Origin of the sequence: Arthrobacter sp. ov118 (genome assembly GCF_900116495.1) — a bacterium.
Lineage (GTDB): Bacteria > Actinomycetota > Actinomycetes > Actinomycetales > Micrococcaceae > Arthrobacter.
This window is the reverse complement of sequence record NZ_FPAY01000003.1, coordinates 113835-228068: the sequence shown is the minus strand read 5'-3', so window position 1 is coordinate 228068 and position 114234 is coordinate 113835. Positions and strand designations below refer to the sequence as shown.

Genomic DNA, 114234 nt, shown 5'->3' with positions numbered 1-114234 from the left:
CATGCAGCGGACCACGAGTGGACATGCTCCCCGCCCCGAGGCACATGCTCATTCTTGGCGGGCCAGGAGGGGCATGTCTTCCCGGTCCAGAGGACATGCTCATTCTTCGCGCCTAGGGGTGGGCAGAAGGGCATTATGTCCATTCCCGGGCCTGGGTGCGGGACATGTCCAGTGGTCCGAAGGCACGGCGGGGCGGTCGCCGGACATGTCCAGTGGTCCGAAAGGCGCGGGGGCGCGGTCCCGGGACATGTCCGGTGGTCCTAAGGCAGGGGAGCGGGCGCGGGACATGTCCAGTGTTCGGGAGATGGCCCCGGGAGAGCGGCCGGGCGGCGGCCCCGCAAGCGAGGGGGCCGCGTCACCGACCAACCGGCGCAGTGCAGCTAGTGCGTCCTCCGGCCTGTACTGGCAGGCGGGCGCGGGCTCGGGCTCCGGTCGACGCGGTCCAGCCGGTAGCGCCAAGATGGCAGTTGCTTGCCCGCGGTGTCCTCGGCCACGGGGAAGAAACGGTCCTTCCCGAAGCCCAGGGCCTCGAGCAGACGGCGCGACGGGAGATTGGGCTCGTACACGCCCGCGAAAATGGTCTCGCACCCGCGGACGCTAAACAGCCACTCGATCAGGGCGCCGACAGCCTCCCGGCCAAGGCCCAGCCCATGATGGTCCGGGTGCAGGACGTAGCCTAGGCTCGCGCACCCGGCGGGAATCCGTCCCGGCGCCGGGGGCTCCTCAGTGTTCCAGGTCCGGCCGTCGCCGACGATTTCACCGGTGGCCTGCAGCTCGATGGCCCAGCCGAAATGGAACCACTCGGCGGTGGAGGACTCCGCGGCGAACAGCGCCTGTTGAAGCCGGGCGCTGTTCTGCTCCGGGGTGAGCGGGCCGTGGGACAGATAACGCGTGGCGGAGGGGTGGGCGCGGAATCGAAGCAGCGCGCCGGCGTCGTCGTTCCTCAACGGACGCAACAGCAGGCGTTCGGTGAGGAAAGGGGCGGGGGTGACGCCCGCGGCAGCTGTCACGAGGCCGTCAGCTCAGCGCGTTGCGGCGGCCCTCGAAGGCCCTGCCGAGGGTGACTTCGTCGGCGTATTCCAGGTCCCCGCCCACGGGCAGGCCCGAGGCGAGCCGGGTGACCGCGATGCCGATCGACTTGAGCATCCGGGCCAGATACGTCGCCGTGGCCTCGCCCTCGAGGTTGGGGTCGGTCGCGATGATGATTTCCTGGATGGCGCCGTCGTTGAGCCGGGTCAGCAGCTCACGGATCCGCAGTTGTTCCGGACCGATGCCGGCGATCGGGTTGATTGCCCCGCCCAGCACGTGGTACCTGCCGCGGAACGACCGTGTCCGCTCCACCGCCAGGACATCTTTGGATTCTTCGACGACGCAGATCACCGCGGGGTCCCGGCGCGGGTCACGGCAGATGTTGCACAGTTCCTGCTCCGTCACGTTTCCGCAGACCGTGCAGAACTTGACGCGTTCCTTCACGGTGGTGATGGCGTCGACGAGCCGCTTCATGTCCTGCGGATCGGCCTCGAGGATGTGGAACGCCAGCCGCTGGGCAGACTTGGGCCCGACTCCGGGAAGGCGTCCGAGCTCGTCGATCAGCTCTTGAACTGCACCCTCGTACACAATGTCCTCGTTCGTTTGGAATGGGGCCGGGACCAGCCGGCAGGGGGTCTGCTAGAAGCGCGGCGGCAGCGGGCTTCCATCCAGGGAGCGTTCCTCCACGAGTTTGCCGCCCAGGATGCGCTCGACGGCGGCCCGGCCGAAGACACCCGATTCCTCGATCGTTTCGTCGTCGGCGCTCGGAATGTCCTGGACGTAGACCGTGGCTGCGGCGGCCGCCCGGGCCGGGGCCTTCGCCCGCCCGGCCTCGGCCTCGGGACTGTTCGACAGCCGCTGATAAAGGCTTTGCCGGCCCGCCGCTGAGGCAGGCTCGGGAACGGTGGCCACTGGAGCCGCAACGGCAGCCACGGCCGCCAGGGCCGCGAACTGGGCTGCGGTCTGCGGCGCGGCCGGTGCCGGGGCCCCTTCAGCCTGGGCGGAGCGTTCCGCGGTCAGTCCGGACGGTGCGGACACGACGCCGGCGTATTCCGGGATCTGTGCCGCCGCCGGCTCGTACTGCGCGGGCTCCGGTTCGGGTGCGGGGGGCTCCGTGTCTGGCGTCGCGTATTGGCCGACGTTGGATTCCGTGCCGACCGCCCAGACGCCTGGTGACTGCTCGACGGCGCGCGCCCAGGGATCGGCCAGTGTATCGGGGCCCGCCTGCGACGTTCCGGTCGAGGAACCGGCGGCACCGGACGGTGCCTGGGCCGCCGGCGTCCGGGTCGGCGCTGCGGACGCGGCGCGGCTGGACGGGGTGGCCGGCGCAGGATCCCAATCCATGGGCGGTTCTTCGTCCAGCGGCGGGGCGTCCTCATCCCGCGGCGGTCCCCAGTCGTCATCAGGGTCGGCATAGGACCCGGAAGCCTCCGGGGGTGCCGCCGGCACCGCGGCCGCCCTGGGTTCGGAAATCTGGGCCTGGACTGCGGGAACAGTCGCGGGGGATTGCGCGTCCGGCGCCGAGTCGTCGGGAGACACCGCCGACGAGGCGGTCGGTGCGGGTTCCGAAGATTCCGCCGCGGCCGCTCCGGCGGAGGCCGGATTGGGCTGCGTTCCGGGCACGGGGGCAGCGGAACCGTTTGCCGTGGCAGATCCCTTCCCCGTGACGGCTTCCGCGGTGGTGTCCGCCGTTGGCTGGGGAGCAGGACTGAGACCCCAGGCGACGTCGGCCGACGTCGCCGGGGTTTCCCGGTTATCGGGCGCTTTTGGGTTTGGCGCAGAGCTCGCCGGGCTGTTGCCGCCGCCGGCCACGGCTCGGATCTGGCAGTCGATGCCGATCGTCTTGTGGATAGCCTGCCGGAGGTTGTCGGCGTGGTCGGCCCGGCCGAAGGCGCCCGCCAGCCCCGGGGTAGTGAACGCGAGCGTCAGGACGTGGTCTTCGAAATGGCCGACCTGGGCATTGGGCTCCACCAGCGCCCAGGTGCTTCGTTTGATTTTCGTCAGGGACTGCAGGATCTCGGGCCACGCGCGGCGCAAAACCTCGACGTCGGCGCCCGGGCCGGACACGGCAGCGGGCACTGCCGCAGGTGCTGGGGCGGCCGCGGTCGGTTCGGGCCGTGCCGGGGCGGACTGTGCAGGGGACTGTGCCGGAGGGGACTGTGCCGGAGCGGACTGGGCAGGAGCGGACGGGGCAGGAGCGGACGGTGCAGCCCCGGCGGCAGTTGCCGGAGCGGGCCCGGCTGGCGGGGCGCCGGGCGGCGGTGCCGCCGCACGTGACGGGACCGTTGCTTGTGGAGACGCGGACCCGCGACTGCCGGCAGCCGCGGGTTCGTCCACGGGCCAGTCGCTGGTGCTGACGCGGGGCGCCGTCAGCGGCTCCCGGGCAGGCTCCTCCGCGCGGACAGTCGTGGCCGGCACAGGAACAGCGACCGGCGGCTGTGCGACCTGTGGCCGTTCGGCTTGTACCTGTTCGGCCGGCCGCTCGGCGGGTGCGGCGGGCACTGCTGCTGCAACCGGCGCCGCCGGACGAGCCGCCGGTGCGCCCGCAAGGGGAGACCCGACGTCGTTCCCGGCGTAGTTCAAGCGCCGCTCGACGCGGTCGATGCGGGCGGCGATGCCGCGTTCCGTCTGTTCCGAGCTGGGCAGCAGGATGCGGGCGCACAGCAGTTCCAGATGCAGGCGCGGGGACGTGGCCCCGGTCATTTCGGTGAGCGCGGTGTTGGTAACGTCGGCCGCGCGGGAAAGTTCGGCAGCACCGAGATTGTGCGCCTGGTTCTGCATGCGGGCGATCTGGTCCGCCGGCATGCCGCGGAGGATGGACTGGGCGCTCTCGGGCATCGCCTGGACGATGATGAGGTCGCGGAAGCGTTCCAGCAGGTCTTCGACGAAGCGACGCGGATCGTGGCCGGTCTGGATGACCCGGTCCACCGCCCGGAAGACCGTGGCCGAGTCCGACGCGGCGACGGCTTCGACGACGTCGTCCAGCAGGGAAGCGTGGGTGTAGCCCAGGAGGGCGACCGCAAGTTCGTAGTCCAGACCGTTGGGTCCGGCGCCGGCCATGAGCTGGTCCAGGACGGAGAGGGAGTCGCGCACGGAACCGCCGCCAGCGCGGATGACGAGCGAGAGCACACCCGGGGCCACGGCGACGTTTTCCTGGGAGCAGAGCAGCTCCAGGTAGGCCATGAGCGGCTCCGGCGGTACGAGCCGGAAGGGGTAGTGGTGCGTGCGGGACCGGATGGTGCCGATCACCTTGTCCGGCTCCGTGGTGGCGAAGATGAACTTGATATGCTCCGGCGGCTCTTCGACGATCTTGAGCAGGGCGTTGAAGCCGGCGGACGTGACCATGTGGGCTTCGTCGATGATGAAGATTTTGTAGCGGTCCCGGACCGGAGCGTAGGTGGCCCGTTCACGGAGGTCGCGGGCGTCGTCCACGCCGCCGTGGCTGGCGGCGTCGATCTCGATGACATCCAGCGAGCCCGAACCGCCGCGCGCCAGTTCAACACAGCTGGGGCACTTGCCGCAGGGGGTGTCCGTCGGTCCTTCGGCGCAGTTCAGGCAGCGGGCCAGGATCCGGGCCGAAGTTGTTTTGCCGCAGCCGCGAGGGCCCGAAAAGAGATAGGCGTGGTTGACCCGGTTCTTGCGCAAGGCCGTCATGAGGGGCTCAGTGACGTGCTCCTGCCCGATGACGTCCGCGAACGAATCGGGGCGGTATCGACGGTAGAGGGCGGTAGTAACAGTCACAGATAAACCCTACCAATCGGCACTGACATAAAAGACCCCTCATGCACCCGCCAGAGCCCGCTTACCCTTGCTACCTTCCGGTCCTGGGGGAGTTCAACAGGATGACGCCACATGAGGGGCCGTCAGCAAGTTTACCTGACGATTCAGCGTTGCCCGAATTGGCCCGGTTTCGACGTGTCTTCGCGGTGGGACATGTCCGCTTTTCGCGGGCAGGAGTGGGCTCTGCGGGACTATGGCCACCCTTGGGCGCATGTCCGGAGCATGTCCAGTGCTGGGGCGACCGGCGTGGAACATGTCCAGTGCTCGGGAGGCCAGCGAGGGGGCATGTCCATTTTTCGCGGGCAGGACTGGGCTCTGCGGGATCATGTCCACCCTTGGGCGCGTGTGCGGAGCATGTCCAGTGGTGGGGCGGCCAGCTAGGGAGCATGTCCATTTCTGGCGGCCTTTTCGCGACCGAGATTGCCCGGGTTCGGGATATGTCCAGCGCCCGGCGCGAGAAGGGGGCATGTCCCGCGAAGTGGCCTCGGGCTGGGGCGGGGAGGGTCCAATTGGGCGAAGCTGGAAAGTTCAGGTAGTCTAGTATCTGCTTTTGATTCAGAAGCAACTGGAGAATTCGCCTAGCGGCCTATGGCGCACGCCTGGAACGCGTGTTGGGTTAACGCCCTCGGGGGTTCAAATCCCCCATTCTCCGCGGCTGGCCCCGGCCCCTTTGGACCGGGGCCTTTTTGCGTCCAAGGGCCTTCGGGCGGCCGTCCCCCCACTTAGGCGCCGTAACCCAGCCGGCGCAGACGGGTTCTCGCGGCCTGCTCGCTCGGTCCCACCCGGCCCAGGGCAACATGAACAACCCCGAGCGTGACGCGCGTTGCCGCGGTAACGGGCAACGGGATGGGCCCCAGCCTCGCGGTCCGGAGACCGAGCAGCTCGCGGTATTTGGGTTCGAGGCTGGACACGGCGGCCGCGAACAGCACCCGGTAGCCCGGTTTGAGCGCAGGGTGGAGGGGCGGATCCCGGATGAAGGCCACCGTTTCGGCCACCCGCTCGTCACAGCGGAGCTCGCCGTCGTCGTACCAGCGGTCCAGTTGCTGCCGCATCTCCGCCTCACTCAGCGGCGGGGATTCCACGCCCATGAGCCGGCCGGCCTGCGCCCACTCGCGGACATAGGCATCAGGTCCACCCGGAATCGGCCGTCCCCACAGCTTGTGGGCGGAGAGGAAGGCGTCCGTGAAGGCGATGTGCACCCAGCGGAGCAGCTCGGGGTCGTTGGCCGCGTAACTGCGTTCGACGCCGTGCCCGTCCACGAAGTCTCCCCGGACCTTCCGGTGGAGCCGGAGAACCCAGTCCGAGGCGGCACGGGCGGCGTCGGTGGAACCGTAGGAAACGGTGAAAATCCAGCGGATCGTGCCCGCCAGGCGGCCCAGGGGGTCTTCGCGGAAACGGGAGTGATCGTGCACGCCGGCCAGTGCCCCGGGATGGAGCGCCTGCATCAGCAGGGCCCGAATGCCCGCCACGATGGTTGGCATGCCCCCGTGCACGGCCCAGACTGCGGAGCCCGGCAAGTGGTACCCGGCGTCCTCCCCCTCGGCAAGGAGGGGCACCCACTCGGGCACGGCGTCCCGCGTCCCGGTGAACGTTTGTTTCAGTTCTGCCTGCCATTCCCTGAGGACATTGCGCATCCTCCATTTTTACCCGGCCTCCGGGTGTCCGGCACCTGCGAGTCCGCGAAGGACTACTTGGCCGCCGCCGGCTCGCTACTGGGGCCGCCTCCCGATCTCCGCGCGGGACCGCAAAAGGGGTCCGCAGGCGGTTCACAGAGCCGGTGGTCTGTGGTCCCATAGGGGATAAGTCCGCGAAGTCTGGGGTCGCCGGGCACCCAATTGCAGGAGTCACACGTGGGAAAACACTGGGGAAACTCATCGAGTGAGCCGTCAAGCAGGGCGCGGACGGTTGCCGTGCGTTGTGCATCGGGAGGCTTGTGCCTCTCACTCGCCGTTCTGGCATTCGGCGGCTTTCAGGGATTGAGCGCTATCGCGCCCTACAGCGCGCCGGCCGTCGTGCCGGCCGCCGGCTCGGTGGGGCCTCAAACGCTGGACCCGTCTGCCGGCTCCGACGGGGCTCCCGCCGCAACATCCGCAGGCACCTCAGGGGCGGTCACCGCAGACGCACAGGCCCTCGTGGCCTTCAGCCGGAGCACCGTGGAAACGCTGACCCGGGAAGGTGTAGGCGGCGAACTCAATGTTGCCTCGGCGAGCCTGAAACGGCCCCTGCTCGGCTTCCTCATGGCCCCGCTGGAATCGCTGGTGCCCTCCTCGCCGTTCGGGCTGCGCACCAGCCCCCTGACAGGCGTGGCGGGAGAATTCCACTGGGGTCAGGACTTCGCCGCACCCTGCGGCACCCGTGTCTACTCCGCCGACGCCGGTGTGGTTCGGGCGGTCGGGTGGCACCCGTGGGGCGGCGGGAACCGGGTGGAAATCGACCATGGCAACGGTCTGATCACCACCTACAACCACCTGGAGGCGATTGCCGTTAAGAAGGGCGACTCCGTGCGCGTGGGGGAGGTCATCGCCCGGGTAGGCACCACGGGATCCTCGACTGGCTGCCACCTGCATTTCGAAACCATCCTCAACGGCTCGCACACGGATCCGCGGGACTGGACGCTGATTCCCGTCAAGCAGATAGACCAACTAGGTCCCATCGAAATGACCAGCTACGCGCCCGACTCCGGCAAACCGTCCAATACAGGTATCGGCTGGGCCATTCCCGTCCGTGAAGACCTGACCCACGTGGTGGCCGGGGGCGTGCAGGAACAGCCTGCCGCCGTGGCGGCCAAACCACCGGCCAGCGTCTCGGCCGCAGCCACCGAAGCCGCCTCCGGTACAGCGACGCCCACAACGCCAGCCACGCCGACGCCGACGCCGACGCACACCGGAACCAGCACCCCGACGCCGACGCCGACCGGCACAACCGCCGCGCCTAAGCCGACGCCGTCGCCGACCGGTACAACCGCCTCGCCTAAGCCGTCGGTGACACCGACACCGACGCCGACCCGAACCACCACGGAGGCGCCGACGCCGACGTCTACCGGAACGACCGCGACGCCAACCGGAACCAGCACGGCGACGTCGACGCCGACAGCCACCGTGCCGGCCTCGCCTTCCGTAACGCCCCCGTCCTCCTCGGCACGCGCTTCGGCCTCTGCAACCGCAACAGAGGCCACCGACGCGACCCCGCCCGCCACCACCACTGCCGCACCAACACCCACGGCAACGTCAACCGCAACGCCCAGCCGCTAACCGCCGCGCGGGTCACCAGCCGCTGGGGGGGCCTGCCGCCGGCGTCGCGCCTGGTTCCCTGTCCGCGATGCGAACCCATACCCTTAAGGGCCGGCGCCGAATCAACGGTGTGACCAGCAACGGAGCACGGCAACGGAGCACTGACATCGCGAGGACCTACCCATGACTGCTCTGCACTCCATACCCTTGACTCTGATCGACGGCACCGAGACCAGCTTTGGCCGATTCGCCGGGGAAGTGGTCCTGGTGGTGAACGTGGCGTCCCAATGCGGTTTCACGCCCCAGTACGCGGGGCTCGAGGCATTGCACAACAAGTTCCGCGACCAGGGCTTCCAGGTTCTCGGCGTCCCCTGTAACCAATTCGCCGGGCAGGAGCCCGGTGCCGACGCCGAAATCGCCGAATTCTGCCAACGGAATTTCGGGGTTACCTTCCCGCTGTCGGCCAAGGCCAACGTGCGCGGCAGGAATCAGCACCCGCTCTATGCGGAGCTCACCAAGTTCAAGACCGGCATGCTGCCAGGCTTGGTGAAGTGGAACTTCGAGAAGTTCCTCGTGAACCGCGACGGCGACATCATCGCCCGCTTTGCGCCCACCGTGGAGCCGGACGCGCCGGAGATCCTCGAAGCCGTCCGGGCAGCCGTGGACGCACGCGAACCGGGGTCATGACGTCCTCTGCCGAGGCCGCCGGTCCGTTGGCGCGGGCGCGGCAAACGTCCCGGCGGAAGCAAAATAAATCGGGGCCAGCGAAGGGCAAAACGGCACTAGCCCTGACCATCACCAACCCCTAGACTGGCCGCACCCTCCAATATCCCGGGCCTTCACGCGCCGCCCGCACCCTGCGTTCTGACATCAGGCGGCGTTCCGGTGGGCGCTCCGGGGAGGGCGCGTCAGAGAGCTTCGTGAATCACAATTCGATGGCCCCAGAGGGGTCCGTGAAACAAGGAGGAACGAGATGACAGGGAACAAAGCCGTTGCCTACAAGGGACCGGGCAAAGTTGAAGTGATTGACATCGACTACCCCGAGTTCGAGCTAAAGGACGGCCCGGGGGTCAACCCCGCCAACGTGGGCCGGTCGGTGCGCCATGGCGCAATCCTCAAGACCGTTGCCACGAATATTTGCGGCTCCGACCAGCACATGGTGCGGGGACGCACCACGGCCCCCGCTGATCTGGTGCTTGGCCACGAGATCACCGGTGAGGTGGTGGAAGTTGGTCCGGACGTTGAATTCATCAAAGTGGGAGACATCTGCTCTGTCCCGTTTAACATCGCCTGCGGGCGCTGCCGGAACTGCAAGGAACGCAAGACGGGCATCTGCATGAACGTCAATCCCGACCGCCCGGGCAGTGCCTATGGCTATGTGGACATGGGCGGCTGGGTGGGTGGCCAGGCCAACTTCGTCCTGGTTCCATACGCCGACTGGAATTTGTTGAAGTTCCCGGACAAGGACCAGGCCCTCGAAAAGATAATGGACCTGGCCATGCTCTCGGACATCTTCCCGACCGGATTCCATGGCGCCGTCAGTGCGGGCGTCGGCGTCGGCAACACCGTCTACATCGCCGGCGCAGGACCCGTCGGTCTGGCTGCGGCAACCAGCGCCCAGCTTTTGGGTGCCGCAGTGGTGATCGTCGGAGATATGAATGAGGAGCGTCTGGCCCAGGCGCGCAGCTTCGGCTGCGAGACGGTCGACCTGTCGAAGGGCGGCCCAGCCGAGCAAATCGAGCAGCTCCTCAGCGTTCCCGAAGTCGACTGCGCGGTTGACGCGGTCGGATTCGAAGCGAAGGGCCATGGGGCGGGGGCCAAGGAAGCGCCTGCTACGGTGTTGAACTCCCTGATGGAGATCACTGCCGCCGGCGGGGCCCTCGGCATCCCCGGACTCTACGTCACCGGTGATCCGGGCGGCATAGACGAGGCTGCGAAGAAGGGCTCGCTCTCGCTCAGCCTCGGAACCGGCTGGGCCAAATCGCTCAGCTTCACCACGGGACAGTGTCCGGTCATGAAATACAACCGGCAGCTGATGTCGGCCATCCTGCATGACAAGGTTAATATCGCCAAGAACGTCAACGCCAAGGCCATTCCCTTGGAGGACGCTCCAAAGGGTTACGCGGAATTCGACGCCGGTGCGGCGACGAAGTATGTGCTCAACCCGAACGGCTACCTGAGCTAGCTGGCCTGCACCCCGGCGGCACCGCTCGTTCCCCTGTTCACTTGGGGCCCGCGTGCCGCCGGGGCGGCCGCTACCCATATGCCGGCGGCGGCATATGAGGGTCCGCCCCTTGTTAAGGGCCGATTTCCTCACATGCCGGCCGCAGTTGTTACATTGTTTTCCTAATGTCTGGTTGGATAGTCCTTACTGAGAGGGACACTGGAGGCACCGCTTCCACCCAACCAAGAAGGCAGCAATGGAGCGCATCGAGGCCCAGCACCCTAGGCCACGTCATGTCCTACTTCACATGAGTGATCCCCATTTGCTGGGGGGAACGCAATCCCTGCACGGCGTCGTTGACAGCGAGGCCCTGCTCAGGCAGCTCTTCGACGAGGTTCTCGCCTCGGGTGCACGGCCCGAAGCCGTGATCTTCACAGGAGACCTGGCCGACCACGGCGAACCGGAGGCCTACGTAAAGCTTCGTGCGATTGTGGAACCGGCGTGCAAAGCCATGGGCGCCAAGGTCATCTGGGCCATGGGCAATCACGATGACCGGGCCAATTTCCGGACCGGGCTGCTGGACCAGGTGGGCGATGATTCGTCGGTGGATCACAGTTACTTCGTCAATGGCCTGCGCATCATCACGCTGGACACGTCCGTGCCCGGCTTCCACCATGGCGAACTGAGCGAGGACCAGTTGGACTGGCTCGCGGCCGAACTCGCCACCCCGGCGCCGGACGGGACCATCCTCGCGCTCCACCACCCGCCGGTACCATCGGTGCTTGACCTGGCCGTGCTCGTGGAACTCCGCGGCCAGTCGGCGCTCGCCGGGGTCCTGCGCAACTCCGATGTCCGAGCCATCCTGGGCGGCCACCTGCACTACTCGACCACAGCAACGTTTGCCGGCATCCCCGTTTCCGTGGCGTCGGCCACCTGCTACACCCAGGACTTGAACGTTGCCGTGGGAGGCACCCGCGGCCGCGACGGCGGGCAGGCATTCAACCTGGTGCACGTTTATGAACATACGGTGGTGCACTCCGTGGTGCTGCTCGGCGACACCCCGGCGGTCGGTGAGTTCGTTCCGGCGGAGGAAGTCCAGCGCCGGCTCTCGGCCGCCGGGATCTTTTTTCCGGAGCAGGCTCAGCTGGAGGCGCCCTCCCGCCGCAGGTTCACTACACTCAACTGAGCGCCCGACGGCGGGCGCCGGCGCGGGGGGCCCATGGCGCCGGCGCCCGATGCCCGCGCCCAGGCCGGCGCCCCGGGGCCAGGGCACTGCCCGTTTACTTCTCCCAGGGCGCCTTGATGGGGTAGTACTTCTCCAGGAAGTCCGTGACCAGTTCGGCGCGCTCTTCGGCGTCGACCTCGGGAAAACTCCCGTCGTTGAGGCAGAAGAAGTCCATATTCCGCTTGGCCAGGAGTTTGGGCAGGTAGTTCAGACCCGCCCGTGCTGTCGTATCCACGTAGCGCACCTTGGCGGCCGTCTGCGTCACGGCCCGGCCGGTGAGCAGCGCGTAGTAGTGGTAGAACGAGTTGGTCACGGAGATGTTGTCCGCCGCGCGGAAGGTGCTCGCGGCCGTCTTGGCGAACTCGGCTGGGAACTCCTGTTCCATCTGCTCGACGACGCTGCGCCGCAGCGGGGCCGCAGTGTGCTCCAAGTGCCGGGTGGTGATGCGGCCGAAGCGGTTCCAGAGCAGCTTCCGGTTGACCCGGGCGGCGTTCTCAAAGCCGCTGCGTTCGGCGTCGTTGTCGCCCAGCCCGATGCGCGTCTCGGCCTCGATGAACTTTGTAATGCCGCCGGGTGTGAAGAACATGTCCGGTCCCACGGCCCGGCCGAAGAACATGTCGTCGTTCGAATACAGGAAATGCTCGGAGAGTCCGTCAATGCGGTGCAGCTGGCACTCCACCGCCTGCGAATTGTGCGTGGGCAGGACGGAGGGATCGGCGAAGAACTCCTCGCTGCGCACAATCGTCACGCCAGGGTGGTCGGCCAGCCAGGACGGCGCGGGGGAGTCGGTGGCTATGAAGATCCGGCGGATCCACGGCGCGAACATGTACACCGAGCGCAGGGCGTACTTGAGCTCGTTGATTTGGCGGAAACGGGCCTCATGGTCATCGCCTTCCCCTACCACCACACCGGCCATTCGCGCCCGGCGGGCTGCGATGTACTCCGGCGAGCTGCCGTCCACCCAGGAAAACACCAGATCGATGTCGAAGCTGATGTCGCTGGCGTGGTCCGCAAACATGTTCTCGATGGTGGGCCAGGTGTGACCGTAGCGCTCCACAGTGCCGCGGACCGCGTCCTGGGCCAGCAGGGTCCGGCGCGTCAGGGAGTTTTCGATCGGCAGGATCAGCTGGTCGCCCTCGAAGCTCCAGAGCTCGAGCTGGACGCCGGCGGAGGCGCCGAACTCAAAGCCTCCCTCCGGCTCAACCCGGGGCCTGTACAGGCGGAAGATCCGGGACTGCCGGTTGGGGGAGAGCTCACCGTCGGCCACCAGCACCGCGGTCTTCTTCTTCGCGTCGACACTCATCGAATAGAAGGGTTCGTCGCGGCACGCCTCCACGAGTGCGCGCCGGAGTTCTTTCCGGTGCTTCCAGTCCACGGCAATGACCGGCCGGTCATTGTTGCCCCGGACCAGCAGGTAGCCCAGGCCCGCGCCGGCCAGGACGGACCGCAGGAACATTAGGTCTTCGACCATCGCCTGGTACGGTGTCCGGTTCTCATTGACCAGCGCATAGCGGCCGCTCCGACGGACGACATCGGAGCGGGTCCTGAATCTGGCGACGGCCGCCGCTGACGTGATCTCGGCGTGGGCGTCCTCGGACGCCTGGCTGCCATAATAAATCTCGTCTTGGATCACTGCTTCGGTGATGTCAATTCTCCGGCTTCTCTTCGGTGTGTTGCATTTACTTGCATGATAACGCGGAGCTCAAAATGCCGCGGACTGTCAGGGCGGAACCGTCCGCATGTGACGCCGGAATGCAGGAACCGAAGCGGACCTCAGCCGCTGACGACGGCCAGCCAGTGATGCAGGAAGGCGGCACCGGCGTCGTCGTGGATCACGTCCGCGCCGAGCCCAAGGTCGGCGGCGGTGAGAACCTCGTATGGCTTCACCGGGATGCCGTCGGCGGGCCGGACGTCCACGTGCTTGACGGCATGGTCGTTGTGGTGCAGCCAGTCCGCCATGGCGTAGTCCGTGCGGGAGTCGCCCACCGTCCGCCAGGCCTGGGGCGTGATGCCCTGAGCGGCCAGGAACTCCACCGCCCGGCTCGCGCCCAAATCCTTGCCCAGCCGCACGGATTCAATGTCAGTGGAGATGATGGTCGGATCGACACGGAAGTCGATCTGGTCATCCGAGTTCGGGGCGTGGTGGTCCAGCCGCACCACACCGAGCCCATGGCGCGCCATGAGGTCCATGGCGTCGGCGTCGAAAAGTTCCTGCTCGGCCAGATAGTCGGCACTTGCAACGGCAACGTGCTGCTCCACCGACACCATGGCCCGCTTCGTTTCGTCGAAGAACATGTGCGCCGAGTAGTCCTCGGCAACGAGACGGCGGACGTCGTCGCCGAAGGCGCGGGGCATGGCGAGTTCGCGGTCGACGTGCACAGGCCCGGGACCTTCCGCGGTATAGCTGAACCAGACCGCCCCCTTCTCGCAAATGGCGTGGATGACGGCGTCCGCGGGCATGCCGGCGGCGATCATGGGCTCCATGACCTGTTCGCGGATGAACGTGTCCGACCGCCCGGTGTTAAAGATGACCGGGACGCCGGCGGCGGCCAGACCCAGCAGGTCCGCGATGATTCCGGGCTGCACGTCGCGCGTGACCGGGCTTGCGACCGGACCGTCGACGTCGAGCAGCAGCGCCAGCACGGGAGCCGACGGCGACGGAACAGGGGAAGTCTCGGGTGAAGTCATGGGGCTATTCTGTCAGCCGTCCCGGACCTTGCGTGAAGTGTGCAGAACATCGACGGCCGGTCTCCGGATGTGACAGGGGCGGCTGGAGCGTCACAAATGGTTACCGTTTGGCCACAACCTCACACCGGTCGGGAACTTCGATTCCTTTGAGCCTGCAAGTTTCATAGGCTGACATGGTGATATTCAAAGCTGTGGGCGAGGGACGCCCGTACCCCGACCATGGTTACAACACGCCCAAGGACTGGGCGGCCCTGCCGCCGCGCCCCGTCCGGCTCGATGAGCTGGTGACCACGAAGCGCACGCTGGACCTCGAAGCCCTGCTGGCCGAGGACTCCACTTTCTTCGGTGACCTCTTTCCGCACGTCGTGGAATACCGCGGCGTCCTCTACCTTGAAGACGGCCTGCACCGGGCAGTCCGCACCGCGCTGCACCAGCGCACCGCGATCCACGCCCGGGTCCTCGTGATAAATGGCTAGGAAGAAGGTCGACTCCAGGATCCTGCACGGGCACCGCGTCATCAGTGGCTCCGAGCTGCGTGACGCGATCGCGGAGCCGGACCATTCCACCCGGTTGCGCCGCAGGATCTTGCACAGTGTGGTCCTGGTGCTGCTCGTCGGCATGATTGTGGCGGCGATCGTGGTGGCCGTGGCCATCATGAACGGCCAGATCAAGGTTCCCGAGTCGGAGCGGAGCCGGGCAGCCGTGTCGCTGTGCCCGGCCGCGACGTTCGACTACATGCCGCCGGCGAAGATCCACCTCAATGTCTACAACTCCACGAGCCGCGCTGGCCTGGCGCGGAGCGTTGCCAACCAGTTCGCCGCCCGGAAGTTCCTGGTGGGGAATGTGGCGAATACGACGTCGAGCTACCGCGGGGTCGCGCTGATAGTCTCCGGCGCCGCCGGGCAGGCGGCAGCCTTCAGCGTCCAGCGCAACCTGCCCGGCTCGGACTACGTCCAGGACGGACGGGCTGACCCGAGCGTGGACGTCATCCTGACAGGGGACTTCAAGCAACTGGCGAAACCGGAGCTCGTGGACCAGACGCCGGGCAAACTCAGTTGCCCCCGGGAAGACCGGCGCCTTGTGGACGAGTCCTCTTACCCCGTCGCGCCCACGGAAACGCCGACTCCTGTGCCGACCCCCGCGAAGTAGCGGGACGCCCGTGCACGCTGGCTAGCGCGTCAGCCGCGGCGCAGGCTCAGCTGCTGACGGGAACCGGCCGGCCGGCGTCGTCGAACCTGGCTCCGGCCCCCAGCTGGATGAACCGCACCGTCCGGGCGAGCCGCGCCTCGGCCTCGGCGTCCCGGCCGGCCCCGTCGCCGCGGGCCGCGCTCGAGGAGAGCGTGCCGTGGATGAGCTGGGCGAGCTGCCCGATGTCCGACTCGGGCAGGTAGCCCTGGGCCACGCCGTCGCGCAGGATTCCCTGCAGGAGCACGCTGAGCTCGCCCACGTGGTCCGCGAGTTTGGCGAACGACGACGGCGAGAGCACCGCCGCCATGGCCGGCCCAGGCGGCAGGTGGCGCCGGCTTAGGTCCTCCACCTGGGCCCGGACGTAGACGGCCAGCCGCTCCACCGGGTTCTCCAGCGCATCGAGCGATTCGCGCAGATCGATCAGGAACCGCTCGGTCTCGTCCAACGCGTAGGCGATGAGGAGCTCTTCGATGTCCGCGTAGTAGTTGTAGACGGCGGTCCGCCCGATCCGGGCGTGGCGCGCGACGTCGGTCATGGTCAGGCCGGGCAGTCCGTGGGTGAACAGGAGCTCCCCGAATGCGGTCAGGATGCGGCGCTGGGTCTCGGCACGTTGGGCGGCGTTGCTCGCGGCCGAAATCCTAGGCATACGGACACTTTAGCGCGATCTGTCACTAAATCCGCCGGGTGGAAGGACTGCGACACGGAAGCCGCGGCTGGTGGTCGATACGGCAGCCGTGGGCTCTTGGCCAACGCCTTGAGCTCACCCCAACCGGGGAGGAGTTCAGCGGCCGCCTTGTCGCGTGTATTCGGCGGGGTCGTAGTGGATCCGAAGTGCCGAGATCTTGCCGTCGTCGAGGCGGAAGAACTCGGCGAGCCGGACAACTCCGCCCGGCATATGGGCGTCGTAGAGCATCGCGGACCCGTCTGCTCCGTGAACCTCCTGGATGACGTCGATGGTCAACACAGTGGCGATGAAGCCCTTTACGCCCTGGCAGAATCCGGCTGCCCCTATGCGCTTCCCTGAGATCGGACCTTCGAACTCGAGGTCGTCGGCGAGCAAAGTGTGAAGTTCGCCGTCGGGGTCGTACACATCTATGCCAGCGGCCAGGATCCGGTAATAGCGCTGGAGTACTTGTGGCGCAGCCTCGCTCAGGGTAATCATCGGCAGCTCCTCCCTAAGATTGAAATCCTCAATCAGGGGACATCAGAGTGTCAACAGTCCGGCTCGGTCCATCAGCTGCTCTCACCCCGGGCTAGCTGAATGTTTCCATTCACTCGTAGACAGTCGGGATTGCCGGTTCGCCGGGCTGCAGCCGGTCCACCACCCGGGGCAGCTCCGCCATGGAGGCCATGTGGCGCTCCCGCGCCCGCGCCACCGCCTCCGGACCGGTCCATCCGGGCAGGAGTTCGCCGTCCCTCATGAACTGCTGCAGGAGGGGACGGCCGTTCCGGCCGGCGGTAGGCGGATGGCCGACCCCGAGGACCTCATGGGTGGCAGTGCCGTGGTCGTCCAGGCGCCGGACTGCATATTTGCGGCCGCCGACGTTGATCTTGTCCGCGGACGTCTTGGCCACATCAACGAGCTCGCCGAAGTCTCCGGCCCGGCTCACGAGTTTGTAGACCATGCCGGCCGTGGGGGCCCCGGAACCGGTCACCAGAGCCGTCCCGATCCCGTAGGAATCGGCCGGAGCGGACCGGAGCGCGGCGACGGAGAATTCATCCAGGTCCGAGGTAACGACGATCCTGGTTTCCGCATTGCCTAGGCTGTCCAGCAGTTCGCGCACCCACCGTGCCTGGGCCACGAGGTCCCCGGAGTCCAGCCGGATGGCTCCAAGCCGGTCTCCGGCAAGGTCGACGGCGGTGCGGACGGCCGCTTCGACGTCGTACGTGTCCACGAGCAGCGTGGTGCCTGGCCCCAGCGATGCCAGCTGGGCGGCGAAGGCGTCGCGCTCCGAGTCGTGGAGCAGGGTGAAGGCGTGGGCCGCCGTGCCGACCGTGCGCAGGCCGTAACGCCGTCCCGCCGCAAGGTTGGACGTGCCGGCAAAACCCGCAATGACGGCCGCCCGGGCCGCCGCTGCCGCCGCCTCCTCGTGCGTGCGGCGCGAACCCATCTCAAGGCACGGCCGGCCGCCGGCGGCGCGGGTCATACGGGACGCGGCCGAGGCAATCGCGCTGTCATGGTTCAGCACCGACAGGACGTAGGTCTCCAGCACGCAGGCCTCGGCGAACGTCGACTCGACCATTAGGACGGGGGAGTGCGGGAAGTAGGCCTCGCCTTCCGGATAGCCCCAGATGTTGCCGGAGAACCGGAAGTCGGCCAGCTGGTCCAGGGTGTCCGCACCGACCACGCCGGCTCCGGCCAGGTATTCGATGTCGTCCTGCTCGAACCGGAAGTCCGCGATGCCCTCAAGGAGCCGGCCGGTGCCCGCCACGATCCCGTACCGGCGCCCTGCCGGCAGCCCTCGGGCAAAGGCCTGGAAGACCGAGCGGCGGTGCGCGGCCCCGGAGTGCAGAGCCGCCTGGAACATCGTCAGCTCATAGTGGTCGGTAAACAGGGAGGTCCGGTGCCCGTCCGGTCCGGCCGAAGTGTCCATGGTTCACTCTAGGCCGGGGGCGCCCCGCCGCGAGGGTCGCAGGTTCGCCGGAACCCCTTCGGCGGCGGGGCCATCGGGTCGCGGGTTCGCCGGAACCCTGCGGGGTCGCCGGAAACTTCCGGCGAATTCGACGACGGCGAGGCCCAGACGACGGCGAGGCCCAGACGACGGCGGTGCCCAGTCCGGCGGTCTCAGGCGGCGGGGCTCAGACCGTGCAGCCCTCGGGGCCGCAGGCGCCGGATGCCGTGCCGGCGTCGTCCGCCGTGGCTTCCGCGCCGGCGTTCACCATGACCAGGGGGTGGCTGTCCTGCCACGCCTGCTCGAGGGCGGCGCTGAACGTTTCGGCGGGCTGGGCGCCGGAGAGCCCGAACTTCCGGTCGATCACGAAGAACGGGACGCCGCTGATGCCCAGCGCCCGGGCCTCCGCGATGTCGTGCCGGACGTCGTCGGCGTAGGCTTCCGTGCTGAACAGTTCGGCCAGTTCAACGGCGTCGAGTCCGAGATCCAAGCCCAGGGCGGTCAGGTACTCCTGGCTGCCGACGTCCTTGCCGTGTTCGAAGTGGTCGCTGAGCAGGCGTTCCTTCGCTGCGTCCTGCTTGCCGTGGGCGGCGGCGAGGTGGATCAGCCGGTGGGCCGTGAAGCTGTTGGCCACCACGACGGCGTCGAACCGGTAGTTCAGCCCCTCACCCTTGGCCTGGGCGGCCACGTGTTCGAACATCTGCGTTACCTGCGCCGGTGCCAGGCCCTTGCGCGTGCTCAGGTAGTCCAGTTCGGTGCCGTCGTAGTGCTCCGGAAGTGCGGGGTCCAGCTGGTAGCTGCGCCACTGCACCTGAACGGAGTCGCGGTGCGGGAAGGCCGCGAGGGCGGTTTCGAAGCGGCGCTTGCCGATGTAGCACCAGGGGCAGGCGACGTCGGACCAGATTTCAATCTTCATGTCGGCATCAACCGGGACGGCAAGGGGTCCATTCCCCGCCGGCCTGTCGGCTTCCTCACAGGCTGCGCAGGAAAGCCAGGCCGCTTTCAGCCAACTGGTCCTGGCTCGGAGCCAGTGGTCGCCAGATCGATGCCGCGACGGCAATGGCGGCGTTGTCGGCCGTGAAGCTTTCGATGTTGAGGGGCCCCGTGTAGCCCACTTCATTCAGGACCTGCAGGAAGCCCTGCCAATCCGTCTGGTCCCCGCCGGGGGCGCCGCGGTCGTTGCCGCAGACCTGCACGTGCACCAGATGTTCTCCGGCGGCCCGGACTGCCGCGGTCACCGAGCGCTCCTCGATGTGCAGGTGGTAGCTGTCCAGCGCAAGTCCGACGCCGTTGCCGAGCAGCGGCCCAAGCGCCTCGAGCGCCTGGTCCACCGTGTTGATCAGTGATGTTTCGTACCTGTTCAGGGGTTCGATGCCCAGCAATACGCCCGCTTCCTGGGCCCGGGCCGCGACCGGCTGGAGGTTTCGGCGCAGCTCTGCGTAGGCGTCCTCTCGCTGCTTGCGGGACATCCGCCAGACCCGGCCGGTTTGGGCGTAGAAGGGTCCGCAGACAGTGGGCGAGCCGATGCTGCTGGCCAGGGTGATGCAGGCTGCTAAGTAGGCCTGTGTCCTTTCCACGGAAGCCGGATCCGCTGCCACGAGGTCCCGGCCCGGTGCCATGGCCCCCACCACAAAGGGTTTCAGCCCGTTTTCCGCGAGGGATTCCAGCACCGTTCCGGACGTGAAGTCGCCGTCGTTTTCGAGCGGGAGTTCGACGGCGTCAAACCCCATGGCGGCGATTTTCGCCAGCAACCCGGGAAGGTTCGAGTCGGTCAGGGGCGATTCCCAGACCCAGGTGCTGATTCCGGCCATAAACGTCAAGCTGCCACCTTCCATCGGTTTGTCCTACCGCCAGTTCCGGGCGGCGGTCCAGCGGTCCAGGGCCGGCGGTCCAGCGGTCCCACAGCCGGCGGTCCCGCAAGGCCGGCGGTCCCGCAAGGAAACCCTGCGGGCCGCCGCGCCGCGTCAGGGCATCTGCCGTTGTTGCCAGACCTGCGGGTAGCCCGGCAGGTCCTCGCCGCCGAACTTGGCGTAGTGCCCGCTCGGCATGCCCTGGTTTCGCTGCAGCCAGCTGTCCAGTTCGTCTGCCAGGATGGGCTTCTGCGGCAGCACCCATTCGGTCGGGATCTGCTCGCCCTTGAAGATTTTTTCCAAGGCCAGCAGCGGCGTCCGCCATTGGAAGTTGGAATAGACCGGGGCCATGGCAGTAATTCCGGTTTGCTTCCACTTGGTCAGGAAGCTCATCTCATCCTCGCCGGTCATCACCGGCAGCGGCTTGCCGGCATCCTCGAAGGCTTCGAGGGCAGCCACCGCGCCGTCGCCGGCGTCCATCCAGACGCCCTTGACGTCACCGGCGGCCAGTTCGTCGGAGATGATCTTCTTGATCTCGGCAGGATCGGCGCCCGTGAAGTAGTCCTTGGCCTGGATTCCCTTTTCCGCGAAGATCTTCTTGGCCGCCGCCCAGCGGTGCTCCAACACATCCACTCCCGGAAGGATGCGAAGGGCCACCACCTTGTCCCCGGACTGAAGCTTGTCACTGAGGAATGTGGCGGTGTCGATGCCCCAGGCAAATCCGCCGATCGGGTGGATGAACGTGGTGGCGCACTTAGTGTCCACGCCTCGGTCAAACACCACCACGGGCTTGCCCGTCTGGCAGGCCCGTTCGACAGCCTGGGTCAGGGCCGCAGTGGAATTGGGCGAAATGACGAACGCATCGCATTTTCCCTCAGCGATGAAATAATCGATGTCCGCAATTTGAGTGTTGTCGTTGTCCTTGGCATCCCGGGTTTCCATTCCGGAAATGACCCCGGAGCTCTGGAGCGCCTTGAGCTGCTGGTTCATGGTGATCCAGCCGGTCTGCCGCCACGGGTTGGAGATGGAGGCGTTCGCGAAGCAGACCTTTTTCGGTCCCTTGGCGGCGTATTTGGACGTGTCCGTCATCGGGCCTGCAATGTACTGCAGGTACGGCTGCTCCGGGTTCCCTTCAAAAGTTGCCGAGCGCTGCTTGAACTGCGTGTCGTAGAGTGCCTGGTCAAACCAGTCTTTGCTTGCCGGGCTGCTTGCCGCGCCGTTTGTCCCCGGGGAGCCGGTGCCGGCCCCCGTCGTTTGGGTGACGGACGGCTCCGTGGTGCATGCGGTCAGGGCCACCAGCGGCAATGCTGCGGCGAGGGCGATCGCGCGGACAGAGTTATTGCGCATCAGACTCTTTCTCCTCCTTGTTCGGATTGTTCGGCGCCCTCGGCGGGCGTGGGTGTTGCGGCCAACTGGTGCTGTTCGTCATGGGCAGAAGCAGTGGCTCCCTTGCGCTTGCGCTGCCATGACCGGGACGCTGCCGCCACAGCGACGATGATGATGGCTCCCTGGACCGTGTCCCGCCAGGTCGCCTGGACTCCCATGAAGTTCAGGAGGGTGAACAGCGACTCGAGGGCGAACGCCCCGGCCGCGGCGGACAGGACCCACCCCCGCCCGCCTCCCAGGGCGACGCCCCCGAGGACGACGGCGGTGATTGCCGTGAACTCGTAACCGCGGCCCACCGACGGGTGCACGCCCGCGTATCCCACGAGCAGAATGCCGGCCAGGGTGGCCGACAGCGACGACATTATGAAGGCCCGCGTCCGTACCCACCAGACTCGCGAGCCGGCCAATGCGGCCGCCGCAGGATTGTCCCCGACCGCGATAAGCATGCGGCCGAAGGGCCGGCGCATCAGGACGAACGCCGTGATCGCCACGGCGGTCAGGATAAGGACCGGGTAGGGAATGATGTCCAGGACCGGGACGTTTTGGATGCCGCCGCGACCGATCTGACGGAAGCTGTCTGCAGGGTTTCCCTGGGCCGCACCGCCGGTCCAGTACAGCACCAGCCCGAGCAGGGCCAGCATCATGCCAAGCGTGACAATGAAACTCGGGACCTGCAGCAGGGTGGTGATCAGCCCGTTCACCAGTCCGATGGCGGCGCCCAGCACCAGCATCAGGACCAGCACGGGGATCACCTTGGCATCGTCCTGCCTGATCAGGTTGCCGGCGATGATGACCTGCATCGTCACGACCGATCCCATCGACAGGTCGAATTCCCCGCCGACAATCACGAAGTATTGGCCGATGGCGGCGATGGCAATCGGAGCAGTCCTGCCGATGAACCGGATGAAGGAACCCGGCTCCCCGAAGGAAGGGTTCAACGCGATGATGGCCGCCAACAGGACGATCAGCAGGATGAAGATGGCACCGCCGGGGGTGCGCAGGGCGCGCAGGAGCCGCTCGGATCGGCTGGCACGGTTCTGCTTGAGGATTGCGCTGTGCCCGGAGTTTAGTGCCGTACTCATGACCCCTCCGCGGGCACAGGTTGTGCCGCCGGCGTTTCAGCCGAACCCTTTGTGCCGAACCGTTCCGGCCTGCTGACGATCCGGCGCCGGGCATAGACGGCGACGGCGACGACGATGACTACACCCCTGACCACGTCCTTCAGGAACGGGTTGACCTGCATGACGGACATGATGTTGTCCAGCATGGCGAAAATCAGAACGCCACCGAGGGTGCCGGTGATGGTCCCCTTGCCACCGGACAGCAGCGTGCCGCCGAGCACGACTGCGGCGATGGAAAGCAGATCGTAGCCGCCCTGGGAACCGACAGTAGGACTGCCCACGCCTAGCCTGCTGGCAAGGAGCAGCCCTGCCATCCCTGCCAGCACTGAGCAGATGACGTGGGCCGTAATGACCGGCACGTCAACGCGGATTCCGGACGTGCGGGCAACGGCAATGTCACCGCCGACGGCGTACAGATGGTGCCCCACGCGGGTGCGGTGCAGGAGCAGCATGGCCAGGCCGGCACAGGCCAGCATGATGATCGTGGAGATCGGAACCGGGCCGAGCCCGGTCGCTCCGATGAGGCGGAACGCAAGCGGGGTCTCGCCGAAGCTGCCCTTGAAATTGGTGGCGAGGTAGCCGCTGATGATTAGACCCACGCCAAGCGTGGCGATGAATCCGTGCACGTTCAAGCGGGCAACGATGAGCCCGATGACGAGCCCGATGACTGCTGCCGTCCCCAAGGTCAGCAGGACCGCGGACAAGACGTTGTCGGGGTTGTTGGCCATCACGCCGGCCGCGATGAGGCTGGCCAAACTGGTGACGTAGGGAACTGAGAGATCCAGGCTGCCTGCCAGGATGACCAGCGTCTGGCCGATCGCGATGAAGCCCAGAACGCTGGTTCCGGTCAGGATGCTTGAGATGTTTCCCGGGCTGAAGAAACTTCGTCCGATGGAGTTCACCAGCAGCACACCCAGGATGAGGGTGGCGAGCGCCACGAGGTAGACGATCTGGGTGGAGGACAGTCTCTGGAAGAAACCTGCTCGGCGTTTCATGCCTCTCCTTCAGGTGCCGTTCTGGCGCCGGTTCCCAGTTGGAGGATGGCTTCTTCCGACGTTCCGGCAGGCAGTTCACCGACGAGCCGTCCATCGCGCATCACAAGGATCCGGTCCGACATGCCGATAACTTCCGGGAGCTCACTGGACACCATCAAGATGGCCTTGCCCTCCGCCGCGAGTTGGCGCATCAGCCGGTAGACCGCCACCTTGGCGCCCACATCGATGCCGCGGGTGGGTTCATCCAGCAGGACCAGCCGGGGCCGGATAGCCAGCCACTTGGCCAGGACCACTTTTTGCTGGTTGCCGCCCGACAGGTATTGCACCTCCTGGTCCAGGTCGCGGGCGATGACCTCGAGGGAGGAGAAGACGCCCGGGATTTCCGTCCTGACAGCTCCTGTGCGGCGCGGGAAAACCGACCGGATCACACTGAGTGCGTTATCCAGAATGGATTGGTTCAGGGTCAGGCCCTCGGCCTTGCGGTCCTCTGTAATCAGGGCCATCCGTGCCCGCACGCCTTGGCGCGGGGACTTGGGCCGCAGCTCGGCGCCGGCCATCTTCATCGTCCCGCGGGTGAAGGGCGCGGCGCCGAAGATGCCATGCAGCATTTCCGTGCGGCCGGACCCTTGAAGCCCTGCCAGGCCCACAATCTCACCGGGCCGAATGCTGAGGCTTATCCCGTCCAGTTGGCCGTTTCCGGCGCCCTGCAGCTCAAGGAGGGGCGTCTCCCCAACGTCGTCAATGTCCCCGTCCTCCCGGGGGAGCTTGTCCGGGAAGAACGCGGAGATGGGCCGGCCCACCATCAGCCGGACGAGCTGGGCGTCGTCGAGTTCGGACGTGGGCAGCGTGCTGACCACCCTGCCGTCCTTCAGGACAGTGATGACGTCACAGAGATCGAACACTTCGCGCAGGCGGTGGGAGACATAGAGGATGGCCGTTCCCCGTTCACGCAGACGTGCCACGATCTGGTAGAGAAGATCAACTTCCGCGCCGGCCAGGGCCGCAGTGGGCTCGTCCATGGAGATGATCCGAGCGTCGTAGCTGACGGCCTTCGCGATTTCGACGACCTGCTGCTCGGCCACCGACAGGCTTCGCACCTGCATGGTGGGCCGGATGGCAGTGATCCCCAGGGAATCGAGCAGCTCCGCCGTTTGGGAATTCATCAGGGCCTTGTTCACCAGCAGCCCGCGGCGCGGCTCCCGGCCCAGGTAGATGTTCTCCGCCACCGTCCGGTCCGGCAGGAGGTTGAACTCCTGGAATACGGACGACAACCCGGCTTCGTGGGCCTTGGTGGGGTGGCTGAAGCTAACCTCCCGGCCCTCCAGGAGCACGGTTCCGGCGTCGGGCTGGTACACCCCGGCCAGCACCTTCATTAGGGTGGACTTTCCGGCGCCGTTTTCCCCCACGAGCCCGTGCACTTGGCCCCGGTGAAGGCTTAGATGGGCATCCTCCAGTACGGGTATGCCAAAAAAACTCTTGGTAAGTCCGCGGACCTCCAGGATGGGAGGTGGTGCGGGGGAACCGGATTGGAGCGCCTCGGAAGCAGACACGGCATCAGCTTCGTCGTGGTTCTCCATCGATGCGTCCACGAGCTAACTGTTACAGCGCCGTTCTTATCCGTCAAGGAATAAGCAAGGGCCCACTATCGCGGCCTTTCGACCGGGTACGCGGCGCCCATGGGGACTGCGGAAAGAACCGGTGCGGGCGCTTTCCGCTACGGAACCGGGCCGCGGCGCCGGAAACGGGCCGGCGCAGTGGAGATCCGCGGTGCGCCGGCCCGAATTCGTCGCAGGCGTCCGGACACGGGGCGGATTCGGCCGGTGCGCGGCATCCCTACTGCTTGAACGCGGCGTCGAAGGAGGTGTTCGAGACCGGGAAGTCGTACTTTTTGAGGTTGGCGAGGGCTTCGGGGGCGCCGTGGAGCCGGTCCATGCCGGCGTCTTCCCACTCCACCGAGATGGGGCCGTCGTAGCCGATGGCTGCCAGTGCCCGGAACGAGGATTCCCAGGGCACGTCGCCGCGGCCGGCGGAAACGAAGTCCCATCCCCGGCGCGGGTCGCCCCAGGCCAGGTGGGAGCCCAGGACGGTGTTCCGGCCGGTGGGGCGCAGCTTGGTGTCCTTGCAGTCCACGTGGTAGATCCGGTCCTTGAAGTCCCAGATGAAGGAGACCGGGTCGATGCCCTGCCACATGAAGTGGGACGGGTCCCAGTTCAGCCCGAACGCCGGCCGGTGCCCGATCGCCTCAAGGGTGCGGACGGTGGTCCAGTAGTCGTAGGCGATCTCGGAGGGGTGGACCTCGTGGGCGAAGCGGGCCCCGCAGTCGTCGAAGACGTCCAGGATGGGGTTCCAGCGGTCGGCGAAGTCCTGGTAGCCGGCCTCGATCACCTGTGCCGGGACGGGCGGGAACATCGCGACGTACTGCCAGATCGAGGAGCCGGTGAACCCGACGACGGTTTTAACGCCGAGGGCTTTGGCGAGCCGGGCGGTGTGCTTCATTTCCTCGGCGGCGCGGGTGCGGACGCCTTCGGGGTCGCCGTCGCCCCACACCTTGGGTCCGACGATCCCCTCGTGGCGGAAGTCGATCGGGTCATCGCAGACGGCCTGGCCCTTGAGGTGGTTGGAGATCGCCCAGACCTTCAGGTTGTACTTCTGAAGCACGGCGAGCTTGGAGTCGACGTAGCCGGGTTCGTCCCAGCGCCAGGCGTCCAGATGGTCACCGGACACGGCGATCTCCAGGCCGTCGTAGCCCCAGCCGGAGGCGAGCTTGGCGACTTCCTCGAAGGGCAGGTCGGCCCACTGGCCGGTGAACAGGGTGTACGCGCGGGACATGTCAGGCTCCTTCGGTGGGGGTGGAGGGGGAGAGCTGGACGATCGAGGACTTGGCGTTGGCGGATTCTTCCACGGCGGCGAGGATCCGCTGGACGTTCAGGCCGTCCTCGAACGACGGCGAGGGCGCCTCACGGGTGCTGATGGCGGTCAGGAAGTCGCGGATCTGGTGGGTGAAGGTGTGCTCCCAGCCGATGATGTGCCCCTGCGGCCACCAGGCTTCCAGGTACGGGTGCTCGGGTTCGTTGACCAGGATCCGGCGGAAGCCCTGCTCCCGCACCGGGACGGTGGCGTCCAGGAAGCCGAGCTCGTTGAGGTTCTCCAGGTCAAAGAGCAGGGATCCCTTGTCCCCGTAGATCTCCAGCTTGAGCGAGTTCTTCTGGCCGGTGGCCACCCGGGAGACCTCCACGGAGGCGATGGCCCCGGAGGCGAGGGCCAGCGTGGCCCAGGCGGCGTCGTCGACCGTCACCTCTTCCAGGCCGTGGCGGCCGGGGCGCTGCGCTGTGAAGGTGTGCAGCCGGCCGGAGACCTCGGTGACCGGGTCGCCGAGGAGGAACAGGACCTGGTCAATGGCGTGCGAGGCGATGTCGCCCAAAGCGCCGGACCCGGCGGCCTCCTTGTTCAGCCGCCACGTCATGGGGGCCTGGGCATCGGAGAGCCAGTCCTGCAGATATGCGGCGCGGACGTGACGGACGGTGCCGAGCCGGCCTTCGCCGATCAGCTCCCGGGCGAGGGCCAGGGCCGGCACACGCCGGTAGGTGAACCCGACCATGGACTGGACCCCCCGGTCCCGGGCAGACCGCGCCGCGTCGGTCATGGCCTCCGCCTCGGCCAGGGAGTTGGCCAGGGGCTTCTCGACCAGGACGTGCTTGCCTGCCCCGAGGGCCGCGATGGCGATCTCGGCGTGCATCCAGCCCGGGGCGCAGATATCCACGATATGGATGTCGTCCCGCTCCAGGACGGAACGCCAGTCGGTGGCGGACTCGGCCCAGCCGTATTTGGCCGCGGCCTCGGCGACCTGGCCGGCGTCCCGGCCCACGAGCACCTTCTGCTCGAAGGCCGGGACGTCGAAGAAGGAACCGACGTTCCGCCAGGCGTTGGAGTGGGCCTTGCCCATGAACGCATAGCCGATCATCGCCACGCCCAGGGCCGTGTTGTCCGGGGTGCTGTCCTTGCTTTCGGTGGAGTTCATTGGCTGATTCCTAGAGTGTGGAAGCGGTGGGGTCCCAGTCCTCGGGGAGGGCGGGGGAGGCGGGGGCGGAGCTTTCGACATTGACGAAGGCGCCTGATTCCACGGATTCGGAAACCGAGACCATGGTGTCCAGCACGTGGTAGGCGAGGTTGCCGGTGGCGCGGTGCGGGACACCGGCCCGGATGGAGCGCGCCATATCCAGCACGCCCATGCCGCGGCCCTGGCTGGGGCCGGTGGCCGGAACGTTGGTCCAGTCCTCGTCGCCCGCGCGCCACAGCTTGACGTCGCCGGTGAAATAGTTTGGATCCGGCAGCGAAATGGTGGCTTCCGTGCCGGTGATCTCCACAAAGCCCATCCGCTGCCGCGGCGACTCAAACGAGAAGACGCTGTGCGAGGACGCGCCGCCCTCAAACTGGGCCATCGCGGACACATGGGTGGGGACGTCCACGGTGAACTCCTCGCCCAGCTTGGGGCCGGAGCCGATCACCCGGACTTCCTTGGCTTTGGAGCCGATGGCCGCGACCCGGCGCACGGACCCGAACGTCTGGACCAGCGCGGTGATGTAGTACGGGCCCATGTCGAACAGGGGCCCGGCGCCGTACTGGAAGAGGAAGGCGGGGTTGGGGTGCCAGGACTCCGGCCCGGGGGTCTGGAACGTGGTCATGGCCGTGAGCGGCGTGCCGATGTCGCCGCGCTCGATGATTCGCCGGGCGGTCTGCAGCCCGGCGCCGAGGAAGGTGTCCGGGGCGCAGCCGAGCCGGAGCCCGGCGGCGTCGGCGGTTTTCAGCAGCCCGAGCCCGGAGTCGCGGTCCAGCGAGAACGGCTTTTCGGTCCAGACGTGCTTGCCGGCATTGACGGCGGCCGTGGCCACTTCCACGTGGGCTGCCGGGATGGTCAGGTTGACGACGATCTCGACGTCGGGGTGGCTCAGCGCGGCATCCACGCCGCCCCATTCGGGGACCCCGTATTCCTTGGCGCGCGCCTCGGCGGCATCTTCGAAAAGGTCCGCGATGACGTGAACCTTGAGGTCCGGGAAGACCGTCAGGTTGTCCAGATACTGCTTGCTGATGACGCCGGCGCCGATGACGGCGACGCCCACCGGACCGCGCCTGGTTGCGGCGCTCATGCGTTCACGCCCTGCTCGTTGCCGGAACCGCCCTGCAGGTAGCCAAGGCTCTGGGCGATGCCGTCGAAGATGTCACCGGAGTAATCGTCAAATTCCACGACGCCGACCTCGAGGGACTGCGCCGCGGCAATGACGTCCCACACCGGGATCTTGCCTTGGCCGGCCGGCAGTTGGGCCTTGGTGTCGGTGCTGACGGGGCCGTCCTTGATATGGATGAACTTGACCCGGTCGCCGAGGCGCTGCAGCAGCTGCACCGGGTCCTGGCCACCGACGGCGGCCCAGTAGGTGTCCACTTCCAGGACGAGTTCCGGGTCCAGCAGGCCGGCGAAGTATTCCAGCGCGGTTTGGCCTTCGATGCTGGACTCCAGCTCCCAGGCATGGTTGTGGTAGCCGACGCGGATGCCGTATTCGGCGCCCTTTTTCGCGGCCGCGTTGAGCTTGGCCGCGGTGGCCTGGATGTCCTCCGCGGACTGCCAGTGCTCGGCCGGGAGGTAGGGATCGATCACGGTGGTAATGCCCAGTTCCTTGGCCGCGGCGAAAATCTCGTCCTGGTCCTGGCGCAGCAGCGGGGCGTGGCCGGACGGGGCGGTCAGCCCGTTTTCCTTCAGGGCCGCACCCAGCGCGGCGGCCGTCGCCACGAAGTTGTAGGGCTCCACCTGGGGGAAGCCGAGCTCGGCAACCTTCTTGATGGTGCCGGGCAGGTCTTCCTGGAGGGCATTGCGGAGGGTGTACAGCTGGATTGAATAAGACACGGGATTCCTTTGCGCGAGGTCGGACTCGAAGGGGTGGAACAGCCCTGGCGGCCGGAAACGGCCTCCATTCGTTTTGATTCTGCGGGAAGAAGGACTGCACGGCCATGGGCAGCGAGATGATTTCTGTGGAGCGGAGGAACACGATGGCTCTAAAGCTAGAGATACTTTTGCCGAACGTCAAGCAAAAGATGAATAGAAAGTGACGACCTTTCTTCAGCGTGACATGCAGAAGAGCTTCGTGTTATCACTGACTCATGACTCCGCCCACCGGTCCCGAGCCCGCCGCCCCAGAGGCCGGCGGCAGCCTGTCCCGCGCCGGCGACCTCTTCCAGCTCCTACGCGACGGAAAGGCCCGGACCCGCGCGGAACTGGCAATGACCACCGGGCTGGCCCGCTCCACGGTCGCCTCGCGCATCGATGCACTGATGGGCTCCGGGCTCGTCGGGCCCGCCGGGGAGGCGAGCTCCAGCGGCGGCCGTCCGCCGTCGCGCTTCGCCTTCAACCCGGCCGCCCGCGTCGTCCTGGCGGTCGACGTCGGGGCCACGCACGTGATTATTGCCGTCACGGACCTCAACGGGACGGTGCTCGCGGAGCGCCGGCTGGCGCAGGATGTCGCCGCCGGTCCGGTGGTGGTCCTGGACCGCGTCCTCAAGGAAGGGCTGCGCCTGCTGGGCCAGGCCGGCCGCGGCACGGCCGACGTGGCGGGGGTCGGGATCGGGCTCCCGGGACCGGTGGAACACGCCACCGGCATGCCGGTGAAGCCGCCCATCATGCCCGGCTGGGACGGGTTCGACGTCGTCCGCCACGTCCAGCGGTCCCTTCCGGTTCCGGTCCTGGTGGACAACGACGTGAACATCATGGCGCTGGGCGAACGCACTGCGCACTGGCCCGAGGACGAAAACTTCCTTTTCATCAAGGTGGCCACCGGCATCGGCGCGGGCATCATCAGCAGCGGCCAGCTCCAGCGCGGCGCCAACGGAACCGCCGGGGACCTGGGGCACGTGCGGGTCCCGCGCGGCGATGACGTCCTGTGCCGTTGCGGCAATTACGGCTGCCTCGAAGCCCTGGCGTCCGGGCCCGCCGTCGCCAAGACGCTGACCCAGCAGGGACTGCCGGCGCACGACGGCGCGGACGTGCTGCGCCTGGTCGCCGAGGGGAACGTGCAGGCCATCCAGGCGCTTCGGCAGGCCGGCCGGGACCTCGGTGACGTCCTCTCCACGGTGGTCAACCTGCTGAACCCCTCGGTGATTGTGATCGGCGGCAGCCTCGGCCAGGCCGGGGAACACCTCATGGCGGGTGTCCGCGAGGTGGTTTACCGGCGCTCGCCGCCCCTGGCCACGACGCACCTGCGGATCGGCGTGTCCGGGGCCGGGGACCGTGCGGCCATCCTGGGTGCCAGCCAGATGGTGACCCAGCACGTGCTCTCGCCCGCCGTCATCGAGGCGACCCTGCAGGTCACAGGCTAGGCACACTAGACCGCAGCCCGGGGGTCAGGGTCCCGGGGTGCCGGAGGCGGTTTTACTACGGCCGGCGGCGCCGGAATTGAAGGTGCGGCAGTGGCCCGTGATAGCAATGGGACTGATGAAACCATACTTCTGCACGCCCTGTGGGCTGCAACGGCCCGCCCCATGAGCAGGCTCACCCGGGAGCCGCGCGCCTGGCTCCTCATGCTCTCAATCGGGCTCATCGCGCTGAACATGCGCGGTCCCTTGGTGGCTGTGGCCCCGGTGGTCGCGCAGATGCGGGACGATCTCGGGTTCACCCCGGTGGAACTGGGATTCCTGACCGGGATCCCGGTCCTGTGCTTTGCCCTGGCCGCGCCCTTGGCCTCGCTGGCCGGACGCAGGCTGGGTCCGGAGTTCGCCATCACGCTGACCTTGCTGGGTGTGCTCCTGGGCGTCGTGGTCCGCTCCGCGGGCGGCGGCGCGCTGGTCATGCTGGGCACCGTGATCCTTGGCGTCGCCATCACGATCGGCAACATCGTGGTGCCGTTGATCATCCGGCGGGACTTCACCCCGGCCCGGCAGGGGGCGGCGATGGGAACCTACACGGCGGCGCTCAATATCGGTTCGTTCCTCACGTCCATGGTGTCCGCACCGCTGGCCGAACTGCTGGGGTGGCGGCCCGCGATTGCCGCCAGTGGGCTCTTCGCGCTGGCGGCGCTCGCCGTCTGGGCGATCGCCGTCGGCCGGCGGGCCTTCACCTCTGAAGCCGTTCCCGCGGCCGAGCCGGGGCGGCCGGGGCGCAAGCTCGCATCGCGGTGGATCACGGCAGCGCTGACGTTCGCGTTCGCGGGCCAGGCGTTCTCCTACTACGGGGTGACGGCCTGGCTGCCCAGCCTTCTCATGGACGAACTCGGCATGGCCCCCGCGGCCGCCGGGGCGGGGTCCTCGCTTTTCCAGATCCTCGCCATTGTGGGCGGACTGGGCGTCCCGCTGGCGGCCCGCTTCGCCAGCACGACGGCGGTGGGCCTCACCCTGGGCCTGTTGTGGCTCACGGTACCGGTCGGCCTGCTGCTCGCCCCGGAGCTGTGGTGGCTGTGGTGTTCCCTGGGCGGCGTGGCCCAGGGCGGCGGCATCACGCTGATCTTCCTCGCCATCATCAGGCTCGCCCAGGACCAGGCCTCCGCGGCCCGGATGTCCGCCGTCGTCCAGGGAACGGGGTACTCCTTCGGGGCGGTGGCGCCGACCCTCCTGGGCTACGTCCACGGCGTCTCCGGCGCCTGGACCGGACCCCTCCTGATGATCCTCTGCTCCGTGACCGCGTTCATCCTGGGTACTGCGGTGTCCCTGCGCCGCGTGCCAAAGCCGCGCTAGACAGACAGCTAAGGCCCATGTTCATCGAGAACATGGGCCTTGACCGTCAACTCGACGCCGTTGTCGACCTGAGGGGGTTCCGTTGCTGGGCTGCCACCCGGATTTCGGGCTGCCTGTTGCGAAGGGCGGGCAGCCCAGCTGACGGAATTTTCTTCGGTTAGGCCGGGACGAGGGCCGGGTTCTCGCTGGGGGCGTCAACGCCGGCCCGGGCCTCGTGCAGGAATCGGTCGTAGGCCGGGAGCGTCAGGAAGGCCGGGAATTCGTTGCTGAGCGTGACCTCCTCGAAGATGTCCCGCGCGTCGGCGAAACGGTCCCCTTCGAAGCGTTCCAGCCTGGCGAATTCCTCGTCCAGCATGTCCTCCACCCATTCGCGCGTCACCACATCGCCGTCGTCCGTGATGGCCCGGGAGAAGATCCACTGCCACAGCTGTGAGCGGGAGATCTCCGCGGTGGCGGCGTCCTCCATCAGGTTGTGGATGGCCACCGCTCCGTTGCCGCGCAGCCAGGACTCGATGTAGCGGATCCCCACTTCGATGTTGTTCCTGATGCCCTGTTCGGTGATGGTCCCGGTGGTGGAGGAGATGTCGATCAGCGCGCGGTCGTCCGCGGTGACGTCTTCGCGGAGGCGCTCCAACTGGTTCGGCCGGTCACCGAGGACGCCGTCGAACACCTCGCCGCAAACCGGCACCAGGTCCGGATGCGCCACCCACGAGCCGTCGAAACCGTCGTCGGCTTCACGGGTCTTGTCCGCGCGGACCTTCTCGAAGGCGATCGCGTTGGCTGCGGCGTCCTTGCGGTTGGGGACGGCGGCGGCCATGCCGCCGATCGCCATGGCGCCGCGCTTGTGGCAGGCCCGGACGAGCTGTTCGGTGTACGCCCGCATGAAGGGCTGGGTCATGGTGACCTGACCGCGGTCCGGCAGCACGAACCGGGGTCCGCGGGTGCGGAAGTTCTTGATCAGCGAGAAGATGTAGTCCCACCGGCCGGCGTTCAGGCCCGCGGCGTGGTCCCGGAGTTCGTAGAGGATCTCCTCCATCTCGAACGCCGCGGTGATGGTCTCGATCAGCACCGTGGCGCGGATGGTCCCCTGCGGGATGCCGAGCAGGTCCTGGGCCAGGATGAAGATGTCGTTCCACAGCCGGGCCTCAAGTCGGTTCTCGATCTTGGGCAGGTAAAAGTACGGTCCCTTGCCCTGGGCGATCAGGCGGCGGGCGTTGTGGAAGAAGTACAGCCCGAAGTCCACGATCCCGCCGGCGATCGGGGTGCCGTCAATGAGCATGTGCTTTTCCGGCAGGTGCCAGCCGCGGGGACGGACCACAATCGTGGGCAGCTCCCCGGCGGCGCGGAGCTTGTACTCCTTGCCCTCGGGAGAGATGAAGTCGATCCGGCGCTCCAGGGCGTCGGTGAGGTTGAGCTGGCCCTGGATCACGTTCCGCCACGACGGGGTGGAGGAGTCCTCCATGTCCGCGAGCCACACCTTGGCGCCCGAGTTCAGCGCGTTGATGGTCATCTTCTTGTCAACCGGCCCGGTGATTTCCACCCGGCGGTCCTCCAGGCCCGGAGCCGGGGGAGCCACCCGCCAGTTCGGGTCGTTCCGCACCGATTCGGTCTCGCGCAGGAACCGCGGGTCCTGGCCCTTGATGATCTGCTGGCGGCGCTCCCGCCGTGCCTGCAGCAGCTCCTGCCGCCGCCCGGCCGTGGCCCGGTGCAGCTTGGCCACAAAGGCCAAGGCGTCCGGAGTAAGGACCTCGCCCTGCCGGCAAATCGGCTGCGCGGTCAGCGTGATCCCGTTGATGGTGAAGTTGTCGGTGAAGCTGTTCATGGGAGGTGCTCCTTGAAAGTCCGCCGATGCCCTATCACTTTTGGTGCCTAAAAGCGGGCGATGAGGACCAAAAGTGATAGGGCAACTGGCAGGGAAGTGCTGGGGATTAGTGGAACTGGCCTTCTTCGGTGGATCCCACCAGGGCCAGGGTGGATGCGTTCGGGTTGAGCGCAGTAGCGATGTCGTCGAAGTAGCCGGTGCCGACTTCGCGCTGGTGCTTGGTTGCGGTGTAGCCGCGGGACTCGGAGGCGAATTCCTTCTCCTGCAGCTCGACGTAGGCGCTCATGCCTTCCCGGGCGTAGCCGTGGGCGAGATCGAACATCGAGTAGTTCAGGGCGTGGAAACCGGCCAGGGTGATGAACTGGAAGGTGAAGCCCATGGCGCCGAGTTCGCGTTGGAACTTCGCGATCGTGGCGTCGTCGAGGTGCTTGCGCCAGTTGAACGACGGCGAGCAGTTGTAGGAGAGCATCTGGTCCGGGAACTCGGCCTTGACGGATTCGGCGAACTTGCGGGCGAGGTCCAGGTCCGGCGTGCCCGTTTCCATCCAGATGAGGTCGGAGTACGGGGCGTAGGCCTTGGCGCGGGCGATGCAGGGTTCGATCCCGTTGCGGACCTTGTAAAAGCCTTCCGGGGTGCGGACCGGCTGTCCGCCTTCGCGGAGGATGAATTCCTGGTCCCGCTCGTCGACGTCGGAGGTGATCAGGGTGGCCGCCTCCGCGTCGGTGCGGGCGATGATGACCGACGGCGTGCCGGCGACGTCGGCGGCGAGGCGGGCCGCGTTCAGCGTCCGGACGTGCTGCTGGGTGGGGATCAGGACCTTGCCGCCGAGGTGGCCGCACTTCTTTTCCGAGGCGAGCTGGTCTTCCCAGTGCACGCCGGCGGCGCCGGCCTGGATCATGGACTTCATGAGTTCGTAGGCGTTCAGCGGGCCGCCGAAGCCGGCCTCGGCGTCGGCCACGATCGGGACCATCCAGTCCTGAACGGTCTGGATGCCCTCGGAGAACTCGATCTGGTCCGCGCGGAGCAGCGCGTTGTTGATGCGCCGAACCACTGTCGGGACCGAGTTGGCGGGGTAGAGCGACTGGTCCGGGTAGGTGTGGCCGGAGTTGTTGGCGTCCGCGGCGACCTGCCAGCCGGAGAGGTAGATGGCGCGCAGCCCGGCTTTGACCTGCTGCACGGCCTGGTTGCCGGTCAGGGCGCCGAGGGCGTTGGTGTACTTGCCGGCGGCGTGCTCCTCGGTGAGCTGCTTCCACAGTTTCTCGGAGCCGCGGCGGGCCAGCGTGTGCTCTTCGGAGACGCGGCCCCGGAGGCGGACGACGTCGGAGGCTGCGTAGTCCCGAGTGACACCTTCCCAGCGCGGGTTGGCGGCCCACTCGAGCTCCAGGGCAGCGGCCTGCTGTTCGGGCGTCTGCTGGGTGGGCTCAAATGCTGCGGTCATCTTTGTCTCCTTGATGGGTTCCGGGCCGGCGGGCCTGCGTCTCTGTAGGTCCCGGTCGGCTGTTCCGAAAGCGGCTGGGCTTCGTGAGAACTACTTTTCTTCACTTTCCAAGGGCTTTCTAGATGAAAACCATGGAAAGAAATGCACTTCTTCGCATATCCTCAAGAAATGCACGCTGCCAGCTGGAATCGCCAAGCCTCGTCCCTGCCCTCGCCTGCCGCGCCGGAGCTGGACGTCATCAGCATGGGCCGCCGGGTCCGTCATCTGCGCAAGGCGGCCGGCCTCACGCTCGATGACTTGAGCGCCGCCGTCGGGACCGCCCCGAGCCAGCTGAGCCTGATCGAAAACGGCAAGCGCGAGCCCAAGCTCGGCCTGCTCCAGCAGCTCGCCGCGGCGCTGGGCGTCAGCATCGACGAGCTGCTCGGGGCAGAGCCGCCCAACCGCCGCGCGGCGCTGGAAATCGAGCTGGAACGCTACCAGCGCAGCCCGCTCTATGAATCCCTGAACCTGCCGAAAATCCGCATCAGTTCCCGGCTTCCCATGGATGTGCTGGAGTCCATGGTGGGGCTCCAGCACGAGCTGGAGCGCCGGCTGAACGAGCAGGTGGCCACGCCGGAGGAGGCCCGCCGCGCCAACGCTGAGCTGCGCGCGATGATGCGGGAGCGGAACAACTACTTCCCTGAGTACGAGGCGGAGGCGCAGAAGGTCCTGGCCTCGGTGGGGCACACGAGCGGTCCGCTGTCCCAGCATGTCATTGCGGACATCGCCGGGCATCTCGGATTCAGCCTCCACCATGTGGGGGACCTGCCGCATTCCACCCGCTCGGTGACGGATCTTAAGAACCGCAGAATTTACCTCACGCAGAACGTCCGCACCGATCATGACCCGCGCTCCGTGCTGCTGCAGGCCCTGGGCCACTACGTCCTGGGCCACCAGACGCCGTCGAACTACGGGGATTTCCTGATGCAGCGCGTGGCCACAAACTACTTCGCCGCCGCGCTCCTGCTGCCCGAGCAGGCGACGGTGGAGTTCCTGCAGCGGGCCAAACAGGCCAAGGAAATCGCCGTCGAGGACATCCGGGACGCCTTTGCGGTGTCCTACGAGACGGCCGCGCACCGGTTCACCAACCTCGCCACCGAGCACCTGGACATTCGCACGCACTTCCAGAAAACGCACAAGAGCGGCATTATCTACAAGGCCTATGAGAACGACGGCGTGACGTTCCCGCAGGACCACACCGGCGCCATCGAGGGCCAGCCCTCCTGCAAGAACTGGACGTCCCGGGTGGTGTTCGATGTCCCGGACAAGTTCAGTGCCTACAACCAGTACACCGACACCCCGGCCGGGACCTACTGGTGCACGGCCCGGACGGAGCGCTCCGCCAACGGGGAGTTCTCGCTGTCCGTTGGTGTCCCGTATGCGCACGTGAAATGGTTCCGGGGCCGCGACACCACGGAGCGGTCCAAATCCACCTGCCCGGACGAAAGCTGCTGCCGCCGGCCGCCGGCGTCGCTGACCGCCGAATGGGCCGGGAACGCCTGGCCCTCGGCCCGGGCGCACTCGCACCTTTTGGCCGCCATGCCGCCGGGCGCCTTCCCCGGCGTGGACGAGACCGAGGTCTACTCGTTCCTGCAGGCGCACTCCGGCAGCTGACGCGTTCAGGTTCCGTGATGGCGGGCGGACTATATTGGCCTGTGTCAGCTCATCGACCGACTTCCCGGGAGCGTGCACCCATGGCCAAGGAACTTGCCACCCAGCTCATCGAACAACTCCAGGCTGCCGGCGTGCAGCGGATCTACGGGATCGTGGGCGACAGCCTCAACCCGATCGTCGACGCCGTCCGCCAGACCGGCGGCTCAGAGAAGGGCGGGATTGACTGGATCCATGTCCGGCATGAGGAGGCGGCAGCCTTCGCCGCGGCGGCGGAAGCCCAGCTGACCGGCCGGCTCGCCGTGTGCGCCGGCTCCTGCGGGCCCGGCAACCTGCACCTGATCAACGGGCTCTACGACGCCAACCGCTCCGAAGCGCCGGTGCTGGCCATCGCCTCGCACATCCCGAGCAAGCAGATCGGCAGCAGCTTCTTCCAGGAAACCCACCCGGACCGGCTCTTCAACGAATGCTCCGTCTACTCCGAGCTCATCAGCACCGCGGAGCAGGCGCCCCGGGTCATGCACAGCGCCATCCAGCACGCCGTCGGGCTCCGGGGCGTCGCCGTCGTGACCCTTCCCGGTGACATCGCCGGCCTGGAGGCGACGGCGGAAACCCCGGTTCCCGCGTCCTTCCGGCCGGCGACGCTGGTGCCGGACCCCGCCAGCGTGCAGGAGCTGGCTGACGCCATCAACGCCGCCGGCAAGGTGGCCATCTTTGCCGGCGCCGGCGTCGAGGGTGCGCACGACGAGGTGGTGGCGCTCGCCGGACTGATCGCGGCGCCCATCGGCCATTCGCTGCGCGGCAAGGACTTCATGCAGTACAGCAACCCGTACGACATCGGGATGACCGGGCTGCTGGGCTACGGTGCTGCGGCCGAGGGCATCGAGGATGCGGATCTGCTGCTCCTGCTGGGCACCGACTTCCCGTACGACCAGTTCCTTCCGGCAACCCGCACGGCGCAGGTGGACCGGGCCGCCCACAAGCTGGGGCGGCGGACCGACGTCGACATCGCCGTGCATGGCGACGTCCTCCCGACCCTCGCTGCCCTCACACCGCTGCTGTCGGCCAAGAAGAGCCGCCGGTTCCTCGACGCGATGCTCAAGAAGCACGACAAGCTCATGAACAAGGCCGTGGGGGCGTACACCCGGAACGTGGGGACGAGGCAGCCGATCCACCCGGAGTACGCGGCCTCGCTGCTGGACCAGGTGGCGGCGGAGGACGCGATCTTCACGGCGGATACGGGCATGTGCAACGTCTGGACCGCGCGCTACATCAACCCGCTGGGCACCCGACGGCTGATCGGCTCGTACCTGCACGGCTCGATGGCCAACGCGCTGCCGCACGCGATCGGCGCCCAGCTGGCCTACCCGGGGCGGCAGGTGGTCTCCGTCTCCGGCGACGGCGGCCTGTCCATGCTGCTGGGCGAGCTCATCACGGTCGCGGCGCAGCAGCTTCCGGTCAACGTGGTGGTCTTCAACAACTCCACCCTGGGCATGGTGAAACTCGAAATGCTGGTGGACGGGCTCCCTGATTTCGGCGTCGATGTCCCGGATGCCAACTACGCAGCCGTTGCCCGCGCCCTGGGGTTCCACGCCGTGCGCGTCACGGACCCGACCCGCATCGAGGCCGCGTACCGGGAGGCCTTCGCCCACCCCGGGCCGTCCCTGGTGGAGCTCATCACGGATCCCCAGGCGCTGTCCCTCCCGCCGAAGATCAAGGGCGCGCAGGTCCTGGGCTTTGCCACGGCGATGTCCAAAGTGGTCCTCAACCGCGGTGCCGGCGAGGCCGTCAGCATGGCCCGGAGCAACCTGCGCAACATCCCGCGGCGCTGAAACCGGCGCTGCGGACCTCCCCCGCCGGCCTCCGTTTTCGACGGTTCGGTGCGGGTTCGACGGCGGAATGCGTCGAGCGGGCAAGGAACCGTCGAAACGGCCGGGGAGAGCGTGGTCAAATTGTGACCCGGCCGTGGTCGCGCTTTGCCGGGCCCGCTGGTTGACTGGCCGTAGGCGGATCCCCGCCCTTCTACTGTCGCTGTGCGGGCCTTGGGGGCGCGATGAAACGGAAGACTTCGGCAAGGATTATCGCAACCGCGGCGGCCGTGACGCTGGTCTTGTCGGCCTGTTCGGCCTCGCCGCCGGCGCTGTTGAAGGCCGACGGCGTCGAACGCGTTTCGGTGGACCGCTCCGCCTACCAGGCCGAGCTGGCCCAGCTCCGGACGTCGGCACGGAAGCTGGGCGCCGCGCTCCTGGCGGACGGCGGCGACGCCGGAAACGGAAACGTGGTCTCCTCCCCGGGCAGCCTGCTGATTACCCTTGCCATGCTGCGGGCCGGTGCGTCAGGCGCAACGGCTGCCGAGATGGACCGTGCCTTGGGACTGCCCGCGGGGCACCGCGACGAAGCCGGGAACGCGCTGCTCGCCTCCCTGGAGGCCTTCGACGGCGACCCCGGCTCCGTGGACGAGAAGAACCCGCCGCGCCGTCCTGTCCTGCACACCGCAAACGGCCTGTTCGTGGACAAGAGCGTGCCCACCGGGGAGGGCTATCTGCGTTCCCTGGCCACGTATTACGGGACCGGCACGTACCCGGTGGATTTCCAGGATGAGGCCGTCACCAAGCCGGCGATCGACGCCTGGGTGAATAAGAACACCGGCGGCCGGATCAAGAAAGCGCCCGCGGGATACCGCCGGGTGAATACCCTTAGCGTGCTCAACGCGGTGTACTTCGCGGCCGCCTGGAAGGTCCCCTTCGACCCGGCCGACACGACCGATAGGCCGTTCACCACGGCGGACGGCAGGCAGGTCGCCGTCGCCACCATGTCCGGAGTCCGGGACATCGCGACCGCGCAGGGCCCGGGCTGGGAGGCAGCGGACCTGCCGTACGCCGAAGGTTTTGTGATGCGGCTCGTGCTGCCGGGGGCCGGGGCTGCCGGTGACGTCGGGGCTGCCGCGCAGAACCTTGCCGACGCTGCCCGGGCCCTTGAAGCGGCCGCCCCCACGCCGACGCAGCTCTACCTGCCGCGGTGGGACCAGAAGAGCAACTTCGAGTTGCGCAAGGTCTTCGCCGGCCTGGGCCTGCAGGGCATGCTCAACACTGTTACCGGCTTCGACCCCATCCAGCGCGGCCTCAAAATCCAGCAGGCCGGCCAGTCTGCCAACATCACGGTGGCGGAGAAGGGCACCGTTGCCGCCGCCGTGACGCAGATCAACGCGCGGGCGGTGAGCGGCACAGCCCCCATGAAGGCCATCAGCTTCGACCGGCCGTTCTACTACGAAATCGTCCACGTCGAAACCGGGCTGCCCCTGTTCATGGGCAAGGTCTCCGACCCCCGCTGAGCCGGACGCTGAGCCGGCGGACGGAGCGCACACCTCCGTTTCGACGGTTCCGTGCGGGTTCGACGGCGGGATGCGTCGAGTGGACAGGGACCCGTCGAATCGGCGGCCTAGCGCGGGCCGCCCTGCCAGAGCGCATCGAACGGGGCGCCTGAAGCCACCCGGTTCCGGATTCCCGCGGTCACAAACGCCTTGGCCGTCCGGGCCGCCTCGAGCGGAGTCGCGCCCTTGGCGAGCTCAGCTGTCACGGCGGCGGCCAGCGAGCACCCGGCGCCGGATACTGCCACTTCGCCCACCTTCGGGGCGGACAGGACTTCCAGCGTTTCGCCGTCGTAGTAGACGTCGACGGCGTCAGGTCCGGCCAGCCGCACGCCGCCCTTGGCCAGTACAGCGGCGCCGCTGAGCTCATGGATGCGGACGGCAGCGGCCTTGAGGGATTCGACGTTGGTGATTTCCAGCCCGGAGAGCGACTCCGCTTCGAAGTGGTTGGGCGTTACGAAGGTGGCCAGCGGCAGGATCTGGGCCTTAAGCGCCTGGTCGGTGTCCAAGGCGTGCCCTGGCTCCTGGCCCTTGCAGATCAGCACCGGATCCAGCACCACGTTGGCGAACTGCCCGTCAGCCAGGGCCTCGGCTACGGTGGAGATCGTCGCCGGACTGCCCAGCATGCCGATCTTCACGGTGTCCAGCACCGGCGCGCCGGACGCGGCACCGTAGGCCGCCGTCGTCGCTTCCAGCTGGTCGGCGATGACCTGCTGGTCCACCGGGACGAAGCGGTGGTTCCAGTTGTCCTTGGGATCGAAGGACACGATGCAGGTCAGGTTCGCGATCCCGAAGACACCGAGTTCCTGGAAGGTCTTCAGGTCAGCCTGCGCGCCGGCGCCGCCGGTCGCTTCGGAGCCCGCGATGGTCAGCGCGACAGCGGGGGAGGAAACGGCGTCGGAGGCGGTATCGGAGACGGCCAGGGCAGCGGAGTCGAACGCGGTAGAAGTCATGGTCCTATCCTGCCAGTTCGCCGGAACCGCCCGCATTGTGCTTCTGAACAGGCATTTGATGAATCGGATCACGCGGACTAGGGTGGCGGACGGCGTTGCCCGCAGGCGGCGCCGGATCCAGGAAGGTTCATTGATGAGCACCCAACTGTCCGAAGCGGCCCAGACCCGAAAGGCCGTCGGCAACATCCTCAAAGGCTCGGCCGGCAACCTCGTCGAGTGGTACGACCTCTACGTCTACACGGTCTTCGCCGCCTACTTCCAGGCGCACTTCTTCAACTCCAAGGACGAGCTCCAGGCCGGCCTTGAGGCGATGGCCGTGTTCTCGACGTCCTTCCTGATGCGCCCGATCGGCGCCTGGTTCTTCGGCCGCTACGCCGACCGCAGGGGCCGCAAGGCCGCGCTGACGCTGAGCGTGACCATGATGTCCGCCGGCTCCTTCGCCATCGCCGTGCTGCCCACCCAGGACGTGATCGGCCTGTGGGCAATGATCCTGCTGGTCCTCATCCGCGTAATCCAGGGTTTCTCCGTAGGCGGCGAGTACGGCACCAGCGCCACGTACATGTCCGAGGCCGCCACCTCCGGACGCCGGGGCTTCTTCTCCAGCTTCCAGTACGTCACGCTGGTCGGTGGCCAGATGCTGGCCCTGCTGGTCCTCGTGGTCCTGCAGAACACCCTGCCCAAGGCCGATCTCGGCGAGTGGGGCTGGCGCATCCCGTTCGCGGTGGGCGGCGTTGCTGCGCTGGTGGTCCTGTGGCTGCGGCGGTCCATGGAGGAAACCGTTTCGGCTGAACAGATCGAGGCCGCAAAGGCTCCCGCCGCGGCAGGCGAGGCGCAGCCGGGGACCATGAAGCTGCTGTTCACGAGCTATTGGAAACCGCTGCTGATCTGCATCGGGATCACCCTTGGCGGCACGGTGGCGTTCTACACGTACACCAACTTCATCCTGAAGTTCATGAACGATACCTCCGGCATCGCCAAGACCGACACCTCGGTGATCAACTTCTGGGCACTGTTCATCTTCATGCTGCTGCAGCCGGTCTACGGAATCATCTCGGACAAGGTGGGCCGCAAGCCGCTGCTGCTCTGGTTCGGCATCACCGGCGTCCTGTTCACCTGGCCGCTCCTGTCCGCCCTCGCCGGCACCAAAGATCCCTTCACCGCGTTCCTGCTCATGATGGGCGGGCTGCTGATCGTCGGCGGCTACACCTCCATCAACGCCCTGGTGAAGGCCGAGCTGTTCCCGGCGTCGATCCGCGCCCTCGGCGTCGGACTCGGCTACGCGATCGCCAACTCGCTCTTCGGCGGCACCGTCCCGCTGATCGGCGCGGCGCTGCAGAAGGCAGGCCAGGAGGAGCTGTTCTTCACCTACGTCACGGTGGCCATCGGCATCTCCCTGCTGGTCTACATCTTCTGCCTGCGGAACAAGAAGTCCACGCACCTGGACCACGAGCAGGGTCACGCCTGGGAGCCGGCGGCCAGTTCTGCGGTTGCTGGCCACACGGACGATGACGGCAAGGACCTCGTCGACGCCTCGCGCCGCTGACGCCACCTGGCAGCGGTCGTCGGCCTCCGAGTTCGCCGTAAGCGCTCCGGATCGCCGTATCTTTACGGCGACCCCGCGTGCTTCCGGCGAGTTCGCCGCCGCCGGCCTGGACAGCGCGGCCTCAATTCCATGCGGGCAGCATCGGGTGAACAGTCGGGTGAGAGAATGGAGGGCGGTTCGGGTGGGTTTTCTGCCGGGGCCCTCCAGTGCTAATACAGCCGGCCGCCCCGGAGGGATACACGGGTCCGGGCGCCGAGCGAACCACTACGAACGGAACAGCCATGTCCACCGCCAAGACGCTCCCGGCCGCCTCGCCTGCAAAGTTCGCCTCGATCGGCTCACCGTATTTCGGCATCATGCTGGCCGTCATGGCCGTGGTCCTGATCCTGTCCAACATCGGGGCCTCCAAAGGCGTGGCGATCGGCCCCATTATCACGGACGGCGGCTTCTTCCTCTTCCCGCTGGCCTACATCCTGGGTGACGTCATCAGCGAGGTCTACGGATTCAAGGTGGCGCGCAAGGCCATCGTCACCAGCTTCGCACTGTCCGTATTCGCGTCCATCTGCTACTGGGTCATCATCGCCCTGCCGGGGTTCGGCGACGAGTACGGCGCCTCCAAGCAGGCCGCACTGGAAGGCGCACTGGGTCCGGTGCCGCAGATCGTGCTGGCCTCACTTCTGGCCTTTTTCGCCGGCCAGACCATCAACTCCTGGATCCTGGTGAAGATGAAGGCGCGGACCGGGGAAAGGACCCTGTGGGCGCGCATCATGGGGTCCTCCGTCGCCGGCGAGTTCGTAGACACCCTGATCTTCTGCAGCATCGCCGCCTCGGTGATCGGCATTACCGACGTCGCGATGTTCGTGAACTACGTCCTCGTCGGCTTCCTCTACAAGACCCTGGTGGAGTTCGCCTTCGTGCCGCTGACCTCGCTCGTGATCGGCTGGGTCAAGAAGCGCGAACCCAGCTACGGCGCGTAGGCGGACTCTTAATGCCACGGCCCGCCCCGACCCCATGTCTCCGCCTGGCCGAAGCCCCAGCTCCGGAAGCGCCCGAGCCAACCCCTGCGCGCCCGAGCCAGCCCCTGCGCCGAAATCACCGGAAACACTTGAGGTCGCCGTAAACTTCCGGCGATTTCGAGCCGTTTCGGCGAACTGGCGGCTGAGGGTGGCGGCTAAGGGCGGGGGCCGCCAGCAAGGGCACGGAGGAGGCGTTCCTTGAATTCCTGCTCACGGAAGAGGTCCTTCCACTCGATCCGGACGAACCGCCATCCTGCTTCGGCCAGGGCCTTCTCCCGCCGCCGTTCTTCGAAGAGCACCTCGGCTGTGGGTTTGTAGTCGAAGTACTTGGTCTTGCCGTCGAACTCCAGGGCGACCCGTTCCTCCTTCCATGCGAAGTCGAGCCGGTGCCGTCCAGCACGTGTAACAACTTCCACCTGCGGCTCAGGGACTTTAATCTTCAGGCGCATGATCAGCTCTCTGGCCAAGGTTTCCCCGGGGGATTCCGAGCGGAGATCGGCAGTTGCGAGCGCCCGGCGATACGTTCGGACCCCGCGGCGCCCGTCGAGCGAATCCGCCATGGCTTGCAAAATTTGGCGATTCGCGCCAAGACGGAGTGCGTGGTCCATGACGATCAGCGACTGCCTGTAACCCAGCAACATGGCGCAGTCGGCCGTCGTCCGTTCCAGGGAAGTCGTCCGGAGGCCGTTCACCACGGCAACGTCGTGTTCGGCGAAGGGGCGTGTGTGGCACCGGACGCCCCTGCCGTGCCGCTTGTTCGAGGGGTTGACTTTCTGGAGGACGTGGATGGCGTCATCCACGTCCCAAAGATAGAGGCGATGCAGGCGCGCGGAGGACGTGTGGCTGTAGAGGAAGCTGCCAGTCGACGTCGTGAGTGTTCCGTGGGCGTGAGCGAAGATGAGTTGCCGGCTCCGGACATCCGGGGACTGGGGATTCCAGAGGCTGGCGCGGATGTAGCAACCGTGCCGGAGCCGGACGAGATCACCCGAATCCAGGAGCGAGCGGATGGCGCGCGAGCCGTAGCCGAGGTCCAGGAGTTGTTCAGTGCGCCAGAGGTTACCCGTCAGCGGCAACTCCAGTAGGTGGTTCTGCGTCATGCCACCAGCTTGGGCTGCTGTGGAAGCGGGTGGCAGGCCCGGCCGTGGCTATGTGGAAAACGTGAGGGCGCCGCGTCCAGGCTTGTCGGGACGGCTTTGTTGGACAGCACAACCATTTCGCCGGATCGCGGCCGAGTCGCCGGAAACTTACGGCGAGTTGGGGCGTCTCCCGCGAATTCGGCGGTGCAACGGCGGGCTCAGCCGGGAACGCGGGCTGTGGTGCCGCGGACGACGAGGTCCGGCTCGATCAGCTTGCGCTCCGGTTCGAGCGAGAGGTCCTGGATCCGTGCCAACAGGGCGCTTGCGACGTCGAACCCGACAACGTCGCTGCGGTTGTCCACCGAGGTCAAGTCCAGGTACCGCGACTTGGCCAGCTGAGAGTTGTCGTAGCCGATCAGAGACAGGTCGGCCGGGACGGACAGGCCCCGCGCCCTGGCCGCGGCCAGGGCACCCAGGGCCATGGTGTCGTTGGCGGCGAACAAGGCCGTCGTGTCCGGGTGGTGGTCGAGCAGCCAGCAGGCGGCCGCGTAGCCGTCCTCCTCGGAGGTCCCCTGGGATTCGCCGGCGATCCGGAGTTCGACGCCGGCCTCCACGATGCCGCTGCGGAAGCCGTCCCGTCGGTGGGCTGCGGCGCCGCCGGAACCCGAGAGGTGTCCGATCCGCGTGTGGCCGAGCCCCAGCAGATGCTCGGCCGCCATGCGGCCCCCGCCGTCGTCGTCATTTGTGATGAGGCCGGCGCCGGCAGGGACGCCGTTTCGCCAGCCGGCGACGATGGCCGGAACCCAGGTCCCGGCCATCATGGACTCGCTCGGTTCGGCAGCAATGACAAGGCCCTCCACATGCATCGACAGCAGGCCGTCCGCGGCTTCCGTGATGCGGTTCTCGCCCGGGCGGGAATCCGCGAGGGTGACCTGGTAGCCGTGGGGTGAGAGAGCGGATTCCATGCCGCGCAACAGGTCCACAAACCAGAGGTTCCGGAAGTCGTCAATGACGAGGCCGATGCTTTTCGTCTGGCTGCTGGCGAGCGTGGTCGCCGCCCGGCTGGGGCGGTACCCTAGCTCTGACATTGCTGCCCTGACAGCTTCGCGACGCTTCTCGCTGACCTTGGACGGGTTTTGCAAGACGAGTGACACCAGCGACGGCGAGACCCCGGCGGTTTTGGCAACGTCGTAGATCGTCGGGCGCCGTGTTCGAGGAGTGTTTAGCGTCATCTGCGGAGGCCTTTCATGTCTCATCCGAGGATAACTGCTCATCGATTGACAGGACATATGCACATAGGTACGCTTCTTATCACCGCCGTTTTTGTAGCGCTCTAATTTTCGAGAGGCCCGGCCGCTCGCCTGGCCAATTTCAAGGGAGAAATTGATGGCTGACAGTTTAGGAGTGGCCGTAATCGGCGCAGGAATGGCAGGGAAGGCTCACGCGGCCGCCTACCGGACGGCCTCTGCGCTGTACAGCCCGGTTCTGCCTCCGATCCGGCTGGTCTCCATCGGCGACGTGAACGCCGGGTTCGGTTCCCTGGCCGCGAAGCGTTTTGGCTACGAACGCAATGACACCTCATGGCAGGCGATCGCCGAGGCCGACGACATCGACGTCGTCAGCGTCGTGATCGCGAACTCCCTCCACCGCGAGGTCGTGGAAGGCCTGCTGGCCGCCGGCAAGCACGTGCTCTGCGAGAAGCCGCTGAGCGACTCGATCGAGGATGCCCGCGCCATGGCCGAGGCGGCCCGCAACGCTAGCTCGATCGCACGGATCGGGTTCACTTTCCGCCGCACGCCGGGCATCGCCTACATCCGCGACCTCATCCGCACCGGCGTCCTGGGTAACGTCCTGCACTTCAGCGGCCGCTACTGGACCGACTACGGCTTCAGCCCGTCGGCGCCCATGAGCTGGCGCTATAAGGGCGGCCCGGGTTCCGGTGCGTTGGCCGACGTCGGCAGTCACCTGACGTACGTCGCCGAGTTCCTTTGCGGCGACATCAAGTCCATCAGCGGCGGGCGCCTCAGCACCGTGATCGACAAGCGCCCGCTGCCGCTCGGCGCGGTCATGGGCCACGACCACGCCGCGGTCAGCGACACGTTCGAACCGGTCGAAAACGGCGACTACGCGGTGTTCTCCGCCGAATTCGAGAACGGCGCCGGCGGCTTCGAGGTCTCCCGGGTCGCCGCCGGGCACGCCAACAGCCTCATCTTCGAGGTCTTCTGCGAGAACGGCGCCGCCCGGTTCGACCAGCGGCGCCCCGCGGAGATCGAACTGTTCCTCAATGACGGTCCGGCCAACGAAAACGGCTACCGCCAGGTCATCCTCGGCCCTGGACACCCCTACATCGCCGGCGGCCTGGCCATGGACGCGCCCAGCGTCGGATTCGGCCAGAATGACGCGTTCGCCTACCAGTCCCGCGCCTTCCTCGAGGAAGTCGCCGGCCTCAGCGAGGCGGACTCGCTGCCCCGCTGCGCCACGTTCGACGAGGGCGTGCGCAACATGGAACTGCTTGGCGCGGTCACCGAATCCGCCCTCAACAACGGAAGGAAAATCGCGCTATGAAACTCGGCGTCTACAACGCAATCTTGCACGACCGGCCCCTTCCCGAGGCGCTCAAGGTCATCGCCGACCTGGGACTGACCGGCATCGAAATCAACACCGGCGGATTCCTTCCGGCCGTCCACGTCCCCACCATGGACCAGATCCTGGAAAGCGACGCGGCCCGGGATGACTACCTCGCGATTTTCGAGGGGACTGGCGTCGCGATCGCCGGCCTGAACTGCAACGGCAACCCGCTGCACCCCAAGCGTGAGATCGGCGAGAAGCATGCCGAGGACGTCCGCCGCTCCATCCGGCTGGCACAGCGGCTGGGACAGGACCGGGTAGTGACCATGTCCGGCCTGCCCGGCGGCGAGCCCGGGGCCACCACGGTCAACTGGGTGGTCAACGCCTGGAACTCCGCGGCCCTGGACGTGCTCGACTACCAGTGGGGCATCGCGGCCAAGTTCTGGAAAGAAACGGACCGCCTCGCCGCCGACCATGGCGTGAAGGTGGCTCTGGAGCTGCACCCGCAGAACATCGTGTTCAACACCGCCGATGTCCGCAGACTCATTGAGCTCACCGGCGCGACCCACGTCGGCGTCGAACTGGACGCCTCGCACCTGTTCTGGCAGCAGATGGATCCGGTCGCGGTGGTCCGGGAGCTCGGTCCGCTGGTGTTCCAGGCAGCAGCCAAGGATGTACGGGTCAATGCGGAAAACGCCGCCCTCTACGGTGTCCTCGACAACAGCTTCCGCCGGCTGGGCCCGGAGGAAAGCCGCACCAATCTCGGCGGCGACGAGTGGGCCAACGAGTGGCCCAAGGACTCCGCCTGGGACTTTGTGGCACTCGGGCGCGGGCACGACACAGCCTACTGGACCGAGTTCCTGCGCGCGCTGTACGAGGTGGACCCGGAGATGCTCGTCAACATCGAGCACGAGGACGTCTCCTTGGGCCGGATTGAGGGCCTGCAGGTGGCCGCCAAGGTGCTGCGGGACGCGGATTCCGCGCTCCGGGCGTCGCTGCATCTGACGGCCTGAGGGCCTGGCGAACAACTTCTACGCCGGGTCGCCGGAACGTTGCCAGCTCGCCAGAAACTTCCAGCGATCTGGCGCGGTTCCGGCGACTTCGACGGCAGGGCCAGAACAGCCCAAACACCCCGAACAGAACGGACGACGGCGCATGCGCATAGGACTTGTCGGCTACGGAGCCGGCGGCAGGTACTTCCACGCCCCCTTCATCGAGGCGGCCGACGGCGTCGAACTCGCCGGAGTGGTGGCGCGCTCGCCGGAAAAACGCGCGGAAGTCGCCGCGGATTTCCCGGGACTGGTCGTCTATGGAAGCCTGGCGGAGATGCTCGACGCGGGGGTGGACGCCGTGACCATCACGACGCCGCCGCACACCCGCCGCGAACTGGTGCTGGAGGCCATCGCGGCCGGCGTCCACGTCGTGGCGGACAAGCCGTTCGCCCCCGACGCGGCCGCAGCACGGGAGCTAGCCGCGGCGGCCGAACGGGCCGGCGTGCTGCTGAACGTGTATCACAACCGCCGGCGCGACGCGGATATCCTCACGCTGGCCGGTGTCATTGCCTCGGGAAAACTCGGGGAGGTATGGCGGGTCCACTCGATCATGGACCAGGACGGTGCCGCCACCCTCGAGACCGGAGCCACGGGCGGGCTCCTGCGCGACCTGGGCAGCCATCTGGTGGACCAGGTGCTCTGGCTGTTGGGCCCGGCAACCCACGTCTACGGTGCCCTCGACTGGACGGACCGCTTCGGCGAGGCCACCGACTGCGGCTTCTTCGTGACCCTGACGCACGCGTCCGGGGCGGTGTCGACCGTCGCGGCCAGCAAGCTCAACCACTCCACCACGCGTGAGCTCCGCGCTTATGGCAGCGAGGGCAGCTACATTGCCTCGGGGGCCGATGTTCAGGCCGAGGCCCTTTTCGCGGGGCGCCGCCCGGCCCGGGAGCCTGCCACGTGGGGGATAGATGTTCCGGAAAACTGGGGGACACTCGCGGTAACCGCCGGCCGCGCCCGGATCGCCTCGGAGCAGGGCAACTATGCCGGGTTCTACACCGAGTTCGCGCGCGCCATCCGGGACGGAGGACCCGGACCGGTGCCGGCCGCCGAGGGAGTGCGGACCCTGGAGGTCCTCGACGCCGCCCGGCGCAGCGCCCTGGAGAACAGGGTTGTGGAGCTGGGCGGACAGGCGCCGGAGTAGCGGGCCGCCGTCGTCGTTCTGCGGTCCGTGAGGTCGCCACCCTTCCCGAGGTCGCCGGAAAGCTGCCGAGGCGCCGGAACCCTCCGGCGACTCGGCACGCTTCCGGCGAGTCCGACGGCGGCGCGCGCCAGAGTTCGACGGCGGACGCGCCTAGGAGTAGTACTGGCCCAGGGTCTCGGCCTTGAAGTCGAAGAAGTTGCCGGCTTCAATGGCCAGCCGGGCGTCGTCGACCATCTTGACCACGAAGCGCTCGTTGTGGATCGAGATCAGCGTGGCCGAGACCATCTCCTTGGCCTTGAACAGGTGGTGGATGTAGGCCCGGGAGTAGTTCGTGCACGCGTAGCAGTCGCAGCCTTCCTGGAGCGGGCCGAAATCGCGTTTGTACTTGGCTCCGGAGAGGTTGTACCGGCCGGTGGGGTGGTAGAACGCCGAATTGCGGGCCACCCGGGTGGGGGAGACGCAGTCGAAGGTGTCCGCCCCGTTCTCGATCGCCGTGAAGATGTCATCCGGTTCGGAGATGCCCAGCAAGTGCCGCGGCTTGTTCTCCGGCAGCTCCTCGTTGCACCAGCGCACAATCGTGCCGAGGTTCTCTTTCTCCAGCGCCCCGCCGATGCCGAAACCGTCGAAGTTCATGGCGCCGAGATCGCGGCAGGCCTTGCGCCGCAGGTCCTCGTACTGGGCGCCCTGGATCACGCCGAACAGGGCCTGGTAGGGCTTGCCGGCGCGCTCGTTCGTGAGCCGGAAGTGCTCGGTGATGCACCGTTCGGCCCAGCGCCGGGTCCGTTCCAGGGACTCCTCCTGGTAGCCGCGGGAGTTCTGCAGCGTGGTGAGCTCGTCGAACGCGAACATGATGTCCGCGCCGATCTGGTGCTGGACGTTCATGGAAATCTCGGGGCTGAAGCGGTGCCGGTCGCCGTTGAGGTGGCTCTTGAACCACACGCCGTCCTCGTCCACGTGCGCCAGGCGTTCCTTGCCGGGGGCGACGGCGTCGTCGGGTCCGGCGGTGTCCACCGACTTCATGTCGATGACCTTTTTGAACCCAGAGCCCAGGCTCATCACCTGGAAGCCGCCGGAATCGGTGAACGTGGGCCCGCGCCAGTTCATGAAGGCGCCCAGCCCGCCGGCTTCATCCAGGACGTCGGCGCCCGGCTGCAGGTACAGGTGGTAGGCGTTGGCGAGCACGGCCTGCGCCCCGAGTTCGGCAATGGATTCCGGCAACACCGATTTGACGGTGGCCTTGGTGCCGACGGCGATGAACGCCGGCGTCTGGATCTCGCCATGTGGGGTGGCGATGGTGCCCGTCCGCCCCAGGAACTCCCCGCCGTTCGCGGCAACCTGATCGGCCGACGGCGGGCATGCCTCGCTCAGGCGCTTGCCCACGCGGAAGGAGAACTCGGACTGCCGGGCAGGCGCGGAAAGGGAATCGGAGACAGGATGGGAAACGGGCTCGGAGACAGGATTGGCTGGCACGGTTCAAGTGTGCCAGCTAACGCTGCCCAGGCCTTAGTGGACGGGATCCGATGTGGGGTAGTTCTCAGCCCGCCACTTGTCCCAATAGTTGCGGATCACCTCCAGCTGATGCGCCCCGAGGTCGTAAGTGGAGACGATCGCCAGGGATCCGCCGTCGGGCCGGAGGTCGGCGATAGCGGGCTGGTCCGCGACGATCAGCAGGCCGTCCCCGTGCGCCGCGTAGTGCTGGACCGTCAGGCCGACCTGGTGGTTGCTGCGGAACCACACCTTGCCGGAGATCTCCTCGCCGGTGGGCAGGGTGAGCGAATAGACCTCTCCCCGGGCGGGAACATCGCCGAGCCCGAGCTTCTCGATCGCTGATCCCTCGGAACCGGGGACGGCGAAGAAGAAGGTCCGCCGCTTGCCATGCGGGTGGCGTTCCAAGGCGAAACGCAACTGGTGGAGGAAGGTCAGCCAGCCCTGGGTGATGTCCTCGTCCCAGGCGGCCCACTCGGAATTGTGGTCCACCGCGGCCCGGGTGACGCTGACTTCCGTGCCGTTGGGGACAGGTTTAAGGGTGAAGACGTCTCCGCCGTCGACCACCAGGGAAGTATGGTCCGCACCCTCGACCACATTCGGGCCGAAGTAGATTTCGTTGATTTCGGCCGCCTGGTCATCGGCCTCCCACCCGTGCCATTGGGCGATCCTGGCGGGTTCGCGCAGCATGGTCCAAACTTGCTGCGCGTCAGAATTGATCACAACGCTCAGATTGTTCGTCATGGGGTGAATCTACAACGCCCGGCCCGGCACGGGTAGGGCCGGAGGGATAGGCGGAACGGATCCGTCCCGACGGGTGGGACCCGCGGTGGAACCCGCACAGGTCAGGCGCGGACCGATTCCAGCTCGTTGCCGATCCGGCGCTCCAGCTCGGCTGCGCCGATGGTCTCAGAGCCGCCGTGGGCGCGCAGGAACAGGAGCGCCTCGAGCCGCAGCAGCCGCCATTCGCGTTCGGCATCCGGGTTTGCGCTGTCGATCGAGCGGAAGATTTCCTTGTCGTACAGGTTTGGCTCGTTCAGCGAGCGCTGCCGCACCTTGGCGTTCATCCGGGCCTTGAACGGGTCCGTCTCCATGGCCTCGGGCGCGCGGAGGAACTTTTCGTAGACGGCGGCGCGCTCGTCCTGCCCCAGCTGGCGGCAAATGTAGCTGGAGAGCGCCAGCGAGGCCTCCACTGAGGCCCAGCGGCCGGGGTTGCCGTCAAACGGCAGGACGTTGAGCAGATCCGCGACCGCCAGGGCGTGTTCCGCGTCCTTGAGGATGACGAAGAGTTCATGGGCGAGGTCGCTGAGATCCTTAAGGCAGCTTCCGGACTTGGTATTGATGCCCTTGGCGAGCCGTTCGCTCAGCAGGAGCACGCCGACGGCACCGGGATGCGCTGTGGCGACCGCCTCCACCACGGATTCCGGCGTGCCGTCCGGCGTCGGGATGAGCGCCAGGTCCGCTTCGCTGGGTCCGCTCACCGCGGGCGGCGCAGCAGGCTGCGGTGGAACGACGACGCCGTGCGCCGCCGGGGCGCCAGGCTCCCCGGCCTGGGCGGAGAACCCTCCGGACGCCGGCGCGGAGGGATCGGCGTCCGAAGCGGCGTCGGCGGAGGTAACGCCGTCGGAAGCAGGGGTGGCGGAAGTGGCGCCGTCGGAAGCGGCAGGCATGCCGTGCTGCGGGGCGGCGTCGGCGGTGCCCGACTCCGCGGGTTCTGGCACGTCCGTACCGGTCGCGTCCGAGGTGGGCGTGCCGTCGCCGGGTGCGTCGGTCCTGGGCGCGTCGGTGCCAAGTGCGTCCGTGCCAGGTATGACCGACCCGGAGTCGTCGTCTTCGGCGAGCCGGACCGCTGATCCCGCCGCGATCCTGAGCACGCCGCCGCCGCTGAGGGTCGCCAGGACAATAGCGGGCGTACCGAAATCGTCGGTTTCGACGTCCACCCGATGGACTTCGGCGGAGCGGTTTCCGTCGGGCAGGATCAGGTGGTCACCGGCTCGCAGAGATCCGGCCTGCTGTTCACTGTAGTTCCGGGAGGCGGGCGGGTGGGTCATCGGGAGTCCTTAGAGTTCTCTTGCGGTCCGCCCACCAGTCTACAAAATCGGGTCCGTGAAGTCGGGGACGCCGGTGTTCCCCCGAGCGCCCCGGGAGGCGCCGGTCCCTGATGAGACGTCTAGTTGCCGACCCCCGCGAAAGCGAGCGCCTGCCGGATGAGGGCGCCGCGGCCGCCGCTGAATTCAAGCTGAACGTCCGAGCTCATGACCTCCTGGGGGGTCATCCAGGTCAGCTCCAGGGCGTCCTGCCGCGGGGAACATTCGCCCGTGACTGGAATGACATAGGCGAGCGCAACGGCGTGCTGGCGGTCGTCGGTGAAGCCGGTATGGGACGGGGACGGGAAGTACTCCGCCACGGTGAACGGCACCGGGCTGACAGGCAACTGCGGGAACGCGAGCGGACCCAGATCCTTCTCCATATGGCGGAGCAGCGCGGCGCGGACGGTCTCGCGGTACAGGACCCGGCCCGAGACCAGGGAACGGACCATGGTGCCGTCCTCATCGGCCTGCAGGAGGGTGCCGACCTCATTGACGAATCCGAGCGGGTCCAGCCGGACCGGAACGGCCTCGACGTAAACCATCGGCAGCCTGCCGCGCGCTTCAAACAGGTCGTCGTCGGAGAGCCAGCCGGGATTCGGATCAGGGGTGCGCACATTCATGCTTAAGTTCTACCCCATCCCCGCCCCGAACCCGGCGCCTGGCCTTAATGCTCGCAGGACATGTCCACTACCAACAGCGCAGGCCAGCACCGCACCGGCGGACATGTCCGCGGTTCCTCCGCGGCCGCCCCTCCGTCGAGGTCCTGGTGACCTTCGGTCAGGAGCCCGCTGGTTTCGCCGAAATCCACAGCATCGCGCCGTTGGGGTTGTCCGGCAGGTCCGCCGCGTCCGGGTTGGCCACGTGAAGGCTCCGTCCGAAGGCCTCTTCCGTCATGCTGACCTGGTGGCCCGCGGCCGCCAGGCGGTCCCGCAGGGCGGAGAGATCGCCGGTGTATTCAAAGCCCAGGCCGGACCGGGCGCTGCCGCTGGCGGGCCGCACCATCAGCACGCCGCCGTTTTTCGCCGTGAAATCCGCGGTTTCGTCGTCGTCCGGGGACGGGCGCAGCCGGGCGCCAATGTTCCGCAATGTTTGAGCGGCGGCGGCCGCATCCGGGGTGAACCAGACCTCGACGACGGCCAGGGCAGGATCGGCGTCCGCGCCCTGCGCGCCGTGGGCTGCCTTGTCCGCGAAGAAGCCGAACCCGTCCTCGCCCGTGATCCGGCAGCTCTCGCCGTGCCGGGCCTGGACCAGCTCCGCCGGGGCGTTTCCGTCCTCAGCGCTGGCCGCGTTGGTGCGGCGCGCGAACTCGGCGAGGTCTCCGACCTCGACGCCGAAGTCCGTCCTCCCGTCCGGCACGTCCCCGCCGGCACCCACGGAGCCGGCGCTGCCCGCACTGCCGCCGGCAGCCACGCGGTGCAAGGCGAGGCGGCCCGAGCCGGCGTCGAACTCCTGCCAGTCGCCGTTGTCGACCGTCCGCACCATGCCGAGGGCGGACAGCAGCCGCTCCCACTGATCCATGCGGGAGGTGTAGTGGATCGGGCGGACGCGCAGCATGGGATCTCCTCGGCAGGGACGGGTTTGGCTCCACAACACATGGTGCCACCAAAGCACTCATCCGGTCAGCCCCGCGGGGCACAATGGGGCCATGGCTGTTGAACTTGAGGAACTGCTGGTGAAGGATGCTGCCGAGTGGCGCGCCTGGCTGGAGCGACACCACGCGGACAGTCCCGGTGTGTGGCTGGTGCTGCACAAGAAAGGCGGCTCGGTCACCGAACTGGACTACGAGGCCGCACTGCAGGAGGCGCTTTGTTTTGGCTGGATCGACGGGCAGGGCCGGCGGCGTGACGAGGAGAGCTCGTTCCAGCGGATGACCCGGAGGGGGCCTAGGAGCGCCTGGTCAGCTCGAAACGTGGAGCGGATCGAACGGCTGGAGTCAGCCGGGCGGATGACCCCGGCCGGACAGGCCGCCGTCGCCTCCGCCAAGGCGGACGGGCGCTGGGAGGCCGCCTATGTGGGCTCAGCCAGCGCGGAAGTCCCCGCTGACCTCGCCGCAGCCATCGCGGCGGAGCCCCGGGCGCAGGCGATGTTCGAGGTCCTGACGTCCGTGAACCGGTACGCCCTGATCTACCGGACAAACGCGGTCAAGCAGGCCTCCACCCGGGAAAGGAAGATCGCCGGGTTCGTTGAGATGCTCGCCCGGTTCGAAACGCCGTACCCGCAAGCCAAACGGCCCCCCGAACTGTAGCGGCCTCCCGCACGGGGCGCCGCCGGCCCCGACGCCCCCAGTGAATTCCCAGCGACCTTCTGGGCCCCAGGTAGTTGCTGCTGCCAAGATAGAGCGATGCTCCTTGCCCAGCGTGCCCCGCGACCCTCCGCCCCGCTGCCGTCCCAGCGGAGGCTTTTCTTCGTGGCGGCCGGCCTGCTGATTGCGGGGGAGACCGTCTTCTGGGCCGTGCTCGCCGCGGTGCAGTCGAACAGCGGCGTGGCCGAACTGGACGTGCCCGTGCACGACGGAATCGTGGCATCCCGCACCCCGCTCGCCACCGCAATCCTGTCAGCCGTGACCACGGTGACCTCGCCGTTATGGATGACTGTGATCGGCTGCGCGTTGGGCCTGGGCTGGGCGGTCTGGAAGCGGGAAATCTGGCGTCCCGCCCTGCTGGTCGGTGCCATGGCGGTCACCTTTGCAGTATCCACCCTCATCAAGCACGACGTCGGCAGGGGCCGGCCTGCAGCCAGGTATTTCATGCTGGGACCCGACGATGCCCTGTCATTCCCCTCCGGCCATACCTTCGGTGCCGCCGTCTTCTTGTTCGTCCTCTGCTACCTGCTGGTGGCCTCCCGCGGCCCGCGTGCGGGCACACAGCCGGGCAAACGGCCGGGCACACAGCCCAGAACACTGTCCGGCACACGGACGACGTCGGTGCTCGCCTTCACGGCCGCCGCAGCTGGGACGCTGGTGGTGGGCTATAGCCGGCTGTACTTGGGCTACCACTGGCTGACGGACGTGCTTGCGTCTACGGGCCTGATGCTTGCCGTCACCGGGATCGTCATCCTGGCCGACGGGCTGCGCACCGCCTGGGTCTCGCGGCCGGCGGCGGAAGCGGACCTTGCGGCGGCAAGTCCGTCAGAGACCGACGCCCATCGCCTGGGCGATCACCACCGCTGAGGCTGAGGACCACGCCTGCGGGTGGCACGACGCCGGGTACGGCACCGCCACTTCCGAGTCCTCGGCCCGTATGCCGGCGAAGACCTCGGGCAGGCGGTGCCCGAAGGACGCCGCGGCCGCGAGCAGGCCGTCGGCGAGGAGGCGTGCCTCGGCGATGAAACCCTCGGCCAGCAGGCCGCGGATGGCGATGGCGGTGTCGTGGCTCCAAACCGAGCCGCAGTGGTAGCTGAAGGGCCAAAACCCCGCAGCGCGCCGCGAAATCGTGTGAACCCCGTAGCCGGAGAACAATTCAGGGCTCACCAGCCGGTCTGCCACGATCCGTGCTTCGGCCTGGTCCAGGAGGCCGGTGCCCAGCAGGTGTCCCATGTTCGAACCCGGGATGTCGAGGGGAATGCCGTGCCCGTCCAGGGCCATGGCCGGAAACGGCCCGGCCTCGTCCTCAACCCAGAAGCGCTCACGGAACCTGACCCGGAGGGCGGCGGCGAAGTCCCGCAGTGCCTGGCTGCCGGGCTCGCCGTAAGCGTCAAATATCTCGGCTGTTTCCAGCGCTGCCTGGTACGCGTAGCCCTGCACTTCGGACAAGGCGATCGGCCCCACGGCCTGGCGGCCGTCCCTGAACTGCATTGCGTCCCGGGAGTCCTTCCAGCCCTGGTTGCTCAGCCCGTGCCCGGTGGCGTCGCGGTAGCTGAGGAACCCCCCGTTCGCCGTTCCGTCCCCGGCGGCCGCTGGGCCCCCGTTCCCCGTTCCGGGCGCCCCGGCGGCGAGCAGCCAGTCCGCGGCGCGCGCCGCGTTTGGCAGCAGCGACCGGACGGCGTCGTCGTTTCGGCCGGCTCGCCAGAGTTCGCCGAGCAGGCAAAGCCACAGCGGCGTCGAATCCACGGCCCCGAAGTACACCGGCGGCAGGCGCAGGCCCTGGCTCTCGAGCACGAGTTCCTTCGCCCGCAGTTCGTGCAGGATTTTGCCGGGTTCCTCGGCGGCCGCGGCATCTGTCCGCGTGCCCTGGAAGGCCGCCAGTGCCCGCAGCGTTCCGGCGGCCAGCCCGGTGTCCAGTCCAGCTTCCAGCGGCAGCAGCAGCCGGGCGGCCCAGAGCGAGTCCCGTCCAAACAGCGTGAAGTACCACGGCGCCCCGGCGGCGGTGAAGGGAGCGTCCGGCAACTGCCGGGTGGCCAGCCGGAGCCCGGCCACTTCATCGAGGGAATTGTCCAGGAGCAGGCCCAAAGCCCCCGCCGGCCCGGTCCGCGGCGGCCGCGACGAGGGCGGGCGGGCCGCCACTACGGCGTCGTCCTCGTCGGTGAGGACGGCCTGCCATTCGGCCTCGAAGGTCCGGCCCCGGCCCAGGCTTCCGCGCCAGGCGAGCCGGCCGTCCGGTGTCACGGCGCCGGGAGCCGCGACCGACAGGGTCTTGCCGCCCTCCCGCCAGCGCAGCGCCGACTGGTCGGCCTTGGCAGGCTCGGACGCCTCTCGGAAGCGGCTCAGGCGGATCTGCGCCATGTCGGTGAAGTCGGCAGCCAGTTCGACCTCGACCTCGACGTCGAGGGAATCCAGGGATGTGCGCAGCTGGAGGCTGTGCCGCACCACGCCGGGCGTCACGGTCCAGGTCTGGACGAGCTCCACCGCGGGATCCTCCGTGGGGCCAGGGATCCCCCGGACGAGTCCCCGGACGCGCAGGACGCCGCCGGGCTCCGCCTCGACTGTGGCCGGTTCGGGTTCCAAGCCGTTGACCCGCACCAGGGCCCGGCACAGCATCCGGGTGTCGCCGTGGAGGAGGCCAGTGAATCCGGCAGGATCAGTAGGGTTACCGGCGCCGGCAGGGCCTGCCTCTCCGGGCAGACGGCCGTCCAGGCGGCCGTCCGGATCGAGCCACAGCTGAGTGGGGGCCGCAACGGAACAGTATTGGCGGTGCAGGCCTGGCTGAACAGTCATGCGCCCAGCCTATGACGGGCCTACGGCGACCCGCTCCATTGGCGACAGCATGTCCCTATAGGGTGCCCCTTACGGCGCGGGCTGCTCGTCCATCGGGAAGGCCACGGCCTCGCCCACCACGCGCAGCCTCAATTCCGTGCCGGGCCGGGCGATGGAGGCGTTCCAGTGCCGGATTGTGATGATTTCCCCGCCGCCCGGATAGCGGTGGTCCGGAACGGCGCCCGCGGCCAGGACCGGCGGGATGGGGAGCTGGAGCCGCACCGTCGTCTCGGGGCCGAAGTAGTCTGTGTCCACCACGGTGCCGCGGATGGGGCCGTCCTCGGCAATGCGGATCTGCTCGGGCCGTAGCATCAGCTGGACCCGGCCTTGGGCCGGCGGCCGGCGCACCGGGATGCCGCCGAGCGAACAGGTGGCAAGGGAGCCTTCCATCCAGGCATCCAGGATGACGGCGTCACCCAGGAACTCGGCGGTGGCCCGGTCTGCCGGGCGGGTGTAGACCACGAAGGGGTTGCCGATCTGGGCCAGCCGGCCGCCGCGCATCACGGCCACCTGGTCGGCGAAGGACAGTGCCTCGGCCTGGTCGTGCGTGACGAGGATCGTGGTGACGCCGGCGTCCTTCAGGACCTGGCCCACAGCGCGGCGAGTGGCCACCCGCAGGCCAGCGTCAAGGGCGGAGAACGGCTCGTCCAGCAACATCAGTTCCGGCTCGCGGGCCAGTGCCCGGGCGAGCGCAACCCGCTGCTGCTGGCCGCCGGAAAGCTGGTGCGGGCGCCGCCTGGCCATCGCCGGGTCCAGTGAGACCATTTCCAGCAGTTCGCCGACCCGCGCTTTGACGCCGCGGTGCCCGCCGGGGAGCTTGCCGGCGTCCAAGCCGAAGGAGATGTTCTGCCCCACCGTCAGGTGTGGGAACAGCGCGCCGTCCTGGGCCACGTAGCCGACGTGGCGCTTGTGCGCGGGGACCCAGGCGTTCTCGCCCGCCACCTTGCTGCCCTTGAGTGAGATGCTGCCGGTATCGGGGTGCTCAAACCCGGCGATCAGCCGCAGCAGCGTGGTCTTGCCGGAGCCGGACGGCCCCACGATCGCCGTCGTTCCGCCCTTGGCCACCGAGAGGTTGACGCCCTGGAGGACGGCCTGGGCGCCGAAGTTCTTGGTGACCGCGTCGATCTCCAGGTGGCTGTTGGTGCTGGGGGCCACGGAGGCCGCGATCCGCGGCTCGGGGAGTCGGGAGGGCGCCTCGCGCGTGGGGTAAAAATCGGTCACTGTCCGGCTACTTTCTTGGACTGCTGGAAAAGGAGGTAGGTCATCGGCGCCGAGATCAGGATCATCAGCAGCGCATAGGGGGCGGCGCCGGCGTAGTCGATCTCGCTGCTTTTGCTCCAGAACTCGGTGGCGAGCGTGCGGGTCCCGTTGGGCGAGAGCAGCAGGGTGGCCGTGAGTTCATTGACGATACCCAGGAACACCAGGGCCGCGCCCCCGGCGGCAGCGGGGGCCGTGAGGCGCAGCGTCACCCGGAAGAAGGCCAGCAGGGGCGGCTTCCCGAGCGCCTGCGCGGCCTCATCGAGTTCCTTCGGCGCCTGTGACAGGCCGGAGCGGAGGTTCACCAGGGCCCGCGGCAGGAACAGCAGCACATACGCCGCGATCAGGAGCCCGGAGCTCTGGTACATGCTGGGGAGCATCCGGATGCTCACGGTCACGAACGCCAGGCCCACCACAATCCCGGGCATCGAGCTGGTGATGTAGTTGGACAGCTCCAGGGACTTGCTGAACCAGCCGGGACGCCGCACGGCCAGATAAGCCATGGGGAACGCGACCAGGGTGGTGACGGCGGCGGCGGCGACGCCGTAAATCAGGGTCTGCAGCAGGGCCGGCATGAACTCCTCCGCCGCCCAGACTTCGGGGCCGCCGGCGACCACCCAGCGCAGCACGAACGTCAGCGGCAGGCCGAAGGCCAGCCCGGTAAGCGCGATCAGGGACAGCTGGGCGGGCAGCTGATAAGCGTGCAACGGCAGGCGCAGGGCGCGCGCCTGGGCCCCGGAGCCGATCCGGGCATACCGGGCAGTGCCGCGGCTGCGGACTTCAACAACAAGCAGGATCAGGCACAGGAAGACCAGGACGCTGGCGAGCATGTTCCCGGCGGTGCCGTTGAAGGTCGACTGGTACTGCACCATGATCGCTGTGGTGAACGTGTCGAAGCGGATCATCGCAAAGGCGCCGTATTCGGCCAGCAGGTGCAGCGCGACCAGCAGTCCGCCGCCGGTCATGGCGATACGCAGCTGCGGCAGCACCACGCGGAAGAAAGCAGACCAGGCGCCGAGCCCCAGGGAGGCCGCGGACTGCTCGATGGCCGGGTCGAGGCGGCTGAGCGTCGCCGCGGCCGGGATGTACACCAGCGGGAAGTAGGACAGGGTGGCTACCAGGACTCCGGACCACAGCCCGCCCATGGAGGGCACCGCGGACACCCAGGCGTAGCTGTTGACGAAGGCGGGGATGGCCAGCGGGGCCGCGAGCAGCACGGCCCACCATTTCCGGCCCACCAGGTTGGTGCGCTCCACGAGCCAGGCGCCGCCGACGCCGAACACCAGGCACAGCGGCACCGTCACCACTGTCAGCAGCACGGTGTTCAGCAGGAGCTCGCCCACGCGGGGGCGCACGATCAGGGCGACGGCGGTGTCCCAACCGGTGGCGGCCGTCATGAAGACCACGTAGACCAGCGGTATCAGGGAGAACAAGGCGATCAGGACCGCCAGGATGGAAACCACGGAGACGCCGAAAGGCGGGCGGGGGCGCTTGCCCCTGCCCGCCGTCGTCGTATCCCCAAATGGACCGGGGACCGCCAGCTTGCTAGTCACTTCAGTTACAGCAGTCCTGCCTGGGTCATCAGCTCGGTGACCTTGGCGGAGTTGAGCTTGGCCGGATCCACGGTGGGCGCCTGGAGCTCCTTGAGCGGAACCAGCTTGTCGTTGGACGGAACGTCCGAGGCGATGGCGTATTCGAACGAGGTGCCCATCTGGAGGACCTCCTGGCCCTTCTTGCCGGTGATGAACTTCAGGAAGGCCTGGGCCGCTGCCGCGTTCTTCGAGGAGTTGAGCACGCCGCCGCCGGAGATGGACACGAAGGCGCCCGGGTCCTGGTTCTTGAAGTAGTACGGCGTGACGTTCTTGGAGTTTTCGCCGGTCTTGGCCTGGTCGCCGTAGTAGTAGTAGTGGTAGATCAGGGCAGCGTCCACCTCGCCGGCGTTCACGGCCTTCATGGCCGTGCTGTTGCCCTTGTAGGCCTTGGAGTTTTCCTTCATGCCCTTGAGCCATTCCGCAGTGGCGGCTTCGCCCTTGAGTTCCAGCAGGGCCGAAACGATCGCCTGGAAATCGGCGCCGGACGGCGAGGCGGCCCAGCGGCCCTTCCACTCGGGGTTGGCCAGGTCCAGCATCGACTTGGGCAGCTTGTCCGCGCTGATCTTGTTCTTGTCATAGACCAGGACAGTGGAGCGGGCGGCGATGCCGGTCCACTTGTTGGTCGAGGGGCGGAACTCGGCGGGGACCTGATCCACAGTGGCCTTGTCCACGTCCGCGAAGAGCCCGGCGTTTTCCACCTGGGCCATGGCGGGAGAGTTCTCGGTGAGGAAGACGTCAGCCGGCGATGCCGCACCTTCCTGGACGATCTGGTTGGACATCTCAGTGTCGTCGCCCTGGCGCACGGTGACCTTGACGCCCGTTTCGGCGGTGAACGCGTCTACCCACTCTTTGGTCAGGGACTCGTGCTGGGCGTTATAGACCGTGATCTCGCCGGAGGCCGTGCCGTTTGTGGCGGTCCCGCTGGCGGCAGGGGAGGGCGAGCCGGAGCCGCAGGCGGCCAGGCCCAATGCGGCAGTGGCGGCCAGGGCGATGCCCGCCAGAGCGTTGGTGCGGATCTTCATGGGGCTACTTTCTGCAAGGAAGTCGTCGTAGGTGCCTGCTCCCCGTGAGCGGGGAAGTTAGGGCATGCTCACTAAGAACGACTGTAGGTTAGCCAAACCTAAGCAACCAACCCGAGCGGCCTTTCTGTGATCAGGATCACATGAATTACGACACTATTGCGTGACTTAATTCAAACGGGCTTGGGCGCGCCTGCCGAGGCGGCCGAGGCGGCCGCCTCGAACACCATCCACGCCTGGAGCTGGGTGGAGAGTTCGACGGCTGCTCCCTCCGGATAGCTGCGGCGGGCGGGAAGCGCTGTGCTGTCGGAAAAGACCAGATGACTCCCCGGCCGGGCCAGGCGGTCCTGCGGCGGGAGAATCCGGCGCCCTTCCCACAAGGCTTCGGCTGTATCGTTCACCAGCGTCGCCGCCGTGGCGCGGGTTTCGGCAGGCAGCCGATCGTCGCGGGCGGCCAGGGCCAGATAGCGGACCAGGATTCCGGTGAAGAGCCCGCCGTCTCCCGTTCCTTCGCAGCGCAACACGGCAGCGCTGCGGCCCAGTAGCGGCGCCGGTTCGGTGAGGCCCCGCGCTACGGCGTCAACCAGCGCAGCCGCCCGGGCGAGGTTCCCCTCGCCGCCGAGTTCCAGCAGCGCGCCGAGGACGGGCCCCTGGTTGTAGGTGTAAATGGTCTCTACCAGCGCCACATCGCCCGTGCCGGAAATCCGCAGGCCGTCCCGGTACAGGCCCTGACCGGGCTCGTAGAGGCGGGCGTCCAGCCAATCGAGCAGCGCCTGGGCCTTGGCCCGGTTCCCCGTTCGCGCATAGTAGAGGGCGACCGGCGCGGTGGCGGGCGTGTTCTTGAAGTCGCGCTTCCTGCTCCAGAAGGTGCCGCCGCCGAGGTCGTCCGTGGAGGCGGAGTCGAACTGCAGTGTGAGGCTCTGCAGGATCTTGGCGTTGCGCTCGCGGCCGGTATGTTTGCGGGTGTCCTCGGCAAGTCTGTCCAGCCGTTGCGTTGCCAGGGCCAGCCAGGCCATGTCGTCGTAGTAGTTGTTGACCGCTGAGAAGTTCACAAGCGTGAAAAAGTTGCGCAGCCGAATGCCCGTGACCAGCCGGGAGGCGAGCCTGCCGGCGCTGGGCCGGTTCTCGCCGTCGAACTTGGGTCCCGAATGCTCCGCCGAGCCCAGCTCCCGGCGGCCGGTGTCCACGAGGCAGTCCAGGTAGTGCGCCTGCCACCAGTAGTGCCAGGGCCGGGAGAGGTTTTGCAGGCGGCCCGAGGGCCGGAGGGTGGCGGCGATGTGTGTCCCCGGCAGGAAGAAGAGCCGCTGCCCGAAAAGCCTGGTCACCGATCGGGCGGCCTCGTCCGCGCGGAAGGACCATTTGGGGGTGGAGGATGAGTCGGCTCGGGTCATGGCCCAAGCCTAACGGCGGGGGCGGCGCGGCTGTGACCGGAACGGGCCCCCATGCGGGCGCGGGGCGTCGGGCGTGGGGCGCGGGTGCCGGTCAAGGTGCGGAAAGTGCGTATTCCAGTTAACATTCACTAACTAATGTTCCCTGCGGGCGCTGTTGCAAGCACCGCTTTGTGTCGGGTTCGCGGCCGGGGTTCGGTTCCACATCAAGGAGGATGGATGGACATCAAGGGTACTGTCGCGCTGATCACGGGCGGGGCCTCAGGTCTCGGGGCCGCCACGGCCAGGCGCCTGTTCGACGCCGGTGCGTCGGTGGTGCTCGTGGATCTGCCGGCCTCCGCCGGGGACGCTTTCGCAGCCGAGCTGACCGCTTCGGGCTCGGCTAGTGGCCGCACGGCCGTCTTTGTCCCCGCCGATGTGACCGATGAGGCGCAGGTGCAGGCCGCCGTCGACGCCGCCGTGGCGCTGGGCCCGCTTCGCGTCGTGGTGAACTGCGCGGGGATCGCCACCCCCGGCAAGGTGCTGGGCCGCGACGGCGTCCTGCCGCTCGAGACGTTCAGCCGTGTCATCCAGATCAACCTCGTGGGCACCTTCAACGTGATCCGCCTGGCCGCGGCCGCGATGGCTGCCGCGGAGCCCGCCATGACGGAGCTCGGCGGCCCCGAACGCGGCGTCATCATCAACACCGCCTCCGTTGCGGCCTTCGACGGCCAGATCGGGCAGCCCGCCTACGCCGCCTCCAAGGGCGCCGTGGCCGCCATGACGCTGCCGATCGCCCGCGAACTCGCGCGCTCCCTGATCCGGGTGGTCACCATCGCCCCGGGGATCTTCGAGACCCCGATGATGGCCGGGCTGCCGCAGGAGGCGCAGGACTCCCTTGGCCAGCAGGTGCCGCACCCCTCGCGGTTGGGCCGCCCCGCCGAATACGCGAACCTCGCCGCGCACATTGTGGACAACGCCATGCTCAACGGCGAGACCATACGCCTCGACGGTGCCATCCGCATGGGTCCGAAATGACCAGGTCCAAAATGACCAGTTCCGGAATGACCGGGGCCTTGCCGGCCGCGGCGGGCGCCCAAGCTACGGCCGGCCTGCCCACGGCTGACTTTTTCGACTACGAATCCCTGCTCAGCGCGGCCGAGCAGGCCAAACTGTCCGAGCTGCGGGAGTTCCTGGCCACCGACGTCGCCCCGTTCGCTTGCGACTGGTGGAACAACGCCGAATTTCCCGCCCACATCCTGCCCAAGCTGGCCGCCCTGGAGCTCAGCGCCCCGGCGCAGCGCGGTTACAGCCACCTGTTCGCGGGGATCATCATCGCCGAAATGACCCGGGTGGACACGTCGCTCGCAACCTTCTTCCTGGTCCACCACGACCTTTTCGTGGAATCGCTCTACGGCTTCGGCTCGGAGGAGCAGAGGGCGCGGCTGCTCGACGATGCGGCGAGCCTGCGCACCACGGGCGCCTTTGCGCTCACCGAACCGGACCACGGCTCGGACGTGGCCGGCGGCATGGAAACCCGGGCGCGGCGGGTCCCCGGCGTCGCGGCCGACGGCGGCGATGCCTGGCTGCTCAACGGCGCCAAGCGCTGGATCGGCAACGGGACGTTCTGCGACTACATGCTCGTCTGGGCCAGGGATGAGGCCGACGGCGGCATCCGCGGCTTCATCGTCGACGCCACCCTGCCGGGGGTGAGCCGGAGCAGGATCGAGAACAAGATCGCCCTGCGCACAGTCCAGAACGCGGACATCACCTTCACCGACGTCCGGGTGGCCGAAACGGACCGCTTCGCCGGCATCAGCAGCTTCGAGGACACCAACGAGCTCCTGCGCGGCTCCCGGATCATGGTGGCCTGGCAGGCGGTGGGGCAGCAGTTGGCGGCGTTCGACGTCGCCCGGCAGTACGCCGTCGAACGCCGGCAGTTCGGCCGCCCGCTGGCGAAGTTCCAGCTCGTCCAGCAGCAGCTGGTGACCATGCTCGGCAACGCCGTGGCCAGCATGGGCATGATGGTGCGGATCGCGCAGCTGCAGGAGCAGGGCGCGGCGGACATGCCGCAGGTGGCGCTCGCGAAGTCCTATGTGAGCGCCCGGATGCGCGAAACCGTGGCGATGGGCCGGTCCCTGCTGGGCGGCAACGGAATCGTCACCGACTACCGGATGGCCAAGATCTTCTCCGACGCCGAGGCGATCTACACCTACGAGGGCTCGTTCGAGATCAACACCCTGATTGCCGGACGTGCCGTGACGGGCGTGTCGGCGATCGTCTAGCCATCCGTGGCTCGTCCCGGGCTGATCACTTAAAAGAGCGCTGGCTCTTTCTCGCCGGCTTCGATCCGGTAGTCGAGGCTGTTGGTTTTCACCGGCATGGGGCAGGTGCCGTACGGGGTGAAGGCGCTCGGGTAGTTGATCGCCCGGTTGAAATCGAGGATCACCGTGTTGTCCGGCCGGGGGCGTGCGGTGGAGACCTTGCGCCACTCGTCCGTGCTCTCACCGTTGGTCTCGTCGTGGAAGGTCACGGTCAGGGCCCCGAGCTTCTCCTCTTCGGCCTGCAGACGGAACTCGTGGTCCTTGCCGGGAAGCCGGAAGACCAGCTCGCCCACCGAGCGGTGCACGCCGTCGACCAGGGGATTGGCGGTGCCGATCGGGACGTCCACGGGCTCGGGGTAGGGCACGAACCGGGCCTCGACCGCCAGGTCCGGCCGGAAGTCGAAGGTGGGCACGCCGTCGAACTCGGTGAACACCGGCGACTTCGAGTCCCGGGTGCGGATGGCATATTTGTCTGCCCGCATCGCGAGTTCCACCACTACCTGCCGGCCGTCATCACCGCCGTACTGCACCCACATCAGCGATTCCTCGTCCGCGAGCACGGCGCTGACGGTGCCGTCCACGGGCTCGCCGGTGTCCACGAGGCTCACCCCGTCGGACGCTGCGGCGGTGAGAAAGGCCGTGGTGCCGTCGGTGGACCAGAGTCCGGGGACGAACTCGACGCCGGTCGGCCGCTCCTCAAGCCACTGAAAAGACGTCAGCGTCAGCCAGCCGTATTCGCTTGCCAGTGCGGCATTGCGGCTGTTCCGGAAGCGCTGCCAGCGGGCAAGCTGCGGGTCTTGGTTGGAACCGTCTTGCTTTGAACCGGGTTGCTTTGAACCGGGTTGCTTTGAACCGGGCGCGGGCTCAGGGGCGTTCATGGGTTTCCTCCGGGGGCGGGCGGGGTTTTGAGGCTGGCTGCCACGAGTTGGGCGGCGGTGGACCGGGCCGCGCTGGCCGCATCCGGGCTGCCGTCGAGGACCCCGCTGGCGAGTCCGCCGTCGAGCAGGAGGGTCAGGCTGCGGGCGAGCTGGTCCGGATCCCGGGCGCCGGCGCGGCCGGCCAGGTCCCGGATCCAGGCGAGGACCTGTTGTTTGTGGGCCACCGTCCGGTCGTGGACCCGGGTGCCGGCGGGGGATTCGGCGGCCGCGTTGATGAAGGCGCAGCCGCGGTAGCCGTCGCGCCGGCAGGCGGTGGTCAAGGCATCAAACAGGCCCACGAGCTGCGCGGCCGGCTCGTCCCCGGCAGCTTCGGCGGCGGCATGAAGCTGCCCGGTCCAGACGGCGTCGACCTTCTCCAGGTACGCCAGAATGAGTTCGTCCTTGGCCGGAAAGTACTTGTAGAAGGTCGCTTTAGCGACGCCGGACTCGGCAATGATCGTGTCGATGCCGGCCGCTCGGAAGCCCTGCGCATAAAAGAGCCGGAAAGCCGTGGCCAGGATCTTTTCCCTGGCGTTGCCCGCAGTGGCGTTGCCTGTGGCGGCACGGGCGGCCTGCGGGGCAGTGGCTGCTGGCGGCGTCATGCCCCAATCGTACACAGACAAGTCTGTCTAGGTGCAGGGAGGGGGGCGCAGGATGTAGCGGCCCCTTCCAGCGCGGCGCCCCTGGCAGCCCGCAGGCCCAGCCCAGACATCTGTCCGTAGACAGATCTGTCTGGTAGTCTCATGCCCAAGCGTAGACGGACCTGTCTACTCCACGGATTTGAAGTGAGGATGCTATGAAGATTGCAGTATTCGGCACCGGCACGGTCGGCCCCGCCGTCGCGGACGCCCTGGCAAAACTCGGCCACGACGTCGTCATTGGAACCCGCGACCCGCAGGCGACGCTGGCAAGGACCGAGCCGGGTCCGATGGGCGGCGTTCCGTTCGCCCAGTGGCACGCGGAGCATGCCGGAATCAGGCTGACCACCTTCGAGGATGCCGCTGCCGGCAGCGACATCGTCGTCAACGCCACCAACGGCACTGGCTCTCTGGACGCGCTGGCCGCCGCCGGGGCCAGCAACCTGTCCGGCAAGGTGATCGTGGACATCGCAAATCCGCTCGACTTGTCCCAAGGCTTCCCGCCCTCGCTGAACCCGGTGAACACGGACAGCCTCGGCGAGCAGATCCAGCGGACGTTCCCCGATGCCCGCGTGGTGAAAACGCTCAACACGATGAACGCCAGCATCATGGTGGATCCGGCAAGCGTTGCTGGCGGCGACCACTCCGTTTTTGTCTCGGGCAACGATGCGGACGCCAAGTCGGCGGTGGCTGGTCTGCTGGCGGACCTCGGCCACCGGGACATAATCGACCTGGGCGACATCACCACGGCGCGCGGCGCCGAGATGCTCCTGCCAATCTGGTTGCGGCTCTGGGGTGCCTTCGGAAACGCGGACTTCAACTTCAAGATCGCGCGCTGACACTCCCGCGCCCGAGTAGCCCGCGGATAGGGACCGCTATGGGCGCGCAAAAACGGCCCCTGCTGCGGGCCACTTGGGTGCCGGGCAAATCGGTTGCCGGGCGGTGTAACACGGGCCGACATTATCTGAGACGGAATTCCAGCCGGGGAGGCGTGCGAGTAACATCCCATGGGAAGAAGTAATCGGGCTCACAGTATCCAGCGCAGTGTACGAGCCAAGTCGAACCCTCGAAAGATAGTTTCCATGGCTGACACTGCAATGCATTCCGACACCGATCTTGCCGCCGAACTCCGCGCCGACGTCCGCCGGGTTTCCACCCTCCTGGGCGAATCCCTGGTCCGCCAGCACGGGCCGGAACTCCTTGACCTCGTCGAGCAGGTGCGCCTGCTGACCAAGGAATCCAAGGAGGCCGCCCGGGGCGGGGCCGACGCCACCGGTCCGTGGAGCTCGTACGACGTCGTCGCCCAGGTCCGTGAACTGCTCGGCTCCCTGCCGCTGGACCAGGCCACTGACCTGGTCCGGGCCTTCGCGTTCTACTTCCACCTGGCGAACGCCGCCGAGCAGGTCCACCGGGTCCGCGGCCTGCGCACCCGGCAGGAGAAGGACGGCTGGCTCGCCAAGGCTGTGGAAGAGATCGCGGACCAGGCAGGCAACTCCGTGCTGCAGGAAGTGGTCAACGAGCTCGACGTCCGTCCCATTTTCACCGCGCACCCCACCGAGGCCTCCCGCCGCTCCGTGCTGGACAAGATCCGCCGGCTCTCGGACATCCTCGCCGAATCCACCCAGGAGGGCACGTCCGCGCGCCGCCGCCAGGACCGCAACCTGTCCGAAGTGATCGACCAGATGTGGCAGACGGACGAGCTCCGCCAGGTCCGGCCCACCCCCGTGGACGAGGCCCGGAACGCCATCTACTACCTCACCGGCATCCTCAGCGACGCCATGCCCGAAATGCTCTCCGACCTATCGGAACTGCTCACCGAGCACGGCGTCACCCTGCCGCCGGAGAAGGCCCCGATCCGTTTTGGCTCCTGGATTGGCGGCGACCGGGACGGCAACCCCAGCGTCACGGCCGCGGTTACCCGCGAGATCCTCCAGATCCAGAACCAGCACGCCGTGCGGATCAGCATCGGCCTGATCGACGGGCTCATCTCCATCCTGTCCAACTCGACCGCGCTGGCCGGGGCGGACCAGGAACTGCTGGACTCGATCGACGTCGACCTGGGGAACCTGCCGGGCATCGACCGCCGCGTCCTGGAGCTGAACGCGCAGGAGCCGTACCGGCTCAAGCTGACCTGCATCAAGGCCAAGCTGATCAACACCGGCCGGCGGGTCTCGGCCGGATCCGCGCACGAGCCCGGCCGCGACTACACCGCCACCGCGGAGCTCCTCGCCGAGCTCGGACTGCTGGAACGGTCTTTGCGCAACCACCACGCCGCGCTGGCCGCCGACGGCGCCCTGTCCCGGGTCCGCCGGGCCATCTCCTCCTTTGGCCTGCACCTGGCCACCCTCGACATCCGCGAGCACGCCGACCACCACCACGACGCCGTCGGGCAGCTCATGGACCGCCTCGGCGGCCCCGGCGTCCGGTACGCGGAACTCAGCCGCGCCGAGCGGCTCGAGGTGCTGGGCTCCGAACTCGCCTCCCGTCGCCCGCTCTCCGGCCACCCGATCAAGCTCGACGGCGTCGCCGACGGCACCTACGACGTCTTCCGCGAAATCCGGCGCGCCCTGCGCACCTACGGGCCCGACGTGATCGAGACCTACATCATCTCCATGACCCGCGGCGCGGACGACGTCCTGGCCGCGGCCGTGCTGGCCCGCGAGGCCGGCCTGGTGAACCTCTTCGGCGAGGCCCCCTACGCCAAGATCGGGTTCGCGCCGCTGCTGGAGACCGTCGAGGAGCTGCGCGCCTCCGCCGAGATCGTGGACCGGCTGCTCTCCGATTCCTCCTACCGCGAACTGGTGCGGCTGCGCGGCGACGTGCAGGAAATCATGCTCGGCTACTCGGACTCCAACAAGGAATCCGGCGTCATGACCAGCCAGTGGGAAATTTACAAGACCCAGCGCAAGCTGCGGGACGTGGCCGCGAAGCACGGCGTCCGGGTGCGCCTCTTCCACGGCCGCGGCGGCTCCGTGGGCCGCGGCGGCGGCCCGACGTACGACGCGATCATGGCCCAGCCCAATGGCGTGCTCGAGGGCGAGATCAAGTTCACCGAGCAGGGCGAGGTCATCTCGGACAAGTACTCCCTGCCGGAGCTGGCCCGCGAAAACCTGGAGCTCTCCCTCGCCGCGGTGCTGCAGGGCTCGGCGCTGCACCGCGCCCCGCGCACCTCCGAGGACCAGCGGGTGCGGTACGGCGACGTAATGGAAACCGTGTCCGACGCCGCGTTTGACCGCTACCGCGCGCTGATTGACGACCCCGACCTGCCCGCCTACTTCATGGCCTCCACCCCGGTGGAGCAGCTGGGGTCCCTGAACATCGGATCGCGTCCCTCCAAGCGGCCCGATTCCGGCGCCGGACTTGAAGGCCTGCGGGCCATCCCCTGGGTGTTCGGATGGACGCAGTCACGGCAGATTGTTCCGGGCTGGTTCGGCGTGGGCTCCGGCCTCAAGGCCGCGCGCGAGGCCGGGAACTCCGCCCAGCTCAAGGAGATGATCGAGGGCTGGCACTTCTTCCGCTCGGTGATCTCCAACGTGGAGATGACCCTGGCCAAGACGGACATGGACATTGCCGGCTATTACGTCTCCACCCTGGTGCCCGAGGAGCTGCATCACCTGTTCCGCGCCATCCGGGACGAGTACGAGCTCACCGTCGAGGAAATCCAGAACCTCACCGGCGAGCACGTCATCCTCGACGCCCAGCCCACCCTGAAGCGCTCCCTGGAGATCAGGGACCAGTACCTGGACCCGATCAGCTACCTGCAGGTGGAACTCCTGCGCCGGGTCCGGGCCGAGGCGGGGGCGACCATATCGGGGGCCGAAATCGACGAGCGGCTCCAGCGCGCCATGCTGATCACCGTCAACGGGGTCGCCGCCGGCCTGCGCAACACCGGCTAACCCGTCTGTTGCCTGGAACGGTCGACCTAGAACGCTGGCCACCCCGCCGTCGAGCCTTTGGCCCGCACGTATCCATCAGCATGCTTAGTATGGTTCCAGGCAGTAACCACCCACTGACTACAGGAGCCCTGGCATGACTCAGCGAACGGTTTCGGATCTCATAGTGGAACGCCTCCAGGCGTGGGGCGTGGACAGGGTCTTTGGATACAGCGGAGACGGCATCAACGGTTTCATGGGTGCCCTCCACCGGTCCGAGGACGCCATCGAGTTCGTGCAGGCAAGGCACGAAGAAGCGGCGGCTTTCATGGCGGTCGGGCACGGAAAGTACACGGGCGGAGTCGGAGTGGTGACGTCCACTCAAGGCCCCGGCGCCGTCCACCTGCTCAACGGCCTCTACGACGCCAAGCTTGACAGCGTCCCGGTGGTGGCGATCATCGGCCAGCAAAGCACTACCGTCTTGGGCTCGGCGTACATGCAGGAAATCGACCTGCTGACACTCTTCAAGGACGTCGCCGCACAGTTCGCGCAGCTGGCCAGCTCCCCTGAGCAGGTACCGATGCTGATAGATCGCGCGTTCCGCACGGCACTGGAAACAAAGTCCCCCTGCGTGGTGATCGTGCCCCACGACATCCAAACCGCCGAGGCCCCCGAACTGGAGCACGAACACGGCATAGTGGTCACCGCTCCGCTCTGGCACCCTGCCCAGGTGTTGCCGGCCGAGGAAGACCTGGACGCCGCCGCAGAGCTCCTGTCCAAGGGCGAGCGGATCGCGCTCTTCGTCGGCCAGGGTGCCCGCGGTGCGCAAGCCGAGGTTGTCGCCCTGGCCGAGAAGTTGAACGCCGGAATCACCACGAGCCTGTTGGGCAAGCCATACGTTGACGAGACACTTTCCTTCGCCACCGGCACCATGGGCCACCTAGGCACTACGGCGAGCGCGCATCTGCTCGAAAACTGCGACACCCTGCTGATCATTGGATCCAACGATCCTTGGACGGAGTTCTACCCCAAACCGGGCACGGCCAGGGCTGTGCAGATCGACATCGACGGCCGGAAGATCGCCAACCGGTACCCCGTCGAAGTTGGACTGGTAGGCGACGCCGCCGGAACGCTGCGCGAGCTAAGTGCGCGGCTTGATAAGCAGCCGAACCAGCCAACGCGCACCCAGTGGCGGACCGACGTCGAAGACCAGGTGCGTGCCTGGCGTGACCTGTCAGAGGAGCGCGCCAACGTCGCAGCCGAGCCCGTCAACCCGGAACGGGTGGTGCGCGAGCTCAACGGAAGGCTTCCCGCCGACGCGCAGCTGAGCATCGACGTCGGCAGTTGTGTTTATTGGTACGCCCGCCAACTGGTCTTGCCGGCGGGAGTCCCGGCACACGTGTCCGGAACGCTCGCCAGCATGGGCTGCGCCATCCCCTATGGACTCGCGGCGAAGCTGGCCCATCCGGAGCGGCCACTGGTGGCGCTGGCCGGTGACGGCGGCATGCAGATGTTGGGCGTCGCGGAGCTGATCACCGTCGCGCACCGATGGCGGGAGTGGGCGGATCCGCGGTTCGTGGTGTGCGTTTTCAACAATCGCGACCTCGCCGAGGTCTCCTGGGAGCAGCGCGAAACGGAGGCCGAACCGCGCTTCCCCGCCAGCCAGATTATCCCGGACTTCCCCTATGCAGGCTACGCGGAATTGCTGGGCCTAAAGGGTGTCCGGGTCGACGACCCTGCACAGCTGGGCGCCGCCTGGGACGCGGTCCTTTCCGCCGACCGGCCTGCGGTTCTGGAAGTATTGACGGACCCAAACACCCCGCTGCTTCCGCCCTTCCCCGCCGGAGCCGAGAAGCTGGAGGACATGCGGTCCGCGCTGGCGGAAGAGGGCCCCGATGGCGAGCACGCCCGGAAACTGCTGGACGCTTACGCGCAGGGCGAGTCCCGTCTGCGGGACTCCCAGGGCTAAGCCAACTGGGGGACCGTTAGGGGGGTGGGGTGCGCGCCGTACCCTCTCGGACGCAAGTACCCGATGCATTTAGGCTTGAGCCTATGCCGTCGTTCCAGACCAGACTGAAGATCACCGGGCTCAAGCCGGGAAACGCCCCGGAAGCGGTCATGGCCGCGGCCATCGAGGCGCTCGGGACGCGGCACCACGTCGAATCACACCAGCTCGAGCTCGCCGGCGGCGTACCGCAGCTGAACCTGCGCTTCCTGGTCGAGGCCACCGCGGACAGCGCTGAGAACAGCCAGGCGGTTGAGTCGGCAGCCATGATGCGCGACGCCGTCGAACGCGTTGCTCTCACCGGAACGCTGACGGTGCTGCGCCGCAGCCGCGGACGCTGGGCTCCCGTCTAAAAGTCCAGTTCCTCGTCCGGGTCATTCGCAACGGTTACCACGGGGGAGTTGTTTCCCCGGCGGCGCGTCACCATCACGCCCACGACGGCGCCGATCACCATCCCGACGCCGACGCCGATCAGGGAGCTCGCCCAGAACGGGAGCCCGGTCGCGGAGCCCGTGAAATAGCCCAGCGCCACGGACCAGCTGGCCCACAGCAGGCCGCCCAGGGCCGCGCAGAGACTGAACCCGCGCGTGGAGACGTTGGCTATGCCTGCCGCGGCCGTCGTGGCCAGCCGACCGCCGGGGATGAAGCGGATGCCGATGATCGCTCCGTAGGTGGAGGACCGGCCCGCCTTTGCGATGGCCGCATGCACCGTGGCGTGGAAGTGCCGGCCCCATCTCCAGCGATCGAGCACGTGGCTCAGCCGCCGCTTGAAGAGCTGGAAGACCAGGACATCGCCAATCCATGAGGACAGGGCGGCCAGGAGCACCACGAGGAAGCCGTTGATGCTGCCCGCGGCGGAGAGCGCGCCGCCGGTGATGACGATCATCTCTGAGGGGAGAGGCGGGAAGAGGGCGTCGCCGATCACGAAGGGGAAGATCCAAAAATAGATCGCGGCACCCCAGCTGTCCGCATTTCCCAAGTCCATGGGCACAAGGTACCGTACTTCCGGCCGCTAGCGGGCGTGGCTCAGGTTCAGTCCGCTGCGGTATTCCACGGGGGTCCCCGAGATGGGGTCTATGAAGCGGATTCCGCGCGCCAGTAGCTGCAGTGGCTTGGCGTAGTCGTCCGGGGCTTTGTCCAGCAGTTCCGGGTAGAACGCATCGTTGACGATGCCCAGCCCCAGGGAGGCCATGTGGACGCGGAGCTGGTGGGTTTTGCCCGAATGTGGCTCCAGCCGGTACAGCGCGCGCCGTCCGGCCGGGTCTGCGGCGAGGCCGGCCGCGGGGCTGCCCCCGGAGGGAGTGCCGGCGTCGAACGTCCGCAACAGCTCAATCCTTGTTTCCGTGTTGGGCTCGCCGTCGATGACTTCGGCCAGCAGATAGCTGCGGGACTTGGTCATCCGGTTCCGCACCACCACCGGGAAGTCCACGGCCGGATACCCAGGAGCCGGGGCGGCCGCCGCCACACACTCGTACTCCTTCTGGACCTGGCGTTTTTCGAACAGCACCTGGTACTTGCCGCGGGTGGCCGGATTGGTCGAGAGCAGCAGGACGCCGGCGGTCATCCGGTCCAGGCGATGCATGGGAATGAGGTCCGGCAGGCCGAGTTGGTTCCGGAGCCGGACCAGGGCCGATTCCTGGATGTAGGTGCCGCCGGGCGTCGTGGGCAAAAAGTGGGGTTTGTCCACCACCAGCAGGTGGTCGTCCTGGTGCAGGATGTTCAGTTCCACCGGCATGCGCGTCTCGGGCGGCAGCGTGCGGTAGTACCAAATGAAGGTGTGGTCCTGCAGCGGGGTGCTGCGGTCCAGTGCCACGCCGGCCTCGCCGACGATCTCCCCGGCGTCGAAGCGGTCCTCGATGCCCTGCGGGTCGATGTGTCCCCATCGATGCATCATGTAGTCCAGTGCCGTGTCCCAGGGCCCTTCCTCGGGCAGGCGCAGGCGGGTTGCGTTCACGCCGTCGCGCACGGGCAGGGGGGATTGCATCACCCGGCCTATTCTACTTTGCCCTTCGCCTTGGCCGGGTCCGGCCGATCCAGCTGGCCGGCCGCTGCCGGGGCGGAATTAACGACGCGAGGGATGCGGCCCCCAACAGGAGCAGCATCCCTCGCGCCGTCGTCTGGCTTTCAGTCTTTCTTGAAAGCGTCCTTGACCTTTTCTCCGGCCTGCTTCAGGTCCGACTTCGCCTGATCAGTCTTGCCCTCGGCCTTCAGGCTGTCATCGCCCGTTGCCTCGCCGGCAGCTTCCTTGCCCTTGCCGCCGAGTTTCTCTGCGGCGTTGTCGATCTTGTCTCCCAAGCCCATGGTGGTCTCCCTGCGGTTGGCTGTCCCCGGCGCGAGCCCCGGGGCTGACAGTTCCATCCTAGGACCGTCGCCCGGGCCTTGGACAGCTTCCGCGGGAGATCGCCGCCGGTCAGCTGTTTCCCGCGTAGACGAGGCTGTCGGTGTCTTCTTGCTTTGCCGGCATGTCAGCGAGCCCATGGGGTGAGAGATCCATCCCGGCAAGTGACGCACCCGTTGCGGCAGCGAGGTCTCGCCCGTGGTGGGCGTTGTGATGATCGGTGATGTTGTGTCCGTTTCGTCGTTGGTGGGCGGATTCCGGGGTAGCGGTTCGACGCGTCAGTGGGGGAGTGCCATCTGGAAGCCGCAGCTGCAGCGCAAGACCCGGGTTTGCAGGTACACGCCCAGATGATCAGCGGGACCGGGGTCGGTAGTGAGCGGAAGATACGCATTCCGCATCGCCGGATCTGCCGGTGCCATAGCTTCTCCGCAGTGGACGTAGTCCCCGTCGGGACGCTCCAGCTGCACGTCGTCACCGGGACGGGCCGTGATGGCGGCCACAAACTGTGCAGTTGTTGCCAGTACCCGGGACCCGCCACAGCGGGTGCAGTTGAAGGCAACGGCGAGGGTTTCCTGCAACGGGTCGAGGTCGGTGACCGTATCGACGAGGAGGTGGTCGTCGGAGTCGCAGTCGGCACACCAGGGGCGGTGGCCCCTGAGTTGGTGGGCGTCGCGCGGAACGTAGGTGCCGGGAACGGGCACGCGGTTCAGACCAGGACCGGGTAGCTGCTCAGGATGTAGTCCGCCGCGGCCGGACCCTTCATGCGCAGGTGGTTGTTGTGGCCTGCGGCGATGCGGGTCTTCATCGCCGCCCAAAAGGACGTTTCCGCGCAGGGCACCAGCCCCATCACGCAGCACCAGCTGGTGTAGAGCCCGTAGAGCTGGTCCCGCTCAAGGGTGCAGTCCGAATCGAGGTCGTAGGTGGTGGATTCCTGAAGGAACTGGTCAAAATGCGTGTCTGCCATGGTTGGCTCATTTCCGCGCGGGTGCAACAGATGCCGCCGTGTGGCTACAGCAGCTCGTTCTGACGCCCAGCACAAGGCGTCAGAACGGGTACTTCAATCTGACATTCGTTGCCCGGCCGGTGGCGGATGGGTCCGAAGGGCGGACCGGGCGGATTGGGACCGAGGGGGCAGATCGCTGCAGTGGCATTTCGGTTCTTCGGGGGAACGTCCTGTGCAACCTGCGTCAGACTGTTTCTACAATGTAGACGTTAGGCGTAGACCCACTAGGAAACAAGCCCGTGGCCCCGCCCGGCCCGGTATTGCTTGGTCAGGATGGAAGTCAATGACGGCCCCGCAAGACCTCGCAGGAGCCCCCGCCGGGGCGGCCGGCAACAAGAGCCGGCTGAGCCGTGAACTCGTACTTACCGCCGCCCTGAACCTCCCACATCCTCAACGAACTGCAGGAGTTCGAGGTCGACCCGGACCAAAACGAAGCCCCGCTGCGGCTCGGCCTCCACAACCTGCCGGAATTCCCGCGGCATCCTGAGTGCTGGCCCGCCCGCCGCGAGGGTGAACCCGCTATCGGCCGCAAGGGGGCTATTCTCTACAGATGGTTGATTTCGCCGTTTCCGACGTCCGCTCGCAAGGGCTGAGCGGGCGCCTCTATGCTTCCCGCGGGACGGGGAAATCCCGCGCGGAGGGTGAGGCAGCTCCGGCTTTCGTCCTCCTCCACGGCATCGGTGTGTCCCACCGCTACCTGTTTCGGCTGCACCAGTTGCTGGCTGAAACCACGGACACGTACTCGATCGATCTTCCCGGCTTTGCTGGAACGCCGAAACCTGACCGCCAGTTGTCGGTCGGTGATTACGCGGACTTCATCCTGGCAGCCCTGGATGAAGCGGGGGTGACATCTTGTGTGCTGGTGGGGCATTCAATGGGAACCCAGTTCGCCGTCGAGGCCGCCGCGCGGCAGCCGGACAGGTTCACCGAACTCGTCCTCATGGGCCCTGTGGTCGACCCGCGGCGGCGCACGGTGATGCGACAGGCCCTTGACCTCACCAAGGATTGCGCGTTTTTCGAGAGCGCCAGTTCCAACCTGATCGTCCTGACGGACTATGTAAGGTGCGGGCCCCGGTGGTACCTCACGGAGCTTCCTGTCATGATGTCCTATCCCTTGGAGGAGCGCATCGGCGATGTTCGGGTCCCGGTGCTGGTGTTGCGGGGCGCCAAGGACCCGGTGGCATCGCGCAACTGGTGTCAGGTTCTGGCGGCGCGGGCTGCGGCAGGGCAATTCCGTGAGGTTTCCGGCTGCGGCCACGTCGCCCAGCACACCGGCACCACCGCGGTGGCTCAGGCAATTCTGGATTTCGCCGGGCATCCCGGCAGGCCTTTGGAAACCACGGCATGAGCGGAGTATTGCGCAAGGCGCTCTGGTGGGCCCAGGACTACGCGTATGCTGCTGGGTGGCAAATCCGCGGTGCCCTGTCGCGAACGAGGGCTGATTCCTTCCACAGCGGCTACCGCAGTCCCGTAGTGGTGATTCCGGGCGTGTACGAGAACTGGCGGTTCATGCTGCCGCTCATCACGGCCCTGCACGGTGCCGGGCATCCGGTACACGTGGTGACAGTGCTGCAGTGGAACCGGCTCGAGGTGCCGGTCGCCGCCCGGTTTGTGGCGGAACATATTGCCGCGGCCGGCCTTGAGGGAGTCATGATCGTCGCCCACAGCAAGGGGGGTCTGATTGGTAAATACGCCATGCTCGCGATGGACGCCGAGCGGCGGATCGACCGGATGGTCGCCATCTGCACGCCGTTCTCCGGATCGCGCTACGCGCGTTACCTGCTCATCCCGAGCCTGCGCATTTTCTCTCCCCGCAATGCCCTGACGCTGCAGATGGCCCGCGAAGAAGCTGTCAACCATAGAATCAGTTCCGTCTACGGCATCTTCGATCCCCATATTCCCGAAGGAAGCGTGCTGCCCGGCGCCAGGAATATCCGGCTCCGAGCGGCCGGGCACTTCCGGATCCTGAGCGACCCGGCGACGGCTGAAACCATTCTTGAGGAACTCCACCCGGATATAGCCGCCGAGCCCGGCAGCTCTCAGTCGACGTAGCGGAGGCCCGCCGCGAAGCGCCTCGGGCGGGGAAGCGAGCCGACGTTTCCGACTTGATGGCCAGAGAAAGTGTTTCCAGAGGCCCACGCGGCAAATATCATCACGGTATGGAAGCCAGGCTTTTCGCCTATCTCAGTTACGCTGACGCGCCCGCGGCCCTGGACTGGCTGCGGAAAGTGGGCTTTGAAGTCGTCAGCCGCCAAGACGGGCCCGACGACACTGTCGTGCACGCCGAGGTCCGTATGGGGGAGGCCGTGGTGATGGTGGCAAGCAGCGACGCCGATTACCAGAAGCCGCCGCTGATCGGCTGGTCGACTGGCCACGGTCTGTACCTGCTGGTTGACGACGTGGACGGTTTCCACAACAGGGCTGTGGCTGCCGGCGGAACGTCAGTGATCAAACCGGAGGATACGGCGTGGGGCTCCAGACGCACCAGGGTTCTGGATCCCCAAGGACAGGAATGGAGTGCCGGCTCCTACGAACCCGGAGCACGCTGGTGAGCTCCGGGCGGTACGGTCAGGCAATGGCGGCGGCCGGCGGCGCCGGGAGGGTGCGGCGCAGCTGGGGAGAACGCTCGAGCCGGTCCTGGGCGCCGCGCAGGGCCAGGACCGCGGTTTCCAGCTGCTCCGGCGGCAGGGTGAACGGCACCCGGACGTAGCGTTCAAAGGCGCCCCCCACGCCGAACCTCGGCCCCGCGGCGAGCCGAACGCCGAAGTCCGGTGCGACCACCGCCAGGGCCGTGCTCATCGGAACGGGAAGGCGGCACCACACGGACAGGCCGCCGTCGGGCCGTTCCGTCTGCCAGGTGGGCAAATGTTCGGTGATCAGTCCGAGGAGGGCGTCCCGGTTGCCCCGGAGCGCCTCGAGCCGGGCCGGCAGCGGCTCGGAGAGTGCGGTGACCAGGTGGGCGGCCGCGAGCTGCTCCACTACGGGGCCGCCGAGGTCCATGGTGGTCCGGGCGGCAGCGAAGCGCTGAATCAGAGGCTCGCTGGCCCGGATCCAGCCGGTGCGCAGCCCGGCCCAGTGGGATTTGCTGAGTGAGCCGATCGAGACCACCGCGGAGCTGAACGCCGCCATTCGCCCTGCGGACGCTGCGTCAAGGTTGAGTTCCCGCAGTGTCTCGTCCACCACCAGCACGGTGCCCGCAGCAGCCGCGGCCCGGACCAGCCGCCGGCGCTGGGGGTCGGACATCAGCCGGCCCGTCGGGTTGTGGAAGTCCGGCACCACATACGCCATGGCCGGCCGCAACTGCAGCAGGGCGGCCTCCAGCGCGTCAAGATCCCAGCCGGAATCCGGGGGCATGGCCACCGGCGCGGGCCGACAGCCTGCGGCGCGGATAGCATCGAGGGCGTTTGGGTAGGTGGGGTGTTCCACGAGGACTTTGTCTGCCCGGCCGGCGAGGGTCCGCAGCACAATGTTCAGGGCATGCTGCGCACCGGAGGTGACGAGGATCTGGTCCGCTGTGGTGGGCGCGCCCTCGGATGAATACCGGGCCGCGATCGCGGCCCGCAGCGGGCCCACCCCGAGGGCGTCGTACCCGAAGCCGGGCAGCAGGGCCGGGAGCTCCGTCAACGCGGTGGCAAAGGCGCGGTGCACCACTTCGCCGCTCGCCGGCAGCGACGCGTACGCCAGATCGAGGAGGCCGTCCGGAACTGCCAGGCCCGGCGGCCCGCTGAGCGTCGATAACGCATCCGTCCCGGCGCCGTGTCCGCTGGCACTGTCCCCGCCGTTCCGGGTGCCGCCGGCGGTCCGGGTACCGTGATGCGGAATGCAGGTCCGGCCGCGACTGCCCTGGCCGCTGCTGAGAAAGCCCTGCTCCCGCAGCAGCGAATATGCCGCGGTGACGGTGGTCCGGCTGACGCCGAGCGTTGCGGCCAGGGACCGCTCGCTGGGGAGGGCGACATCCAGCGCGACGCGTCCGTCCAGGACCAGCAGGCGGACGACGTCGGCCAGCTCGCGGTAGGCGGGCGCGGCACCCACGTTCCATGCACCGAGGAGGCGGGCGAGCGAGCTGGCATTCAGGGAGCCGGACATAAAGCCAGTATCTCAAACTGGATATGGTTTGCAAGGCCAGTTACGGAGAGGATTGAGCCCATGATGACCCGCAGACTCCTCCAGCTACTGATTGGCCTCGCCCTGTACGGCGTCTCCCTTGCGATGTTTATCCGGGCAGGACTCGGGCTGGATCCATGGGACGTGTTCCACCAGGGGATCGCCGGCAAGACCGGCCTGAGCATCGGCACGGTGGTGGTGATCGTCAGTTTCCTGGTGCTGCTCCTCTGGATTCCGCTGCGGCAGATGCCCGGGGTCGGCACCCTGGCCAATGCCGTGCTGGTCGGCGTCTTTGCCGACATCGGACTGGCGCTGATCCCCGAGTTCTCGCACCTCGGTGGCCAGATCGGCCTGCTGGCCGGGGCCGTGTTGCTCAACGGCATTGCATCGGCCTGCTACATCGGTGCCCGCCTTGGGCCGGGCGCCCGCGACGGCCTAATGACCGGGCTGGCGCGGCGCACGGGCTGGTCGGTGCGGGCCTCGCGGACCGGGATCGAAGTGGTGGTGCTGGGGGCCGGCTGGCTGCTCGGCGGTTCAGTCGGAGCCGGAACCGTCATCTATGCCCTGGCCATCGGCCCGCTGGTGCAGCTGCTGCTGCCGCGGTTCACGGTGCCGGAACGGTCACAGCCGGGGCTGCCCGTGGCGGCAACCGATCCGGCCGTTGCCGCGCCCTAAGCCCGAGACGATCAAGGCGGCTGAGGGCGTAAGCGGCCGGCGACCTAGGCCGCTGGCGGCGCCGGCTGGCAGTTTGGGCAGTAGTAGATGTCCCGTTCTTCGGTGCCGGCGGCCTTGGCCAGGACTCCCCGGCGCACCGGCGTACGGCACCTGACGCACGGCTGGTGCTCCCGGCGGTAGACCCAGTAGCCGGGCAGCCCAGGCGTTCGGCCCACGGCCCGGCCGCCGGGGCTCAGCACCGTGGTGCGTCGGCCGGGTCCCAGGTTAGCTTCCAGCAGGACTTTGGCATGGCTGATCATGGCGGCCAGGTCCGGCACTGAAGAGACGGGCGCCGCCGGATGGACACCGGAGAGGAAACAGGCCTCGCAGCGGTAGATGTTGCCGATGCCGGCGAGGTTCCGCTGGTCCAGCAACGCCACCCCGATCGGGACGTCGGGGGCGGCGCGGATCCGGCGCTCGGCCTCGGCCAGGTCCCAGTCCGGGCCAAGGATGTCGGGGCCGAGGTGGCCCACCACGGAGTCCTCCTCGGAGGTGCGGATGACCTCCAGGATGCCCAGGGAAAATCCGACGGCGTCGGCCGTGGCGGTGCGCAGCACGCACCGGGCGGTGAAGCCGGGCTTTCGCCAGCGCCCGCCCGGAGGGTAAATCTGCCAGGTGCCCTCCATCTTCAGGTGGGAGTGGACGGTCAGCCGCTTGGCAGCGGTGCCGGTGCCGGTGCCGATGCCGTTGTTCGGGAGGCCGGGGGAGGACATGCCCTCTGCTGCCGGCCCCACGAGCCGCATGAGCAGGTGCTTGCCGCGCGGCACTACTTCCTCCACCGTCCAGCCATCGAGTTTGAGCGTGGCAAAGCGGGGCACGCGGAAATCGGAGGAGATCAGCTGCCGGCCGGCGAGGGCGGCATGCAGTTGCGCGGCCGCGCGGAACACGGAGTCGCCCTCAGGCACGGATCCTCAGCCCCTTCGGAGTGGAGTAGGCCCCGGCCTGAGCGAGGGCGGCGGCGATCGGGGTGCCCAGGATGCCGTGCCCGTTGACCTTCTCCATGATCAGCTTGTCCATGGCCCCGCGGGTCACCACGCCCACCAGGGCCGTACCCGCCGCGGCCAGGACGTCGGCATCGTCACTGAAGGCGAGCAGGGTCTTGCCGCCGCGCTCCACATACAGCACCAGCGCGCCGTCGACCAGAACCACCAGGGCGCCGGCCTTCCGGCCGGGACGGTGTCCCGTGCCGGCCTCCTCGTTGAGTGCAGGCCAGGGCAACGCGGCGCCGTAGGGGTTGGCAGGGTCGGTCGCTGCGAGGGCCAGGGCCACCGGCTCGGCCTTGTGCAGCTGGGCGTCCTCGACGTAGGAGCGCAGCCGGTCCACCGTGGCCGGGACGGCGAACTGTGCGGCTCCGAGGTGCTCGATGAAATAGCCACGGCGGCAGCGTCCGGCTTCCTCAAGCCGGGCCAGCACCTTGTACATGAGGCCGAAACCGCCGAGGATGTTTTCCGCCATGACCGAGCCGCGGGTGACCACGCCGTAGCGGTCCAGGAGGAGTTCGGCAGTGGCGCGGGCATGGATGGTGGGGTCAAGTTCCGGGGCTGGCAGCGCCGACCAGCGTCCCGCTGCGAGCGGCGGCGCGGGCGCCGTCCCGGTTCCGGAGCCGTACCGGCCGCCGGTGAGCCCCGGCGATCCCAGCAGGCCGGTGCCGTGTGCACGCCCGAGCCGGCTGAGGCGCGGAGCGCGGGCCCGCGGGGCGCGTCCCACCTGCCGGTGGGCCGTGTGGCCGCCGGCGATGAGGGCCCGGACGGGGGCGAACGTGTCGCCGGTGATCCGGCCCGCCCAGGCGAGATCCCACAGGGCCGCCACCACGTCCTGGTCGCTCAGCACGGTGTCCATTCCGCCGGCAACTTCGGTCAGCTGCCGGAAGAAATAGCCGCCGCCGTTGTTCTGCAGGTGCTCCAGAAGCCGTTGCTGGGCGTCGCCGGGCGCGAAATCGATTGCCGGGTTCAGGGTCAGTTCGGCCGAGTCGGCCAGGTGGAGGCTGACCCAGCCGTCGTTGCCGGGCAGCGAGCCGGCACCGGACCAAAGGACTTCACCGGCGGCCATAAGTTCGTCCAGCATGGCCGGCTGATAATTCGAGACACGGCTGGCCAGGACGAGGGGCTCCCAGGCCGAGGCCGGAATCGGCACGCCAGAGAGCTGGTCGACTGCGGTGACGATCCCGTCCAGCCCTCGCAGCGCTGACTGGCCACGGCCGCCGGGTACTCGCACGTTCTGCCAGGCCGGAAGGAACCGGCCATAAGCGGTGGTGTCCACTGGCTCGACTTCGGCCCGGAGCGCGGCCAGCGAACGGCGGCGCAACTTGCGGAGGACCTCGGCGTCGCACCATTCGCTCACGCCCGCCAGAGGCAGAACAACAGGCAAAACGCCAGGCTGAACGGGACCCGACGGCACGGCGTCGTCGGTGTCTTCGCTGCCCCCCGCAGGGGCTGGCGGCGGCGAAGCGTGCGGGCGGAACTCACCTTCCACCACCCGGCCGTCCGCGGCAAGCCGCTTCAGTGCCGTGCCGACGACGGCGACGCCGAGCCCCAGCCGCGCCGCCGCTTCCGCGGCGGTAAATGGCCCATGGGTGCGGGCGTAGCGCGAGACGAGATCCCCGAGCGGGTCCGCGACGGGTTCGATAAATGCGAGCGGTACGCCCATGGGCAACGGCACGCCGAGGGCATCGCGGAGCCGGGCGGCATCCTCGACCGCAGCGTAGCGTTCGGCGCCACCGACGTTGACCTTGATCGCCCGGTTGGCGCGCTGCAGGGCTGCGAGGTGGGCCGCCGCGTCGGCGACAGGGGCATCCGCAGGCGCGGCCGCTTTGTCCGCAGCCGCATTGTCCGCGGCGGCCGGTCCGGTCTGCTCGAGGTCCGGAGCGGCCTCATCCTCCCGGGCTCGGGCGGATTCAACCGCCTGAGCTGGCTCGAGCCGCTCGGCGACTTCGTCCGGGGTGAGCGGGCCCAGGAGGCGCAGGAGGTCGGCCACGCCCTCCAGCCCGCGCACTTTCCGGTCCGGCGCCAGGCGCTGCAGTTCGCGTTCGGTGGCGTCGATGACTTTCGCGTCGAGCAGTTCGCGCAGCTCCACCCGGCCCAGCAGCTCATTGAGCAGGGTCGAGTCCAGGGCCAGGGCGGCGGCCCGGCGTTCGGCCAGCGGGGAGTCGCCTTCATAGAGGAACTGCGCGACGTAGCCGAACAACAACGACTTGGCGAACGGTGACGGCTGCTGCGTGGTGGTCTCCACGATCCGCAGTTCCCGGCGTTCCACCGAGGCGGCAATGTCTTTCAGCGCCGGAAGGTCATAGACATCCTGCAGGCATTCGCGCACGGTCTCCAGCACAATCGGGAACGTCGGGTACTTCCGGGCGACATCCAGCAGCTGGGCTGAGCGCTGCCGCTGCTGCCACAACGGCTGCCGTTTGCCGGGGTTCTGCCGTGGCAGGAGCAGGGCCCGGGCAGCGCACTCACGGAACCTGGACGCGAAGAGGGCGCTGCCGCCGACCTCGGCCGTCACGATCTGCTCGAGTTCCTCAGGGTCGAAGAGGAAGAGTTCGGCGCCCGGCGGCTCGTCCTCCATCATGGGAACCCGCAGCACAATGCCGTCGTCGGCCGCCATGGCCGAGCCGTCCATCCCGTAGCGCTGATGCAGGCGCTGGCCCACCGCCAGGGCCCAGGGTGCGTGCACCGGCAGGCCGAAGGGACTGTGCAGCACCACCCGCCAGTCTCCGAGCTCGTCATGGAAGCGCTCCACCACCAGGGTGGTATCGCTGGGGACCACCTCGGTGGCGAGCCGCTGTTCGACGAGGTACTGGATCAGGTTGTTCGCGGCGTAGTCGTCCAGCCCGCTGGCCTGGCAGCGCTCTGTGGCCGGTCCGACGTCGGACGCCGCCAGTTCGCGCATGAACGCGCCGAGGGCGCGGCCGAGGTCCACCGGCCGGCCGAGCGAATCACCTTTCCAGAACGGGAGTTTGCCGGGCTGGCCGAACGCCGGCGAGACCAGGACGCGGTCGTGCGTGATGTCCTCGATCTTCCAGCTGGTGGCGCCGAGCGCGAAGATGTCGCCGACCCGGGACTCATAGACCATTTCCTCGTCGAGTTCGCCCACTCGGCGCCCGCCCTTGGCCGCGGCGGAGGCGGCGCTGGCTGCCCTGCCGTCCGCACCGGCAGAACCGCCGGTGCCCTCGGCTTCGGTGCCGATGATGTAGACGCCGAACAGCCCGCGGTCCGGAATGGTCCCACCGGAGGTGACGGCGAGCCGCTGCGCGCCGGGACGGCCCTCGATGGTCCCGGCGTTCCGGTCCCAGATGACCCGCGGCCGCAGTTCCGCGAATTCGTCCGAGGGGTAGCGTCCGGCCAGCAGGTCCAAGGTGGCCTCAAACGCGGAGCGGGGGAGTGAGGCGAAAGGAGCCGACCGGCGGACCGTGGCGAACCATTCCTCGACGTCGATGGCCCCCAGGGCGGTCGCGGCGACCGTTTGCTGGGCCAGGATGTCCAGCGGGTTGGCCGGCACGCTGAGCCGTTCGATCTTGCCGTCGAGCATGCGTTCCACGGTGATGGCCGTGTGGACGAGATCCGCCCGGTGCTTCGGGAACAGGACGCCCTGGGAGATTTCGCCGACCTGGTGGCCGGCGCGGCCCACCCGCTGCAGGCCGCTGGCCACCGATGGCGGCGACTCGACCTGCACCACGAGGTCCACGGCACCCATGTCGATACCAAGCTCCAGGGAGGACGTGGCCACCACGCAGCGCAGCCGCCCGGACTTGAGATCGTCCTCGATCAGGGCGCGCTGGTCCTTGGACACGGAGCCATGGTGCGCGCGGGCCAGCACAGGATCCGCGCCGGCGGTGCTGCCAGCCTGGGCCATCATGTGCGCCGGCATCGCGGTGGAGGCCGGCAGCGCAGCGGCGCCGCCGGAGACGCCGGGGGGCATGGCCTCGATGGGGACGGCTCGCGTGGGTCCGGCATCAACCGGCACGGCATCGAAGTCCGGTGCCCCCGCGCCAAAGTCGTCCCAGCCGCCTCCGGCTGCCATGAGCTGGCGTTCGGCGTAGATCTCGTTGAGCCGGGCGGTCAGCCGCTCGGCGAGGCGCCGGGAGTTAGCAAAGACGATCGTGGACTGGTTGGCCAGCACCAGGTCCACGATCTTTTCCTCCACGTGCGGCCAGATGGACGCCTGCGGCTGGAGCCCGGAGGCGGGGCCGGAGTCGAACGCCCCCGCGGCACCCTGAAGATCGGACATGTCCTCCACAGGGACAGAAACCGTCAGGTCCCAGTTCTTCCGCGACGGCGGTGCCACAATTTCGACCGGCGCCGAACCGGCGAGGAACTGCGCCACCAGTTCCTTGGGTTCCACGGTGGCCGACAGGCCGATCCGCTGGGCGGGCTTGGGCAGCAGGGCGTCAAGCCGCTCCAGCGACACGGCCAGGTGCGCCCCGCGCTTGGTGCCGGCGACGGCGTGGACCTCATCGACAATGATCGTGTCCACTTCGCTGAGGGTTTCCCGCGCCTTGGAGGTCAGCATGAGGAAGAGCGATTCCGGCGTGGTGATCAGGATGTCCGGCGGGTGGCTGAGCAGCGAGCGGCGGTCGGCCGCCGTCGTGTCTCCGGACCGTACGCCCACGGTAATGAGCGGGGCGGGCAGGCCCAGGCGCTTGGCGGTCTGCGTGATGCCGATCAGCGGTGCGCGAAGGTTGCGTTCGACGTCGACGCCCAACGCTTTGAGCGGGGAAATGTACAGCACGCGGGTCTTCCGCTGCGCGGCCCTGCTTTGGCCCGTCCTCCTGCTTGGGCGCTTGGCTGCCTGGTCCAGGCCGGGCAGGGGCTCGGGTTCGGCCGGGGCGGAGGCCAGCAGCCGGTCCAGCGCCCACAGGAACGCCGCGAGCGTCTTGCCGGAGCCGGTGGGCGCAACCACAAGGGCGTGCGAGCCGGAGGAGATGGCATTCCAGGCGCCGTTCTGGGCCGGGGTGGGCCCCGAAAAAGCGCCCAGGAACCAGTCCCGGGTCGGCCGGCTGAACCGGTCCATGGCGTCGGCAGCAAGCATGCCGCCGCTCTCCTGCCCCTTCATGCCTCCATCATGCCTTACCCCGCCGACACTCCTAGCCGGACGCATCACGGCGCTCCTGGCCCGGAGCCGGGACACGCGTGCCCGGTGCTACTTCGGCTGGAAGGCTCCGATGGTGAGCAGGTGGATGTCCGCGTTGCTGCAGGCGTCCCTGGGCTGCGCGATGAACAGGGATGCCGTGTCGTTGGGCGGGTAGACCCGGAATCCGGCCGCCGCCGTCCGTGCGCAGTCCGGGTAGTTGGCGGCCTGGGTGTAGCGCAACGTGGCGGTACCGGCCTTGCCGGGGGCAAGCAGTACGTCCGTGACCGGGCCGGAGTCGTCGCGGGTGGCAGCGGCACCAATCGGCTCGCCGTCGGCCCCGGCTGTGAGCGAGACGCCCGCGAAGCCCTTCAGGAGGCAGGGTTCGCTGCCGGAATTCGTCAGGATGAGCTCCATGTACACGCTGCCCGCCGCGCCGCCGCCGGTGGCATCGGTGGTTGCGGTCAGGCCCGAAGACTTGCATAGTGCTGGCCCGGACTGGGGCGCCGTCTGCGAGGACGGGGCGGCTGAGGATTCTGTGGCGGCGCCGGACGCTGTGGGCAGGCTTGTGGCGCTGTCCGACGGCGTCGCCGTGGACGTGGGTGCCGGCGGCTGCGCGGCGCTGCCCCCGCAGCCGCTGAGCAGGAGGGCCGCCGCGGCAGCCGTCGTCAGAACCAGTGCGTGCTTGATTCGCTGAGGCCTCATGGCTCAACCATCCTGCCCGGGGATGCCTTAGTCAACGATGCCACGGCGGCGGAGCCGGATTGATGCCCGGATTGTAATTTCCGGGCATCAACCGAGGTCAACTGCCCGTGCGCCCCGGCGGGACCTCATCTGCGCCGTCGCGGTTCTGCCGCTAGTCGGTCTCGGGACCGGAGCAGTAATGGCAGTCCTCGGGGCAGGAGGCTGTGCCGGCGGCCCAGGCATCGGTTCCGGCCGCGGTGCCAGGGACCGAAGCCGGCCGAAGCGCCGGAATTTGTTCCTTGGTGGCGTTCGTTTCCGACGCAGGGACTTTCTGGCGCTCAATTGTCCGCATGGCTGGCTCCTTCGGGCGCTGCCACGCTGAGCTCGAAGCCGTCGCCCACGTGGAACAGCTGCCGGCGGCCGCCGTCGGACAGCACCCACACGACGGCGCCGTCTGCGGTGCGGTCGTCCACGCGCCCCGCGTACTCCACGCTGCCGCGGCGGAGGTGGACGACGTCGCCGGTCTCGACGTCGTCCCATCGGGCGCCGCCCGGAGGCCGGTTTGTCTGCAAGGTCATGAAGACTCCTGAAAGGTCACGGGATCGTTGATGTGATCCAGCTAACCGTCGAACGCCGTGTCGGCTCAATGGTCAACTGAATGAGGCATCCCCCTCCCGTTGTGCAGGAGTCCAGTGCAGGCGTCCACTGCAGGTCACCAGGGGGCGGCCCGGGACCCACCTCCGAGATGCGGCGGTGCTAGCCGCGCCGGGTGCTCTGCCGGGCGACGAGTTCCGGCGTGAACACCACCTGGCTGTGCACGTGACCGGGTTCGTCGTCGATTTCGTCGAAGAGGAGCCCGGCGGCGCGTTCCCCGATCAGCTGCCGGGGCTGGCTTACGGAGGTCAGGGGGATGCTGGACTGGGAGGCAAAGTCGATGTCATCGAACCCGACGATCGCGATGTCCTCGGGCACGCGGAGCCCGTTGGCGGCGAAGGACTGCAGCAAGCCCAGCGCCAGCTGGTCGTTGGCGGCAAACACGGCATCCGGCCGCTCGTTGGGTTGGAGTTTAGCGATCGAATCGCCCACGTGCCGGCCCCGCTCGAACTTCAGGTCGGGAGTTTCGAACAACTGAAGCCGGATCCCGGCCCGTTCCGCAGCGTCGGCGGCACCCCGGTAGCGGTCCTCGACCTGTTGCAGCGTGAAAGGCCCGCCGACGAAGGCCGGGCGCACCGAACCGACGCTGAGGAGATGGGACAGGGCGGTCGCACCGCCGGCGACGTCATCAACCGAGACCGAGCAAAACTGGTCCGTTCGGGCGAGCCGGTCAACGAGGACCGAGGGAATGCCCCGGGAGCGCATGGTTTCGAGCCGTTCAAGAACGTTCCCGAACGGGGTGATCAGGATGCCCTGGACCCGCTGCTGCTCGAACAGGTCAAGATAGGCCTGCTCCCGGTCCGAGTCTTCGGCGCTGTTGGCCAGGATCAGCGAATGCTTGTGGTCCTCGGCGACGTTTTCGGCGCCCAGCGCCACGTCGGTGAAAAAGGGGTTGCGGACGTCCAGCACCAGCATGCCCAGGCTTCTGGTGGACCCGGAGCGCAGGGACCGGGCCGATTCATTGCGCACGAACCCCAGTTCGTCGATGGCGGCCAGAACGCGGCTTCTCTTCTCCGTCGAGACCTGCTCCGGCCGGTTGAGCACATTCGAGACAGTGCCTACGGAAACCCCGGCGAGCGCGGCAACGTCCTTCAGCTTTGCACCCGCAGCGCTTGGCACCTAAGAACCTCCCACATTCTGAATCGAATCAATCTGCTCCCACAATGTTACGCCGTTCACATGACCGTCCTCGTGCTTGCCTGTTGACACACCGTGGAAACAGGCCCTACCGTGTGAGTAGGTTCACAAATGAATCGATTCATTACAACGGAGTAACGGACATGGCCGAAGCACAGGACGCCGCCGTTCGGAGCAGCCGCAGTGCCGAGGTGGCCGACGTTCCGGTTTTGGAACTACGGGACATCCACAAGTCTTTCGGCGCGGTGCATGCGCTGCGGGGCGCCAGCCTCAGCCTGCACCGGGGCCAGGTCACGGCGCTGGTCGGTGAAAACGGGGCCGGCAAGTCCACCCTGGTCAAGACCCTGGCGGGGCTGCACCAGCAGGATCGCGGCCAGGTCCTGCTTGACGGCGAAGAGGTCTCGTTCCGCGATCCGCTTCATGCCCGCGAAGCAGGGATTGCGGTCATCTACCAGGAACCGACCATGTTCCCTGACCTCACTGTCGCCGAGAACATCTTCATGGGCCGGCAGCCGCTGCGCTCGATGCGCAGGATCGACCGGAAGTCGATGCGCCAGCAGGCGCTGGAGCTTTTTGAACAACTGGGCGTCAAGATCGATCCCGACCGGGCCGCGCAGGGCCTCTCGATTGCCGACCAGCAAGTGGTCGAAATCGCCAAGGCCATTTCGCTCGACGCGCGTGTCCTGATTATGGACGAGCCGACGGCGGCGCTGAGCGGCATCGAAGTTAACCGGCTGTTCGCGGTCACCCGGACCTTGCAGGCCCAAGGGGCCGCCGTACTATTTATCTCCCACCGCTTCGAGGAAGTCTTTGCCCTGGCGGACTGGATCACCGTAATGCGCGACGGCGCACACGTCGCCACCGCCCCGGCCGCCGAACTGACGGTCGACGGGGTCATCCGGCAGATGGTCGGCCGCGACGTCGCATCGCTGTTCCCGAAACAGGAAACACAGATCGGCCCGACCGCCCTCGAGGTCAAGGGACTCAGCCGCAAGGGTGTCTTCTCGGATATCTCCTTCACGGTGAAGGAAGGCGAAATCGTCGGGCTGAGCGGCCTTGTCGGCGCCGGGCGTTCCGAGGTGGCACGGGCCGTCTTCGGCATCGACAAATACGATTCCGGCGAAGTGCTGGTCCGGAACGAGCCGCTGAAGTCCTTGTCCCCCCGGGCATCGATGGCCGCCGGGGTGGCGTTCGTGCCGGAAGACCGGCGCAAACAGGGCCTGGTCATGGAGCTGAACGTGAGTCGGAACCTCACGCTGACGCTCCGGCGGAAACTGAGCCGTTTCGGCCTTCTCACCAGCATGGCCGAAGCCCAGGCCACCAAGGAATGGGCCAAGAAACTGCAGATCAAGGCCGGGTCCCCGGTATCCCCGATTTCAACTCTTTCCGGCGGCAACCAGCAAAAAGTTGTGCTGGGCAAGTGGCTGGCCACCGGTCCACGCGTGCTGATCATCGACGAACCCACCCGCGGGATCGACGTCGGGACCAAAGCAGAGGTGCACCGGCTCATTTCCGAGCTGGCGGGCACCGGGCTGGCCGTCCTCATGATCTCCTCGGAGCTGCCCGAGATCCTGGGCATGTCCGACCGCGTGCTCGTGATGCACGAGGGCCGGATCACCGCCGAACTTAGCCGCAGCGACGCCACGGAGGAATCCGTCATGACGGCCGCCACCGGAGTCGACCCGAAAACCAAGGAGACCACAGCGTGACCACCTTATCCCTGCAACGTCAGCCATCCATGGCCTGGGTGGGGACGGTGACCCGATCCCGCGAGTTCAGCGTCTTCCTGGCGCTGGTCATCCTCATCGCCGTCACGGTGGCCGCCAACCCCCGGTTCTTAAGCGCGCAAAGCATCAAGGACCTGCTGCTGAACTCCTCCATCCTGGTGATCCTCGCCGTCGGCCAGGCGATCGTGATTGTCACGAAGAACGTGGACCTGTCGGTCGGATCCGTTCTGGGCCTGACAGCCTTCGCTACGGGAAAGGTCTTCATAGCGCTGCCTGACCTCCCGGTGATCGCAATGCTCGCCATCGGCATCGCCTTCGGCGCCTTCCTGGGAGCCATCAACGGAGCACTGATCGCAGTGGCCAAAGTGCCGGCCCTAGTGGTCACCCTGGGAACCTTGTACATTTTCCGCGGCGTCGACTTCGCCTGGGCCCAGGGCCAGCAGATCAGCCCGTCCAACCTGCCTGCAGATTTCCTGGCACTCGGCGCCGGCACCCTGCTGGGCTTCCCGTACCTGGCGCTGATCGCCCTCGCCGTCGTCATCGCCTTCGGCCTCTACTTGAACAACGCGCGCTCCGGACGGGAGTTCTACGCCATCGGCTCGGACGTCCTGGCCGCCCGCCTGTACGGGATCCGCGTGGGACGGAAAGTCTTCTCCGCGTTCGCCATCTCCGGCGCCCTCGCGGGACTCGCCGGCGTGATCTACGCCGCCAAGTACGGCAACCTGGATGCGACGGCCGGCCAGGGCCTTGAATTGAATGTCGTGGCCGCGGCCGTGGTTGGCGGCGTGGCAATCGCCGGCGGCGTGGGCACGGTCTACGGGGCCGCACTCGGCGCCGTGCTGCTGACCACTATCTCCTCCGCCCTTCCGGTCCTGGGCGTCTCGCCGTTCTGGCAGCGTGCCATGGTCGGCGCGCTGATCCTGGCCTCGATTGTCCTAGACCGATACCTTGCCCTGCGCACCGAGCGCCGTCTGAGAGGACACGATTCACATGCTGGTTGAGACAGCACCGCCGGCAGAAGAAACCAGCCGCGCCCCCCGTTTCGGCTTCCTGCGCAGCTGGGACACCGCGATCATTGTGGCCCTCCTGGCCAGCATTGTGGTTGCCTCCCTGACCGTCACCGGATTCGCATCGCCGCGCAACATCGGGTTCCTGCTCATCGACGTCATCCCGATCCTGCTGCTCGCTCTGCCCATGACGTACATCATCCTGACCGGGGAGATCGACCTCTCCGTCGCCAGCATCGCCGGTTTCGTCAGTTGCGTGTTCGGAGCGCTTTGGAACGCCGGGATGCCGATGGAAACGATCATCCCGTTGTGCATTGTCCTCGGAATCGTGTCCGGTGCTTTCAACGGTTTCCTCGTCTCGGTGGTCGGCCTGCCGTCCCTCGCCGTCACCATCGGCACCCTGGCTTTGTACCGCGGCCTGGCCTTCGTAGTCCTGGGAGACCAGGCGGTCACCAGCTTCCCGCGGGCCATCACCACCGGCCTGCAGGCGAAGATCGGCGCCACCGGCATCCCCGGCTGGATTCTTCCGGTGATTCTGCTGGTCATCATCTTCGGCGTCGTCCTGCACTTCACAGGCTTCGGCCGCTCGCTGTTCGCCATCGGCTACAGCGTCGACGCCGCCCGCTTCTCGGGAATCGGCGTGGCGCGGACAAAATTCTGGCTCTTCGTCATCTCCGGTGCCATCGCGGCAGTGGTCGGCGTGTGGTGGACGCTGCGCTACGGAAGCGCACGCGGCGACAACGCCACGGGCCTGGAGCTGTCGGTCATAGCGGCGGTCCTGCTGGGCGGCGTGTCCATCTTCGGCGGGAAAGGCACGCTGCCGGGCGTCATCGCCGGCGTCGGGCTCCTCGCTATCCTTCGCAACGCCCTCCAGCTGGCCAGCGTCCCAGAGGACACCTTGTCCATGCTCACCGGCGGCCTCCTGATCCTCGCCGTCGTCGCCCCCAATGCCATCACCTGGGCGCGCTCCGTGTCCCGAAAAGCTTCAACCACCTGACCACCGTCCACACCACAGCAACAACGACGTTCAGTTGAAAGGCAGCACTATGAAATTCATGTCCACCACCGGATCCAGGCGCCTCGCGCCGACCTACATCGCCATCGCGACGGGCCTGGCGCTGGCACTCAGCGCCTGCGGCGGAACCACCAACACCTCCAGCAGCGCCAGCGGCGGAGGCGCCACATCCAGCGCCTCCGCGGATCCCAACGCTCCGATCAAGGAGGGCCTGAAGGTGGCGTTCCTGCCCAAGCAGCTGAACAACTCCTACTTCACCGTCACGGACCGCGGAGGCAAGGCCGCGGTCGAGGAGTACAAGGGCACCTTCTCGGAGGTGGGCCCCTCCGAGGCCAGCGCCTCCAGCCAGGTGAGCTACATCAACACGCTCACGCAGCAGGGGGCCAACGTCATTGCAACCTCGGCCAACGATCCCAAGGCGATCTGCTCGGCGCTGGATGAGGCCCGCAGCGCCGGGGCGAAGGTAGTCACCTTTGACTCGGACACCGACCCCTCCTGCCGTGATATCTATGTCAACCAGGCCACCGCGGAGGGCATCGCGTCCACCCAGGTCAAGCTCATTTCCGACGCCGTCGGCGCCGACGGCGGCGACATTGCCATCCTGTCCGCCACGGCCAATGCCACGAACCAGAACGCGTGGATCGAGCTGATGAAGAAGGAACTGCAGAAGCCCGAGTACGCCAAGCTCAAGCTCGTCGCCACTGTCTACGGCGATGACAATGCGCAGAAGTCCCAGCAGGAAGTCCAGGCGCTGCTCCAGGCCCACCCGACGCTCAAGGGCATCATCTCGCCCACGACCGTGGGCGTTGCTGCTGCGGCGCAGTACCTTTCCGGATCCGAGTACAAGGGCAAAGTGCAGCTGACCGGCCTCGGCTTCCCGAGCCAGCTGAAGGAATTCGTGAAAAACGGCACCATGAAGGCCTTCGCCCTGTGGGACGTTGAAAAGCTCGGCTACCTCGCGGCCTACGCCGGTGCAGCCCTGGCTTCCGGCCAGATCAGCGGTGCCGAAGGCCAGACGTTCAAGGCCGGCACCCTGGGCGAATTCAAGGTGGAGCCAGACTCCACCGTTCTGCTGGGCGACCCCACAGTCTTCACCGCTGAGAACGTCGACCAGTACAACTTCTAGCCCCTGCCGTTTTCTAGCAACTTGGCTCCGGCGCTGATGTCAGCATCCGCGCCGGAGCTGGCGGAACAATTCCGCAGGATGCTATCGTCGTAATGAATCGATTCAAAGCGGCTGGAAGCCGGAGTCGAACAAAGTCGGAACCAGGAGAGATTCTTATGAGGGTGTGCTTCCGCTCCTCGGTCAAGCCCAGCCAGATTCCCGAATACCGGCGCCGCCACGCGGCCGTCTGGCCGGAAATGCTCCGGGAACTCCAGTCGGCCGGGTGGCACAACTACTCGCTGTTCCTCGCCGACGACGGGCTGCTGGTGGGCTATGTCGAATGCGACGACTTTGACGCAGCCCGGGCCCGCATGGCCCTGACCGAGGTGAACGCCCGTTGGCAGGCGGGAATGGCCGCCCTGTTCGAAGACGGCGCGCAGGCACCGGACCGGGGCTTCGTCCAGCTCACCGAAATCTTCAATCTCGAGGACCAGTTGTCCGTGGCCAACGCCGCCGGGGACAACCACCAACCGCAGAAGGAACAACCATGAACACCACAGAAACGGCCCTGGGTCGCCTCGGGGAACTCGCCATCGAGGTCCCGTCCTGGGCCTACGGCAACTCCGGCACCCGCTTCAAGGTGTTCGGCACCCCGGGCACCCCCCGCACGGTCCACGAGAAGCTGGCCGACGCCGCGAAGGTCCACGAACTGACCGGCCTGGCGCCTACCGTTGCCCTGCACATCCCCTGGGACAAGGTGGACGACTATGCGGCCCTGAAGGAATACGCCGCGGGTCTGGGCGTCGGGCTGGGCACCATCAATTCCAATACCTTCCAGGACGATGAGTACAAATTCGGGTCCCTGACCTCCTCGGACCCTTCGGTCCGCCGCCGCGCCATCGACCACCACCTCGAGTGCCTCGAGATCATGAACGCCACGGGTTCACGGGACCTGAAGATCTGGCTCGCGGACGGCACCAACTACCCGGGCCAGGACGACATGCGCGGCCGGCAGGACCGCCTGGCCGAATCCCTGCAGGAAATCTACGCAGGCCTTGGTGCGGACCAGCGCCTGGTACTGGAGTACAAGTTCTTCGAGCCGGCTTTCTACCACACCGACGTCCCGGACTGGGGCACTTCCTACGCCCAGACCCTGGCCCTGGGCGAGAAGGCCTTCGTCTGCCTCGACACCGGCCACCACGCGCCCGGCACCAACATCGAATTCATCGTGATGCAGCTGCTGCGCCTGGGCAAGCTCGGGTCCTTTGACTTCAACTCCCGCTTCTACGCGGACGATGACCTGATCGTCGGCGCGGCGGATCCCTTCCAGCTGTTCCGCATCATGCACGAGGTCATCCGGGGCGGCGGCTTCGGTCCAGAGTCCGGCGTCGCCCTGATGCTGGACCAGTGCCACAACCTGGAGGAAAAGATCCCGGGCCAGATCCGCTCCGTGCTCAACGTCCAGGAAATGACGGCCCGCGCGCTGCTCATCGATACCGACGCGCTGGCCGAGGCCCAGCGCAGCGGGGATGTCCTGGCCGCCAATGGCATCTTCAATGATGCCTTCTACACCGATGTCCGTCCTGCGCTGGCGCAGTGGCGTGAATCCCGCGGCCTGCCCGCGGACCCGCTGGCCGCCTTCAAGGACAGCGGCTACCAGAAGAAGATCAACGAGGACCGCGTCGGCGGCCAGCAAGCCGGATGGGGAGCATAAGCAGGCATGAACATGCAGAACACAGCCAACAAGACTGTTGAAGAGCTGATCTCCCGTTCCAACCGCCTCGGCGCGGACAAACGGAACACCAACTTCGCCGGCGGCAACACCTCCGCCAAGGGCACCGAAAGGGACCCCGTCACCGGCGAGGACGTCGAACTCCTGTGGGTCAAGGGATCCGGCGGGGACCTGGGCACGCTGAAGGCCGAAGGCCTTGCCGTGCTGCGGCTGGACCGGCTGCAGGCGCTCAAGAACGTCTACCCCGGCGTCGAGCGTGAAGACGAAATGGTGGCCGCGTTCGACTACTGCCTGCACGGCAAGGGCGGTGCCGCGCCGTCGATCGACACCGCCATGCACGGCCTGGTCGACGCCGCGCACGTGGACCACCTGCACCCGGACTCCGGGATCGCCATCGCTACGGCCGCCGACGGCGCGGCCCTCACCAAGGAGATCTTCGGCGAGAAGGTGGCGTGGGTGCCCTGGCGGCGCCCCGGCTTCCAGCTCGGCCTGGACATCGCCGCGATCAAGGACGCGAACCCGCACGCCGTCGGCACCATCCTGGGCGGCCACGGCATCACCGCCTGGGGCGCCACCAGCGAGGAAGCCGAAGCCAACTCGCTGTGGATCATCGAACAGGCCGAGCAGTACATCAAGGACCACGGCAGGAGCGAGCCCTTCGGGCCCAAGCTGCCCGGCTACGCCGCCCTCCCGGAAGCCGAACGGCGCGCCAAGGCCGCCGCCCTGGCCCCGGTGATCCGCGGCCTCGCCTCCACAGACAAACCGCAGCTGGGGCACTTCAGCGACGAATCCGCCGTCCTGGAGTTCCTGGAAAGCGCCGAGCACCCGCGGCTGGGTGCCCTGGGAACGTCCTGCCCGGACCACTTCCTGCGCACCAAGGTCAAGCCCCTGGTCCTCGACCTGCCCGCCGACGCCCCGGTCGAGGACTCGATCGCCCGGCTGAAGGAACTCCACGCCGCCTACCGCGAGGACTACCAGGGGTACTACGACCGGCACGCGACCCCGGACAGCCCCGCCCTGCGCGGCGCGGACCCGGCCATCGTCCTGGTGCCCGGGGTGGGCATGTTCTCCTTCGGGGCGAACAAGCAGACCGCCCGGGTCGCGGGGGAGTTCTACCTCAACGCCATCAACGTCATGCGCGGCGCCGAGGCCGTCTCCACGTACGCCCCGATCGAGGAATCCGAGAAGTTCCGGATCGAATACTGGGCCCTGGAAGAAGCCAAGCTGGCCCGCATGCCCAAGCCGAAATCCCACGCCGGCCGGATCGCGCTGGTGACCGGGGCGGCGTCGGGCATCGGCAAAGCCATCGCCACCCGCTTCGCCGCCGACGGCGCGTGCGTCGTCATCGCGGACCTGAACCTGGAGAACGCCGAAAAGGTAGCCGAGGAACTGGGCGGCGCCGACGTCGCCATCGGCGTCCAGGCCGACGTCACCGACGAGGCCCAGATCGCCGCGGCAATCCAGGAAGCAGTGCTCGCCTTCGGCGGACTGGACCTGGTGGTCAACAACGCCGGACTCTCCATTTCCAAGCCGCTGCTGGAAACCACCGAGAAGGACTGGGACCTGCAGCACAACGTCATGGCCAAGGGCTCCTTCCTGGTGGCCAAGGCCGCAGCACAGGTGATGATCGGCCAGGAGATGGGCGGGGACATCATCTACATCTCCTCCAAGAACTCCGTGTTCGCCGGCCCGAACAACATCGCCTACTCCGCCACCAAGGCGGACCAGGCCCACCAGGTCCGGCTCCTCGCTGCGGAACTGGGCGAGTACGGGATCCGGGTCAACGGCATCAACCCTGACGGCGTGGTCCGCGGCTCCGGGATCTTCGCCGGCGGCTGGGGCGCCAAGCGCGCCGCCGTCTACGGGGTGCAGGAAGAGGAGCTGGGCAAGTACTACGCCCAGCGCACCCTGCTCAAACGCGAAGTGCTGCCAGAGAACGTGGCCAACGCCGCCGCCGTGCTTACCGGCAGCGACCTGTCCCACACCACCGGGCTCCACATCCCGGTGGACGCCGGCGTGGCCGCGGCCTTCCTGCGATGAGTGTGTTCGCCGGCAGTGATTTTGCCGACGGCGTGTTCGCCGCCGTCGACATCGGCGCGTCCTCGGGCCGGGTCATCCTGGGCCGCGTCACGGGCGGTTCCGGCGGGAAGAGCGCCGAGCTGGAGACGGTGCACCGCTTCCCCAACGGCGTCAAAGAGTTCGACGGCGGCCTCCGCTGGGACCTCGACGCGCTGTTCGCCGAGGTCCTCACCGGGCTCGCGGCCGCCGCCACGGCGGCCGCGTCCCGGGGCGAGAGCATCGACAGCATCGGGATCGACACCTGGGCCGTGGACTACGGCCTGGTCAACGCCGCCGGTGAACTCGTTGCGGCGCCCTTCAGCTACCGCGATGACCGCAGCCGTGCCGCCGTGGCCCGGGTCCACCAGGAACTCGAGCCGTCGCGTCTCTACGCCACCACCGGGCTGCAGTTCCTGCCGTTCAACACGATCTACCAGCTCGCCACGGAGCCTGAATTGGCGGGGCTGCAGGCACTGCTGATCCCGGACCTCATCGGATTCCTGCTGAGCGGCCAGCGCCGCACCGAGGCCACCAACGCCTCCACCACCGGGCTCTTCGACGCCGTGGCCGGGGAGTGGGCCACGGAGTTCCTGGCACCATTGGGCCTCCCCACGGGACTGTTCCCGCCGCTCGTCCAGCCCGGAGACACAGTCGGGACGCTGCTGCCCGCCATCGCGGAACGGACCGGCCTGCCCGCCGCCACGAAAGTGGTGGCCGTGGGCTCGCACGACACCGCCTCGGCCGTCGCCGCGGTGCCTGCGGCCCAGGAAAACTTTGCGTACATCTCCTCGGGCACCTGGTCCCTGGTGGGCGTCGAACTGTCCCACCCGGTCCTGACCGAGGCCAGCCGGCAGGCCAACTTCACCAACGAACGCGGCGTGGACGGCACCATCCGCTATCTGCGCAACGTCGGCGGGCTCTGGCTGCTCAGCGAGTGCCAGCGAACATGGGCGGGGGAGGGCCACCGGCCGGCGATCGAGGAACTGCTTGAGGTGGCCGCGGCCCTGCCCGCCGGCGGGCCGGTCATCAACGTCGACGACCCCTACTTCATCGCCCCCGACAACATGCCCGACCGCATCCGGGCCGCCGTCCGCAACACCGGGGCGGTCCTTCCGGACCGCCCCGCGCATATCGTGCGGTGCATCCTGGACAGCCTCGCAAACGGTTACGCCCGGACCATCGCCGACGCCGAGCGGCTCGGGGACGTCCACGTCGACGTCGTGCACATTGTGGGCGGCGGATCCCAGAACCGGCTCCTTTGCCAGCTCACCGCCGACGCCACCGGCAGGCCCGTTCTGGCCGGCCCTGTTGAAGCGACGGCGCTGGGCAACGTCCTAGTCCAAGCGCGCGCCGCCGGTGTGCTCGGCGGCGGGCTGGGGGAGCTGCGTGCCGTGGTGCGGGCCTCCCAGAAGCCGGCGGAGTATGCGCCCTCACCCGTGGCCGCGCACCAGAGCACCGGGGGTGGGCTGTGAGGATCGCGCTCTTCGCCACGTGCATTGTGGACGCCATGTACCCGGCTACGGCACGCGCCACCGTGTCCATCCTGGAACGCCTCGGCCACGAGGTCATCTTCCCCGCCGGGCAGGCCTGCTGCGGGCAGATGCACGTCAACAGCGGCTACTTCAAGGAGGCGCTGCCCGTCGTGGCCAACCACGTGAAGGCGTTCGAGGAGGACGAGTACGACGTCGCCGTCGCCCCTTCCGGCTCCTGCGTCGCCTCCGTCAAGCACCAGCACCCCATGATCGCCCGCCGCTGCGGGGACGCCGGGCTGGAAGCCCGGGCAGCCGCCGTCGGACATAAGACCTACGAGCTCTCCGAGCTCCTGGTCGATGTCCTGGGCGTCACGGACGCCGCGGCGCAGCTGGGCTCCTACTTCCCGCACAAGATCACCTACCACCCCAGCTGCCATGGCATGCGCCTGCTCCGGCTCGGCGACCGCCAGCTGGACCTGCTGCGTTCGGTGGGCGGGATCGAGCTGGCCGAGCTGCCGGAGGCCGAGCAGTGCTGCGGCTTCGGCGGCACCTTCTCGATGAAGAACGCAGACGTGTCCTCGGCAATGCTGGCGGACAAGACCGCCAACATCTGCGGCACCGGTGCCGAGCTCTGCGCCGGCGGCGACGCGTCCTGCCTGATGCATATCGGCGGCGGCCTGTCCCGGCAGGGCAGCGGCGTCACCACCCTGCACTTTGCCGAGATCCTGGCCAGCACCGCCGAGCATCCCGCCGCCGTCACCGGCGACGTCCGCCTCACCACCGGAAGGACCGCACGATGAGCGGCACATTCCTGGGAATGCCGTCCCTGCCGGTCTTCGGCACCGGCAACCTGCACGAACACGAGCCCTTCCCGAAGGCCGCGCACCGGGAACTTGGCAACGCCCAGCTGCGGGCCAACCTCGGCCACGCCACCCGGACCATCCGGGACAAGCGGCTGGCCGTGGTCTCCGAACTTCCGGACTGGGAGGAGCTTCGCGACGCTGGCCGGGCGATCAAGGAATCCGTGATGGCCCGGCTGCCGGAGCTGCTCGAGGCATTCGAGGCAAACTTCACCGCCCGCGGCGGAACCATCCACTGGGCCCGCGACGCCGGCGAAGCCAACAGCATTGTCGCCGCGCTCATCCGGGACCAGGGCGCGGATGAGGTGGTCAAGGTCAAGTCCATGGCCACCCAGGAAATCGGCCTCAACGAATACCTCGAGGAACAGGGGATCGCTGCATTCGAGACCGACCTCGCGGAGCTCATCGTCCAGCTGGACCACGACAAGCCCAGCCACATCCTGGTCCCGGCCATTCACAAAAACCGCAGCCAGGTCCGCGACATCTTCCTGCGCGAGATGGACGGCGTGGACCCGGGACTGACCAATGACCCCGCCCGCCTCGCCGCCGCCGCCCGGGCACACCTGCGCCGCAAGTTCCTCAGCGCCAAGGTGGCCGTGTCCGGCGCGAACTTCGCCCTGGCGGACTCCGGAACCTTGGCCGTCGTCGAATCCGAAGGCAACGGGCGCATGTGCCTGACCCTGCCGGAAACCCTGATCACCGTGATGGGTGTGGAGAAGCTGCTGCCCGCCTGGGAGGACCTGGAAGTGTTCATGCAGCTGCTCCCGCGCTCCTCCACCGGTGAGCGGATGAACCCGTACACCTCGCTCTGGACCGGCGTCACCCCCGACGACGGCCCGCAGAACGTCCACCTCGTCCTGCTGGACAACGGACGCAGCGCCGCCCTGGCCGACGAAATGGGCCGCTCCGCGCTGCACTGCATCCGCTGCAGTGCCTGCATGAACGTCTGCCCCGTCTACGAACGCACCGGCGGGCACGCCTACGGATCCACCTATCCGGGACCAATCGGCGCCATCCTGTCCCCGCTGCTGACCGGGATCACGGCCGAGGAGAACAACTCCCTGCCCTACGCCTCGTCCCTCTGCGGCGCCTGCTACGACGCCTGCCCGGTGAAGATCAACATCCCGGACATCCTGGTGCACCTGCGCGGCGAGGACGTGGACAGCAAACGCGGCAAGAAAAAGCTGCCGAGCCAGATGGATTTGGGCATGAAGGCCGCGGCCTGGGCGCTGTCCTCCGGAAAAAACCTGGGCCTTGTGGAAAAGGCGCTGCCCCTGGGGCGGATCGCCGCCGGCCCGGACAAGAAAATCACCAAACTGCCGGGCATCGCCGCCGGCTGGACCCAGAGCCGGGACATCCCCGCCCCGCCGGGGCAGTCCTTCCGGCAATGGTGGAACAAGGAACACCAGGCTCCGGAAGGCGCTCCTGGTCCATATGCCCCCGGTACCGAGCCAACCGGCCCCCAGCCCACCGGCACTGAGGAGAACCCGTGAACGCGCGCGAGGAAATACTCGGCCGGCTCCGCTCCGCCCTCCGGGACACCCCCGCCGTGCCGGAGGTGCCCCGCGACTACCGGCGCGCCTCCGGGCTCGGCGAGGAACAGCTCATCGAGCTGCTGACGGACCGGCTGGTCGACTACAAGGCGAACGTCTTCGTCGAGGAGGCGGCCGCGGTGCCGCAACGGCTCGCCGCCCTGCTCGAAGGCACCGGAAACTACGCCGTGCCGCATGGACTCGCGGAGACCGTGTTCGCGGAGGCGGACGCGCGCGACGGCGGCTCTGGCCGCCGCCTCACCGACGCCCCCGGGCAGCGGCTGAGTGTGGCAGCGCTGGACGCGGTGGACGCCGTCGTCACCGGGAGCGCCGTGGCGGTTGCCGAGACCGGCACCATCATCCTCGACGCCGGTCCGGACCAGGGCCGCCGGGTCATCAGCCTCGTTCCGGACCGGCACATCTGCCTCGTCCGCGCCGGCGACATCACAGCCATCCTGCCCGAGGCCCTCCAAAGGCTCGACGCCACCCGCCCGCAGACCTGGATCAGCGGCCCCAGCGCCACCAGCGACATCGAACTCGAACGCGTCGAAGGGGTCCACGGCCCGCGGACCCTGGACGTGGTGATCGTGCGCGGGTAGGCGAGGCCTTGAACGCTCAGAAGGCTGAATTTCCCCCGGTATGAGCCTCCGACGCTGCAGAAAGCCGGCGGTTCGGCCGGATACTCCGGTGAAGGACGCCAATTCTGGGGAAATTCCGACACCGGAGCAGGAGGCCGGCAGCGCCTACGGAGCTAGCTGACGCGGCGTAGCGGTTGTCCGTGGTCAGCGGTCCGTGAGGGGTCAGCACGAAGACCGGCGCGTGGTACGGCGGTTCGGCTCCCCACCACCCGGTCCATTCCTCATCCCAGTCCTCGCGGATCGGGCCGAACTCTGCTCCGCTGTAGGGTCGTCAGTCCACGCGGTGCTTTCGCAGGTTCAGAACGCGGTGGTTGGGAGTCCGTCGGCCGCCAGTCCCAAGGGGCGTAGCAGATAAGGCACCCTTGCGAGCATGTCCGCCGCGCCGCACACTGGAACCTACGCTGTCACCGCTCTGTTGATGCGACTCGAGGAGATTGCGGTGAACGTTGCAGGTTCGGGCGGACCCGTTCGATTTGGGGCCAAGTTGGCGTTGTCGCCAGGATCAAGCGCAGGGCTGCTGAGCGGCCGGTGCGCGTCACAGTCACACGGGGTTGCAGTGCACGATGACCGGGTCACCGGCAAGCCCCGATGACGGCCCATCAGCTCTGTCGACGGTCCGCCGTGCGGTTGAACCGTGCCCGGCGTCAATACTCGTGCGGCAAGGGCGGGCCTACAACACCCCATTGAGGAGCATCAATGAACGGTCGGATCCTGTCAGCTCGCCGTGCTCTCGTCTGCGTGGCGGTCGGGGCCGTGGCGGGCATCATCGCAGCGGTAGCCGTAGCGACCGCGCTTGCGCCCCTGGTTGCGTGGTGCACCGCTGGCGTCATCGCTCTGGCATGGGTGTGGCGGATATGCTGGCGACAGGACCCAGCCGGGACTAAACGCCTCGCGCGCGAGGAGTCCGCCTCCCGTGTGACCGACGACGCGATCGTCACGGCTTGTATCGCGAGCATCGCCGCCGTGGTGGTCGCATTGATCCAGTCCAGCGACCAAAGCGGAGATCCGACGTCGGTGGCATTAGTCATTCTGGGCGTCCTGGGCACGATTGTTGCCTGGGCGCTCGTGAACACGGTCTATGCCTTGAAGTACGCCCGCATGTACTTCCTGGATCACCCTGACGCCGGGTTCGACGTCAAGCATGAGGCGCAACCTACCTACAGCGACTTCGCCTACTTCGCCTTCACTGTCGGGATGTCCTACGCAGCGCCTGAGGTCGAGCCGAGCAGCAGTGAGATCCGGCGCAAAGCCCTTCTTCATGCTCTCCTGTCGTATTTCTTCGGCACAGTCCTGATCGCTGTCGCCATCAATTTGGTCACGAACCTGGGCCAAGGATGACGTCCTTGGCCCCCCACTATGGCAGAGCAGTTGTCAGGCTGCTCGGTGCTTTCGCAGGGTCCTGAGCGCGACGGCTGCGAGTCCGCCGGCCGCCAGCGCCCAGGGGGCGCCGACGATGACGGGATCGATCCACTGATGCCTCAGGTCGGTGCGCTTTTTCCCAAACCGGGAGCCTATGCCGTGGCGGGAGAACTCGCTGAGCACTCCGGTTTCGGTGACCGGGTTGTCCGGGCGCAGGGTGGCGAACGAACTCAGGTGGCTTTCCCACGCGTCCACCCGGTCCGCGGCGATGAGCAGCAGCCAGTGCGCGGCCCGACCCTCGCTGTACTTGTAGGCGTACCTCCGCATGGCCCCCGAGGCGCCCTTGAGAGGGGTGGAGGTCCCAAAGACGGGCGTCACGAAAGCGTGCTCGACGGAACGCTCCCGGGGCCACTTCTCCTGCTGGCGTTCAGGGAAGCCCCAGTGCGCACCGGTCTCGATGCCGGGCTGCTCGCGGGGGTAGGAGGGCCTGTCTGCCGGATCGAGGTCTGCGCCCCATCCAGGGACCCGTGCCCGCAAGTCCTCCGCGGACTCCTTGGGCTCAGGCTTGCCGGCCTTGTAAGGGGTCGGTATCTCAGCCATTGTGCTCTTCCTCTCAGGCCGGGGTGGAAACGATGAGGGGCTTGATGCAGTCATCGAGCTTCGCGGAGAACATGTGGTACCCCTCGGCGATATGCTCCAGTGGGATGCGGTGGGTGACGATGTCGCTGGGCTTCAGGTACCCGTTCTGGATGTGTTCGAACAGCCGCGGCCACTGCCTTTTGACGGGGCATTGGTTCATGCGCAGCGTCAGGCCCTTGTTCATCGCGTCGCCGAATTTTACCGCGCTGAAGATCGGGCCGTACGCGCCCACCACGGACACGGTGCCGCCTTTACGCACGGAATCGATGGCCCAGTTGAGGGCAATGGGGGATCCGCCCTGCAGCTTCAGCTTGCTGCTCGTGACGTGCTGGAGGAAGTTGCCGTCCGCCTCGGCCCCCACCGCGTCGATCACGACGTCGGCGCCCAGGTAGTCGGTGGCTTTCTTCAGGTGCACCACAATGTCGTCGTACTCCACGAAGTTGTATGTCTCGGCGTGCGCGAAGCTCCGAGCCTTATCCAGCCGGTACTCCAGGTGGTCTATGACGAGCACCCGGCCGGCGCCCATCAGCCAGGCCGACTTCGCGGCGAACAGGCCCACCGGCCCGGCGCCGAACACCACCACGGTGTCGCCTTCGACGATGTCGCCGAGCTGGGCGCCGAAGTAACCGGTGGGGAGGGCGTCGGTGAGCAGGACGGCGTCCTCTTCGTCCATCCAGTCGGGGATCAAGCCTGGCCCGACGTCGGCGAATGGTACCCGCACATACTCGGCCTGGCCGCCGTCGTAGCCTCCGCAGGTGTGCGAGTACCCGTAGATCCCGCCGACGGCGGTGGCGTTGGGGTTGACGTTGTGGCAGTTCGAGTACAGACCGCGGGCGCAGAAGTAGCAGGACCCGCAGAAGATATTGAACGGCACCATCACCCGGTCCCCGGGCTTGACCCGCTCAACCGACGGGCCGACCTGCTCCACCACACCGATGAATTCATGGCCGAACGTCATGCCCACTCGGGTGTCCGGCATCATCCCGTGGTACAGGTGCAGGTCCGACCCGCAGATCGCCGCCCGTGTCACCCGCACGATCGCGTCATTGGGATGCTCGATCGGCGGCATGTCCTTTTCCTCCACGCGCACCTTGTAGGGCCCGCGGTACACCATCGCCCGCATCAGCGCCACCTCCAGGGAATTGATCTTTCGGACATCGGAATCCTCCCGTCCGGATTCTTTTTAGGCTCCGGCCGGGTGGAGGACGACTTTGGTCCAGCCGTCTTCGCGGCTGTCGAAGTTCCTGTAGCCCTCGGGGGCCTGATCCAGCGGCAGTTCGTGGCTGACGATGAAGGAGGGGCTGGCCTTTCCACCGGCGATGAGGTCGCGCAGGGCCCGGTTGTATTTCTTGACCGGGCACTGGCCCGAGCCCATCGTCTGTCCCTTGAACCAGTAGTTTCCGTAGTCGAAGGCCACCTGGCCCTGCTGGGCGAGTTTGTCGGGCGCCCCGGGGTCCTGGGGGAGGAATACACCTACCACTCCCAGGCCACCGACGAACCGGACGGAATCCACGAGCCGATTCAGAGTCAGGTTGGGCTGTTCGTTTCCGCCCGGGTCGTGCGCCTGGTAGCCCACACATTCACAGCCGCGGTCGGCCCCGAACCCCATGGTCTGGTCCTTGACGAACTCGACGGGGTCCGTTGCGGAATCATCCACCGGGATGGCACCGATCTGTTCCGCCAGCTTCAGGCGGTCGCTTTGGCGGTCCACGACCATGACCTTGCCGGCGCCTTTGATGATGGCGGAGTAGGCGGCCATGAGCCCGACGGGACCTGCACCGTAGATGACCACGGAGTCGCCCGGGTACACCCCGGCCAGCTCGGTGGCATGCCAGCCGGTGGGGAAAATGTCGGCGACCATGACGTAGTCGAGCTCTTTCTCCACGGCGTCCTCCCCGAGCCGCAGGCAGTTGAAGTCCCCGTACGGCACGCGCAGGTACTCGGCCTGCCCGCCCTGGTACGGGCCCATGTCCGCGAAGCCGTAGGCAGCGCCGGCGAGCTTGGGTTCGGGCTGCATGGTCAGACAGTAGTTGGTGAAGCCGCGTTCGCAGTTTTTGCAGAATCCGCAGGAGATGTTGAAGGGCAGCACGACGCGTTCGCCCACCTTCACTTTGCTCACCGCGGAGCCGATCTCGATCACTTCACCGAGGTTCTCGTGTCCGAAGGTGCGCCCGGGCTCGAAGCTGGTGCGGCCCTCATACATGTGCAGGTCCGAGCCGCAGATGTTAGTCGCAGTGATCCGCACCAGCACGTCGGCGGGGTGTTCAATTTTGGCGTCCGGTACGTCCTCGACGGCGACGTCGTTGGGTCCTTTATAGACTACTGCCTTCACTTTTCCGCTCTTTCCTTTTATCCCATCCCGATCGCGGCCAAGTAGTTGTAGCTTCCGGGGCGTTCCAGACTCTTTAGGCTGCAGGGCGGTCCCGGAAGGGCGGCGCGTGCGTCACCCAGGTACGCGTATTTGAGCAGACGAGGAGAGGGGTGAATAAGAATTGTGGCCACGTCCCGCCGGAAAGACGGGAGGCCAGAGGTTTCAGACGGCGGGCTGTCCGGGAAAAGTCCCAGCTGGCCCGGCCTGTGCGCAAAAAAGGAATCCTTGAACCTCAATGCTAAGTGTACTTAGCGGGAGATGTCGAGGGGGGCGATGAGATTCAATGAGTAGTGCTCACGAGATGGGGTGCGTGCCTCATTTGGGAAATGCTCGGCTGGCGAGCGGTGGGATTCTCTGGCGGATGTTGCGCCGACGAGCGTCGAGGTCAAGGAATCTCCGGACTCAACGGAGCGGATCAGCCGGTTTCCTGACGGGTCGGTGATGATCACGAGCATCGAGCGCCCCGTTCAGGTAATCGCCGGCCGTGCACCGGCGGCGGCAACGGACACCACCATTACCCCGATGGCTGCGCTGAAGGGATGCACCGCCTACACCGGCAGTGGATACGCCGTCTACCGCGGCTGCGCTGTTGAAAACCAGTGGGGGAACGTCTACCTTGGGTTCAACGCGGACTACCAGATCATCAATGGGACGTACGACAGGATCGACCACGTCTACAACCAGACTGCAACCTGCTGGGGATGGGGCTGGGGTTGCAGCTCACCGACTTATGATGCGGTCAAGTACAGCGAGGATGGCTGGGGCTCCGCCAAGGCCAGGCTGCATTCCTGGATTAACAGCCCGCTCAGTTCTTACGACGTGTGGGTGCAACTGAACGTTGGAGGAAACACGGCATGGGCGTCGAACTCGTAGGTCTCTTGCAAAGCCAAGAATCCAGTCTGCAGCCGGACTACGGGCAGCTGGCGCTGTTCGCAGTACCCAGCGTGATCGTGGCACTGCTAGTGCTCGTCACCCTGGTGCTTGCTGTAACAGACCGTGGCCTTTCTGTCTCTTTGCGCCTGGTGTGGGCCCTTCTGATAGTGGCCGTGCCCGTAATTGGTGCCGTTATTTATCTCGTTACGCGGGGCAAACAGCGAATTTCTTGGTTCAAGAGCGGTTCGAAAACAAAGTCCGCATAAATCCTCTGATCATTGGGGGCCTGCGCAAGCAGGCTCCCAATTGTTTCGCACGCAATAACCCTCTCGGATCGTTCATTGTTTTCGGCGGGAAACTATTCGCTCCGGCGCTCGAATTCATGCACTGACCTGGCATGCCCTCCGTCCTCAGGGCCGTAGCTAGATGCACCGGCATTGGCTTCGTCGGTGACCGCCGCCGGGGCGACCGCACGCATGAGGTCTCGAGCGGCCGTCGTCGCTGACCGCGACGCACACAAGCCGGAAGGCAGACGACCCTGCCTCATTATCCGGCTGTTCGCACCTCTTTTGACCCTGCCTTGCCCCCATCCCGGAATTACCTCGGGTCTGCAGGCTCCTTGGCGCGCCAGGGGGAGCGCCACTCTGCTGCATCCCAGCCATCCATGATCTAGATCCGCTCGTGAGCAACGCGGTCGCCCCTGAACTCCATCAGGCTGAGGGTGAACATCCATGGCGCTCCGTCGTAGCTGATCAGGTTCTCAACAACGACCAGATCAGCACGATGAGTGATCCGTCGGGTGTGGAACTTGAGCTTCGCCGGTACTGTCGTCGCCATTCGCGGAAGTTCTCCACGCCTTCGAACCGTTCGCCGGACTGAGGGAATTCAAGCACGGCGTCGTCGTGGTAGATCTCGTGGGCGATGTCCTCGTCCTTGCCTGAGTCTTCCAGTGACGCCGCAGCGCCTGCAGGAGGTCCGTATCGTCGAGCATGACCCACTTCCTCGAGCACGATGATGTTGACTTCAAGCTGGACGGTAATCCCGGGAGCTCCGTGCCGCCAGAGAAAAGTGATTGGCAACGTTTCGTAAGTGCCCTGCCCTCGATCCGTTCCGTGCTGGACTGAACGGGCGAGGAGGCAGGGGCACTGTGGAGGGTCAGGAGAGCAGTTCGAGCTCCCAGTCCTTGACGTCGGCCACGGGGGCAAACAGGCTCGCGTCCAGCTCATCAAGGGGTCGGCCGTTTTTGACCCGGTCGGGCCAGTCCCTGTTGCCCAGTGCCGCCTTGCCCAGGGCCACCACGTCGGCGGCATGGTCAACCAGCATTGATACAGCAGTCTCGGGGTCATCCAGATGGCCGTTGGCGATCACCGGCAGCCCGGAGTGCTGCTTGGCCAGGGCGGCCAGTGAGGGGCCATGGTCGCCGAAGGCCGGGGCGTAGGCCTTGTACTCGGTGGTGTGGAGGAAGTCGACGCCCGTGGCGGCCAGGGTGGAGAAGATGAGTTCTGCTTCCTCGGCCCCGCCGGCCCAGCGGTGGTTGTGGTCACTGACCTTGGACTGGGAAATCCGGATGCCGACGGTCATGTCCGGCCCGACGGCCTCGCGCACGGCGCGGGCGATTTCCGCGGGGAAGCGCACGCGGTTCTGTGCGGAGCCTCCGTACTCGTCGGTGCGGAGATTGAGGTAGTCGGTGAGGAACTGGTCCAGTAGGTAGCCGTTGGCTCCGTGGATTTCCACGCCGTCGAACCCGGCCTCCTTGGCGCGCAGCGCGGCGGCTACGAAGCCCTGGCGAACTTCTTCCATCTGTTCCCGGGTTATTTCCGAGGGTACCCGGTAGGGGCCCTCGCCGCGGTAGAAGTCCAGCTGCTCCCCCTTGGGGGCGACCGCGGAGGGACCGATCGTGCTGTCTTTGAAGCGGTTACCCTGCGCCTGGGATCCGGCGTGCATGAGCTGGGCGAATATCGTGGACCCGGCTGCATGGACGGCGTCGACAACCGCAGCCCAGGACCGGCCCTGTTCATCCGTGGCAAGGCCCGGCTGGTACAAGTAGCCCTGGCTGTAAGCGGTGTCGGGGTAGATCCCTTCAGTGATCAGCAGGGCGAAGCCACCCCGGGCAAAAGCCTCGTAGTAGGAGACCATCTTCTCGGTCACCAGCCCATCCTCAGTTGCGCTGATGCGAGTCATCGGGGCCAAGGCCACGCGGCTGGGCAACTGTGTGGAACCGATCTGCAGGGGTGACCAGAGCGGGTTGAGGTTCGTCATGATAATTTCCTTAGATTCTGTTGACGCGGCGGATCTTGATGCGTATACCCAATCGATTGGGTAAGTAGGAATAGCCCGGTCAACGAGTGGATTATGCGGACGTTGACTGTGGCTATGGAACGACAGCGCACTGTTGGAGGCTAGGTTGCGCAGCTCGAGGATTCAGCTTGCTCCCGCAAAGGGCAAGTACGCAACCCTTCGTAGTACGAGTTTTATCGTACAATGATTTGGAGTCAATCGGGCAAAACCAGGGAGATCGATTTACAAGTGCGCACCCTTGCCCACCCCGGCCGGAGCGAGTTGCGGCTGGACGCGGTACTTTCCGCCTTGTCGGATCCAGTACGACGACAGATCGTGAGTCAACTGGCGGACGTCCCGGGCGAGCAAGCCTGCAGCGCCTTTCAGCTACCGGTCAGCAAATCAACATCGACCCATCACTTCAGGGTCCTACGGGAAGCCGGCGTGATCGAACAGCACTACAGGGGCACTGCCATCCTCAACTCGCTACGAGCAGCCGACCTCGAAGCGCAGTTTCCGGGGCTGCTTCGGGCGGTCCTACAAGCCGCCATCAAGGAAGCATCCGCCACCGCCACCGCCGCCCGGCCGCAGGCCGGCCAGCTCAACGCGGAGGTATAAAGCCTGTCAAGGGTCGATGACCCCCTGAGACGTAGGGCTGGGCTTCTGATTTCACTAAGGAATCGGAGTTCTCACAGCCACTTCTACTCCCGTACTTCAAGAGCCGATTTTCGGCCTTTCGTCAACCTAGATTGACATAATTCATGCTTTCGGCGCCCGTTCTGACGCCCGGAGTGCTGGGCGAAAAGGCCCCGTCTTAATCCCATATGCGCCCCTTTCGCGGGCGCGCCCGTCGTACGCATCCTTCGACATCAAACCGCGGATGCGCCAGGGGTCACAAATCCCAAATCTGCAACATAATGACAGTTATGATGCTCCTATGGGAAATGACCTCGCTTATAGCAGCGCCCCTGCCGGAAATGCGGAACGACACGCCAGCATTATTGCCGCGTGGCAGCTCGCGCAGTCCTCGCCGCACACGCTGCGCGGTTACACCCTGAACCTGGCCACCTTCTGCAGCTGGCTCGACCGGCTGGGCCTGGATCTGCTCACGGTGCGCCGGGTGCATCTGGACGGCTACCGGCACACCCTCACCGGAGCTCCGGCGACGGTGGCCCGGACGCTCGCCGCGCTGTCGAGCTTCTACCGGTACGCGCTGGCTGAGGAGCTCGTGGACCGGAATCCGGTCGCGACGATCTCCCGTCCGGCGGTCGATGCCGACCACAGTTCAACGCAGGGGCTCAACCGCGACCAGGCCCGGGCGCTGCTGGAGGCGGCCCGCAGGGACGGCCCCCGGTCCAACGCCCTGGTCAACCTGCTGATGTTCACCGGTCTCCGGGTGAGCGAGGCGCTGAGCGCGACGACGGCGGACTATGCCCACGACTCGGGCCACCGGGTCCTCACGGTCCGGCGCAAGGGAGGCAAGTCCGCGAAGGTTGCCGTTCCCGCGCCGGCGGTGGTGGCGCTGAACTTCTACTTGGGCACCACGGGTGCGGATCTGGTTCACAGCCAGGGACACAGCATGAGCCGGCCGCTGTTCACCACGGCCACTGGGAAGCCCCTTCACCGGACGTCGGCGTTCCGCATCGTGCAGCGATTGGCTCAGCAGGCCGGCATTGACGGCCAGATCAGTCCGCACAGCCTGCGGCACGCTTTTGCGACCATTGCCCTGGACGCTGGGGTGTCGTTGCATTCCCTGCAGGACAGTATGGGACACGCGGATCCACGGACCACCCGAAGGTACGACAGAGCCCGTAACAACCTTCAAAAGTCCGCCGGCTACGACGTGGCCAGGGCACTGGCGTAGAGCACGCTGGAAGGTAGCAAAGCTGTAAGCCCAAACAAACAACGCCCATTAGGCTCAGGGCATGAGAATGAGTTCGCGGGACCGGAAGGGTGTCGCCTGGGTCGCAGCAGTGTGGACCACCTTTGTCGTGGTAGTCGCTTTGTTCCAAGAGGACGTAATCCGGGCGATGGTGCTGGGCCTGGTTCAGGAGGCGCTTCTCGGGAGCGTTGGTCTACTGGTTTGGTACGTTGTTCAGCGCCGAAAGTCGTCGGCTGATGAAACGCCAGAATCCTAAGTTGGTACTACGACCGGGCGCGGAACAACCTGCAAAAGTCCGCCGGCTACGACGTCGCTAGGGCGGTGGCGTGAGAGCGGGGTCGTAGCTTGAATAGCCGTCGTTTACGAGAACCACCAGGGCGGTTCAGCGCGCATCTGTCGGTGTTACTGTGAGCCATGTTCAACAGCAACCGACGAACACGAACGGTTTCCCGATGGCTGGTTATCGTCGCTGTCGGTGTCCTGTTCGGCCTCTTGACGGGAGTGCTCATCAATTGGCAGTTAGCTCCAGCGATGGTTCTGATCTACTTCGTTGTCGGCTGGGCAGCAGAGCGGGGCCAGAAGCAGAAGAAGGAAACCGACGCGTACCGCGAGCAGTGGCTCGGCAAGCGGAAGAGCAACGGCGCGGAACCGGAGGCATAGTCGGCTCCCTCCGCCTCGTCTTTCCATAGTTTATGAGAACGGCCACGGCCACTAGGTGCCAGCGGTACACCTCGCTAGGCTGGTGCCTAGCTACTTCCAGCCCTTGCGCTTCCCTGTGTAGTACCCGACAAACATCAAGACGAGGCCGCTAAGGGCGAGCACGTATGGCGAGATGCCGACGCGCTCTTGTGGGATCTGGAGGGCCATGATGGTGCCGATGAGGGCATTCAAAGCGCCCACGCACAGAAGCAGCGTGCCCAGCTGGCGGGGTTTCAACTGACCGCTCCTGTCATCGCCGGACTGATTCTTCCTCCGGGAACTGGTCGATGAGCGCCTGGATCTTTGGTCGGCGTCGCGGAATCCAGACGGGATACCAGATCGCGATCCCCAAACAGAGTGCAGCCACAAGCACGCCGAACCACGGATGCTCGGGATCACCGAAGATCAGAAAAATTCCCATGGCCGTGAACAGGCCAAAGAGGAGGGGCCCAGCCCACATCATGTGCTGCTCCTGGCGGATGATCTTATTCAACTTGGGCACCCATGCTTTGGCGGACGCGTGCTCCGGCAGCTGCCCCGTGGCGATGGCCCGCTTGATGTTCGTTGCGGTGGGCGACCCGGGCGGCAGCTTCCGCTCCCTTCTCAGGACCCATCGGGCCACCACCAGCATGAGGATTCCAGTGACCACCCCGAACACGCCATAGATTGCGACGTCCTCCGCCGCGACCTCCTTGCCCCTGAGCAGTCTCACCCCAGCTGCAGGGCGGCCCACGCTATGGCGAAAACGAGCACGAGTATCCACAGCGGCGTGCGCCGCACCAACCCCCGCCAGCCCCTTCGGGAACTGCCGGTCACGGGGTGGTGCCCGGTTGAGGCAAGTCCATAATCGACCGCCAGAGCTTCATTGTTCCCCCATCCGATAGCCGACTATTGCGGATACCCTAACCGTCCGACCCTCGCGTATAGGAACGGTTATGCTCTGACCATGTCCACTTCTGAGGGGCGCAAACGCCTTGAACCACGG

Annotated in this window: 101 protein-coding genes, 1 tRNA gene, 1 other RNA gene and 2 pseudogenes (1 of these 105 cut by a window edge); 48 read left to right on the top strand and 57 right to left on the bottom strand. The window is 67.2% G+C overall.

Annotated elements, in window-relative coordinates; translation table 11 throughout:
* Positions 1-380: 380 nt before the first annotated feature.
* From BM372_RS08565 to ffs, 4 genes are all read right to left on the bottom strand, one after another.
* Positions 381-1010, bottom strand: a complete 630-nt coding sequence (locus BM372_RS08565) for a GNAT family N-acetyltransferase (protein ID WP_090954147.1) — start codon at positions 1008-1010, stop codon at positions 381-383.
* Between the two features lie 7 nt (positions 1011-1017).
* A complete protein-coding gene (gene recR, locus BM372_RS08560; RefSeq protein ID WP_090954144.1) occupies positions 1018-1617 on the bottom strand; it encodes a recombination mediator RecR in 600 nt (199 codons plus the stop codon).
* A gap of 51 nt (positions 1618-1668) precedes the next feature.
* Positions 1669-4770: a DNA polymerase III subunit gamma and tau gene (locus BM372_RS08555; protein WP_090954142.1), complete on the bottom strand. Its 3102-nt coding sequence runs from the start codon at positions 4768-4770 to the stop codon at positions 1669-1671.
* A gap of 27 nt (positions 4771-4797) precedes the next feature.
* Positions 4798-4894: signal recognition particle sRNA small type (ffs, locus tag BM372_RS08550), an RNA gene on the bottom strand.
* 482 nt (positions 4895-5376) lie between these two features.
* Between ffs and BM372_RS08545 the strand changes: the two genes are divergently transcribed.
* Positions 5377-5461: transfer RNA gene (locus tag BM372_RS08545), tRNA-Ser, on the top strand.
* Positions 5462-5531: 70 nt separating this feature from the next.
* Here BM372_RS08545 and BM372_RS08540 read toward each other — a convergent pair.
* Positions 5532-6443: an oxygenase MpaB family protein gene (locus BM372_RS08540; protein ID WP_090954140.1), complete on the bottom strand. Its 912-nt coding sequence runs from the start codon at positions 6441-6443 to the stop codon at positions 5532-5534.
* A 342-nt stretch (positions 6444-6785) separates the two neighbouring features.
* Here BM372_RS08540 and BM372_RS20635 point away from each other — a divergent pair, with 342 nt between their 5' ends.
* The 4 genes from BM372_RS20635 (at position 6786) to BM372_RS08515 (ending at position 11389) form a co-directional block, all read left to right on the top strand.
* Complete coding sequence (locus BM372_RS20635; RefSeq protein ID WP_256214130.1) at positions 6786-8060, top strand: M23 family metallopeptidase; 1275 nt, start codon at positions 6786-6788, stop codon at positions 8058-8060.
* Positions 8061-8222: 162 nt separating this feature from the next.
* The gene (locus tag BM372_RS08525) at positions 8223-8726 is read left to right on the top strand and encodes a glutathione peroxidase (protein WP_090954138.1); all 504 of its coding nucleotides are present in this window, start codon (positions 8223-8225) and stop codon (positions 8724-8726) included.
* 286 nt (positions 8727-9012) lie between these two features.
* Positions 9013-10224, top strand: coding sequence for a formaldehyde dehydrogenase, glutathione-independent (gene fdhA / locus BM372_RS08520; protein WP_090954136.1), 1212 nt, complete (start codon positions 9013-9015; stop codon positions 10222-10224).
* A gap of 235 nt (positions 10225-10459) precedes the next feature.
* Positions 10460-11389 carry a phosphodiesterase gene (locus tag BM372_RS08515; RefSeq protein ID WP_090954134.1) on the top strand — a complete coding sequence of 310 codons (930 nt, stop codon included), beginning with the start codon at positions 10460-10462 and terminating at the stop codon, positions 11387-11389.
* Positions 11390-11483: 94 nt separating this feature from the next.
* Here the strand turns inward: BM372_RS08515 and BM372_RS08510 are convergent, their stop codons facing one another.
* Both BM372_RS08510 and BM372_RS08505 read right to left on the bottom strand, forming a co-directional pair.
* A complete protein-coding gene (locus BM372_RS08510; RefSeq protein ID WP_371261716.1) occupies positions 11484-13058 on the bottom strand; it encodes a stealth family protein in 1575 nt (524 codons plus the stop codon).
* Between the two features lie 143 nt (positions 13059-13201).
* The gene (locus BM372_RS08505; RefSeq protein WP_090954131.1) at positions 13202-14116 is read right to left on the bottom strand and encodes a Cof-type HAD-IIB family hydrolase; all 915 of its coding nucleotides are present in this window, start codon (positions 14114-14116) and stop codon (positions 13202-13204) included.
* A 176-nt stretch (positions 14117-14292) separates the two neighbouring features.
* On the opposite strand from BM372_RS08505, the gene BM372_RS08500 reads away from it, so the two are divergent.
* Both BM372_RS08500 and BM372_RS08495 read left to right on the top strand, forming a co-directional pair.
* Positions 14293-14592 (top strand): type II toxin-antitoxin system VapB family antitoxin, encoded by a 300-nt coding sequence (locus BM372_RS08500; protein WP_120954228.1) that lies wholly within the window; start codon positions 14293-14295, stop codon positions 14590-14592.
* Positions 14585-15265, top strand: a complete 681-nt coding sequence (locus tag BM372_RS08495; RefSeq protein WP_090954129.1) for a LytR C-terminal domain-containing protein — start codon at positions 14585-14587, stop codon at positions 15263-15265. The genes BM372_RS08500 and BM372_RS08495 overlap by 8 nt, the downstream gene beginning before the upstream one ends.
* A gap of 46 nt (positions 15266-15311) precedes the next feature.
* Here the strand turns inward: BM372_RS08495 and BM372_RS08490 are convergent, their stop codons facing one another.
* The 13 genes from BM372_RS08490 to BM372_RS08430 form a co-directional block, all read right to left on the bottom strand.
* On the bottom strand, positions 15312-15950 hold the full coding sequence (locus BM372_RS08490; protein ID WP_090954127.1) for a TetR/AcrR family transcriptional regulator: 639 nt from the start codon (positions 15948-15950) through the stop codon (positions 15312-15314).
* Between the two features lie 135 nt (positions 15951-16085).
* Entirely contained in the window at positions 16086-16466 is a 381-nt protein-coding gene (locus BM372_RS08485) for a nuclear transport factor 2 family protein (RefSeq protein ID WP_256214128.1), read from the bottom strand.
* Between the two features lie 109 nt (positions 16467-16575).
* The gene (locus tag BM372_RS08480; RefSeq protein WP_090954122.1) at positions 16576-17898 is read right to left on the bottom strand and encodes a nicotinate phosphoribosyltransferase; all 1323 of its coding nucleotides are present in this window, start codon (positions 17896-17898) and stop codon (positions 16576-16578) included.
* Positions 17899-18103: 205 nt separating this feature from the next.
* Positions 18104-18832 carry a DsbA family oxidoreductase gene (locus BM372_RS08475; protein WP_090954120.1) on the bottom strand — a complete coding sequence of 243 codons (729 nt, stop codon included), beginning with the start codon at positions 18830-18832 and terminating at the stop codon, positions 18104-18106.
* Between the two features lie 55 nt (positions 18833-18887).
* Positions 18888-19751: a sugar phosphate isomerase/epimerase family protein gene (locus BM372_RS08470; RefSeq protein ID WP_256214126.1), complete on the bottom strand. Its 864-nt coding sequence runs from the start codon at positions 19749-19751 to the stop codon at positions 18888-18890.
* 129 nt (positions 19752-19880) lie between these two features.
* Positions 19881-21116, bottom strand: coding sequence for a substrate-binding domain-containing protein (locus BM372_RS08465; RefSeq protein ID WP_371261715.1), 1236 nt, complete (start codon positions 21114-21116; stop codon positions 19881-19883).
* Positions 21113-22234: an ABC transporter permease gene (locus BM372_RS08460; protein WP_090954114.1), complete on the bottom strand. Its 1122-nt coding sequence runs from the start codon at positions 22232-22234 to the stop codon at positions 21113-21115. Before BM372_RS08460 ends, BM372_RS08465 begins: the two co-directional genes overlap by 4 nt.
* Positions 22231-23268 (bottom strand): ABC transporter permease, encoded by a 1038-nt coding sequence (locus BM372_RS08455; protein WP_090954112.1) that lies wholly within the window; start codon positions 23266-23268, stop codon positions 22231-22233. The genes BM372_RS08460 and BM372_RS08455 overlap by 4 nt, the downstream gene beginning before the upstream one ends.
* On the bottom strand, positions 23265-24845 hold the full coding sequence (locus BM372_RS08450) for a sugar ABC transporter ATP-binding protein (protein WP_090954110.1): 1581 nt from the start codon (positions 24843-24845) through the stop codon (positions 23265-23267). The genes BM372_RS08455 and BM372_RS08450 overlap by 4 nt, the downstream gene beginning before the upstream one ends.
* 256 nt (positions 24846-25101) lie before the next feature.
* The gene (locus BM372_RS08445; protein WP_090954108.1) at positions 25102-26097 is read right to left on the bottom strand and encodes a sugar phosphate isomerase/epimerase family protein; all 996 of its coding nucleotides are present in this window, start codon (positions 26095-26097) and stop codon (positions 25102-25104) included.
* A gap of 1 nt (position 26098) precedes the next feature.
* On the bottom strand, positions 26099-27286 hold the full coding sequence (locus BM372_RS08440; RefSeq protein ID WP_090954106.1) for a Gfo/Idh/MocA family protein: 1188 nt from the start codon (positions 27284-27286) through the stop codon (positions 26099-26101).
* 10 nt (positions 27287-27296) lie between these two features.
* The gene (locus tag BM372_RS08435; protein WP_090954104.1) at positions 27297-28412 is read right to left on the bottom strand and encodes a Gfo/Idh/MocA family protein; all 1116 of its coding nucleotides are present in this window, start codon (positions 28410-28412) and stop codon (positions 27297-27299) included.
* On the bottom strand, positions 28409-29164 hold the full coding sequence (locus BM372_RS08430) for a sugar phosphate isomerase/epimerase family protein (protein ID WP_090954103.1): 756 nt from the start codon (positions 29162-29164) through the stop codon (positions 28409-28411). Before BM372_RS08430 ends, BM372_RS08435 begins: the two co-directional genes overlap by 4 nt.
* A 254-nt stretch (positions 29165-29418) precedes the next feature.
* On the opposite strand from BM372_RS08430, the gene BM372_RS08425 reads away from it, so the two are divergent.
* Both BM372_RS08425 and BM372_RS08420 read left to right on the top strand, forming a co-directional pair.
* Positions 29419-30630 carry an ROK family transcriptional regulator gene (locus BM372_RS08425; RefSeq protein ID WP_090954101.1) on the top strand — a complete coding sequence of 404 codons (1212 nt, stop codon included), beginning with the start codon at positions 29419-29421 and terminating at the stop codon, positions 30628-30630.
* A gap of 162 nt (positions 30631-30792) precedes the next feature.
* Positions 30793-31980, top strand: a complete 1188-nt coding sequence (locus tag BM372_RS08420) for an MFS transporter (RefSeq protein ID WP_090954099.1) — start codon at positions 30793-30795, stop codon at positions 31978-31980.
* A gap of 157 nt (positions 31981-32137) precedes the next feature.
* Here the strand turns inward: BM372_RS08420 and aceB are convergent, their stop codons facing one another.
* Complete coding sequence (gene aceB, locus BM372_RS08415) at positions 32138-33802, bottom strand: malate synthase A (protein ID WP_090954097.1); 1665 nt, start codon at positions 33800-33802, stop codon at positions 32138-32140.
* Positions 33803-33908: 106 nt separating this feature from the next.
* A complete protein-coding gene (gene aceA / locus BM372_RS08410; protein WP_090954094.1) occupies positions 33909-35240 on the bottom strand; it encodes an isocitrate lyase in 1332 nt (443 codons plus the stop codon).
* Positions 35241-35381: 141 nt separating this feature from the next.
* Between aceA and BM372_RS08405 the strand changes: the two genes are divergently transcribed.
* The 3 genes from BM372_RS08405 to BM372_RS08395 all read left to right on the top strand — a co-directional run bounded on the left by BM372_RS08405 (position 35382) and on the right by BM372_RS08395 (position 40221).
* A complete protein-coding gene (locus BM372_RS08405) occupies positions 35382-36893 on the top strand; it encodes a helix-turn-helix domain-containing protein (protein ID WP_090954092.1) in 1512 nt (503 codons plus the stop codon).
* 80 nt (positions 36894-36973) lie between these two features.
* Positions 36974-38722, top strand: a complete 1749-nt coding sequence (locus BM372_RS08400; protein WP_090954090.1) for a pyruvate dehydrogenase — start codon at positions 36974-36976, stop codon at positions 38720-38722.
* A 221-nt stretch (positions 38723-38943) separates the two neighbouring features.
* Complete coding sequence (locus tag BM372_RS08395; protein WP_090954088.1) at positions 38944-40221, top strand: serpin family protein; 1278 nt, start codon at positions 38944-38946, stop codon at positions 40219-40221.
* Between the two features lie 107 nt (positions 40222-40328).
* Here the strand turns inward: BM372_RS08395 and BM372_RS08390 are convergent, their stop codons facing one another.
* Positions 40329-41210 carry a hydroxymethylpyrimidine/phosphomethylpyrimidine kinase gene (locus tag BM372_RS08390; protein WP_177235938.1) on the bottom strand — a complete coding sequence of 294 codons (882 nt, stop codon included), beginning with the start codon at positions 41208-41210 and terminating at the stop codon, positions 40329-40331.
* A gap of 133 nt (positions 41211-41343) precedes the next feature.
* Here BM372_RS08390 and BM372_RS08385 point away from each other — a divergent pair, with 133 nt between their 5' ends.
* Positions 41344-42753, top strand: coding sequence for an MFS transporter (locus BM372_RS08385; RefSeq protein WP_090954086.1), 1410 nt, complete (start codon positions 41344-41346; stop codon positions 42751-42753).
* Between the two features lie 281 nt (positions 42754-43034).
* Positions 43035-43730, top strand: a complete 696-nt coding sequence (locus BM372_RS08380) for a queuosine precursor transporter (protein ID WP_090954084.1) — start codon at positions 43035-43037, stop codon at positions 43728-43730.
* A 194-nt stretch (positions 43731-43924) separates the two neighbouring features.
* On the opposite strand, the gene BM372_RS08375 is transcribed toward BM372_RS08380, so the two are convergent.
* Together BM372_RS08375 and BM372_RS08370 are read right to left on the bottom strand one after the other, a co-directional pair.
* On the bottom strand, positions 43925-44866 hold the full coding sequence (locus tag BM372_RS08375) for a type IV toxin-antitoxin system AbiEi family antitoxin domain-containing protein (RefSeq protein WP_090954082.1): 942 nt from the start codon (positions 44864-44866) through the stop codon (positions 43925-43927).
* A 197-nt stretch (positions 44867-45063) separates the two neighbouring features.
* The gene (locus BM372_RS08370) at positions 45064-46077 is read right to left on the bottom strand and encodes a LacI family DNA-binding transcriptional regulator (RefSeq protein ID WP_177235937.1); all 1014 of its coding nucleotides are present in this window, start codon (positions 46075-46077) and stop codon (positions 45064-45066) included.
* Positions 46078-46231: 154 nt separating this feature from the next.
* Between BM372_RS08370 and BM372_RS08365 the strand changes: the two genes are divergently transcribed.
* The 3 genes from BM372_RS08365 (at position 46232) to BM372_RS08355 (ending at position 49609) form a co-directional block, all read left to right on the top strand.
* Entirely contained in the window at positions 46232-47410 is a 1179-nt protein-coding gene (locus tag BM372_RS08365) for a Gfo/Idh/MocA family protein (RefSeq protein WP_090954079.1), read from the top strand.
* On the top strand, positions 47407-48426 hold the full coding sequence (locus BM372_RS08360; protein WP_090954077.1) for a sugar phosphate isomerase/epimerase family protein: 1020 nt from the start codon (positions 47407-47409) through the stop codon (positions 48424-48426). Before BM372_RS08365 ends, BM372_RS08360 begins: the two co-directional genes overlap by 4 nt.
* Before the next feature lie 142 nt (positions 48427-48568).
* Complete coding sequence (locus tag BM372_RS08355; RefSeq protein ID WP_090954075.1) at positions 48569-49609, top strand: Gfo/Idh/MocA family protein; 1041 nt, start codon at positions 48569-48571, stop codon at positions 49607-49609.
* 150 nt (positions 49610-49759) lie between these two features.
* On the opposite strand, the gene tgt is transcribed toward BM372_RS08355, so the two are convergent.
* The 5 genes from tgt to BM372_RS08330 form a co-directional block, all read right to left on the bottom strand.
* Positions 49760-50989, bottom strand: coding sequence for a tRNA guanosine(34) transglycosylase Tgt (gene tgt, locus BM372_RS08350; protein WP_090954557.1), 1230 nt, complete (start codon positions 50987-50989; stop codon positions 49760-49762).
* Between the two features lie 123 nt (positions 50990-51112).
* Positions 51113-51838: an SRPBCC family protein gene (locus tag BM372_RS08345; RefSeq protein ID WP_090954072.1), complete on the bottom strand. Its 726-nt coding sequence runs from the start codon at positions 51836-51838 to the stop codon at positions 51113-51115.
* Between the two features lie 101 nt (positions 51839-51939).
* Positions 51940-53145, bottom strand: coding sequence for a DUF6707 family protein (locus BM372_RS08340; RefSeq protein WP_090954070.1), 1206 nt, complete (start codon positions 53143-53145; stop codon positions 51940-51942).
* A gap of 119 nt (positions 53146-53264) precedes the next feature.
* Positions 53265-53804 carry an NUDIX hydrolase family protein gene (locus BM372_RS08335; RefSeq protein ID WP_090954068.1) on the bottom strand — a complete coding sequence of 180 codons (540 nt, stop codon included), beginning with the start codon at positions 53802-53804 and terminating at the stop codon, positions 53265-53267.
* A 157-nt stretch (positions 53805-53961) separates the two neighbouring features.
* Entirely contained in the window at positions 53962-54738 is a 777-nt protein-coding gene (locus tag BM372_RS08330; protein WP_090954066.1) for a hypothetical protein, read from the bottom strand.
* 91 nt (positions 54739-54829) lie between these two features.
* Here BM372_RS08330 and BM372_RS08325 point away from each other — a divergent pair, with 91 nt between their 5' ends.
* Together BM372_RS08325 and BM372_RS08320 are read left to right on the top strand one after the other, a co-directional pair.
* Complete coding sequence (locus tag BM372_RS08325; protein WP_090954064.1) at positions 54830-55429, top strand: YdeI/OmpD-associated family protein; 600 nt, start codon at positions 54830-54832, stop codon at positions 55427-55429.
* Positions 55430-55525: 96 nt separating this feature from the next.
* Positions 55526-56353 (top strand): phosphatase PAP2 family protein, encoded by an 828-nt coding sequence (locus tag BM372_RS08320; RefSeq protein ID WP_090954063.1) that lies wholly within the window; start codon positions 55526-55528, stop codon positions 56351-56353.
* Here the strand turns inward: BM372_RS08320 and BM372_RS08315 are convergent.
* The 5 genes from BM372_RS08315 to BM372_RS08295 form a co-directional block, all read right to left on the bottom strand.
* A complete protein-coding gene (locus BM372_RS08315) occupies positions 56312-58276 on the bottom strand; it encodes a glycogen debranching N-terminal domain-containing protein (RefSeq protein ID WP_090954061.1) in 1965 nt (654 codons plus the stop codon). The genes BM372_RS08320 and BM372_RS08315 overlap by 42 nt on opposite strands.
* A gap of 69 nt (positions 58277-58345) precedes the next feature.
* Positions 58346-59482: an ABC transporter ATP-binding protein gene (locus BM372_RS08310; RefSeq protein ID WP_177235951.1), complete on the bottom strand. Its 1137-nt coding sequence runs from the start codon at positions 59480-59482 to the stop codon at positions 58346-58348.
* Positions 59483-59532: 50 nt separating this feature from the next.
* Positions 59533-61125, bottom strand: coding sequence for an ABC transporter permease (locus BM372_RS08305; RefSeq protein ID WP_090954059.1), 1593 nt, complete (start codon positions 61123-61125; stop codon positions 59533-59535).
* Between the two features lie 5 nt (positions 61126-61130).
* Positions 61131-62186: an iron ABC transporter substrate-binding protein gene (locus BM372_RS08300; RefSeq protein WP_090954057.1), complete on the bottom strand. Its 1056-nt coding sequence runs from the start codon at positions 62184-62186 to the stop codon at positions 61131-61133.
* A 170-nt stretch (positions 62187-62356) separates the two neighbouring features.
* Positions 62357-63574 carry a glycoside hydrolase family 76 protein gene (locus tag BM372_RS08295; protein ID WP_090954055.1) on the bottom strand — a complete coding sequence of 406 codons (1218 nt, stop codon included), beginning with the start codon at positions 63572-63574 and terminating at the stop codon, positions 62357-62359.
* A 216-nt stretch (positions 63575-63790) separates the two neighbouring features.
* Here BM372_RS08295 and BM372_RS08290 point away from each other — a divergent pair, with 216 nt between their 5' ends.
* Positions 63791-64588, top strand: coding sequence for an SDR family NAD(P)-dependent oxidoreductase (locus BM372_RS08290; RefSeq protein ID WP_090954053.1), 798 nt, complete (start codon positions 63791-63793; stop codon positions 64586-64588).
* 26 nt (positions 64589-64614) lie between these two features.
* Entirely contained in the window at positions 64615-65835 is a 1221-nt protein-coding gene (locus BM372_RS08285; protein ID WP_090954553.1) for an acyl-CoA dehydrogenase family protein, read from the top strand.
* Between the two features lie 29 nt (positions 65836-65864).
* On the opposite strand, the gene BM372_RS08280 is transcribed toward BM372_RS08285, so the two are convergent.
* Positions 65865-66752: a DUF1684 domain-containing protein gene (locus tag BM372_RS08280; RefSeq protein WP_090954051.1), complete on the bottom strand. Its 888-nt coding sequence runs from the start codon at positions 66750-66752 to the stop codon at positions 65865-65867.
* Positions 66749-67393, bottom strand: coding sequence for a TetR/AcrR family transcriptional regulator (locus tag BM372_RS08275; RefSeq protein ID WP_090954049.1), 645 nt, complete (start codon positions 67391-67393; stop codon positions 66749-66751). Before BM372_RS08275 ends, BM372_RS08280 begins: the two co-directional genes overlap by 4 nt.
* Positions 67394-67587: 194 nt before the next feature.
* Between BM372_RS08275 and BM372_RS08270 the strand changes: the two genes are divergently transcribed.
* From BM372_RS08270 to BM372_RS08255, 4 genes are all read left to right on the top strand, one after another.
* A complete protein-coding gene (locus BM372_RS08270) occupies positions 67588-68268 on the top strand; it encodes an NADPH-dependent F420 reductase (protein WP_090954046.1) in 681 nt (226 codons plus the stop codon).
* Positions 68269-68511: 243 nt separating this feature from the next.
* A complete protein-coding gene (gene ppc / locus BM372_RS08265) occupies positions 68512-71325 on the top strand; it encodes a phosphoenolpyruvate carboxylase (RefSeq protein WP_090954043.1) in 2814 nt (937 codons plus the stop codon).
* A 133-nt stretch (positions 71326-71458) separates the two neighbouring features.
* The gene (locus BM372_RS08260) at positions 71459-73270 is read left to right on the top strand and encodes a thiamine pyrophosphate-requiring protein (RefSeq protein ID WP_090954040.1); all 1812 of its coding nucleotides are present in this window, start codon (positions 71459-71461) and stop codon (positions 73268-73270) included.
* 83 nt (positions 73271-73353) lie between these two features.
* A complete protein-coding gene (locus BM372_RS08255) occupies positions 73354-73659 on the top strand; it encodes a hypothetical protein (protein WP_090954037.1) in 306 nt (101 codons plus the stop codon).
* Here the strand turns inward: BM372_RS08255 and BM372_RS08250 are convergent.
* The 5 genes from BM372_RS08250 to BM372_RS08230 form a co-directional block, all read right to left on the bottom strand.
* Positions 73656-74291, bottom strand: a complete 636-nt coding sequence (locus tag BM372_RS08250) for a DedA family protein (RefSeq protein ID WP_090954035.1) — start codon at positions 74289-74291, stop codon at positions 73656-73658. The two genes, BM372_RS08255 and BM372_RS08250, sit on opposite strands and share 4 nt — an antisense overlap.
* Positions 74292-74318: 27 nt before the next feature.
* A complete protein-coding gene (locus BM372_RS08245) occupies positions 74319-75290 on the bottom strand; it encodes an RluA family pseudouridine synthase (RefSeq protein WP_090954033.1) in 972 nt (323 codons plus the stop codon).
* Positions 75291-75430: 140 nt separating this feature from the next.
* Positions 75431-75607 carry a CsbD family protein gene (locus BM372_RS08240; protein WP_090954551.1) on the bottom strand — a complete coding sequence of 59 codons (177 nt, stop codon included), beginning with the start codon at positions 75605-75607 and terminating at the stop codon, positions 75431-75433.
* A 315-nt stretch (positions 75608-75922) separates the two neighbouring features.
* The gene (locus BM372_RS08235; protein ID WP_090954031.1) at positions 75923-76345 is read right to left on the bottom strand and encodes a hypothetical protein; all 423 of its coding nucleotides are present in this window, start codon (positions 76343-76345) and stop codon (positions 75923-75925) included.
* 5 nt (positions 76346-76350) lie between these two features.
* Positions 76351-76608, bottom strand: a complete 258-nt coding sequence (locus BM372_RS08230; protein ID WP_090954029.1) for a hypothetical protein — start codon at positions 76606-76608, stop codon at positions 76351-76353.
* 589 nt (positions 76609-77197) lie between these two features.
* Between BM372_RS08230 and BM372_RS08225 the strand changes: the two genes are divergently transcribed.
* The 3 genes from BM372_RS08225 to BM372_RS08215 all read left to right on the top strand — a co-directional run bounded on the left by BM372_RS08225 (position 77198) and on the right by BM372_RS08215 (position 79199).
* Positions 77198-77995 (top strand): alpha/beta fold hydrolase, encoded by a 798-nt coding sequence (locus BM372_RS08225; protein WP_090954027.1) that lies wholly within the window; start codon positions 77198-77200, stop codon positions 77993-77995.
* A complete protein-coding gene (locus tag BM372_RS08220) occupies positions 77992-78699 on the top strand; it encodes an esterase/lipase family protein (protein ID WP_090954025.1) in 708 nt (235 codons plus the stop codon). The genes BM372_RS08225 and BM372_RS08220 overlap by 4 nt, the downstream gene beginning before the upstream one ends.
* Positions 78700-78806: 107 nt before the next feature.
* The gene (locus tag BM372_RS08215; protein WP_090954023.1) at positions 78807-79199 is read left to right on the top strand and encodes a VOC family protein; all 393 of its coding nucleotides are present in this window, start codon (positions 78807-78809) and stop codon (positions 79197-79199) included.
* Between the two features lie 16 nt (positions 79200-79215).
* Here BM372_RS08215 and BM372_RS08210 read toward each other — a convergent pair whose 3' ends face one another.
* Positions 79216-80733, bottom strand: a complete 1518-nt coding sequence (locus BM372_RS08210; RefSeq protein ID WP_090954021.1) for a MocR-like transcription factor YczR — start codon at positions 80731-80733, stop codon at positions 79216-79218.
* Here BM372_RS08210 and BM372_RS08205 point away from each other — a divergent pair.
* Positions 80716-81426 (top strand): membrane protein YczE, encoded by a 711-nt coding sequence (locus tag BM372_RS08205; RefSeq protein WP_256214149.1) that lies wholly within the window; start codon positions 80716-80718, stop codon positions 81424-81426. The genes BM372_RS08210 and BM372_RS08205 overlap by 18 nt on opposite strands.
* Positions 81427-81470: 44 nt before the next feature.
* Here BM372_RS08205 and BM372_RS08200 read toward each other — a convergent pair whose 3' ends face one another.
* The 6 genes from BM372_RS08200 to BM372_RS08175 form a co-directional block, all read right to left on the bottom strand.
* A complete protein-coding gene (locus tag BM372_RS08200; protein ID WP_090954016.1) occupies positions 81471-82370 on the bottom strand; it encodes a DNA-formamidopyrimidine glycosylase family protein in 900 nt (299 codons plus the stop codon).
* Positions 82363-87513 carry an Lhr family helicase gene (locus tag BM372_RS08195; protein WP_090954014.1) on the bottom strand — a complete coding sequence of 1717 codons (5151 nt, stop codon included), beginning with the start codon at positions 87511-87513 and terminating at the stop codon, positions 82363-82365. Before BM372_RS08195 ends, BM372_RS08200 begins: the two co-directional genes overlap by 8 nt.
* Before the next feature lie 87 nt (positions 87514-87600).
* Positions 87601-88233, bottom strand: a complete 633-nt coding sequence (locus BM372_RS08190) for a DUF4232 domain-containing protein (protein WP_090954012.1) — start codon at positions 88231-88233, stop codon at positions 87601-87603.
* 151 nt (positions 88234-88384) lie between these two features.
* Entirely contained in the window at positions 88385-88564 is a 180-nt protein-coding gene (locus BM372_RS08185) for a hypothetical protein (RefSeq protein ID WP_090954010.1), read from the bottom strand.
* A complete protein-coding gene (locus BM372_RS08180) occupies positions 88551-88790 on the bottom strand; it encodes a hypothetical protein (protein WP_090954008.1) in 240 nt (79 codons plus the stop codon). The genes BM372_RS08185 and BM372_RS08180 overlap by 14 nt, the downstream gene beginning before the upstream one ends.
* A 178-nt stretch (positions 88791-88968) precedes the next feature.
* On the bottom strand, positions 88969-89985 hold the full coding sequence (locus BM372_RS08175) for a LacI family DNA-binding transcriptional regulator (protein WP_218160859.1): 1017 nt from the start codon (positions 89983-89985) through the stop codon (positions 88969-88971).
* Between the two features lie 161 nt (positions 89986-90146).
* On the opposite strand from BM372_RS08175, the gene BM372_RS08170 reads away from it, so the two are divergent.
* The 11 genes from BM372_RS08170 (at position 90147) to BM372_RS08120 (ending at position 103110) form a co-directional block, all read left to right on the top strand.
* Positions 90147-91712 (top strand): sugar ABC transporter ATP-binding protein, encoded by a 1566-nt coding sequence (locus BM372_RS08170; RefSeq protein WP_090954006.1) that lies wholly within the window; start codon positions 90147-90149, stop codon positions 91710-91712.
* Positions 91709-92731, top strand: coding sequence for an ABC transporter permease (locus tag BM372_RS08165; RefSeq protein ID WP_090954004.1), 1023 nt, complete (start codon positions 91709-91711; stop codon positions 92729-92731). The genes BM372_RS08170 and BM372_RS08165 overlap by 4 nt, the downstream gene beginning before the upstream one ends.
* Positions 92721-93734 (top strand): ABC transporter permease, encoded by a 1014-nt coding sequence (locus BM372_RS08160; RefSeq protein WP_090954002.1) that lies wholly within the window; start codon positions 92721-92723, stop codon positions 93732-93734. The genes BM372_RS08165 and BM372_RS08160 overlap by 11 nt, the downstream gene beginning before the upstream one ends.
* 58 nt (positions 93735-93792) lie before the next feature.
* Positions 93793-94878 carry a rhamnose ABC transporter substrate-binding protein gene (gene rhaS / locus BM372_RS08155; protein WP_090954547.1) on the top strand — a complete coding sequence of 362 codons (1086 nt, stop codon included), beginning with the start codon at positions 93793-93795 and terminating at the stop codon, positions 94876-94878.
* Between the two features lie 155 nt (positions 94879-95033).
* Positions 95034-95408 carry an L-rhamnose mutarotase gene (locus BM372_RS08150; protein ID WP_090954000.1) on the top strand — a complete coding sequence of 125 codons (375 nt, stop codon included), beginning with the start codon at positions 95034-95036 and terminating at the stop codon, positions 95406-95408.
* Positions 95405-96571, top strand: coding sequence for an L-rhamnose isomerase (gene rhaI, locus BM372_RS08145; RefSeq protein WP_090953998.1), 1167 nt, complete (start codon positions 95405-95407; stop codon positions 96569-96571). Before BM372_RS08150 ends, rhaI begins: the two co-directional genes overlap by 4 nt.
* 6 nt (positions 96572-96577) lie before the next feature.
* Positions 96578-98629, top strand: a complete 2052-nt coding sequence (locus BM372_RS08140) for a bifunctional aldolase/short-chain dehydrogenase (RefSeq protein WP_090953996.1) — start codon at positions 96578-96580, stop codon at positions 98627-98629.
* Positions 98626-100119: a rhamnulokinase gene (locus BM372_RS08135; protein ID WP_090953993.1), complete on the top strand. Its 1494-nt coding sequence runs from the start codon at positions 98626-98628 to the stop codon at positions 100117-100119. Before BM372_RS08140 ends, BM372_RS08135 begins: the two co-directional genes overlap by 4 nt.
* Entirely contained in the window at positions 100116-100919 is an 804-nt protein-coding gene (locus BM372_RS08130) for a (Fe-S)-binding protein (protein WP_090953990.1), read from the top strand. Before BM372_RS08135 ends, BM372_RS08130 begins: the two co-directional genes overlap by 4 nt.
* Positions 100916-102472: a LutB/LldF family L-lactate oxidation iron-sulfur protein gene (locus BM372_RS08125; RefSeq protein WP_256214121.1), complete on the top strand. Its 1557-nt coding sequence runs from the start codon at positions 100916-100918 to the stop codon at positions 102470-102472. The genes BM372_RS08130 and BM372_RS08125 overlap by 4 nt, the downstream gene beginning before the upstream one ends.
* Complete coding sequence (locus BM372_RS08120) at positions 102469-103110, top strand: LutC/YkgG family protein (RefSeq protein WP_090953988.1); 642 nt, start codon at positions 102469-102471, stop codon at positions 103108-103110. The genes BM372_RS08125 and BM372_RS08120 overlap by 4 nt, the downstream gene beginning before the upstream one ends.
* A gap of 193 nt (positions 103111-103303) precedes the next feature.
* Here BM372_RS08120 and BM372_RS21010 read toward each other — a convergent pair.
* Positions 103304-103399, bottom strand: a pseudogene (locus tag BM372_RS21010) (dihydrofolate reductase); the annotation flags it as partial.
* Positions 103400-103845: 446 nt separating this feature from the next.
* Between BM372_RS21010 and BM372_RS08110 the strand changes: the two are divergent.
* Positions 103846-104487: a DUF1345 domain-containing protein gene (locus BM372_RS08110; RefSeq protein ID WP_090953984.1), complete on the top strand. Its 642-nt coding sequence runs from the start codon at positions 103846-103848 to the stop codon at positions 104485-104487.
* 33 nt (positions 104488-104520) lie between these two features.
* Here BM372_RS08110 and BM372_RS08105 read toward each other — a convergent pair whose 3' ends face one another.
* From BM372_RS08105 to BM372_RS08095, 3 genes are read right to left on the bottom strand one after another with little or no spacing between them, the layout of a single operon-like run.
* Complete coding sequence (locus tag BM372_RS08105; protein ID WP_090953982.1) at positions 104521-105108, bottom strand: hypothetical protein; 588 nt, start codon at positions 105106-105108, stop codon at positions 104521-104523.
* Positions 105109-105121: 13 nt separating this feature from the next.
* On the bottom strand, positions 105122-106270 hold the full coding sequence (locus BM372_RS08100; RefSeq protein WP_090953978.1) for a zinc-dependent alcohol dehydrogenase: 1149 nt from the start codon (positions 106268-106270) through the stop codon (positions 105122-105124).
* 60 nt (positions 106271-106330) lie between these two features.
* Entirely contained in the window at positions 106331-107479 is a 1149-nt protein-coding gene (locus BM372_RS08095) for a glutathione-independent formaldehyde dehydrogenase (protein WP_090953976.1), read from the bottom strand.
* Between the two features lie 480 nt (positions 107480-107959).
* On the opposite strand from BM372_RS08095, the gene BM372_RS08090 reads away from it, so the two are divergent.
* Complete coding sequence (locus BM372_RS08090) at positions 107960-108391, top strand: hypothetical protein (RefSeq protein WP_090953974.1); 432 nt, start codon at positions 107960-107962, stop codon at positions 108389-108391.
* Positions 108373-108657 carry a PLDc N-terminal domain-containing protein gene (locus BM372_RS08085; protein WP_090953972.1) on the top strand — a complete coding sequence of 95 codons (285 nt, stop codon included), beginning with the start codon at positions 108373-108375 and terminating at the stop codon, positions 108655-108657. Before BM372_RS08090 ends, BM372_RS08085 begins: the two co-directional genes overlap by 19 nt.
* A 486-nt stretch (positions 108658-109143) precedes the next feature.
* Here the strand turns inward: BM372_RS08085 and BM372_RS20405 are convergent, their stop codons facing one another.
* Positions 109144-109470: a hypothetical protein gene (locus BM372_RS20405; RefSeq protein WP_143111449.1), complete on the bottom strand. Its 327-nt coding sequence runs from the start codon at positions 109468-109470 to the stop codon at positions 109144-109146.
* Positions 109471-109546: 76 nt separating this feature from the next.
* Positions 109547-110650: an oxidoreductase gene (locus tag BM372_RS08080; RefSeq protein ID WP_090953970.1), complete on the bottom strand. Its 1104-nt coding sequence runs from the start codon at positions 110648-110650 to the stop codon at positions 109547-109549.
* A 222-nt stretch (positions 110651-110872) separates the two neighbouring features.
* Here BM372_RS08080 and BM372_RS21005 point away from each other — a divergent pair.
* The 4 genes and pseudogenes from BM372_RS21005 to BM372_RS20400 all read left to right on the top strand — a co-directional run.
* Positions 110873-111112: pseudogene (locus BM372_RS21005) on the top strand (ArsR/SmtB family transcription factor); the annotation flags it as partial.
* A complete protein-coding gene (locus BM372_RS21000; protein ID WP_256214156.1) occupies positions 111113-111286 on the top strand; it encodes a hypothetical protein in 174 nt (57 codons plus the stop codon).
* A 319-nt stretch (positions 111287-111605) separates the two neighbouring features.
* Positions 111606-112532 carry a tyrosine-type recombinase/integrase gene (locus tag BM372_RS08070; RefSeq protein WP_090953966.1) on the top strand — a complete coding sequence of 309 codons (927 nt, stop codon included), beginning with the start codon at positions 111606-111608 and terminating at the stop codon, positions 112530-112532.
* Between the two features lie 432 nt (positions 112533-112964).
* Entirely contained in the window at positions 112965-113210 is a 246-nt protein-coding gene (locus BM372_RS20400; protein WP_143111448.1) for a hypothetical protein, read from the top strand.
* A gap of 90 nt (positions 113211-113300) precedes the next feature.
* Here BM372_RS20400 and BM372_RS08060 read toward each other — a convergent pair whose 3' ends face one another.
* Positions 113301-113486 carry a hypothetical protein gene (locus tag BM372_RS08060; RefSeq protein ID WP_090953962.1) on the bottom strand — a complete coding sequence of 62 codons (186 nt, stop codon included), beginning with the start codon at positions 113484-113486 and terminating at the stop codon, positions 113301-113303.
* A gap of 13 nt (positions 113487-113499) precedes the next feature.
* Entirely contained in the window at positions 113500-113961 is a 462-nt protein-coding gene (locus BM372_RS08055; protein ID WP_090953960.1) for a hypothetical protein, read from the bottom strand.
* A 234-nt stretch (positions 113962-114195) separates the two neighbouring features.
* Between BM372_RS08055 and BM372_RS08050 the strand changes: the two genes are divergently transcribed.
* Positions 114196-114234, top strand: partial view of a hypothetical protein gene (locus BM372_RS08050; RefSeq protein WP_090953958.1) — the 5' end (the start) only. The gene runs 255 nt beyond the window's last position; only the first 39 of its 294 coding nucleotides appear in the window; its start codon is at positions 114196-114198; its stop codon lies beyond the right edge, outside the window.

Excerpts from the sequence above, each read along its gene's own strand:
- BM372_RS08540 (WP_090954140.1), bottom strand. The coding sequence starts at position 6,443 with ATGCGCAATGTCCTCAGGGAATGGCAGGCAGAACTGAAACAAACGTTC.
- BM372_RS08525 (WP_090954138.1), top strand. The coding sequence starts at position 8,223 with ATGACTGCTCTGCACTCCATACCCTTGACTCTGATCGACGGCACCGAG.
- fdhA (WP_090954136.1), top strand. The coding sequence starts at position 9,013 with ATGACAGGGAACAAAGCCGTTGCCTACAAGGGACCGGGCAAAGTTGAA.
- BM372_RS08515 (WP_090954134.1), top strand. The coding sequence starts at position 10,460 with ATGGAGCGCATCGAGGCCCAGCACCCTAGGCCACGTCATGTCCTACTT.
- BM372_RS08505 (WP_090954131.1), bottom strand. The coding sequence starts at position 14,116 with ATGACTTCACCCGAGACTTCCCCTGTTCCGTCGCCGTCGGCTCCCGTG.
- BM372_RS08495 (WP_090954129.1), top strand. The coding sequence starts at position 14,585 with ATGGCTAGGAAGAAGGTCGACTCCAGGATCCTGCACGGGCACCGCGTC.
- BM372_RS08490 (WP_090954127.1), bottom strand. The coding sequence starts at position 15,950 with ATGCCTAGGATTTCGGCCGCGAGCAACGCCGCCCAACGTGCCGAGACC.
- BM372_RS08485 (WP_256214128.1), bottom strand. The coding sequence starts at position 16,466 with ATGATTACCCTGAGCGAGGCTGCGCCACAAGTACTCCAGCGCTATTAC.
- BM372_RS08480 (WP_090954122.1), bottom strand. The coding sequence starts at position 17,898 with ATGGACACTTCGGCCGGACCGGACGGGCACCGGACCTCCCTGTTTACC.
- BM372_RS08475 (WP_090954120.1), bottom strand. The coding sequence starts at position 18,832 with ATGAAGATTGAAATCTGGTCCGACGTCGCCTGCCCCTGGTGCTACATC.
- BM372_RS08470 (WP_256214126.1), bottom strand. The coding sequence starts at position 19,751 with ATGGAAGGTGGCAGCTTGACGTTTATGGCCGGAATCAGCACCTGGGTC.
- BM372_RS08460 (WP_090954114.1), bottom strand. The coding sequence starts at position 22,234 with ATGAGTACGGCACTAAACTCCGGGCACAGCGCAATCCTCAAGCAGAAC.
- BM372_RS08455 (WP_090954112.1), bottom strand. The coding sequence starts at position 23,268 with ATGAAACGCCGAGCAGGTTTCTTCCAGAGACTGTCCTCCACCCAGATC.
- BM372_RS08450 (WP_090954110.1), bottom strand. The coding sequence starts at position 24,845 with ATGGAGAACCACGACGAAGCTGATGCCGTGTCTGCTTCCGAGGCGCTC.
- BM372_RS08445 (WP_090954108.1), bottom strand. The coding sequence starts at position 26,097 with ATGTCCCGCGCGTACACCCTGTTCACCGGCCAGTGGGCCGACCTGCCC.
- BM372_RS08440 (WP_090954106.1), bottom strand. The coding sequence starts at position 27,286 with ATGAACTCCACCGAAAGCAAGGACAGCACCCCGGACAACACGGCCCTG.
- BM372_RS08435 (WP_090954104.1), bottom strand. The coding sequence starts at position 28,412 with ATGAGCGCCGCAACCAGGCGCGGTCCGGTGGGCGTCGCCGTCATCGGC.
- BM372_RS08425 (WP_090954101.1), top strand. The coding sequence starts at position 29,419 with ATGACTCCGCCCACCGGTCCCGAGCCCGCCGCCCCAGAGGCCGGCGGC.
- BM372_RS08420 (WP_090954099.1), top strand. The coding sequence starts at position 30,793 with ATGAGCAGGCTCACCCGGGAGCCGCGCGCCTGGCTCCTCATGCTCTCA.
- aceB (WP_090954097.1), bottom strand. The coding sequence starts at position 33,802 with ATGAACAGCTTCACCGACAACTTCACCATCAACGGGATCACGCTGACC.
- aceA (WP_090954094.1), bottom strand. The coding sequence starts at position 35,240 with ATGACCGCAGCATTTGAGCCCACCCAGCAGACGCCCGAACAGCAGGCC.
- BM372_RS08405 (WP_090954092.1), top strand. The coding sequence starts at position 35,382 with ATGCACTTCTTCGCATATCCTCAAGAAATGCACGCTGCCAGCTGGAAT.
- BM372_RS08400 (WP_090954090.1), top strand. The coding sequence starts at position 36,974 with ATGGCCAAGGAACTTGCCACCCAGCTCATCGAACAACTCCAGGCTGCC.
- BM372_RS08395 (WP_090954088.1), top strand. The coding sequence starts at position 38,944 with ATGAAACGGAAGACTTCGGCAAGGATTATCGCAACCGCGGCGGCCGTG.
- BM372_RS08390 (WP_177235938.1), bottom strand. The coding sequence starts at position 41,210 with ATGACTTCTACCGCGTTCGACTCCGCTGCCCTGGCCGTCTCCGATACC.
- BM372_RS08385 (WP_090954086.1), top strand. The coding sequence starts at position 41,344 with ATGAGCACCCAACTGTCCGAAGCGGCCCAGACCCGAAAGGCCGTCGGC.
- BM372_RS08380 (WP_090954084.1), top strand. The coding sequence starts at position 43,035 with ATGTCCACCGCCAAGACGCTCCCGGCCGCCTCGCCTGCAAAGTTCGCC.
- BM372_RS08375 (WP_090954082.1), bottom strand. The coding sequence starts at position 44,866 with ATGACGCAGAACCACCTACTGGAGTTGCCGCTGACGGGTAACCTCTGG.
- BM372_RS08370 (WP_177235937.1), bottom strand. The coding sequence starts at position 46,077 with ATGACGCTAAACACTCCTCGAACACGGCGCCCGACGATCTACGACGTT.
- BM372_RS08365 (WP_090954079.1), top strand. The coding sequence starts at position 46,232 with ATGGCTGACAGTTTAGGAGTGGCCGTAATCGGCGCAGGAATGGCAGGG.
- BM372_RS08360 (WP_090954077.1), top strand. The coding sequence starts at position 47,407 with ATGAAACTCGGCGTCTACAACGCAATCTTGCACGACCGGCCCCTTCCC.
- BM372_RS08355 (WP_090954075.1), top strand. The coding sequence starts at position 48,569 with ATGCGCATAGGACTTGTCGGCTACGGAGCCGGCGGCAGGTACTTCCAC.
- BM372_RS08345 (WP_090954072.1), bottom strand. The coding sequence starts at position 51,838 with ATGACGAACAATCTGAGCGTTGTGATCAATTCTGACGCGCAGCAAGTT.
- BM372_RS08340 (WP_090954070.1), bottom strand. The coding sequence starts at position 53,145 with ATGACCCACCCGCCCGCCTCCCGGAACTACAGTGAACAGCAGGCCGGA.
- BM372_RS08335 (WP_090954068.1), bottom strand. The coding sequence starts at position 53,804 with ATGAATGTGCGCACCCCTGATCCGAATCCCGGCTGGCTCTCCGACGAC.
- BM372_RS08330 (WP_090954066.1), bottom strand. The coding sequence starts at position 54,738 with ATGCTGCGCGTCCGCCCGATCCACTACACCTCCCGCATGGATCAGTGG.
- BM372_RS08325 (WP_090954064.1), top strand. The coding sequence starts at position 54,830 with ATGGCTGTTGAACTTGAGGAACTGCTGGTGAAGGATGCTGCCGAGTGG.
- BM372_RS08320 (WP_090954063.1), top strand. The coding sequence starts at position 55,526 with ATGCTCCTTGCCCAGCGTGCCCCGCGACCCTCCGCCCCGCTGCCGTCC.
- BM372_RS08315 (WP_090954061.1), bottom strand. The coding sequence starts at position 58,276 with ATGACTGTTCAGCCAGGCCTGCACCGCCAATACTGTTCCGTTGCGGCC.
- BM372_RS08300 (WP_090954057.1), bottom strand. The coding sequence starts at position 62,186 with ATGAAGATCCGCACCAACGCTCTGGCGGGCATCGCCCTGGCCGCCACT.
- BM372_RS08295 (WP_090954055.1), bottom strand. The coding sequence starts at position 63,574 with ATGACCCGAGCCGACTCATCCTCCACCCCCAAATGGTCCTTCCGCGCG.
- BM372_RS08290 (WP_090954053.1), top strand. The coding sequence starts at position 63,791 with ATGGACATCAAGGGTACTGTCGCGCTGATCACGGGCGGGGCCTCAGGT.
- BM372_RS08285 (WP_090954553.1), top strand. The coding sequence starts at position 64,615 with ATGACCGGGGCCTTGCCGGCCGCGGCGGGCGCCCAAGCTACGGCCGGC.
- BM372_RS08280 (WP_090954051.1), bottom strand. The coding sequence starts at position 66,752 with ATGAACGCCCCTGAGCCCGCGCCCGGTTCAAAGCAACCCGGTTCAAAG.
- BM372_RS08275 (WP_090954049.1), bottom strand. The coding sequence starts at position 67,393 with ATGACGCCGCCAGCAGCCACTGCCCCGCAGGCCGCCCGTGCCGCCACA.
- BM372_RS08270 (WP_090954046.1), top strand. The coding sequence starts at position 67,588 with ATGAAGATTGCAGTATTCGGCACCGGCACGGTCGGCCCCGCCGTCGCG.
- ppc (WP_090954043.1), top strand. The coding sequence starts at position 68,512 with ATGGCTGACACTGCAATGCATTCCGACACCGATCTTGCCGCCGAACTC.
- BM372_RS08260 (WP_090954040.1), top strand. The coding sequence starts at position 71,459 with ATGACTCAGCGAACGGTTTCGGATCTCATAGTGGAACGCCTCCAGGCG.
- BM372_RS08255 (WP_090954037.1), top strand. The coding sequence starts at position 73,354 with ATGCCGTCGTTCCAGACCAGACTGAAGATCACCGGGCTCAAGCCGGGA.
- BM372_RS08250 (WP_090954035.1), bottom strand. The coding sequence starts at position 74,291 with ATGGACTTGGGAAATGCGGACAGCTGGGGTGCCGCGATCTATTTTTGG.
- BM372_RS08245 (WP_090954033.1), bottom strand. The coding sequence starts at position 75,290 with ATGCAATCCCCCCTGCCCGTGCGCGACGGCGTGAACGCAACCCGCCTG.
- BM372_RS08240 (WP_090954551.1), bottom strand. The coding sequence starts at position 75,607 with ATGGGCTTGGGAGACAAGATCGACAACGCCGCAGAGAAACTCGGCGGC.
- BM372_RS08230 (WP_090954029.1), bottom strand. The coding sequence starts at position 76,608 with ATGGCAGACACGCATTTTGACCAGTTCCTTCAGGAATCCACCACCTAC.
- BM372_RS08225 (WP_090954027.1), top strand. The coding sequence starts at position 77,198 with ATGGTTGATTTCGCCGTTTCCGACGTCCGCTCGCAAGGGCTGAGCGGG.
- BM372_RS08220 (WP_090954025.1), top strand. The coding sequence starts at position 77,992 with ATGAGCGGAGTATTGCGCAAGGCGCTCTGGTGGGCCCAGGACTACGCG.
- BM372_RS08215 (WP_090954023.1), top strand. The coding sequence starts at position 78,807 with ATGGAAGCCAGGCTTTTCGCCTATCTCAGTTACGCTGACGCGCCCGCG.
- BM372_RS08210 (WP_090954021.1), bottom strand. The coding sequence starts at position 80,733 with ATGTCCGGCTCCCTGAATGCCAGCTCGCTCGCCCGCCTCCTCGGTGCA.
- BM372_RS08195 (WP_090954014.1), bottom strand. The coding sequence starts at position 87,513 with ATGAAGGGGCAGGAGAGCGGCGGCATGCTTGCTGCCGACGCCATGGAC.
- BM372_RS08190 (WP_090954012.1), bottom strand. The coding sequence starts at position 88,233 with ATGAGGCCTCAGCGAATCAAGCACGCACTGGTTCTGACGACGGCTGCC.
- BM372_RS08185 (WP_090954010.1), bottom strand. The coding sequence starts at position 88,564 with ATGCGGACAATTGAGCGCCAGAAAGTCCCTGCGTCGGAAACGAACGCC.
- BM372_RS08180 (WP_090954008.1), bottom strand. The coding sequence starts at position 88,790 with ATGACCTTGCAGACAAACCGGCCTCCGGGCGGCGCCCGATGGGACGAC.
- BM372_RS08170 (WP_090954006.1), top strand. The coding sequence starts at position 90,147 with ATGGCCGAAGCACAGGACGCCGCCGTTCGGAGCAGCCGCAGTGCCGAG.
- BM372_RS08160 (WP_090954002.1), top strand. The coding sequence starts at position 92,721 with ATGCTGGTTGAGACAGCACCGCCGGCAGAAGAAACCAGCCGCGCCCCC.
- rhaS (WP_090954547.1), top strand. The coding sequence starts at position 93,793 with ATGTCCACCACCGGATCCAGGCGCCTCGCGCCGACCTACATCGCCATC.
- BM372_RS08150 (WP_090954000.1), top strand. The coding sequence starts at position 95,034 with ATGAGGGTGTGCTTCCGCTCCTCGGTCAAGCCCAGCCAGATTCCCGAA.
- rhaI (WP_090953998.1), top strand. The coding sequence starts at position 95,405 with ATGAACACCACAGAAACGGCCCTGGGTCGCCTCGGGGAACTCGCCATC.
- BM372_RS08140 (WP_090953996.1), top strand. The coding sequence starts at position 96,578 with ATGAACATGCAGAACACAGCCAACAAGACTGTTGAAGAGCTGATCTCC.
- BM372_RS08135 (WP_090953993.1), top strand. The coding sequence starts at position 98,626 with ATGAGTGTGTTCGCCGGCAGTGATTTTGCCGACGGCGTGTTCGCCGCC.
- BM372_RS08125 (WP_256214121.1), top strand. The coding sequence starts at position 100,916 with ATGAGCGGCACATTCCTGGGAATGCCGTCCCTGCCGGTCTTCGGCACC.
- BM372_RS08110 (WP_090953984.1), top strand. The coding sequence starts at position 103,846 with ATGAACGGTCGGATCCTGTCAGCTCGCCGTGCTCTCGTCTGCGTGGCG.
- BM372_RS08105 (WP_090953982.1), bottom strand. The coding sequence starts at position 105,108 with ATGGCTGAGATACCGACCCCTTACAAGGCCGGCAAGCCTGAGCCCAAG.
- BM372_RS08100 (WP_090953978.1), bottom strand. The coding sequence starts at position 106,270 with ATGCGGGCGATGGTGTACCGCGGGCCCTACAAGGTGCGCGTGGAGGAA.
- BM372_RS08090 (WP_090953974.1), top strand. The coding sequence starts at position 107,960 with ATGATCACGAGCATCGAGCGCCCCGTTCAGGTAATCGCCGGCCGTGCA.
- BM372_RS08085 (WP_090953972.1), top strand. The coding sequence starts at position 108,373 with ATGGGCGTCGAACTCGTAGGTCTCTTGCAAAGCCAAGAATCCAGTCTG.
- BM372_RS08080 (WP_090953970.1), bottom strand. The coding sequence starts at position 110,650 with ATGACGAACCTCAACCCGCTCTGGTCACCCCTGCAGATCGGTTCCACA.
- BM372_RS08070 (WP_090953966.1), top strand. The coding sequence starts at position 111,606 with ATGGGAAATGACCTCGCTTATAGCAGCGCCCCTGCCGGAAATGCGGAA.
- BM372_RS20400 (WP_143111448.1), top strand. The coding sequence starts at position 112,965 with ATGTTCAACAGCAACCGACGAACACGAACGGTTTCCCGATGGCTGGTT.